The sequence below is a fragment of the Mycolicibacterium sp. 624 genome, assembly GCF_040548615.1.
In the GTDB taxonomy this organism is placed as follows: Bacteria; Actinomycetota; Actinomycetes; order Mycobacteriales; family Mycobacteriaceae; genus Mycobacterium.
This window is the reverse complement of record NZ_JBEPRZ010000013.1, coordinates 1-85835: the sequence shown is the minus strand read 5'-3', so window position 1 is coordinate 85835 and position 85835 is coordinate 1. Positions and strand designations below refer to the sequence as shown.

The following is an 85835-nucleotide window of genomic DNA, read 5'->3' as shown; positions in this document are numbered from 1 at the left end:
GCCGACGACGTCGAGTTTGAACTCGAACGAGTACGACGTCTTGGTCGGTTTAGCCACCAGCGCTCTCCTGCCGTGCAGGCTCCACCGGCGATACAAATCGCGCACCGCCCACGGACTCAACCCGAGACGCGTCGCCGTGGCGTGATGCCGCCAACCCTGCTCGAACAACGCTACAACCGCACCACGCTGCCCCTCAGTCAACGAACTACGTGGATGCAAAAAAGTACTCCCCAGAAGAAGGAACTGAAATCTTCAGTCCAACTTCCGGGGAGCACTTCAGTATCAGGGGCTTTGGTTGGAGCCACGAAGTGGACTGCTCGCGGCTAGTGCCGCAGGGAGATTACAGCGGGATGTTCTTGTGCCGGCCGCGGCGTGCGGGTGCCTCGGCGAGAGCCTGAGTCACCACGCTTCGGGTGTGCGCCGGGTCGATCTTCTCGTCGACGACACCGATCTCGACGGCGCTGTCCACGCCACCGGCGATCCGCTCGTGTTCGAGGGCCAACTCCTCGTGCAGGGCGTCCCGATCCTCGGGCGCCGCGGCTGCCAGAGTGCGCTTGTGCAGGATGCCGACCGCTGCCTTGGCGCCCATCACGGCGACCTCGGCATCCGGCCAGGCGAACACCTTGGTTGCGCCGAGCGAGCGGGAGTTCATCGCGATGTAGGCCCCGCCGTAGATCTTTCGGGTCACCAGGGTGACGCGGGGGACCGTCGCCTCGCCGAAGGCGTGCAGCAGCTTGGCGCCGCGGCGAACCACGCCGCCCCACTCCTGGTCCACACCGGGCAGGTAGCCGGGCACGTCGACGATCACGATCAGGGGGATGCCGAATGCGTCGCACAGGCGCACGAAACGTGCTGCCTTCTCGGCGCTTTCGGAGTTCAGGCAGCCGCCGAGGCGCAGCGGGTTGTTGGCCAGCACGCCAACGGAGCGACCGGCGAGGCGGCCCAGGCCGACCACCATCGAGGGCGCCCACTTGGCCTGAAACTCCTCGAACGGCGTGCCCGCGTCGAGCAGCGCGTCGATCAACGGGTGCACGTCGTAGGCCCGGCGCGGCGAATCCGGCAGCAGGGCATGCAGATCGGTGTCGCCTGCCTCAGCCTTGCTGCGGTCGAAGTGACCCTGCTGGCTGAACAGTCCGACCAGACGCTGGCCGCGCGCATAGGCGTCGAGTTCGTCGTTGGCGACGATGTGGCACACGCCCGACTTCTTGTGGTGGGTGTCGGGGCCGCCGAGCGACGCCATGTCGACGTCCTCGCCGGTGACGCTGCGCACGATGTCGGGTCCGGTGACGAAGACCCGGCCCTCGGGCGCCATGATCACGACGTCCGTCAACGCGGGACCGTAGGCCGCGCCGCCCGCTGCGAAGCCGACCACGATGGAGATCTGCGGGACGTAGCCCGAGGCGCGGATCATGGCCTCGAAGACCAGGCCCACTGCGTGGAGCGCCTTGACGCCCTCGGCCAGGCGCGCGCCGCCGGAGTGCCAGATGCCAACGATCGGGCTCTGCTCCTCGATGGCGGTGTCGTAGGCATCGACGATGTGCTTGCAGCCCTCGATGCCCATCGCGCCACCCATGACGGTGCCGTCCGTGGCGAACGCGACGGTGCGCACACCATTGACGTTGCCTGCTGCCGACAGCACGCCGGACTTGTCGCGCTCGTGCAGCAGCTCAACAGTGCCGTCGTCGAAGAACGTGCTCAGCCGCAGTAGCGGATCGCGCGGGTCGAGCGACTCAGCAGCCGTCTCTGGGGCCATGATCGTCATCGAAACCTCCTGTAACCGTCGAACTTCGGCGTGCGCCTTCGTGAGAAGTCAGTGCTTCCCGAAGACGAGCGCAACGTTGTGCCCGCCGAATCCGAACGAATTGTTGATCGCGTACTGGTAATTGCCCGTTCGTGGCTCCCCGGCGACGACGTCCAGATCAATCTCCGGATCGAGGTTTCGCAGGTTCAACGTCGGCGGGACGACTCCGTCTCGCAACGCCAGCACGGTCAGGATGGACTCCACCGCGCCGACGGCGCCGACGGAGTGGCCCAACGCCGACTTCGGCGCGTAGACCGCGGGCCTGTTGCTACCCAGGGCATTGTTGATGGCCTTGCCCTCGGCCACGTCCCCAACCGAGGTTCCGGTCGCGTGGGCGTTGACGTGGTCGATGTCTTCTCGCGTGAGCCCGGCGAGTTCGATCGCCCGGGTCATCGCGTGTCCTGCTTGGCCACCGGTCGGATCGGGCGCCACGATGTGGTAGCCGTCCGAGGTGACGCTGGCACCCATCAGTCGGGCCAGAATGCTCGCGCCACGCGCCTTTGCGTGGTCCTCGGTCTCGATGACCAGAAGCGCGCCGCCCTCGCCGAAGACGAAACCGTTGCGATCCTTGTCGAACGGACGACAGGCGCCCGCCGGATCCTCATTGGTGGTGGAGAGGACGATGCGCATCTGGGCGAACCCGGCGATGGGCACCGCTTCGATCTTGGTCTCCACGCCACCGCAGATGGCGATGTCTGCCTCGCCGAGCACGATGCTGCGCCATGCGTTCGCGATGCCCTCGGACCCCGACGCGCACGCCGAGACCGGCGTCACGATGCCGGCCCTGGCGTTGCGCTCGAGACCAACCACCGCTGCTGGCGAATTGGGCATGTATGTCTGCACGGCCAGCGGGGATACGGCCTTGTAGCCCTTCTCCCGCATATCGTCGTAGGCGAACAACAGCTCTTCACTGCTGCCGATTCCGGTGCCGATCGACACCATCAGACGACGGGTGTCGACCTCGGGTGCACCAGCGTGCGCCCAGGCCCGCCTACCGATTACGGTGGACATCTTCTGCAGGTACGAGAGGCGACCCTGCTCCTCGGGAGTCAGGTCGCTGTCGAAGTCCTCCAGGAGGTGGCCACCGATACGAACCGGTAGGTCGTACAGCTCGACGAACGGGTCATCCAACGTGCGGATGCCGCTCTCGCCGTCCAGTAGCCGCTTCCAGGTGCTGTCGGCGTCGGTCGCCAACGCGGTCGTCATGGCGTAACCCGTGACGACCACGTTGGGGAAACCGCTGCCTGTAGTCAACCCTGCCATTACTGCTCCGAACGTTCCCCTCTACGCCTGAAGATGATCAGTAGCGCCCGAAGGCTAGAGCGACATTGTGTCCACCGAAACCGAACGAGTTGTTGATGGCGTACTGGTAGTCGCCATTTCGAGGCTCACCCGCGACGACATCGAGATCGATCTCGGGGTCGGGTGTCTCGTAGTTCAGTGTCGGTGGGATGACGCCATCCCGCAGTGCGAGCACTGTGAGGATGGACTCCAGTGCGCCGACGGCGCCGATGGAGTGCCCCAGTGCTGACTTCGGTGCGTACACCGCGGCGTGTTGCACTCCGGCTTCCCGGATGGCGTTTGCCTCGGCGACGTCACCGATCGAGGTGGACGTGGCGTGCGCGTTGACGTGGTTGATGTCCGTCGGCGAGAGGCCCGCCGTCTCCATCGCCCGCTTCATCGCGTGAGCGGCCCGCAGGCCGTCCGGTGCCGGAGCCACCATGTGGAAGGCATCGGACGAGATGCCCGCGCCCAGCAGCCTGGCCAGCGGCTTGGCGCCACGAGCCTTGGCGTGCTCCTCGGTCTCGATGACCATGAGCGCACCCGCCTCGCCGAACACGAACCCATCACGGTCCTTGTCGAACGGACGCGACGCCGCTTCCGGATCGTCATTGCGGGTCGACATGGCCCGCATCATCGAGAACGCCGCGATCGGCAGCGCCTCGATGGTGCCTTCCACGCCGCCACAGACGGCGATGTCAGCGTCACCCATGACGATCTGTCGCCACGCGTGTGCAATGCCCTCCGAACCCGAGGAACAGGCCGACACGGGGGTGATGACCCCGGCGCGTGCCCCGAGTTCCAGTCCGACGACAGCGGCGGCACCGTTGGGCATGACCATCTGAACCGCGAGCGGGGACACCTTGCGGGGTCCGCCGTGGTTCATGGCGTCGTACATCTCGACGATCTTCTCGCCGCCACCGAGTCCGGTTCCGATGACCACCGAGAACCGATCCGGGTCGACCTCGGGGCTACCCGCGGACTCCCAGAGCTGGTTGCCGAGGTACTTCGACATCCGCTGGACGTACGACATGCGTCGCATATCCAGTCGACTCATCAGCGGATCGAGCGGCTCCTTGAGGTGACCACCGATCTTCACGGCAAGGTCCCACTTGTCGACGAACTCGTCTTCGAGAACGCGGATGCCGCTCTCGCCTGCAAGCAGAGCCTTCCACGTGCTCTCGATGTCCGGAGCAATCGACGTGGTCGCCGTGACGGCGGTCACGACGACGTTGGGGAAACCGCCGTTAGCAGTGGAAGGCCTGGTCACTGGGAGAACTTATCGCGCAGTGCTGCGGCGGCCTCGGGGTTCTCTTCCTCGAGCTTCTGGATGTAGGCGACGACGTCTCCGACGGTGCGCAGGCCCGCGAGGTCCTCGTCCGGGATCTTCACGCCGTACTTGTCCTCGGTCTGCACCGCGATCTCAACCATCGACAGCGAGTCGATGTCCAGGTCGTCGACGAACGACTTCTCCGGGGTGACCTCGGAGGGCTCGATGCCCGTGACCTCTTCGATGATCTCGGCAAGTCCGGCGATGATTTCCTGCTGATTGGCGGCCACGATGGCTCCTTCTATCTCTTCGGTGTCCCGCGCTCCACGGTGGAGGGCGGGAATGAATGTCTTGCGGTTGTACTGGTTAGAGCTCGGCGAGCCCGTCCAGGTCTGCGGGGGTCTTGACGGCGTGCGTCGGTACTCCCCGAAGCTCTCGTTTCGCGATCCCGGTGAGGGTCCCGGCGGGCGGGAACTCGATGATCGCGGCGACCGGGCCCTGGGCGCCGTTGCGCAGGGCCGCTTGGTCGCGCAGGTACGCGGTGCACAGGTCCCAGCGGACCGGCTTGGTCAACTGGGCCACCAGCTTGGTCATGGCGTCGTCGGCGGAGGTCACGGGTTGACCGTCGGCGTTGGACAGCAGGGTGGTGGAGGGCTCATTGGTGCTGACGCGCTCGGCGGCCGCGGCGTAGCCGTCCAGCGCCGAGGCCATGTAGCGGGTGTGGAACGCGCCGGCGGTGGCCAGCTTGCGGACACGTGCCTTGGCGGGGGGATCCTCGATCAGCTTGTCCAGCGCGGACACTGCACCTGCGGCGACGATCTGGCCCGCGGCGTTGCGGTTGGCCGGCACCAGGTCCAGCGCGTCGAGGCGGGCGAGCACCTCGGCCTCATCGCCACCGAGAACCGCGGCCATACCTGTCGGCTCGACGGCGCAGGCCTTGGCCATCTCGGCGCCGCGGATGGCGGCGAGCCTGACTGCGTCGTCTGCGGAGATGACGCCGGCGATGGCGTAGGCCGCGATCTCGCCGACGGAGTGTCCGGCCACGACGGTCGGGGCTCCCGACAACAGGCCGCGCTTGGTCAGTTCCTCGTAGGCCAGCAGCGTGGCCGCGACCACCAGCGGCTGGGTGACCGCGGTGTCGGTGATCTCGTCGGCGGTCGCCGTGGTGCCGAGGGTCATGAGGTCCAGGCCGCTGATCTCGGACCAGGTCGCGAGGCGCTCAGCGGTGCCGGCCAGTGCGAGCCACGGCTCGAGCATGCCGGGGGTCTGAGACCCCTGGCCGGGGGCAAGCAAAGCAAGCGTGTCTTGAGGCACGAATTAAGAGAACACTGTGAAGACGGGTTTCCGCGGTGTAAGAGATTATGAACCTCGTCTTATGTTTTTGTAGGTAGTCCACAAAACAGCATGTGAAGCGACACGTTCGATATCTGACCGCGACCTTCAGCCGAGGACGGTGGGGGCAGATGTGCCCGCGCGAGGGCGGATCGGCGGGGCCATACCACCATTTAACGAGTTGGTGTGTGATCCATGACGGCCGAGTCGGCCCACGGTGGTGGCAACGCGCAGTACATAGGCATCCCGCGGCAGGGTCGGATCTCGCCCGGTGAAGTCCGCGATCCGTTTGAGCCGGTAGCGCACGGTGTTTGGATGAACGAACAATTTGCGTGCGCAAGCCTCTATGGCGCCCCCGGAATCGAGGTACGCGTCCAGGGTTTCGGCGAGCGCGGGACCGGCGTCTGCCAGCGGGCGCATGACGTCGGTGTCCAGGGCGGAGATTGCTGACGGGTCACCCAGCAGCGCGCGCTCGGGCAGTAGCTCGCGGGCGGTGACGGGCCGCGGCGCGCCGCTCCACCCGGCGACGGCGTTCATGCCGGCGATGGCCTCGGCGGCGCTGTAGTGCGCCGCGGAGAGTGACGACGCGACCGGCCCGATCACGACCGGTCCGTCGGAGAAGACCTCGAGTAGTTCGTTGAGGAACTTGTCGGTGGGGGACAGGCGGCCCGACACGATGGCCACCAGCCATGTGCCGTGCACGTCGGTCAGTGCGCTGCGGCCGTGCGCCGCGACGATCGCGTGGATGTCCTCGCTGGTGTAGTCGATTCGTCCGGGTTGCGGCAGGCCGACCAGGACAGTCGCGGGCGCGGTGGCATCCCAGTTCAGCGCGGCCGCCTGTGATGAGAGTTCGGGGCCGACGTCACCACGCACAACGGCGTCGACGACGTTGGCCTCCATTCTCGTGTCCCAGGCGCCGCGAGACTCCGCGGCGTCGGCGTATCCCGATGCCGCGGCGAACGCGAGGTTGCGGCTGTAGCGCAGGATGCCCACGGTGAGTGCCGTCATCTGGTCGTCGTTGCGGGCCAGCATCGGCACGGCTTCCTCGAAGTGCTCCATCGTGACCCGCACCATGTCCACGGTCTGCCGTAGCGCGATCCGCCGGGTGAGCTCCTGGGGAACCAGGGCGAACGCATCGGCGGTCAACCCGACGTCGCCGCGTGGGTTGCGCATCCACTCGGCGAAGTTCACCAACGCCGTCTGGACGACGAGCTGGACGCTGGCGCGTTGAGACGCCTCGAGGTCGGCGAAGAACGGCAGTCGTTCTCCCATCACATGGACGGCCTCGGTGGCCAACCGCCCCGAGTACTGCTTCACGCGACGCAGCAGGGCCTCTGGGACGGAGTCCAGCAGCTCTAGCGACGACCGCGCCGCGTCGGGCAATTTGTCGGTCATCCCTAAAAGATACGCGCCTCGTCTGGCAGTTTCCTACAAACCGGGGAACCCGCCCTCAGGCGCTGCCGGTGTCCTTGAAGGAAACCCCGGCAGCCAGCACGTCATCGATGCGGTACTGCTTGGCGGCCGCGACGGCGACCGAGGGGTCGATCTCACCGTCACGGGCCAGTGCCTCGAGCACCGCCACCACGACCGACTCGGCGTCGGTGTTGAAGTAGCGCCGCGCGGCCGGCCGGGTGTCGGAGAAGCCGAATCCGTCGGTACCGAGGGTGACGTAGGTGTTGGGCACCCACGGGCGAATCTGCTCGGGCACCGCGCGCATCCAGTCCGAGACCGCGATGGCCGGTCCCACGGTGGAGCCCAGCACCTTCGTCAGATAGGCCTGGCCGGCCTCCCGGTCGGGATGGCGCAGCGCCTCCCTGTCGACCGCCACGCCGTCACGGTTGAGCTCACCCCAGCTCGTCACCGACCAGACGTCGGCCGCGACGTCCCAGTCGGCGGCCAGCATGTCGGCTGCGCGCAGCGCCTCGGGCATCGCGACACCCGAGGCCAGGATCTGCGCGACGTTGGTGCGCTTCTCCTTCGCCGCGCGGAAGCGGTAGATACCGCGCAACACGCCCTCGGGGTCGAAGTTCTCCGGCTCGGCCGGCTGGAGGTAGGGCTCGTTGTAGATCGTGATGTAGAAGAAGACGTTCTCCGGTGTGTCGCCGAACATCCGCTCCAGGCCGCTCTCGACGATGTGGGCGATCTCGTAGGCGAAGGCCGGATCGTAGGTCACCACAGCCGGATTGGTCGACGCCAGCAGAAGCGAGTGGCCGTCGGCGTGCTGCAGCCCCTCACCGGTGAGCGTCGTGCGTCCCGCGGTGGCGCCGAGGACGAAGCCGCGGGCCATCTGATCGGCAGCTGCCCAGAACCCGTCGCCGGTGCGCTGGAACCCGAACATCGAGTAGAAGATGTAGATCGGGATCATCGGCTCGTCGTGGGTGGCGTAGGAAGTGCCCACGGCGGTGAAGGACGCGGTCGACCCGGCCTCGTTGATGCCCTCGTGCAGGATCTGCCCGATTTCACTTTCCTTGTACGCCAACATCAGTTCGGCGTCCACCGCGGTGTAGAGCTGGCCGTTGCGGTTGTAGATCTTCAAGGACGGGAACCACGAGTCCATGCCGAAGGTGCGCGCCTCGTCGGGGATGATCGGCACGATCCGCTTGCCGATCTCCTTGTCCCGCAACAACTCCTTGAAGGTGCGGACCGTCGCCATGGTGGTGGCGACCTCCTGGTTGCCCGAACCCTTCTTGAGCGCCTTGTAGGTGTCGGTCGGCGGCAGGTTCAGCCGCTTGGTCTTGGTCCGCCGCTCGGGCAGGAAACCGCCAAGGGTGCGCCGCCGATCCAGCATGTAGCGGATCTCCGGCGCGTTGGGGCCCGGGTGGAAGTAAGGAGGCAGGTACGGATCCTCCTCCAATGCGGCGTCGGAGACCGGAATCCGGATCGCGTCCCGGAAGCTCTTGAGGTCTTGGAGCGCCAGCTTCTTCATCTGATGGGTGGCGTTGCGACCCTCGAAGTGCGCACCCAGCGTGTAGCCCTTGATGGTCTTGGCGAGGATCACCGTCGGCTGGCCCTTGTGCTCGGTGGCCGCGCGGTAGGCCGCGTACACCTTGCGGTAGTCGTGCCCGCCGCGCTTGAGGTTCCAGATCTCCTTATCCGTCATCGGCTCGACGAGGGCCTTGGTCCGGGGGTCGCGGCCGAAGAAGTGGTCGCGGACGTAGCCGCCGTCGTTGGCCTTGTAGGTCTGGTAGTCGCCGTCGGGCGTGGTGTTCATCAGGTTCACCAGCGCGCCATCGCGGTCGGCGTGCAGCAGCGCGTCCCACTCGCGGCCCCACACCACCTTGATGACGTTCCAGCCCGCGCCGCGGAAGAACGACTCCAGCTCCTGGATGATCTTGCCGTTGCCGCGCACCGGGCCGTCGAGACGCTGCAGATTGCAGTTGACGACGTAGGTCAGGTTGTCCAGTCCCTCATTGGCCGCCACCTGGATGAGGCCACGGGACTCCGGCTCGTCCATCTCGCCGTCGCCGAGGAACGCCCACACGTGCTGATCGGAGGTGTCCTTGAGGCCGCGGTCGTGCAGGTAGTGGTTGAACCGGGCCTGATAGATCGCGTTCATCGGGCCAAGGCCCATTGACACCGTGGGGAACTCCCAGAAGTCGGGCATGAGGCGCGGGTGCGGGTAGGACGGCAGTCCGCCGCCGGGATGGCTGTGCTCCTGGCGGAAACCATCCAGTTGGTCGGCCGTTAGCCGACCCTCGAGGAATGCGCGGGCGTAGATGCCGGGGGAGGCGTGACCCTGAATGAAGATCTGGTCGCCGCCGCCGGGATGCGACTTTCCGCGGAAGAAGTGGTTGAAGCCGACCTCGTACAGCGCCGCCGACGACGCGTAGGTCGAGATGTGGCCGCCCACACCGACACCCGGCCGCTGCGCGCGGTGCACCATGATCGCGGCGTTCCACCGGATCCATGCCCGGTAGCGGCGCTCGACGTCCTCGTCGCCGGGAAACCATGGCTCGAGTTCAGTCGGAATCGTGTTGACGTAGTCGGTCGACGTGAGCGCGGGGATGGCGACTCGTTGTTCGCCGGCGCGCTCCAGAAGCCGCAGCATGAGGTAGCGGGCCCGGGCCGGGCCGGACCGCTCGAGCAGCGCGTCGAACGACTCCAGCCACTCGGCGGTCTCGTCGGAGTCGATATCGGGTAGATAGGAGGCAACGCCCTCGCGAATGACTCGAACTCGGTCCGGTTCGCTTGGGCTGCCTGAGTTTTGGGCCAGATCTTGACGCGCGAACTCGGTAGTCACTGCCGCTCCTTGGTTTGGCGGAATCGATTGCTCGCGACAATGAGGGTGGTCATCGCGAACTACTTCATCCTGCCTCAATCGTGCGCCGGAAGTGCGCCCGGGTTGGCCTATGCCATGACTCGGTAGGGAGGGCGGCAAACCGGTAACGTCTGTAGACCGTGACCGGGGGAAGGCTGCAGGCGGGACGCCTGCGCGCCGTGGGCGTCGTCGCGGGATGCGCGGCTGGACTGCTCATGGTCGTCGTCGGGTGCCAGAGCGTGACCCAAGGTGACGCGACCGTGGATGCCGCGGACCCGCCGGTCTACCGGGCGTCGGTGTCGGCGTCGAGCGAGGAGTCCGCGGCCAGTTCGAGTGCCCGAGAATCCCAGCGTCAGTCGTCGTCGTCGACGAAGGCGGTGCACACGGCATGTGACGCGCTGAGTTCCACCAGCGTCGATGCGGTCGCGGCGCTCAACGGCTACGTCGGGGCCTACAACGACAACGCACCCGATGTGGTGGCCAAGGCGGTACCCGCGATCGATGCGCTGAACCGCAGTGCCGACGAGGTGGCGGGCAGTATCTCCGAGCCGCTCTCGCCCGAGCTGAGGGCCGCCCTCACGGGCTGGGTTGATGCAGCTAGGGCCCTTGCGACGGCCGTCGCCAAGGACGCGGGGATGGATGAGTTCAACTCCGCCGTCGGCCGACTCAACGATTCCCAGGCGGCCGCACTGGGTCTCTGCGACGCTGCATATTGAGCAACTTGCGTGCCTGTGACGTGCACATCGGCCGCAGCGTGCGACTATAGGGCCGACGCACCTAGTGCATACCCGCAGGCTGAAGGAGGACAGGGTGGTTACGGCGGATTCGCCGCGCTATGCCAGCAGGTTGGGCATAGAAAAGGATCTGGTTGTCCAGGAGCTTGGCTGGGACGAAGACACCGATGACGACATCCGGGCGGATATCGAGGACGCCTCTGGCAGCGAGCTGCTCGACGAGGATTCCGACGAGGTCGTAGACGTAGTGCTGCTGTGGTGGCGCGACGACGACGGCGACCTCGTAGACCGCCTGATGGATGCGATAACTCCGCTGGCCGAGGACGGCGTGATCTGGGTGATCACACCGAAGACCGGCAAGCCGGGACACGTACAGCCGGCGGAGATCGCCGAGTCCGCACCTACCGCGGGCCTCATGCAGACGTCTTCGGCGAATCTTGGTGACTGGATCGCCAGTCGCCTCGTGCAGCCGAAGTCGAAGAGCGCCGGGCGCCGATAGGGACGACATGCTGGAACCAGGCGCTTTGGCGCCTGACTTCACCCTGAAGGACCAGGCGGGCCAGCCCGTATCCCTGCGTACCTTCCGCGACGATCGCGACGTGCTGCTGGTGTTCTTTCCGCTGGCGTTCACTCCGGTCTGCCAGGGGGAGTTGGCGCAGATCCAGGAGAACCTCGCGAGTTACCAGAACGCGGACACACAGACGCTGGCGATCTCGGTGGGGCCTCCGCCGACACACAAGGTGTGGGCGAACCAGAGCGGCTTCACCCTGCCGCTGCTGTCGGACTTCTGGCCGCACGGGGAGGTCTCGTCGGCTTATGGCGTGTTCAACGACGACAGCGGCTACCCCAACCGAGGGACGTTCGCCGTCGACCGGGGCGGCGTCATCAGGTTCGCGGAGATGAAGTCTCCCGGTGAGATGCGTGACCAAGCGGTGTGGACCGATGCATTGGCGGCGCTGCGCGGGAGCTGACGGATTTTCCGGGGACGCGTTTCGGCGTGTAGCCTCCCCCGAGCACGGGCGTGTAGCTCAGTGGTAGAGCTCTGGTTTTACACACCAGCGGTCGCAGGTTCGATACCTGTCGCGCCCACCAAGTTTTTGCAAGTCATATGAACGCGATGCCCGTCGCGTGTCGGCGCTCACGACAGTGGTGCAGAACTCGCGAGGATTGCGCCGAGATCTGCATGAGCGTTGTAGATCGCGCAGAGCCACGACGCTCACGCAGAAGTCGGCGTGGAATGCGCAGTTCTGGGGCGATTCAGCGCACCAGATGCTGTCGGACGGCGAGGCCGACTCGCCCCATGGCCGCCAACGCCGGGTCGCGATGGTCCTCACCCCACGCCCAGTTGGCGAGGACGGCGTAGGCCACCCGGCGACCGCTGGGGGTGTGCCCGACACAGCCGATGTCGATCCTGGCGTCCGAGATGGTTCCGGTCTTGTTCCACAGCTCGAAACCGTGGTCGGCGTCGGTGTGCGCCAAGGGGTCCAGACCGAACGCCTGTGCCACCATCGACAAGTCGGTGTTCACGCCGAGCCAGCGCCGCACTCGCTCGGATACGGCGGCGTTGTGGATGGTGCCTGCGTCGACGCGGGCGACGAATTCGCACAGTTCTGCAGCGGTGCCCGCCGACAGGGTCAGCGGATCGTCCTTGGGGCGGTCCAGCCGCACCCTGTCACGTAGCCCGCTCTCGGTGAACCCGAGGTCCCGCGTGGCGCGTTGTACGACTTCAAGCCCCAGACGGCGCAGGAGAATGTTGGTTGCCGTGTTGTCGCTGACCGCGCCGATCAACAGGCAGAGGTCTTCGAGCCGCTGGTCCTGCTGTCGCAGCAGGTAGAGGATGCCGGAGTCGGCCACCCGGTCCTCCGAGGTGGCGGCGACCAGTTCGTCCGGGTCCAATGTCCCGTCCTCGAATCGCCGCGCCACCTCGGCCAGCAGGAAGACCTTCCCAACGCTCGCGGTCTTGAGCACCCGACGCGAATCGTGTTCCCACAATGTCTCGCCGGTGGACAGGTCCTTGATGTGCGCCGACAGGGTCGCCGTGCTGGGCAGCCAGGACGACGCCTGGGCGAAGGGACTCATGCCACTTCGTCGAGTTCCGGGACTTCAGCGTCCACGGGCACCCGTCCGAACCGCTTGCGCAGCGTGTAGGCGATGAGAACGATGATCAGGCTGACCACGCTGGCGAGCAGCTGCACGCGTTGATCGGCGCTGAAGACCATGGCCACCAGGACGATCACGTAGGCCACGATGACCACGTAGGTCAGATAAGGGAAGAACCACATCCGCAGCGTCAACTGAGACGGGTCGTCGCGTTCGATTGCGCGGCGCACTCGCAACTCCGAGACCGCGATCATCAAGTACATGAAGATGGCGACCACGCCGCAGGAGTTCACCAGGAACAGGAACAGGGAGTCGGGGGCGACGTAGGCGAGTCCCACCGAGATCCAGCCGATCGCCGTGCTGGCGAGGACGGCGCGTGCCGGAACGCTGCGGCTGTCGGTTTTCACGAGCCAGTCGGGCGCGTCACCGTGAGATGCGAGGACCCGCAGAATGCGAGAGGACGTGTAGATGGAGGAGTTCAGCACCGAGAGCACAGCGGTGAGGATGACGAAGTTCATGATCATGGCGGCGCCAGGGATTTCCAGCTTGTCCAGGGCGGCGACGTAAGGACTCGACAGCACCGATCCGTCGCTCCAGGGCAGGATGCACACCACGAGGAAGATCGAGCCGACGTAGAAGAGGATGATCCGCCAGATGACGCCGGTGGTGGCCTTGGCCACCGACTTGGCGGGCTCGGCGCTCTCGGCGGCGGCGATGGTGACGATTTCGGCTCCACCGAACGCGAAGATGACCACCACGACGGCGCCCAGAATCGATCCGAATCCGTTCGGGATGAATCCGCCATGGTTGACCAAGTTGCCCAGGCCGCCGGAATCCCCGGGCCACGCCCCGCTGATCCAGAGCACGCCCAAAATGATGAACGCAACGATGGCCGCCACCTTGATGCTGGCGAACCAGAACTCGAACTCGCCGAACCACTTGACGGAGATGAGGTTGACGGCGGTCATCACGACCATCAGCAGCATGGCCATCACCCAGAGCGGTAGCCCGACCCATACGTGCAGGATCTGTGCGCCGGCCACCGCTTCTACCGCGATGATGATCACGTAGTAGTACCAGTACAACCAGCCGATGGTGAATCCTGCCCACGGCCCGATCCCGATTCGGGCGTAGTCGGCGAACGACCCGGCCTTGGGCTTGGCGACCACCATCTCGCCGAGCATCCGTAGCGAGCACAGAACCAGAGCTCCGGCCAGACAGTACGAGACGATGGCTGCGGGACCGGCCGTTTGGATGACCGCTCCGCTACCGACGAATAGCCCGGCGCCGATGGCACCTCCGATGGCAATCATGGTCATGTGGCGCGTTTTCAGCGACCTGGCCAGGCCAGAGCGGGGTTCGGTGGATGTAGACAAGTGAGAACTCGATCCGATGGTGGTTGACGGGGACAGTGGGCTCAGGCGGGCAGGGGTAGGAGAGAGGGTTCGCCGGCCTCGGCGACGATCTGGTCGATCGTTTGCGCGCGACGGGCTACAGACCAGCGCCGGTGGCCCGAGGAGTCGGACTCGATCGTGTAGACGGCGGGTCGCCCCAACGCGTTGTACGAGAAGTGACTGGAGAAGTAGTAGCCGCCGGTCTCCGGAATGGCCACCAGGTCGCCGGAGTGAATGCGTGGGAGTTCGCGACCGACGGCCAGCATGTCACCGGTGAAGCAGGCCGGGCCGGCCACGTCTTGGACCCGTCGGTCATCCTGCCGTCGCCGCCCCGCCGCGTCGTACACGTCGACCCGCAGAGGCCACGCCTCCGGTGCGAAGATCGTGCGGGTGGCGACCTGCACCCCGGCGTGGGTGACGGCGATCGGCCGACCACCGGTGATTTTCGTGTACTCGACTCGGGCGACGATGGTGCCGGCCTTGGCTGTCAACGCCCGGCCGAACTCGGTCACCAAAGCGTAAGTCCCATCGAACAATTCCGGCACTACGGTCTCAAGGGCGGCACGGTGATCGGCGAAGGTTGGGGTGATGTCGTCGGAGGTGAAGTTGACCGGGAGCCCGCCGCCAATATCGATTCGCTGAACTTGCTGACGACCGACACGAGCAGTGATGTCGTGGGCGAGGTCCACGATCTGGCGCACACCCTCGGCGGCGTGACTGAGGCTCAGCCCTTGAGATCCGCTGTGCACGTGCAGCTGGGTGAGCCACGGGCGGGAGGCGAACGCGTCGATGATGTGTTCGCGTTGGTCGGCCAACCCGATACCGAACTTGGACGTTGTCGTCGCGGTACTCATGGCGTCGATGGCACCCGCGCCGGTCTGCGGATTGATTCGCATGCCGATGATCGACCGGTGACCGTCCGCCGGTGCGACCGACTCGTCGACCCGCGCTAGTTCCTCCAGGTTGTCGACGTTGAACGAGATGCCCAGTTCGAGCGCTCCCACGATCTCGGTCGTGGTCTTGGCAGGGGAGTCGAGCACGATGCGATCCGTAGGGAAGCCGGCGGCCAGGGCCAGACCCAGCTCACCCGGACTGGCCACCTCGCACCCGAATCCCGCCTGCGCGAACCGCGCCAGGACCGGTCGCAGGGTGATCGCCTTCGCCGCAATTGTGTGCAGTGCCGGCATACCCGCCGGGTAGGTCTCGCTCAGGGTGCGCATCAGCTCATCGAGGGTGTCCAGGTCGATGACCCCGCACAGCGGGTGCAGGTCGTCGACGAACCCTCGCCCCGCCACACCAGCCACGACCTCGTCGCGGCGGCGCAGCAGCGTGTCGGGGTGGGGTAGGACGTGTCCAGCACACGTTGTTCCAGAAATCACAGATGAAACCCTATGAACCAGGAGCATTCTGTGCCGGTCACGTGGGCTGAGGAATTCTCCACGGATCTTCTGTCGATACTGAGGGTCACTCATGACACCTGGGTCAGCATCTCCGAAATGCACTAAGGGCGACCACGATTTTCGTCAGATTCCACGGGGGACTCAGCAGGACGGGCCTGATCCCGCCCCCACACCAGCAGGCCGAGGGCAACCCGAAGCCGCGCCACCGATGACTGCACTTCGATACCGGAGACCACCCCGATCCGCTCCAGTCGGTACCGCAGTGAATTGGCGTGAATCCCCAACTCGCGCGCCGCTTCGGCGAGATTTCCCGGATGTGCGAGAACTGCCGCGACGGTGTCGACGTATGAGGTTCCGTGGTCGCTGTCGTGCTGGCGGAGCGTCTCCAGCGGTTCGGCGATGGTGTGTGCCATCGGAGCCAGGAGGTCGGCGGCCAGGATCAGGGTCAGCGCATCCGGCACGTCGGCTGCCGTGATGACCGTGGGACCACCGCGCGCCGGGGGCAGCTGTGCCGCATCTTGCAGCGAAGCGGCGTCGAGGACCTGCCGAGCGACCCGTGCGGAAAGCTGAAGGTCCGAAAGGGCGTAGACGGCAGGTCCGACCGACACCACGCCCGCGCGGCCCCGTGAAACTCGAGCCAGCTGCTCCGTCAGCCAGCCGGCCAGGTCCACCTCCCCGGCCTCGCCGTCGAGGAGTGGTAGGACGACGAGCAGGTCGGAGCCCACCTGTGCCGTCCTCGCCCCGTTCCGCAGAGCCTGGATATGGAACATCAGCGAGCGAGACGGGGGAGTGTCCAGTCCCAGCGCGACCACGGCATGTCTGGCATCACGTTGCAGCCCGAGCAGCGCAGCGGGAACCCCGGGCTCGACCCCGCGCGAGAGCAGGTCGACCAGCGCCGACTCCTGAAGCCGCCGTTCGTACTGGTCGCGGTGGACCTCTCGGAGCAACATGGCGGCGGCGGGCTGGCGCACCTGTAAGAGCAGCTGCCGAAGTTCCTCACGGTCGGTGTCGTCGTTCAACGCCGCCCAGATCGTGCCGAGGGTCTCGGTTCCGGACCTCAGGGCGACCACCATGCGCGCCGGGTCGTCGGCCTCGGCATTGCGCACCACCACGTCGTCGGATCGCCAGATCGCAGGCAGGAATCCTGTGGCCATCAACCGCTCGACCCGCCATGCGGGTACCGCACCCCCCAGGATCGTCTGATTCCGGATGGGATCGACGTCCTGACCGACGACCGCATACGCCAGAACACGCGAGTCCAGGTCCTCGATCGTCACTGGTGCCCCGCTCCTGGTGCTGATCCAGCGAGCCAGCGCGTGCAAGTTGTCGACCTGCGGGGCCGGTGTGACGATGCCACCGGCCCCGAGAAGCCGAATGAGGGCACTGAAGAGTTCGGTCCATCCCACCCACGGGGACCGCCGGAACAGATGTGCCTGGTGGTCCTGCAGCAGCGAGACATCGCGCGTCGCGTCCGGCGGGAGGACAAGGGCCGCGGCCGTCCCAACCTCGTCCAGCAATGACCCGAGCGCGAAGCGATCCTCGACGCGTGCGCTGACGAGCACAATGCTGCCGCTGTAGTCAGCCTGCGTGCCGGGCTCATGCAGGACCACGTCCCGCACCACCGGATCAGCTTCCGGTTCTGCTCCTGCTAGGAAGGGCACCAACATGCCAGCCGCACCGGAAACGAGCGCAGACAGCGGTTGAACAGAGTCGGTGCCACTCACGGTCGCCGATAGCCAAGTGCCACAACCGAAAACTGTACAACCTGCGATCCGCAACAAGCGTCAACCGGCGAAACGGCAGACCTCTCATGTCAGATTCGGGATGCCGCCTTGCTGCCGCACGAGACGGGCGATGACGGAATCTGACATCGGAATCGCGCCCCGTGCGAGTTCGACCGGCACTGGCGGCAGGTCACCGTGCACGTCGCGGTGTAGGCGCTCCATCTCGTCATCCAGCCGCGCCGCGGTGGCCGCGGCTTCGCCGAGGCTCCGCGAGATGTCCGGCGGCACTTCGCCATCGAACTTGTAGTAGATCTTGTGTTCCAGGCTGGCCCAGAAATCCATCGCAACCGTGCGCAGCTGCACCTCCACCGGAACGGTGACGGGTCCGGTGGACAAGAACACCGGGACTTCCACGATGAGGTGCAGGCTGCGGTAGCCGTTCGCCTTCGGCTGACGCACGTAGTCCTTGATCTGTAGGACCGTGAGGTCGTCCTGCAAGGTGAGGGCCTCGGACACTCGGTAGACATCTGAGGTGAAGGAACACGTGATGCGGACACCGGCGATGTCGGTGATCTCCTCGCGGATCGCCTCGAAGCGCGGCTCGCAGTTCTTGCGCTGGACCTTGTCGAGCACACTCTCGGGCGTCTTGAGCCGGCTGGTCACGTGCTCGATCGGGTTGTACTGCTGCAGGTGCTGGAACTCCTGTTGAAGGATCCCGACCTTGGTGGTGATCTCCTCCATGCCGAACTTGTACGAGAACATGAATCGCGAGAACTCCTCGCGCAACGACCGAAACTCATCAATGTCGAAGTCGAGGAAGGTCGTGGGCACGCTCTCAAGCACATCGTCCATAGAGACCAGCATGCCTGTGATCGGAGACTGCCCTGGTCGCCCTAGGTGGTGAACACAGCCGGGATGGTCAGCGGGCCGCGGATGGCGGGGGTGTCACGCCACGTGGGGTCGCCCGCGAGGGCGGGTCGGCGTCGCAGGATGTGGCGCAGCGCCGCAGTTGTTTCGAGCCGCGCCAGCGCAGCGCCCAGGCAGTAGTGCGCGCCGTAGCCGAAGCTCAGCGGTGCGGGTCCGACCCGGTCAGGGCGGAACTGGTCGGGCTGGCGGTAGACGGCGGGATCCCGATTGGCGGCGGCGACGCACACCAGCGCCGTTTCACCACGCCGGATGTCGATGCCGGACACGGTCTGGTCTGCGGTGGCGGTGCGCGCGGTTGCCTGTACGGGAGCGTCGAGCCTCAACAGCTCGGTGAGAACCGCTGGATCGGTCGGGTCGATGTGGTCGGCCAGGCGGGTGCCGTCGGTCATCGGCGTGAGCAGCCGGACGAGGCTGGCGCCGAGCAGATTGGCGGTGGTCTCGTGGCCGGCGACCGCGATCAGGATGGCGGTGATGACGACCTCGTCGAGGGTGAGGTCGGTGTCTGCGGCCAGGAAGCTCAGTAGATCGTCGGTGGGGTGGCTGCGTCGGTCGGCGGCCGCGGGCAGGAAGTCGGCGATCAGCGCCGCAGACGCCGCCAGACCTTCCTCGAGGTCGTGTTGATCGGCGAAGCCGCCCAGGATCCGGATGATGGCCGGTGAGTGCTCGCGTAGCGCCGCGCACTGCTCGGGGTCCAGACCCAGCCAGGCTCCGATGACGGCGACCGGTAGCGGGAGCGCGATCTGCGACATGACGTCGACGAGATCGTCGGCGGGAATCATCGAGACCGCGTCAACACAGATCGACTCGACACCGTCTTCAAGGCCGCCGATGAAGGAGCGGCTGAACACATCCCGCACGGCGCCGCGCAATCTGTCGTGGACTGGGCCGTCAGTGAACAGCATGCTGGCGTCCACGAATGCCGAACTGATCATGGGTGTCGCGGCGGATATCGCCGGGTTGGCTCGGGGGTCGCTGATCCAGTGCCGTCCGCCGAGCACGTCGCGGGCGGTGCCGTGGCCGAGGATCAGCCAGGCGTGCGCGGTGTCGTCCCACACGACATCGCCGTCGCGGCGCCGTGTCTCGTAGAACGGGTAGGGGTCGGCGGCGTCCCAGGGGAGTCGCGGCGCCGCGATGTCACGGGTGGTCATGTTCATCCAGCGCGCCGGGCAGTCCACGTTCGCGCACCCAGGCGTGGTGCAGCTTGCCGAGTTCGGTGATCGGCTCGGTGACACCGTCCATATCGTCGACGAGGGCTCGTGTGTGCAGGGTGGCCCGCAGGCCGGCGGCGATACTGGTAGAGGCGAGCATGATCCGGGAGGTGAACACGTGCTCGGCGGGTACCGCGATCTTCGCGACGGGGTGGTCCCTGTCGCGGACATCGAAGAAGCCGCGAATAATCCGTTCCGTGGCGTCGGGCGCGTAGGTGACCGGCTGTGGGGCTGTGACCTCGAAGGCCATTTCTGAAACCCATTGCTCCAGTTCGTCGTCGGTCAACGTTGCGCGTTCGGTGAGGAATCCCATCTGGGTCAGGTGATCGCGGTAGTCGTCCGGGCGTCCCTCTATGGCGGCCCGCAGGAACCGCACCCACAGCCCGCGTCGCCACTCGGCCATGATCGAGACGCATCCGAAGTCGAGGAACCCGACGGTGCCGTCTGTGCCGAAGCGGTAGTTGCCGGGGTGCGGATCGGCGTGGACCAGGTTGGCGTGCCGGTAGTTGCCGTTCGTGAACCTCGCGATCACCTCCGTCCAAGCGTTCCTCAAGTCCTGGTCCGCCTGTTGTGCTGCGGTCCAATCCATCCCATCGAGATAGGTCATTGTCAGCACCCGGTCACTTGATGCCTCGGGCACAGCATCGGGGATGCGAATGAAGGGGTGCCCGCGATAGAGATCGCTGAACGCCGTGATCATCTCGGTTTCGTGCCTGTAGTCGAGTTCCTCGGATATCCGTGCGGCCGCTTCGCTCGCGAGTGCCTGGACGTCGAGCGGCATACCCGATGCCGCGGTCACGAATTTGAGGAATGTGGCGACGAGTTCGGTGTTGGCCAGATCGTCGTGGATGGCTCGCGCCACGCCGGGGTACTGGATCTTGACCACGACGTCGCGGCCGTCATGCAGGACGGCGCGGTGGACTTGCCCGACCGATGCGGCTGCTATCGGTTCGTCGGTGAAATCGCTGAAGTGTGCACTGGTGGAACCGAGTTCGTCGGCGAGGACGTCGTGGACCAGCGCCGGGTGCATGGGTGGCGCGTCGGCTTGCAGCCGCGTGAGCGCCTTCTGGTACGGCGAGAAGCCGCCGGTGCCCATCGCGCTGACGTCGATCATCGAGAAGATCTGGCCGGCCTTCATGAGCACGCCCTTGGACTGGCCGAGCAGGTCGGTGTAGCGCTCGGCGGTGCGCTCGTGGAAGCGGTCGACCGCGCCGTCGTCGCCCGCCCGTTTCTGGAGACCGGCTATGAGCCAGCCCCCGGCCGCGCGGGCGGTGAATCCGGCCAGCGGCATGGTTCGTCGAATCCGACCCTGCGTAACGGGCTCGTCTCGAGATGGCAATTCGGTCCCTCCCACTTCCACGAACAGTCAAGTAAAGTGGTTCCGTACAGACGGTAAGTGATCACTTTGGAGGAGTCAATGACGGCACCGGCATCCACCCGGGAGCGACTGCTCACCGAGGCGATGCGGTTGTTCAGTGACAAGGGTTTCGAGGCCACCAGCGTGTCTCAAATCGAGGCGGCCGCCGGCCTGGCGGCGGGCTCGGGCGCGCTGTATCGCCACTTCAAGTCCAAGGACGACCTGCTCGTCGCGGGCATCGACCGGCAGCTCGACCGGCGTGCCGCGATGGCTGACATTCGCGCACTCTTCGCGGGCCTCGGGGACCTGCACAGTGAGTTGACCGTCCTGGGCCGCTACCTGCTCACGGTGATCGACCAGGAATCCGAACTGCTGCAGATCGCCGCACGCACGCCCGCCGGACTGTCCGAGCGCCTCGACACGGCCTACGCCGCGCTCGTCGACTCGCTCACCGTGGAACTCTCCGGCTGGATCACCGCATGGGCGCCCCGTGCATCGTCCGAGCAGGCCAATGTCCTAGCCGCACTTGGCATCAACAGCATCCTCGGCGAGCGGTTCGCCACGAATCTCTTCCGTCGGAGCGAGGCGCCGATATCCGATGACCGGTATCTCAGGGAGTGGACAGCAGTATTGGCGGGGCGCGTTCAATCGTTCAGTTGAGCGGCCTGAGCTGATTGCGTTTTCAAGGTAATCAGTTGTTCGCCGACTGGTCACGATGCGGTGCTCCGGTCCCAGATCCCATCATTTGCTCCATTCCCGTAAGTAATTGAAGTATGCCCGCTAAGTAAACGCAGCTCGTCCGTGAATCCATTTATATGGCAATGTAATCATCGCATTCGACAATTTGCCAGAATTGCGTAGCTATGTGCTGTCCGGCGTTCCCTGGTGGCCAGTTTGGGTATAAATGCACTGGTCAAACGTGAACCTTCTGGCATCCCAGCGCTTAGCTGCCAATGTAACCGGGCATAGCAATTCCCATAGAGATCTCAGCGTACGGCGGAGTTGGTCATTGATCATGAATCGAAAGGGAAAATCATGCGGCGCCTTTCCTGCGGACACGCCAGTCCGCCACTGGTAAAGATCTTCTTCGCCGGAATGGCGACCGTTGTCGTGTCGGCAGTCGGCGTCGTGACCTTCATGCCGAGCGTGCCGACGGTCACGATGGATGTCGCCGAGATGGCGGCGATCGATCAGTCGAACACCACCATCGGCATCGCCGACTCCGATCTGTACTTCGAGTCGGCGGCACAGATCGACGCCGCGCTGGACCAGATGCAGGCCATGGGCGTCAACACCGTGCGGATCGGCATCCCGTGGGCCGGTATCAATCCGATTCCCGGCTACTACAACTGGTCCCAGTCCGATTACCTGATCAACGCCGCCGACGCGCGGGGGATGGGCATCCTCGCCGTCATCACCACCACACCGGCATACGCACAGAACGGATCCGGCATCTACAGCGCGCCGACGTCGCCCGCCGCGTTCGGTCAGTTCGCGGGTCTGGCAGCGCAGCGCTACGCAGGCAAGGTCGGCGCCTACGAGATCTGGAACGAGCCGAACGCCGCGCCGTTCTACGGCCCCGCACCGGACCCGGCTGGGTACACCGAGTTGCTCAAGGCTGCTTACCCGACGATCAAGGCCGCCGACCCGGATGCCACGGTCGTCGGCGGCGTTGTCGGATCGACGATTACCTATCAGAACCTCACCCTGAACCCGGTGACGTTCGTCGATCAGATGTACGAGAGTGGCGCACAGGGGTACTTCGACGCCCTGTCGTTCCACCCGTACCAGTACACGATGCCGTTCTCGACGGGCGGCTATCACCCGGACTCGCCGATCAACCAGCTCGATGACATCCACGACCTGATGGTCGCCAACGGGGACGCCGAAAAGCTGGTGTGGGCCAGTGAATACGGCCAGCCGACGTCGGTATCCAGCGACGCCGAGCAGGCTGCCTACCTGCAGGACATGCTGATGACCTGGCGGACGATCGACTACACCGGCCCGGCGTTCGTCTACACGCTCGAGGATGACCAGACCGGCAGCACCGATCCGGAGGCCACCTTCGGTCTGGTGCGTAGTGATGGAACGTGGAAGCCCGCGGCATACGTCGTACGAGAGCTGGCGACCACGCCGTCGACCACGCCATCGACCACGCCGTCCACCACGCCGTCCACCACGCCGTCCACCACGCCGTCCATGGCGAGGATGTCGTTCGCCGCCACCGCCGAGCCGATGGGCTCCGAGGCACAGGCAGCACCGCTGGCTGAGCCGACGCTGGCTGAGCCGACGCTGGCCGGGCCCGCGGCACGACCCACGAGGCAGGCCCCGACGGAGTCGAAGTCGACGACACCCGGACAGCGGGCCACACCCGCCGAGTCGGCGCGCCCCGATCGGTCAGAGGCCCGTCAGCACCGATCCGAGGCGCGCCAGGACCGCTCGGAGCGTCGGGATGCCGATCGGGAGAGGCCGCGCCGCGACCGCCACCGCTGACGTGTCAGACGATCCGCTTGCCGCGGCGCGCCCGAGATCGGATGTCCCACAGGTAGGTCTGGTAGCCCAGCAGCCAGACGTCGCGGGGGATGACGCGGTCGGCGAGTCGGAGTGCCGATAGCAACCACTCGAAGCGGCGCTGCTGAGCCGGCGTCCAGTCCAGCTGCATCAGCGCGCGGAACTCCGCGGGCAGGAATCCCGTCGTGGCGAAGAGATTGAACGGCCCGGCGAGGGCTCGCAGCGGGGCGGGAAGAAACGCGAACGCCGCGACTCCGCGCAGATGCTCGCGGACCGGTGGGTCGATCTGCAACCCATCCAGCGAGTGCTTCCAGTACTCCTCGAACGCGACCCGGTCCGCGGGCCACATCGACTCGCGCACCTGCAGGGTCGTGCCCAGCTTTCGGGCGTCGTCGTACACCGCGTCGGCAGCGTCGTCGCTCAGCGGTCCGTACAGGAACTCGTGCATGTCGACGTAGTACCGATAGAGGCAGGCGGCCACCCATAACTGCAGCTGCGGATCGAACGCGTTGTAGCGCACCGGACTCGTTGCGCTGGAGCGGACCTGGGCGTGCGCCCTGTCGACCTCGGCGCGAATCAGCGCCCGGTCGGCCTCGGTGCCCATCGTGGCGACCGCGAGGTAGGTGCCGGTGGTGCGGGCGCGCTTGATCGGGTGCTTGTAGACGTTGCCGCTGTCGACGGGGCTCTCGAGCACCCCGTAACCGACGCCGGGCGCCGACAGTTGCATGATCACGTTGGCCGCGGGCAACAGCGCGGCGGCGGGGTTGAGTAGGTGCACGACGCGCGACGGCTTCGAACTCGGTCCGAACCTCATGAAATCGAGTACACCACCTTGTGAGACGCTGCCGGGGTGCTTGCGCCGAGATCCCGCGGTCGCGCGGCGGGTCTCGCGCTCGGATATCTGATTGATCTGGCCCTTGGCGACCCGCGCCGCGGCCACCCGGTGGCATGGTTCGGTACTGGCGCGGCGACCTTGGAACGACTCACCTACGCCGACCGTCGCGCCGCGGGTGCCGCGCACACCGGCGTGTTGGTCGGCGCACTGTTCGCCGCGGGCCTCGCCGTCGATCGCGCCGCGGCGCGGCGCGGGCCGATCTGGACGACGGTGTCGACAGCGGCGGCGACGTTCGTCGTGCTGGGCGGTACATCGCTGGCGCGCACCGGAGCCCAGATGTCGGACCGAGTCGCCTGCGCCGATCTCGATGGGGCACGCGAACTGCTGCCGTCCCTGTGCGGACGTGACCCCGCCTCGCTGGACTTCGACGGTCTGACCCGGGCCGCATTGGAGTCGGTGGCGGAGAACACGTCCGACGCGGCCGTCGCACCGCTGTTCTGGGGTGCGCTCGCAGGGGTCCCCGGACTGCTGGTGTACCGCGCAGCCAACACCCTGGACGCGATGATCGGGCACAAGTCGCCGCGCTATGTCAAGTTCGGCTGGGCCGCAGCGCGATTCGATGACGTGCTGAACTACCTGCCCGCGCGGATATCGGGTGTGCTGGTGGCCGGGTGTGCGGCAGTCACCGGCGGCTCACCCGGCGGGGCATTGACGGCGTGGCGGCGTGACGCGGCGCGGCATCCGAGCCCCAACGCGGGTGTCGTGGAGGCGTCCTTCGCCGGTGCGCTCGGGGTGCGCCTCGGCGGACCGACCCAGTACGCGCACCGTCTCGAGATCCGGCCGACACTCGGCGATGGCCGTCCACCAGAAGTCGCGGACCTGTCTGCCTCGGTGCGCCTCTCGCGGGCGGTGCAGGCGGCCGCGGCGTGCGGTGCGGTCGCGACGGCGGCGTTGATCGCCGCCGTCGGCAGTCAGTGCCGTCGGCCGTAGCGGTCGGCGAGCTTCTCGTCCTTGGTGCGCGTCACCGGCTCGCCCGCGGCTGACGCCGATGCCGCGGCTGAGGCCGAACTGTCTGCGGCGGCCCTGTCGCGGCGGCGCTGCTTGTACTCGGCGACGACGAAGTAGCCCACCCCGATGGGTGCGATGATGCCGAACGCGATCCACTGGATGCCGTAGGACAGGAACGGGCCAGAGTTGAGATGCGGCAGCCCGATCACGCCAAGACCGCCGGGCTGGTCCTCGACGAGCTGCAGGTACGAACCCGCCAGAGGAATGCCGGTGACCTGGGCTATCTGGTCGGTGTTGATCGAGTACACCTGCTGCGCGCCGTCCTGGTGGAACGGCTCCTTGCCGAGCGCGAGCAGCTCGGAGTCCCGCAGCCGCGCCGTGATGGTCACGGTGTCGGTGGGGGCGGCGGCGAACTCGGGCACCTTGTTGCCATCAATGGGTTTGATGTAACCGCGGTCGACGAGCACGTTCGGACCGCCGTCCACCGCGAAGGGCGTCAACACCTCGAACGCCGGTTCGCCGTCGATGGAACGCAGCCGCGCGAGCACCTGGCCCTCGGGGAGATACCGGCCTGTCGCCGTCACGCGCTTCCACGCGTCATCGGGCGCCTTCGAGTCCTGCCGCGGCAGCACGCTCGTCACCGGCACAGGCTCCGACGTCAGAGAACTCGAGATCTGCGCGTTCTCACGTGTCGTCTTGGTGTTCTTGCCCAGCTGCCACGGCGCGAGCACGGTGAAGCACAAATAGGCGAAGCCGATGACGACGACATAGAGGGCCAACCATTGCGGCCGCAACAGGAACGCCCAGCGCTTCATCGGTCCGTCACGCTCCGGACGCTCAGTTGCTCGTCGACCCAGTTGTGCAGCCCGGGCAGCGACGCCTCGATCACGGTGAACACGTCCTCGAAGTCGACCCGCGTTCCGTAGTAGGGGTCCTCGACATCGAGCGCGTGAGCGCCCGACCGCGGGTCGAACGCCCGAAGCATCCGCAGCCGGTCGGCGGGCACTCCCAGGTCGCGCAGGATCCGAACGTGGTTGCGTCCCATCGCGACGACGAGGTCGGCGGCCAGGTGGTCATCGTCGACCTGTGCGGCGTTGTGCGTCGTGGGATACCCGTGGTCGGCCAGCACGTGATTGGCGCGCTCGTCGGCCGGGTTGCCCGCGTGCCAGCCGCCGGTACCGCCGCTGCTGACCCGTACCGCGCCGGACAGGCCTCGCTCATCGATCTGATGGGCGAACATCTTCTCGGCCATTGGGGAGCGGCAGATGTTGCCCGAACACACGAAGGTGACGTGCAGCACAGCTGGACTGGCGTCAGACACCGAGCACCTCCCGCAGGTCGGCGACCGTCGAGACGTGGCGACGGTCGGTCATCCCATCCTGCCCGTCGAAGTCGTCAGCGCCGTAACCCCAGCCCACCACCACGGTGCCGATGCCGTGGGCGGCGGCTCCCTCGACGTCGTGGCGGCGGTCACCGACCATCACCACGCTCGGCGGTAACGGCTCGAGTTGCGCCAGTGCATGCGCGACGACGTCGGCCTTCGAGGAGCGGACACCGTCGACGCTGGCACCCGCCACCACTTCGAAGTGATCGTCGAGGCCGAAGTGCTCGATGATGCGGCGCGCTGTCGGCTCGGCCTTCGACGTCGCCACGGCCAGACGCACACCCGCAGCCTGCAGGTCGGCGAGCAGCGCCGGGATCCCGTCGAACACGTGGTTCATCGACCAACCGCGGGAACGGTAGTCGGCACGGTAGGCCGCGATCGCCTCATCGGCCCGGTCACCGAGCCCCATCGAGGCCAACGTGACGTGCATCGGGGGTCCGACGATCATCTTGGCCAGGTCACCGTCGGGGACGGCGCCGGCCGTGGCGCCCACCTCGTTCAGGGCATGCCGAAAGCTGGCCACGATGCCGCTGGCCGAGTCGGTCAGCGTGCCGTCGAGGTCGAAGATCACCAACTGAGCGCTCACGGCTCCATTGTCCCCGATGTCGCCGGTCGTCCCCGTGCCTGGCCCCGACAGCCGCGCACTAGGGTCGTGATGTGGCAAGTCGGATCCGTACGGCGGCGCGCTACCACGGCGATGAGGCCGCGGCGCCCGGCATGCTGGACTTCGCCGTCAACGTGCGTGCCGCGGGCCCGCCGACGTGGCTGCTCGACCGGTTGGCGGCCCGGCTCGGTGAGCTGGGGCGTTATCCCAGTGCCGAGGATCTGCGGCGCGCCACCGAAGCCGTCGCCGCGCGCCACGGCCGTGACCCCGATCACGTCGCGTTGCTCGCAGGCGGTGCCGAGGGCTTCGCACTGCTGCCGCATCTGAGGCCTGCCATGGCCGCACTCATCGCACCGTCGTTCACCGAGCCCGAGGCGGCGCTCGCGGCCGCGGGGGTGCCGTTCGAGCACGTCGCACTGCGACCGCCGTTCACCCTGGCCGCCGCTGTGGTGCCCGATCACGCCGATCTGGTCGTGGTGGGCAACCCGACGAACCCGACGGCGGTGCTGCACACGACCGAGCAGATCCTGGCGTTGCGGCGCCCCGGACGCATCGTGGCCGTGGACGAGGCGTTCGCCGACGCGATCCCGGGGGAGCCCGAGTCGCTGGCCGGCCTGGCCCTGCCCGATGTGGTGGTACTGCGCAGCCTCACCAAGACGTGGTCGCTGCCCGGGCTGCGGGTCGGCTATCTGCTGGGTGACCCGGAGGTGCTGGCCCGCATGACCGCGACCCGCCCACACTGGGCGCTCGGCACGCTGCAGCTGGAGGCCATCGCGGCGTGCAACGAGCCGGCGGCCGTCGCGGAGGCTGCCGACGCAGCGGCTCGGCTGGCGGTGCTGCGCGGCGAGATGGCGGCTGGATTCACCGCCGCGGGCATCGAGGTGATCGACGGCCGCGCGCCGTATCTGCTCTTCGCCGTCCCCGATGCCGAACTCGTTCGAAAGAGGTTGGACGCCAAGGGTATCGCCGTCCGTCGCTGTGACACGTTCGTCGGTCTGGACGGTTCCCATCTGCGTGCCGCGGTGCGAGAGGAATGGCCTGTGCTGCTCGAGGCGATTGTCGAGGCAATGCGATGAGCGCGCGGCTGTCTGACGTCATCGACGTGCTGAATGCGGCGTATCCGCCTGCCCTGGCGCTCGACTGGGACTCGGTGGGTCTGGTCTGCGGTGACCCCGCCGACGTGGTCGAGTCGGTGACAGTCGCGGTGGACGCCACGGCCGAGGTCGTCGCCGAACTGCCAGAGGCTAGCCTGCTGCTCGCGCATCACCCGCTGCTGCTGCGGGGTGTGGACACCGTCTCGGCGGGCACGGCCAAGGGAGCGCTGCTACACCGGCTGATCCGAGCTCGGAGTGCGCTGTTCACCGCACACACCAATGCCGATGCCGCCGCCCCCGGCGTGTCCGACGCGTTGGCTGAGGCACTCGGACTCGAGGTCCGCGGCGTGCTGTCACCCGCAGCCGAGGGGCGCCGCCTCGACAAGTGGGTCGTCTACGTGCCCGCCGACAACGCCGAGGCCGTCCGCGAGGGCCTGTTCGCCGCGGGCGCGGGCAGCATCGGCGACTACTCGCACTGCAGCTGGACTGTGGCCGGGACGGGCCAGTTCCTTCCGCACGACGGCGCCTCGCCGGCGATCGGCCGGGTGGGTTCGATCGAGCGGGTGCCGGAGGACAGGGTCGAGGTGGTCGCACCCGCCGGCCTGCGCGCCGACGTACTGGCCGCGCTGCGGGCCGCGCATCCCTACGAGGAGCCGGCGTTCGATGTGTTCGCCATGGCACCACTGCCCACCGGCGTGGGGATCGGCCGGATCTGCTCGTTACCCCAGCCCCAGCCGCTGTCGGCCTTTGTGTCCCGTGTCGCCGCGGCGCTGCCCGCGACATCGTGGGGAGTGCGGGCGTCGGGTGACCCCGATGCGATGCTGTCGAGCATCGCGGTGTGTGGTGGTGCCGGTGACTCGCTGCTCGATGCCGTAGCGTCGGCCGGGGTGCAGGCCTACCTGACCGCAGACCTGCGCCACCACCCGGCGGACGAACACCGGCGGACCTCCGACGTCGCGCTCGTCGACGTCGCGCACTGGGCGAGTGAGTACCCGTGGTGTGGTCAAGCAGCCGAGATCCTGACGCGCCACTTCGGCGCGTCGCTCCCGGTGCGGGTGAGTTCCATCCGTACCGACCCCTGGAATGTCGAGAGAGAAGTATGAAGGCAGAAGCCGCCCAGCAACGTTCGCTCATCGAGTTGACCGAACTCGACGCCGATATCAGTCGGCTCGATCACCGAGCCAAGAAGCTCGCGGAGCAGGAGCGGCTCGACGTGGTCGCCGCCGAGCATCGCGATGCCAGCGACAAACTGGCGACACTCCAGCTAGCCCTGGAGGACCTCGACGGTGAGGTCGCCAAGTTCGAGTCGGAGATCGACTCCGTACGCCAACGCGAGGACCGCGACCGAGCGATGCTCGACGCGGGCAACGTCAATGCCAAGCAGCTCACCGAACTTCAACACGAGTTGGAGACCCTGCAGAGGCGCCAGGCCAGCCTGGAGGACGCTCAGATCGAGGTCATGCAACGGCGCGAGGAACTGCAGGACGAGGAGGCTGCGCAGCTGCGCGCGATCGGCGAGCTTCAGGGTCTCGTCACCGAGGCGCAGGTGGCCCGCGACCAGGCGCTCGCGGAGATCGACGCCGCGCGACAGACGATGGCCCTGCGCCGCGCTCAGATCGCGGCCGTGATCGACGCGGACCTGGTGGCCCTCTACGAACGGCAGCGCGCCCTCGGCGGTCCGGGAGCCGGTGTCCTGCAGGGCAGGCGGTGCGGCGCGTGCCGGATCGAGATCGACCGGGCCGACATGTCGCGGTTCGCTGCGGCCGCCGAGGACGACGTGCTGAGGTGCCCCGAGTGCGGGGCGATCCTTCTGCGGCAAAAGGGTTCGATGTAGTGAAGGTATTGGTCGAAGCCGATGGCGGATCGCGCGGGAACCCCGGGCCCGCCGGATTCGGTGCAGTGGTGTGGTCCGCGGACCGGCAGAGCGTGCTCGCCGAGCGTAAGGAGGCCATCGGGATCGCCACCAACAACGTGGCCGAGTATCGAGGTCTGATAGCGGGTCTGGAAGCCGCCGCCGACGTCGGGGCCACGGAGGTCGCGGTGTCGATGGACTCCAAACTCGTCGTCGAGCAGATGACCGGGCGTTGGCGGGTCAAGCACGTCGACATGATCCCGCTGCACGGGCGGGCCCGTGAGCTGGCCGCCGACTTCGACCGGGTGAGCTACTCCTGGATCCCGCGCGCCAAGAACTCGCACGCCGACCAATTGGCGAACGAGGCGATGGACGCGGCAGCGGAAGCGACGGCGAAGGAGCTGACGTCCCAGCCCGCCGCCCCGAAAACCGCTGCGGCGGCGGCTCAATCGACGTCATCTCCAGGATGGACGGGAGCGATGGGCGCTCCGACGCGTTTTCTCCTGTTGCGCCACGGCCAGACCGAGTTGTCGGTTGAGCGGCGCTACTCCGGTCGCGGGAATCCGGCGCTGACCGATCTCGGTCAGCGTCAGGCCGACGCCGCCGCGCAATACCTCGCCGAGCGGGACGACATCGCCGCGGTGATCAGCTCGCCGCTACAGCGTGCCAGCATCACCGCAGAGGCCGCGGCCAAAGCGCTGGGTCTGGAGGTCACGATCGACGCAGACCTGATCGAGACGGACTTCGGCAAGTGGGAGGGTCTGACGTTTCGGGAGGCCGCCGAGCGTGATCCCGATCTGCACAGTCGGTGGCTGCGCGACACCAGCCTGGCGCCGCCGGACGGTGAGAGCTTCGACGAGGTCGCTCACAGGGTGCGTCGGGCCCGCAACCGGATCATCGCCGAGCACGGCGACGCGACCGTCCTGGTGGTGTCGCACGTGACGCCGATCAAGACCGTCCTGCGACTCGCGCTCGACGCCGGTCCGAGTGTCCTGTACCGGATGCACCTCGATCTCGCGTCGCTGTCGATCGCCGAGTTCTACCCCGACGGCGTGGCATCGGTGCGACTGGTGAACCAGACCTCGTACCTGTAGTCAGGTCTGCACGTGCAGCTTCTCGCCGCGCGGCCCGAATATCGCGATTGCCTCGACCGGGCCGTCAACGACGCCGAACCAGTGCGGTGTCCACGTCGAGAACTCCACCGCCTCACCGGGTTTGATGGTGAAATCGCGATCGCCGAGAATGAGGCGCAGGTTCCCCGACAACACGTACAGCCACTCCTGCCCGTCGTGCACGGGTAGCTCGTCGGGGGGCGTGCGGCGTCGCGTGCTCACCCGGATCTTGAACGTGTGCAGACCTCCCGCGGGGCCGCTGCGCGTGAGCGGCCAATAGGTGACGCCGTCCCTGGTATGCGAGGCGCCGCGGACCCGGGGATCGTCGGCCTCGGGTGCGCGCATCAGGTCGTCGGTGGTGACCGACAGCGCCGACGCGAGGCGGGGCAGGTGATCCAGTGCCAGTCGGCGCTTGCCGGATTCGAGGCGGCTCAGTGTCGACACGTCGATGTCGGCGCGGGTGGCCACCTCCTCCAGCGTGAGTCCGTGCTGAGTGCGCAACTCGCGTAGTCGGCGGCGGACGCGAGTGTCGACGTCATCCTGCGGCTTTGCCTGCATGGCAAATCAGCTTGGCAGTTCTGGAACGCGAGGGCAAGCTCTAGGGCATGACTGGTGAATGGGATTGCATCGTGGTGGGCGGCGGCGCGGCGGGATTGAGCGCCGCGTTGGTGCTGGGTCGAGCGCGTCGGCGCACGTTGGTCGTGGATGCGGGAGCACCGAGCAATCTCGCGGCCCACGGCATCGGTGGTCTGCTGGGACATGACGGCCAGCCGCCGGCGAAACTCTACGAGACGGGTCGTGCCGAACTGGCGGCCTATCCGAACGTGGAGGTGCGTACCGGCGAAGTAGTCCGTGGCGAAAGGGGTTTCACCCTGGAACTGGCCGACGGCTCGATCGAACGGAGTAGGACCGTCCTGTTGGCCACCGGCATGGAGTACCGGCCGCCGAGCATCCCCGGCCTCGAAGACCTCTGGGGGCGTTCGGTGTTTCACTGCCCGTTCTGCCACGGCTGGGAGGTGCGCGACGCGCCACTGGCAGTCATCGCCAAGGGCGACCGCGCCGTGCACTCTGCCCTGCTGCTGCGGGGCTGGTCCGATGACGTGATGCTGCTGACCGACGGCGACGATGGGCTTGATGACGCTCAGCTCAAGCAGTTGGACGCAGCCGGTGTCACCGTCGATACGCGGTCGGTCACTCGATTGGTATCGGAGAGTGGCGAACTGACCGCTGTGGAGTTCTCCGACGGCGAGCGGCTCACGCGCCGCGCCGCGCTGGTCGCCACAACGCTGCACCAGAGATCCACTCTGGCGGCACAACTCGGCGCGATGACCGCGCCAGGCCCGGTCGCAGTGGATGGCCTGGTCGTTGACGCCTTCCAGCGCACCACGGTTCCGGGACTCTTCGCTGCGGGGGACATCGGCGCGCAGATGCCCCAGGTCGCGACCGCGGTCGCGACGGGCAGCCTGGCCGGCGCATCCATCATGCAGTGCCTGCTCGGCGAGGACGTCGGGTTGACCGTGCCGCCGTGGCCCACCCACGGGCTCACGGCGACGGAGTACTGGGAGCGTCATTACGGTCAACGCCAACGTATTTGGAGTGGCCGGGTCAACGCGCAGCTGGCGAAGGTGGTGGCGGATCTGCCGGTCGGTCACGCGCTGGACCTCGGCTGCGGTGAGGGTGGCGACGCCGTCTGGCTCGCCGAGCAGGGCTGGCACGTGACTGCGGTCGACATCTCGGAGACCGCGATCGCGCGGGCCGCCGCGGAAGCCGAGGCGCGGGGTGTGCGGGACCGCGTGAGCTTCGAGCGCCACGACCTGTCCGACAGCTTCCCGGAGGGCACCTTCGACCTGGTGTCAGCCCAGTTCCTGCACTCCACAGTGCGTCTGGAGCGACCGCAGATCCTCGCCAATGCCGCCCGCGCCGTGGCGCCAGGGGGACATCTCGTGATCGTTGACCATGCCGGGATGCCGTCGTGGGCGACAAACGTGCCGCACGACCATCCGTTCCCGAGTGCCGAGGAGGTGCTGGCGAGCCTTGACCTGTCGGCGGGTGAATGGGACCGCGTGCGGATCGAGACGATCGAGCGTGAGGTCACCGGACCCGACGGCCAGGAGGCGACGCTGGGGGACAACCTGATGGTTCTGCGGCGCACGGCCTAGCGAGTCGCAGGGAGGACCCGCCGTTTGTGGGCCGTCAACACATGATGACGGCCCACAAAGGCAGGTGCACTAGTGGAGGCCCGCTCCGTGGTCCGTTCGGATCGGACCGTCGACGATGGCTCGCAGCGCGGCGACGTGACCGTCGAACGCGATGCGGCCAGCGTCGGTGAGCCTGGCGTGCACCTTGTGGCGCCGCGCCTCAAGGCGGCGTTCCGTGGTGACGTACCCCGCCTGTTCCAGAATCGACAGTTGCTTCGACAACGCCGAATCCGAAAGCCGCAATGTCTCTTTGAGATACGCGAACTCAGCCCAGTCCACGGCGGCCAACGTGGCCACCAATGTCAAGCGCGTGCTGGGATGGATCAGCTCATCGAAACGCGGCGGCGTCGTCATGCATGGACCCAGCGGCGCAGAGTCCGCAGAATCTCGGGTCCGCCCAGGCCGACGATGGCAGCGACGAACACGGCCGCGGCGATTCCGGGGTGACGGGCGCCGTCGGCGTGCAGGGCGACGGCCGCCGCGATCGTCACAGCGACCAGAGCGAACAGCATGCCAATCACCACCACCGGTATCCGGTGCCCGACCGTATCGGCGCTGACCTGCATTCGGTCGGTCCTTCGGCGACCGCTCAGCCGGCGCGACGCAATCGCGGAATGAACGACTCCGAACCCGACCGTGGCCCCAATGACGAGCCACTGCGGGCCAACGTCGCCGATGAGTCCAATCACGACCCAGCCCGCCGCGAGGAGCCACCAGTACCACCGGGGCAGACCCACCTCCTCCGCCACGTGCGCCTTGGCGCGGTCAACGGCATCCAGCGCGGCGCGTGCGTCGGCCGGCGTGACGTTCTCCGTAACCCCATCCTCACTTTCCCGCATGGAAAGTAGAGTCCACTTTCCATGCGGGAAAGTCAAGGGGTGACTTCCGTTCTAGTCGGTGCGCTGGGTGAGCCGGATGCTGTTGCCCGACGGGTCGCGGAATCCAGAGTCAATGCCGTAGGGCATCTCGGTGGGCGGTTCGGTGAACTCCACGCCGCGCTCGGTCAGCGCCTTGTAGGACGCTGCGGCGTCATCGGTGAGCAGGAAGACCGTGCCGGCGAAACCCTTCGCCGTCAGGTCGAGCACCTGCTTGCGCGTGTCCTCGTCCATCACCGGCGGGCCCGGCACCGCCATCAGGACGATGCTGACGTCATCCTGGCCCGGCGGGCCGACGGTGAGCCAACGAAAGTCGCCCATCTCCTCGGGGAACGACACGTCCTCCCGCACCTCCATGCCGACCTGATCGGTCCAGAATTTCAGCGCGACCTCTTGATCATGAACCCACAGGTGTGTGCTTGCGATTTTCATCATGAGGCCGACGCTACGGCCGAGGTCAGGTGCCCGTCTTCTCCCGGTGTGCTGTCTTGACCCGGCTGTCGGCCGGGGGCCGGGTGTCGCGCGCCACGATGCAGCTCGGAATCCGTGCACGCGATGCCGCGGGCGGCATGCTGGCTCGATAGGCCGCCGGTGGCCTGCCGTACACGCGGGCGAAACTGCTGGTGAATGACCCGACGCTCTGCAGCCCGACCATCACACAGATGTCGGCGACCGAGCGGTCGGTGTAGCGCAGCAACGACGCGGCGCGTTCCAGCCGCCGGGTCTGCAGGTAGGCGCGCGGGGACTCGCCGAACGTTCGGGTGAACATCCGGGAGAAATGCGCGCGTGACAGGCCCGCCGCCGCGGCGAGGTCCTCGACGGTGATCTGCTCGGCGTACCGGGCGTCGACCAAGTCCTTGGCGCGCTGTAGATAGCGGGCCGGCGGCACCTGTGCCATGGGGATCAGAGTACGGTGATCAGCGCGGACGAGTTGGCCGGACGGCCGCGGGTCCCCTCCGGGGATTCGAGGAAAGTCCGGACTTCACAGAGCAGGGTGATTGCCAACAGCAATCCGAGGTGACTCGCGGGACAGTGCCACAGAGAACAGACCGCCACCCAGCCTTCGGGCTGGGGGGTAAGGGTGAAACGGTGCGGTAAGAGCGCACCAGCATCCCGGGTGACCGGGATGGCTAGGCAAACCCCACCCGAAGCAAGGCCAAGAAGGCCGCAACCTGGTTGCGGCCGCGCAGGCGTTTGAGGGCTGCTCGCCCGAGCCTGCGGGTAGGCCGCTCGAGGCACCCGGCGACGGTGTGTCCAGATGGATGGTCGTCGCCCCGCCGCCAGTAATGGTGACGGGGAACAGAATCCGGCTTACAGGCCAACTCGTCCGCCCCAACGGGTCAGCCTGCCACGAACGGGTCAGCCCGCCGCCCGAACCGCCTTCTTGAGCTTGCGCAGCGCGCCCTCGAGGCGATCCTCGGACTGCCGGGCCAGTTCGTCCTCCAGTTGAAACAGCAGCCCGTAGGTGAAGGTGTCCTCACCCTCGGCGTGTGCGGTGCTGGCCTCGGCCGACAGATGTGCGCGGCTGACCACGCTGTCCTGATGATCACCCAACAGCGTCTGGATGAGCTTCGCCCCTTCCGCGACGTTCCGTGCACCGGTGGCCGCGGCGGTGTAGCGAAGCCGCTTGGCGCCCTTGCGGATCCGGTGCAGGGCCTCGTCCTTCCCCTCGGCGCTCACCGCGGGGTCCGCCTTGGCGATGAGTGCTGCCTTCGCCGCCTTGTGCACCTTGCGGTACGCCGAGGCGACGGTGGTCTGTCGCGGCGGCGCACCGGACGTCGACGTCACCGGCCCGGCGGTCTTGAGGTCATCGAGCGCGTCGAGCAGCCGGAAGTACCGCTCGGAGCGCATCGCGGCCAACGACCGCTTCAGCCCGGCCTGGTAGCGCCGGTTCGCACCATCGACCAGCCGTTCGCGGACGGGACCGCGGACCAGGTGCGCGGGTAAATCGGCGAGTGCACGCTCGAAACGCTCCGCGAGCACCTCGGCGTCGCGCGCCACACCGAGGACTCCGGCCAGCAGCTTGAGCTCTTCGAGCACCCACGCGTCATCGGTGAGGCCGAACGACTCCTCGGAACCCTTGACCAGGCTGCGGATCTTGCGGGTGACAACCCGCATCTGATGCACCGAGTCCCACGTGTCGGCGCGTACGGCGCGGTCCCACACCAGAAGCTCTTCGATCTGCTCGGCCACGGCGCGGTGCACCGGATCGTCGTGACGGGGTGCCTGCTCAGGTGCGGAGGTGGCCAGCACGCGCGCCAGCTTCGACCCGTGCCCGGCTGGTTGCGCGCCTGCGTCGAGCAGCCGGTTGGCGAGGCGATCCAATAGATCGGCGGGTACCTCGGCGCCCTCGACGAGTTCGAGTTCCCATTCCCGCCAGGTCTGTTCGGCGCCGCCGACCGCCGACGCGGTGACCTGGTCATCGCAGAACTCGGCGAGCGGGGCACCCGAGTGGCCGTGCAGCTCATCGACGGTGCGCACGGTGGAGATGCGCGCCACGGGTGCGAGCGCGCGGTCGCGGACGATTGCCAAGACCACATCGCGCAGCTCGTCGGGTACCGCCTCCTCGGCCTCGCCCAATGGCAGCCGTACCTCGGTTCTCGAGTCCGGTCCGGCGGGCAGCTTGAGGTGCCACCCTGCGTCAGGACCGCCTGTGCGGCGGCGCAGCGTCACGCGGTGCGCGGCAAGGTGATGGTCGGCCGTGTCGTAGTAGACGGCGTCGAGGTGCTGTGGGTCCGAACGCTCGACCCGGGCGACGGCGGACAGCCCCTCGAACGAGGGGGAGACGGTGTCCTCGGTGACGGCGAACTTGCGTTCGGTCTCGGTGTGACGGGACGCCTTGCGTTTGTCGGCTGCCATCTTCGCTTTCGATCTCCAGTGAGCACTGTCATTGCTGAAACCTGTGAACAGGTTCCCACATTCAGGTGAACGAATGATGTTCGAGCCAAACCGCTGCGCTGAACGTCCGGCGGCGCGCCATTACAGATCGGTGCATGGCCGTAAGGCCGGTGCGAAAGCCGGTGCGATAACGTTTGCTGCATGCCTGAATTCGACACGCTGACACTCGACCAGACCGGACCCGTCGCCCGCATCGTCCTGAACCGGCCCGACGCCGCAAATGGCATGGACGACAGGATGACTCGCGAACTGGCCGTCGCCGCGGCGCTGTGTGACAACACCGCCACCAAGGTGGTCACCATCACCGGCGCGGGACGCTTCTTCTGTGCGGGCGGCGATCTGAAGGCCATGGCCGCCGCACCCAACGCGGGCGAGTTCGTCAAGGGCATCGCATCCGATCTGCACCGCGCGCTGTCGACTTTTGCCCGGATGGACGCCGTGGTGATCACCGCCGTCAACGGCACCGCCGCGGGCGCAGGCTTCAGCCTCGCCGTGGCCGGTGACCTGGCACTGGCCACCGAGTCGGCCAAGTTCACCATGGCCTACACGAAGGCGGGCCTGAGCCCTGACGGCGGCGCCTCCTACAACCTGCCCCGGCTCATCGGCATCCGCCGCACGCAGCAGTTGATGATCACCAACCGGACGCTGTCCGCCGGGGAGGCACTGGACTGGGGTCTGCTCACCGAGGTCGTGCCCGACGGCGAACTCGCCGCCCGTGTCGACACGCTGGCCCAGGAACTGGCCACCACGTCGCGGACATCCAACGGCGCCGTCAAGCGACTGCTTCTGGGCACCTACCGCACCGGCCTCGAGGAGCAACTGGAACTCGAGGCGCGTGCCATCGCGGACTGTGCGCAGTCGGCCGACGGCCAGGAGGGCATCGCGGCCTTCCTCGGCAAGCGCGCCCCGGACTTCGGCTGAGCCGAACAGTAGATGTAGCGGTTAGTAGGAGTGCTCCTCGGCGGGGAATGCGCCGGAGGCGACCTCGTCGGCGTACTGGATTGCCGCCTGGCGTAATTCGGCGCCGACGTCGCCGAAGCGCTTGACGAACTTCGCGGTCTTGCCCGACGTCATGCCTGCCATGTCCTGCCAGACCAACACCTGGGCATCGCAATTGGGGCCCGCGCCGATGCCGACCGTGGGAATGGTGAGCTTGCCGGTGATCTGGGTGGCCAACTCTGCGGGCACCATCTCGAGGACGACGGCGATCGCGCCTGCCTCGGCCACGGCGATCGCATCGTGGATGGTCTGGTCGCCCGCGTCGCCGCGGCCCTGGATGCGGTACCCGCCCAGCCCGTTGACGCTCTGCGGGGTGAAACCGATGTGCGCCACCACCGGGATGCCGGCCTGGGTCAGCGTGGCGATCTGTTCGGCGACGCGCTCACCGCCCTCGAGCTTGACCGCGGCCGCACCCGTCTCCTTCATGAAGCGGGTGGCGGTGGCCAGCGCCTGCGCCGGACCGGACTCGTAGCTGCCGAACGGCAGGTCCGCCACGACCAGCGCATGCGGTGCACCACGTACCACGCCGCGCACCAGCGGGATCAACTCATCGATCGTCACCGGAACCGTGGTGTCGTAGCCGTACACGACGTTGGCGGCCGAATCGCCAACCAGGAGCACCGGGATCTCGGCCGCGTCGAACACGCGGGCGGTGGAGTAGTCGTAGGCCGTGAGCATGGCCCACTTGTGGCCCTCGGACTTCCACTTCAGGAGGTGGTGCGTGCGGACTTTCGTTCGCGGAGCTTGCTCGGGCGTGGAGGCACCGTAAACAGACTGTTCAGACATCGTCGTCCCTTGTGTGGTCGGTTCGATCCTCGAGGCCCAATCCGGGTCCCCGGGTTCGTTTGACGGCCACCAGTCTGCCACCCATCGACACGAAGATGAACCGTGAGTGAAGTGCATTTCCTCACACGGAGCCATCCCGACCGGCCTACGATCGCCGCATGCAACGGCTCAGCGGTCTAGATGCCAGCTTTCTCTACCTCGAGACCGCTGACCAGCCACTCCACGTGTGCTCGATCCTGGAGATCGATCCATCGACGATCCCGGGCGGCTACACGTTCGACGGGTTGCGTCACGCGCTGAGGCTGCGAATCAAGGCGATGCCCGAGTTCCGCGAGAAGCTCTCCGACAGCCGACTCAACCTCGATCACCCGGTGTGGGTGGAGGACAAGGACTTCGACGTCGACAGGCACCTGCATCGGATCGGTCTGCCATCGCCCGGCGGTCGCGCCGAACTCGGCGAGATCTGTGGTCACATCGCCTCGTTGACGCTGGACCGCAGCAGGCCGTTGTGGGAGATGTGGGTCATCGAGAACGTCGCGGGCACCGAGGAGAACCCCTCCGGGCGGCTGGCGGTGCTGACCAAGGTGCACCACGCGTGTGTTGACGGTGTCACGGGCGCCAACCTGATGTCACAGCTGTGCACCACTGAGGCCGATGCGCCACCGCCCGAGCCGGTCGAGGGCGTGGGGGGTGGATCGGACCTGGAGATCGCGGTCAGCGGGGCGATCAAGTTCGTCACCCGCCCCTGGAAGCTGGTCAACGTGGTGCCCTCGACGCTGTCGACCGTGGTGGACACCGTCAAGCGCGCCCGCAGCGGACTGCACATGGCGGCACCGTTCAACGCGCCCAAGACGACGTTCAACACCAATGTCACCGGGCGCCGCAACGTCGCATTCGCGCAGTTGAGTCTCGAGGACGTCAAGACCGTCAAGAACCACTTCGGGGTCAAGGTCAACGACGTCGTGATGGCTCTGGTGTCCGGGGTGCTGCGGCGGTTCCTGCTCGACCGCGAAGAACTTCCCGACAGCTCGCTGGTGGCGATGGTCCCGGTGTCCGTGCACGAGAAGTCGGACCGGCCCGGCCGCAACCAGGTGTCGGGCATGTTCGCCAGCCTGCAGACGAACATCGAGGATCCCGCTGAGCGACTCAAGGCCATCGCCGAGGCGAATTCACTTGCCAAACAACATAGCTCGGCCATTGGGGCAACGCTGCTTCAGGACTGGTCGCAGTTCGCCGCGCCCGCGGTGTTCGGGGTCGCGATGCGGGTGTATGCCTCGAGTCGGCTCACCAGCGCCAGACCGGTGCACAACCTCGTCATCTCCAACGTGCCTGGACCCCAGGTGCCGCTGTACTTCTTGGGCGCGCGAGTCAAGGCGATGTTTCCCCTCGGGCCGATATTCCACGGCTCGGGGCTCAACATCACGGTGATGTCGCTGGGCGGTGGCCTCGATGTCGGACTCATCTCCTGCCCGGAGTTGCTGCCCGATCTGTGGGACATGGCTGACGACTTCCACCTCGCGCTCGAGGAGTTGCTGGCCGCCACGCGCTAACGCCCTCATCAGGGCCGATGATCACTCATGGCAGCATGGTCAGCCATGAACCTCAGACGCGGGCTGCTCGCGGCCGCCACGGTGACAATGGTGGTGGCCGGCTGTAGCAACGTGGTCGCCGGCCGTGCGGTGATTGACGTCCCGCCGCCGGGAACGCCCGTGGCCTGGTCGGCGGACGAATGCGAGTCCTCGCCCAGCGACGTCCAGATCCCCGAGGGCGCCGAGTGCGGCAAGCTGTCGGTCCCCGTGGACTACACCAAGCCCGACGGCGAGGTCGCCCAGATCGCGATGATCCGGTTCCCCGCCACCGGCGACAAGATCGGCTCGCTGATCATCAACCCCGGCGGCCCCGGTGAGTCGGGTGTCTCCGCGGCGGCGTCGCTGGTGGGCAGCATGCCGGACTCGGTGCGCGAGCGCTTCGACCTGGTCGGCTTCGATCCGCGTGGCGTTGGACGCTCGACGCCCGCGGTGTGGTGCAACTCAGATGAGGACAACGATCGGCTGCGGGCCGACCCGCAGGTGGACTACAGCCCGGAGGGCGTCGCCCACATCGAGTCCGAGACCAAGGACTTCGTGCAGCGCTGCGTGGACAAGATGGGGGAGGAGTTCCTCGCCAACATCGGAACCGCGAACGTGGCAAGGGATCTCGACGCGATGCGCGAGGCCCTGGGTGACGACAAGCTGACCTACCTCGGCTACTCGTACGGCACCAGGATCGGGGCGGCCTACGCCGAGGCGTTCCCGGACAAGGTGCGCGCCATGATCCTCGACGGTGCCGTCGACCCCAACGCCGATCCGCTCGAGGCGGACATCCGTCAGGCCGCGGCGTTTCAGACCGCGTTCAACGACTACGCCGCGGACTGTGCGAAGAACCCGAGCTGTCCGCTGGGCACCGACCCCGCCAAGGCCGTCGACGTCTACAAGTCGATGGTCGACCCGCTGGTGGACGATCCCGCCAAGACCGACGACCCCCGCGGGCTCAGCTACGGCGACGCGGTGATCGGCACCATCCTGCCGCTGTACTCACCCAACCTGTGGCGCCACCTCACGCAGGCGCTGTCGGAAATGCGGGCGGGCAGGGGCGACACGATGCTGGCGCTGGCCGATCTCTACATGGGACGTGACCCGCAGGGGCACTACAACAACTCCACCGATGTGCGGGTGGCCGTCAACTGCGTCGACGAGCCACCGATCACCGACCGGGACAAGATCATCGATCAGGACAAGCGTGCTCGCGCCGCCGCGCCGTTCATGAGCTACGGCGAGTTCACCGGCAACGCGCCTATGGGCACGTGCGCATTCTGGCCGGTGCCACCGACGTCGGAGCCGCACGAACTCAAGATCGAGGGTTTGCCGCCCACCCTGGTGGTGTCGACGACGAACGACCCCGCCACGCCGTATCAGGCCGGTGTCGACTTGGCCAAGCAACTCGGCGGAACGCTGCTGACATATGAGGGCACGCAGCACACCGTCGTGTTCCAGGGCAACAAGTGCGTCGACGACATCTCCGCGAAGTACCTCGTGGACGTCGTCGTGCCCCCAGCCGGTGGGCGTTGCTGACGCGACCGTTAGATCACCGTCGGGTTGCTGCCTAGTCACCGCTCGACATCGGAGTCGGCTGTGAAGCCGGTTGCGTGCGAACATGTCTGCCATGTGGCGGGTGGGCAAATTGATCTCGGCACCGCTCGCCACTGTGGTGCTAGCCGGTGTCCTCTGCCCGACTGCGGGAGCGTCGCCCGAGGGCGCAGCCGTGCAGTCCTACGGCCAACCGCCCGTCTGGGGTAGCTGCGCGGCCCTGTTCGGAGACGTCTCCGCGATTCCGACCGCGCAGTGCGGCACCGTGACGGTTCCGGTCGACTACGCGAATCCCGCTGGGCCGCAAGCACAACTGGCGGTCATCCGGGTGCCAGCCACCGGTGACCGTATCGGTGTGCTGATGGTCAATCCCGGCGGGCCGGGCGCCTCGGCGGTCGACACGGTCGCCGCCATGGCCGGCGGGCTGGCCGACACCGACATCACTCGCCGCTTCGACCTCGTCGGCTTCGACCCGCGCGGCGTCGGTCACTCCACCCCGCAGATCCGCTGCCGCTCGGATGCGGAGTTCGACGCGTTCCGGCGCGAGCCGATGGTCAACTACAGCCAAGCGGGAGTCGCGGCGATCGAGGGTGTGTACGCCCAACTCGCACAAGGCTGCGTGAACAAGACCGGCGTGGAGTTCCTGGCCAACGTGGGGACCGCGTCGACGGCGCAGGACATGGACGTGGTGCGCGCCGCGCTCGGGGAGAACCAGATCAACTATCTGGGATTCTCCTACGGAACAGAACTCGGCGCGAAGTACGCCGAGCAGTATCCGGACCGCGTCCGGGCCATGGTCCTCGACGGTGCCATCGACCCCGGTTCGGACCCCGTGGCCGAGAACATTCGACAGCTCGCCGGATTCCAGATGGCATTCGACGACTACGCGGCCGACTGCGCCCGTTCGACCGACTGCCCACTGGGCCAGGACCCCACCCAGTTCGTCGCGCGCTACCACCAGCTGATCAACCCCCTGGCCTTCGCGCCGGCCCGGACCTCGGACCCGCGCGGGCTCAGCTACCAGGACGCGATCACCGGCACCGCCAACGCGCTCTACACGCAGAGGTACTGGAAGTACCTCACCAGCGGACTGCTCGGCCTGCAGCGCGGCACCGATCCCGGAGACCTGCTGCTGCTCGCCGACGACTACCAGGGCCGTGATCAGGCGGGCCACTACTCCAACCAGCAGGATGCGTTCACCGCGATTCGATGTGTGGATTCGCCCTACCCGTCCGATCCGGCCGTGTGGGTCGACGCCGATCGGCAGGCGCGGGCTGTGGCGCCGTTCATGGCCTATGGCGAGTTCACCGGGTTCGCCCCCCGTGACGTGTGTGCGACGTGGCCGGTACCCCCGACGTCGGCACCACACGACGTCATCTCGCCCGGCCCGGGAAAGGTCGTCGTGGTGTCGACCACGCACGATCCGGCGACGCCGTATCAGGCAGGTGTCGAACTGGCCCGTGAACTCGACGCGTCGTTGATCACCTTCGACGGCACCCAGCACACCGTGGTGTTCAACGGCGACGCGTGCGTCGACCCCGCAGTGGTCGGTTTCCTGGTGGACTCCCGGCTGCCACCGCCTGACCTCCGGTGCTAGGACCGACGGCCGATCGGCGTGCAACAGCAGCCCCCACGTAACACAGATTTAACAGCCGGTGCCTACGCTGCGCACATGGACCGGCAGAAGGAATTCGTGCTGCGCACGCTGGAGGAACGCGATATCCGTTTCGTTCGGTTGTGGTTCACCGACGTGCTCGGTTACCTCAAATCGGTCGCCATCGCGCCCGCCGAATTGGAGGGTGCGTTCGAAGAGGGAATCGGCTTCGACGGCTCCTCCATCGAGGGCTTTGCGCGGGTCTCGGAATCCGACATGGTGGCCCGGCCCGATCCCTCGACGTTCCAGGTGCTGCCGTGGACGACGAGCGGCGGCAAGCACCATTCCGCCCGCATGTTCTGCGACATCACGATGCCGGACGGTTCCCCGTCGTGGGGCGACTCGCGCCACGTGCTGCGCCGCCAGCTGGGCAAGGCCAGCGACCTCGGCTTCTCCTGCTACGTGCACCCCGAGATCGAGTTCTTCCTCCTCAAGCCGGGCGCTGACGAGGCGCCGCCGGTGCCGGCCGACAACGGCGGCTACTTCGACCAGACGATTCACGACTCAGCCCCGAACTTCCGCCGCCACGCGATCGACGCGCTGGAGCAGATGGGCATCTCGGTGGAGTTCAGCCACCACGAGGGTGCGCCAGGGCAGCAGGAGATCGACCTGCGCTACGCCGACGCGTTGTCCATGGCCGACAACGTCATGACGTTCCGCTACGTGGTCAAGGAGGTCGCGCTCAACGAGGGTGTGCGGGCGTCGTTCATGCCCAAGCCTTTTGCCGAGTACCCCGGCTCGGCGATGCACACCCACATGAGCCTGTTCGAGGGCGAGACCAATGCCTTCCACACTCCCGATGATCCGCTGCAGCTGTCCGATGTCGGCAAGTCGTTCATCGCGGGCATCCTCGAGCACGCCTCCGAGATCAGCGCCGTCACCAACCAGTGGGTGAACTCCTACAAGCGGCTGGTGCACGGCGGCGAGGCGCCGACCGCCGCATCTTGGGGTGCGGCCAACCGGTCGGCGCTCGTCCGGGTGCCGATGTACACGCCGCGCAAGGCATCCTCGCGACGCGTCGAGGTGCGCAGCCCCGACTCGGCGTGCAACCCGTACCTGGCGTTCGCGGTACTGCTGGCCGCGGGCCTGCGAGGTGTGGAGAAGAACTACGTCCTCGGCCCGCAGGCCGAGGACAACGTGTGGACGCTGACACCCGAGGAGCGCCGCGCGATGGGCTACAAGGAGCTGCCTGGCAGCCTCGGTGTCGCCCTGACGGAGATGGAGAACTCCGAGCTGGTCGCGGAAGCGTTGGGGGAGCACGTCTTCGACTTCTTCCTGCGCAACAAGCGCGCCGAGTGGGAGAACTACCGCAGCCACGTCACGCCGTTCGAGCTGAAGGCCTACCTCTCGCTGTAGGAAGGCCCACCCGCCGCTGTAGGTTTCGGCGGGCAGGAGCGGAGCGACCGGGGGTGTACGTAGGTGCGCTAACGTCAGAACGTGGCCAAACCCGCGACACACCGTCCGACGCTGCCAGGTGTTGGCAGGCTGGGTCTGGTCGCGCCGACAGCGCGTGACGATCTGGACCGGCTGGGCTGGCACACCGATGACCACATCGAACTGCTGTGGTCGCTCTCGCGCGCACCCGACGCCGACGTCGCGTTGCACACGATGGTTCGCCTCGCCGAGGCGCTCGGATCCGGTTGGGACGAGCTGAACCACGCGCTGATCACGGATCGGGCGCTGCGCGGTCGACTGTTCAGTGTGCTCGGCTCGTCGTACGCGCTGGGTGATCACCTCGTCGCAGAGCCCAACTCCTGGCATCTGCTCGCGGGCAAGGTGACACTGCCGTCCGCAGCCGATCTGCGCCGCGAGTTCGACGCCGCCGCCGAGAACTCCACCGACGCGACCGCGGGGCAGACGCTGCGGCTGATGTACCGCGACAGGCTGCTGGTCCTCGCAGCACTCGACCTGGCTCCCACGGTGGAGAACGAGCCCGTCATCTCATTTCCCACGGTCGGCGAACACCTCGCGAATCTCGCCGACGCGGCCCTTGGCGCCGCGCTCATCATCGCGACGCGCATGGTGTGCGGTGATGACACGCCCCCGCCCCGGCTGGCGGTCATCGCGATGGGGAAGTCCGGCGCCCGCGAACTGAACTACGTCAGCGACGTCGACGTCATATTCGTCGCGGAGAACGCCGACACCATCGCCATCCGCGTGGCCGGCGAGATGATGCGGTTCGCGAACGACGCGTTCTTCGAAGTGGACGCGGCCCTGCGCCCGGAGGGAAAGCACGGCCCGCTGGTGCGCACGTTGGAGTCCCACGTGGCGTACTACGAGCGGTGGGCCAAGACGTGGGAGTTCCAGGCCCTGCTCAAGGCGCGGCCCGCGGTGGGCGATGCCGAACTCGGTGAGCAGTACATGACCGCGCTGCGGCCGATGGTCTGGACTGCCTGCGAGCGGGAGGATTTCGTCCCCGAGGTGCAGGCGATGCGGCGTCGCGTCGAACAGCTGGTCCCCGCCGACGTCCGGGCCCGGGAGATCAAGCTCGGTACCGGAGGGCTGCGCGATGTCGAGTTCGCGGTGCAGCTACTGCAACTCGTCCACGGCCGTACCGACGAGTCGCTGCACGTGGCCTCCACGGTGGATGCCCTGGCTGCACTCGCGTCGGGCGGATACATCGGCCGTGACGACGCCGCCAACCTCACGGCGTCCTACGAGTTCCTGAGGTTGCTCGAGCATCGCCTCCAGCTCCAGCGGCTCAAGCGCACGCACATGCTGCCGGAGCCTGGCGACGACGAGGCGCTGCGCTGGCTGGCCCGCGCCGCGCACGTCCGGCCCGACGGCCAGCGCGATGCGCTGGGCGTGCTCCGCGACGAACTCAAGCGCCAGAGCATGCGCGTCTCGCGCCTGCACGCCAAGCTGTTCTATCAGCCGCTGCTCGAGTCGGTGGGCGGCACCGCCGTCGAACTCGGGAGCGCGATGACGCCGGAGGCGGCCGAACGTCAGCTCGCCGCACTCGGATACGAGGGCCCGCAGAGCGCGCTCACCCACCTCGCCGCACTGACCGGCAACAGCGGCAGGCGGGGTCGCGTGCAGCGGGTTCTGCTGCCGACACTGCTGGACTGGCTGTCCGACACGCCCGACCCAGACGCAGGGCTGCTGGCCTACCGGCGCATCAGCGAGGAACTCGCCGATCAACGTTGGTATCTCGCGACGCTGCGCGATGAGAGCGCGGTGGCCAAGCGGCTGATGCGGGTGCTCGGCACGTCGGCCTACATCCCCGAACTCCTGATGCGTGCACCCGAGGTGATCCAGCAGTACGCCGACGGTCCCAACGGAGCCAAGCTGCTCGAGGTGGAACCCGACGGTGTGGGGCGATCACTGGTGGCCTCAGCTGGGCGACACCGGGATCCGGTCCGCGCCATCGCGGCAGCGCGCACCCTGCGGCGACGGGAACTGGCCCGCATCGCCTCGGCCGACCTGTTGGGCATGCTCGAGGTCACCGAGGTGTGCAAGGCACTGACCGAGGTGTGGGTGGCAGTCCTTCAGGCAGCGCTCGACTCGGTGGTCCGCGCCAACACACCCGCAACCGGGCCACCAGCCAAGATCGCGGTCATCGGCATGGGCCGCCTCGGCGGCGGTGAACTCGGCTATGGCTCGGACGCCGACGTCATGTTCGTCTGCGAACCCGTGGGCGACACCGAGGAGTCGGTGGCCGTGAAGTGGTCGGTGAGCGTTGCCGAACAGATCAGGGCGAGGCTCGGCACGCCGAGTGCGGACCCTCCGCTGGAGGTCGACGCCAACCTACGGCCCGAGGGGCGCAGTGGTCCGCTGGTCCGCACCCTGGCCTCCTATCAGGCGTACTACGAGCAGTGGGCGGCGCCATGGGAGATCCAGGCCCTGCTGCGGGCCCACCGGGTGGCAGGCGACGAGGACCTCGGGCATCGGTTCCTGCTTCTCGTCGATGCCACTCGCTACCCGTCGAACGGCGTGTCAGCCGAGACGGTGCAGGAGATCCGGCGAGTCAAGGCGCGCGTGGACGCCGAGCGGCTACCTCGCGGTGCCGACCCGAACACCCACACCAAGCTCGGACGTGGTGGGCTCGCGGACATCGAGTGGACGGTCCAGCTGCTGCAGCTGCGACACGCGCACCGACTGCCGTCACTGCACAGCACGTCAACGCTGGACGCGCTCAACGCCATAGGCGCGGCCGAGTTGATCGCCGAGGGCGACGTGGATCTGCTGCGCCAGGCGTGGCTCACCGCGACGAAGGCCCGCAACGCGCTGGTTCTGGTCAAGGGCAAGGCAACCGATCAGCTGCCCGGCCCGGGCCGCCAGCTCAACGCCGTCGCGGTGGCCGCCGGGTGGGACAACGGTGATGGCGGCGAGTTCCTCGACAACTACCTGCGCGTCACGCGCAGGGCGAAAACAGTCGTACGAAAGGTCTTTGGAGCATGAGGTGTGGAGCGTGAATAGCGAAATCCAGTTCGACTACATCCGCCCCGACGAGTACAACCGGCTGCGCGATGTCTACGAACCGCTGACCCAATCCATCCGCAGGCTGGTCACCGCGGGCATCCGCACCGGCGTCGACCAGGACACCATCCGCGATGCCATCGCCGCCATCGATGCGACGACGGAAACGCTCGAACGGGCCGAGTCCAACACCTCGACTCTGCGGCATGCCGGCACCGGACGTCCGCTGGCGTGGACCAATCCGGCCATCGGGCTTCGCAATGCGATGGCGCCGCCCATGGAGATCAACGAGGACGGCGACGGTCGGTACTGGTCGGAGTTCACCCTTGGCGCGGCCTACGAAGGGCCACCCGGTCTGGTGCACGGTGGCATCGGCGCACTCGTGCTCGACCACATCCTCGGCGAGGCGGCGAGCGTTGGCCTGACCCAGCCGTTGTTCACGGGGACCATCACGTTGCGCTACCTGCGGGGGACACCCTTGGGTCCGTTGCGGGCCGAGGCGTACATCGAACGTACGGAGGGTTTCAAGACCTACGCGCGGGGCTTCCTCGGTGACGCAGACGGCCCGACCGTCGAGGCCGACGGCGTGTTCATTCGTCCGGCCTGGGCGCGGGACGCCGGATGAAGTTCTATGTGAGCACGGCCTTCCTCGACATCAAGGAAGTCGTCGAAATCGCCAAGGCCGCAGACGATCTCGGGTACGACGGCATGGGCATCGCCGATCACGTGGTCAACCTCGAGACGCTGCAGACGCCCTACCCGTACACCGACGACGGTTCGCGGCGGTGGCAGGCCTTCACACACTGGCCCGACCCGTGGGTGATGATCGGTGCGCTCGCGCTGGCGACCACTCGGCTGAGGTTCGTCACCACCGTGTACCTGCCCGCGATGCGCGATCCGTACACGGCGGCGAAGGCCATCGGTACCGCCGCGTGTCTGGCCGACGGGCGGCTTGAACTCGGAATCGGCGTCGGCTGGTGCGAGGAGGAGTTCACGTTGATGGGGCAGCGGTTCGACCGCCGCGGCAAGCGCACCGACGAGATGCTGGAACTGATGCGCGCGCTCTGGCAGCCGGGCTGGACCGAGTTCTCCGGCGAGTTCTACACCACTCCGCGACTCGAGATGGAACCCACACCGCCGCACATTCCGATCTATGTCGGGGGACTGTCGGATATCGCATTGCGGCGCGCCGCGCGTAACGACGGCTGGATTGGCGACCTCATCACCACCGACCGGGCGATCGCGTCGGTCGAGAGGCTGAGGGAGCTACGGGCCGAAAAGGGGCTGACAATGGACGATTTCACCGTCCTAACGCCGCTGGCCGACGCGTTCCTGCCCGAGCACTACGCACGGGCCGAGGCCGCAGGCATCCACGGGATCATCACCATGCCGTGGATGTTCTACGCCGGGCCCGATGCGACCACCGCCGACAAGATCGACGGTATGAAGCGCTTCCGCAAGGACCTGGCGCTCGACAGCTAGCGCTTGCGCATGGCGTCCACCGCCCACGCGCCGCCGCCGGTGAAGACGAGCAGCAGGAAACCGAAGCAGTACAGAACGGCCAGCTCGCCGCCGTTCTCGATCGGCCACAGGGCATTGGGCTGATGCTGCGTGAAGTAGGCGAACGCCATCTCGCCGGACCCCACGAATGCGGCCAGGCGCGTGACGAGCCCGACGAGCAGGAGTAGGCCGACCACCAGCTCGATGACGCCGGCCCACCAGTACGGCCAGGTGCCAAATGGCACAGCCGGTCCGGTCAGTGTGCCGTCGGCAGCTGCGGTGCCGACCGGCCAGGCGAACAGCTTCTGCGTGGCGTGCACGGTGAGCAGCAGGCCGAACACGATGCGGAACAGGCTCAAGATCTGCGGTGTGGCGGCGGTGAGTGTGGTTTCCAGTTTCCTCATGGGAAAACCCTAACGCCGGAAGCTGCCGTCAGACCTCGACATTCCGTCCTGTCGAGACGATGGTCACGGAGTCTCCGACCGGAACCACCACGAGCGAACCGTCGGCGCTGACCGCGGCGGGCGCGACGGTGCTGTCGCCGACACGCGCCGAGGCGATGATCGTGTTGGTCGACGGATCGAACACCGACAGGATGCCCTCCTCGCGACGCGACAGGTAGATCCGGCTGCCGTCCGCGTTGGCGGCGACATACGGCCCCGGCGACTCGACGCGGATCGGGACATTGGCGCGCACGGTGTCGGTGTCGGTGTCGATGACGGTCAACGAGGTGCCGTGCAGTGCGGCGTAGACGCGTCCCGGCGCCGCGGTGAGATTGTGCGACCCGGACGTCGTCCTGATTGTGGCGACCACCTCGTCGGTGGCGGTGTCGATCGCCGTGATCGTGAAGTCACTGGTGGCGAAGTAGATTCGGCCGTCTGCGCCCGACACCATGCCCTCGGCATAGCCGCCGGTGGGGACGGCGCGGATGCGGGAGCCGAAGCTCTCGCTGCCAGGATCGACGTCGTGGACTGACATCTCGCCAGTCCGCAGCGCGTAGGCCTTCAGACCGTCGGGGGCGAGCACGGCATGATCGGCGCCCTCGAGTGCGGCGATGACTTCGAACGTGGTCGTGTCGATGACCATGACGTACTCACCGCCGGGTACCACCAGTCGGCTGCCGTCGGCGCTCAGGGATGTGTTGCCGCGGGGGTCGTCGGCCAGTGCCACGATCGCGAGCAGGTCGCCGCTGGTCGTGTCGAGCACCTCCACGCGGGATCTGCCGGCGGGATCGATGATCGGGACGTAGGCCGTGGCGCCGTCGGGGCTGACCGCGACGCTGCGAACCTCACCGCCGACGGCCAACGTTGCGATAACGGTCGCCTCATCGGACGGCGCAACGACGTAGGTGCCCCGCACCGACGCCGAGCCGCCGTGCCCGTCGCTCACCGTGATCGACACGGCGTCGTGGATGCCGGGTGGCAGGTGACCCGAGCGTGCGGTGTCAGGTACGAAGCGGAATTCTCCACCACCCAGGTTGGTCAGCGTGCCAGGAGCCAGCGGCGCCGCCGTGTAGAGGAGTTCGTCGCCGTCGGCGTCAACCCCTGCGGCGGTGTAGGTGATTCCGCCGGATCCGGGGTCGTCTGCCTGGTCCACGTCCACAGTTGGAGCGAGGTTGGCGGTGCGCGCTGAAATGACTGCCAGCGTGCCGGTTTCGTACTGGGGGACGTACACGTGCCTCCCGTCGGGGCTCAATGCGATCTGATATTGGTCATTCGGCTTGCCGTGGATATCGATTGTGTCGGCGCTCTTGGTGACAGTGTCGAGTACCGACACCGTGCCGTCGCCGTTCAGTAGGAACAGTTGCTGACCGTCGGGGGACACCACGGCGTTGGTCGGATTCGGTCCGACCGGGACAGTTGTGTGCGTGAGCGTGGCGGTGTCGATGACGGCCAGGGTGTCACCGTCGAGGCTCGCCGTGTAGAGAATCGACCCGTCCGGGCTGAACGTCAGGAACAGGGCTCCGCCGAGGTCGGGGAACGACCGCACCAACGAGTTGGTCTGCGTGTCGTAGACGTTGAGGTCCGGGATCGTCGAGGCGAACAGGTGACGGCCATCGGGACTGACGGCGAGGTGGGTGACGTCCCGCTCCTCGGGGATGTCGACGATCGAGAAGGTCGTGGTGTCGACCGCCCGGATGGACTTGGCGAGGGTGTCTCGAACAAAGAGTGTGCTCCCATCGGGGGTGAGCGCGGGCAGGTCGGCGTCTGGCCCGAGGTGGGTGCGGCCGATGACGGTGGCGGTGTCGATCACGACGAGTTCGAACCCGTCCTCGGGCGGGTTGACCAGAACGCATGCACGGCCGCTGTTCGCATCGAGCACGAAGTCAGACGCGTATCCGTCAACGGGCACCGTGCCGATCACGGCATTGGTGGCGGTGTCGACCACGGTCATGGTGCCGTTGCTGGCGTTCGCGGCGTACAGGCGGGAGCCGTCCGCGGTCAGCCGGGCGCGCCCGAGGGGAGCCGCGGTGTCGAGATAGGTGACGCTGCCTGTCCAGCTGTCGAGCACGCCGATCGCCGAGTCCATGGCGTGCGGTATGTAGACGTAGCGACCCTCGGACCCCGCGATGACGTAGTTCGGTCCGTTGCCGACTGGAATGCGTTGAACCTCTGCGGTTTCGGCAGAGATTGGGGCCAGTAGCGAGACATGGACCGGGATCTCCGTGGTGGACCCGTTCTCGTCGCCGATCGACATCGTGAAGGTGTCCGTTGTCGTCGAGGCGGTCGCATCGGTGGCTGCGGCTGCGTGCAACGCCCGTTCGGTGGGGGCGTAGTTCCATGTCCCGTCCACGAACGTCACGTCGCCGTGCACCGGACTGCTCACCGCGCACATGAGCGGTTCGCAGTTCCCGTTGGTCACTGGCTGTTCCGGTGTGGGCGTCGACAGTGTGTTCTCGGGTCGGGCCGACTCGCGTCGCCACGCCGCCCAGGCGAGCTGGAGCACGGGCGCGGCCCCGCCACCCGGCACCATCGGCCCTCCCGGGGCGAAGCCGAACAAGCTGAGCGCACCGACGATGAGCGCGGCCCGTGTGCGTTCCGGGAGGGCCGGTGCCGGGGCGGGTACGTCGACGTCGGTGACCTTCGAAGGCAACGTCCTGGCCCACTCGTTCCGGGTGGCCTCCGCGCTCGTGCTGGCGGTGTCCTCACGGATCGGCTCGGAGTCGGGCACCGCGGTCATCGAGATCTGGGTGATCCCGGGATTGGTGCCGTCGATGACTGCCAGTGGCGGCAGCACGCGACCGTCGTCGATCCATTCGTACCCGTGGCCGCCGTTGTCTCCGCGGTCGACCTGGGGCCTGGGTCGTGTGGGTGCAGCCGGCGCGACGGGAGCGACGGGAGCCGGGGGATCAGCTGCGGGTGCCTCACGGGTCACCGCCGGCGGTGGCGGCTCCGCGGGGGTGGCGGCCGGCTGCGCGCCGGTTACCTCCGATGAGGTCTGCGCGCCGCCGGAACTCGAGATGACGACGCCTGGCGCCACCTCCACCGTGTTGGCGGTTACGGACTGATCTGCCGTGCCCCCATTGGGAGACGTGTCGACGGTGGGTGCAGACGATTCCGGCTGGTCGGCGGGTGGGGTCGGCGGAGTGACAGGCTCGGGAGCGACACTGCTGGGGTTGTCGACGCCGTCATCGAGGGTGTCGACCGAGGTGTCGGGCTCATTCGAGAGGGAGTTCAGCTCGAGGGGATCTGCCCAGGCAATAGCAGGGCTCGCGGGGACGGCGAGGCCTATTCCGAGCGCGACCGCGAGGGCGCCGATGCGACCGACGTGGCTTGCTCGGTCCCCAATCGCGGCACACCGCACAGCTGTACCCCCACCCCTAGGCGCCGTCACTTCGGGACGTTACGGAATCAGGGGGGTCGAGGAATCGGGGGATACCCTAGATCTGGTCCTCGGTTGGTCCGGAAAAGTGCTGTTTGGGGTGGATGAACACACCGCTGCACTCCACGGTGACGCCCTCGTCGTCCTCGATGCAACCTGTCGCGAAGGTCTTGGCTCCCTCGATGCGATCGACGTGCGCGCGAGCGCGCAGGGTTCGCCCGAGTCGTGTGCCCCGGAGATAGCGGATGGTCAGCGTTCCGGTGACAGCGGGCCGCCCCGGCAGATGAGCGGTGGCGCCGAGCACGTGGTCGAGGATCAGCGCGCACACACCGCCGTGCACGTGGCCCGCGGGGCCCTCGTAGGCCGCGCCCAGCGTGAACACGGTCCACACGGAGCCGTAGGAGTCGTGGTGCACCGTCAGCGGGGGAGCCACGGGATTGCGGAGGCCTATGACGACATTGCCCCACGCGACGCCCTGGCCGTCTGATCCCTTCCTGATCCCGAACGATCCGGGCACCATCGATGCGCTCAGTTCGTCGGCGGCCGCGTCGATTTTGGCCGTCGCCGCCGCCACCACATCCGCGTGAACCTCGGAGCGGATACTGACGTCGATCAGCCTGCGGAGCGACTCTGCGAGTGGTCGGTAGACCGTCGCGAGAGCATCCAGATCCACTGGGGAATTGCGAATGCCGGCCTCGTCGATGCTCGTGCCTCTCCGTGCGTAAGGGACTGTCGATCCAGCGTGATCGCGTGGGCGGGGTGGCCGCAACGTGGGTTCCCATCCAGCGGTGAGTCGACGTGGGAGGCTGACCCGCGTTGTTAGGCTGGCGAAGTGGACAGCAGTGAACAGTCGGGCAAGCCGAGTCTCGCGGCGACCAGCTGGGCGCTGCTTGGCATGTTGTCCTACGAACAGGAACTGTCGGGCTACGACATCCGAAAGTGGAGTGACTGGAGCCTGCGCTTCTACTATGGCAGCCCTGCTCACAGTCAGATCTACTCCGAGCTGAGGAAGCTCGAGAAGCTCGGAATGGTGACGTCGCGGGTGGAGAACACCAGCGGTGCCCGTAGCCGACGCCTGTACAAGATCACCGAATCGGGGCTGGACGCCGTAACGCGGTGGGCCAATGAGGCGCCGGTCGACCCGCCGGTGCTGAAACACAGCCCGCTACTGCGTGTCACGTTGGGACATCTGACCAACCCGACGAAGCTCAAGGAGATCCTTGCCGAGCATGTCGCCTACGCGGACGGTATGCAGCGCGAAGCCGCAAAGGATGCCAAGTGGGCCGGCGCCGATCCCGCCTGGGCCTACGCACGCGTAGCGCTCCAGTGGGCAGAGAGGTACTACGCCAACGAACGCGAACTGGCCCTGACGATGATCAAGGAACTCGATGAGGCGGAGGCCGCGTTCCCGCAGATCGCCGAAGGCACTACGGGCAAGATCCCTTGGCCTGCAACGGAATACTGGTACGAGATCGAGAAGAGGGCGGACGCGGCCGAGCCCGATTAGCGGCGCAGCGTCATCGTTGCGCCGCGTCGTTGGCGGCGATGTAGCCGTACACCAGGCCCTGCGCGATCGTGGCGCCCGCGCCGGGATAGGTCGCACCGAATGCGTTGGCGGCGGTGTTGCCGATCGCATACAGGCCATCGATGGACGTACCGTCCTCGCGTAACACCCGAGCCCGGTCGTCGGCGCGAAGTCCGCCGCAGGTGCCGAGGTCACTCAGCACCATCCTCACCGCATAGAACGGGCCCTTCACCAAGGGGCGCAGGTTGGGATTCGGCGTGATCGTGGGATCGCCGTAGTAGCGGTCGTAGGCACTCTCACCGCGATGAAAGTCGGCGTCGATGCCGGCGCGCGCACCATCGTTGAACCGGCGCACGGTCTGCGTGAACTTGTCCTCGGGAACCCCCATCTGGGTGCCGAGAGACGCGAGCGAATCTGCGCGGTAGGCGATTCCGGCGTCATACCAGGACTGGGGGATCGCCATCCGAGGGAATAGTTCTGCGGCGAAGACGTATCCATTGCGGTATTGCTGGTCGAACACGATCCACATCGACTCGACCCGGTTGCCCGAGCGCTCGAGGTCCAGCATGCGCTGTCCGAACGACATGTAGTCGGTGGCCTCGTTGACGAACCGCTCGCCGCGCTCGTTGACGATGAGGGAGCCGGGCAACGACCGTTCGGCCAGCATGACCGCCGGCACGCGGTCGGGTAGTGGTGCCACGGCGGGAAACCACCACGCCTGATCCATCAGGTCGGTACCCGCCCCGAGTTCCCCGGCGATGCGGATCGCGTCGCCGGTGTTCGTCTCGGCGCCGAGGCTGACGTTCGCGCCGAGTGCCTCGGATTGAAACTTCCAGCGCATGTCCATGCTGTGGTCGAAACCGCCCGCGGCCAGGATGACACCGCGCTGGGCTGTGACAGCGATCCGTCGGCCACCGTGATCGACCACCGCACCGGTGACGCGACCCTGGTCGTCCTCGGTCAGGCCCACCAATGTTGTATTGGTCCAGATCGGGATTCCCGCTCGCAGCACCCCGGCGAAGAGGCCTGCGGACAACGCCTGACCGCCCGCGACGTAACGTCGACCCAGCAACAGTCCGCCAACACCCTGCGTGAGCCGCTTGGCAATGGTGGCAATGCCCTTACGTGGGACTCGGGCCATCAGATTCAACCACCGGTAATCAGCCCCGGTCGTGGGCATGGGGACGGTGACCTCCATGACTCCGGGCCGCAGCCGTGTCCGGTACTCGCCGAGCAGCGATGTGTTCAGCGGGCGACACTCGCACGTCCGACCGGCAGCGCTGCCACCTGGTGCCTCGGGGTGATAGTCGGAGTAGTCCTTGGCCCAGAACAGCTTCATGGGTGTCGTGCGCCGCAGCATCTGCACGGTGGCGGGCAACTGATCGACGAAGCTCGAGGCGCGCTCGGCGGGTGCGGTCCCGGCGACCACTGACTGCAAGTAGGTCCGGGCCCGCTCCGGGGTGTCTCCCGCGCCGGCGTCGGATAGCACAGGACTGCCCGGAAGCCACAGCGCGCCACCGGATCTAGCGGTCGAACCGCCCACCGTTGACGACTTCTCGACGATCAGCACGGACAGCCCGAGTTCGCTCGCGGCGAGCGCGGCCGCCATGCCGGTACCAGAGCCGACGACGAGGAGATCGACGGTGGTGTCGGCTACCGGTGCGCCGGCGGGGATGGTCATGCTGTGGTCGGTCACGGCCGCGACGGTAGCCGTGCCGCTCCGACGAGCGGATCCGTTGTCCTATTGAGCGGAATGATGCGTCCAACTGGACGTGTCATCGGGATTGAATCGGCCACGACGCCGACCCCGAAACCGAAACAGCCCCTCACGATCAAGGACGGTCCGATATGACACTGCAGGCGAACACCGATGAAGTCCGACTCATCGAGGCTGGCGCCGCACCGACCCGATTTGCACGGGGCTGGCACTGCCTGGGTTTGGTACGCGACTTCGGTGATGGCACACCACACGCGGTCAACGCGTTCGGCCAGAAACTGGTCGTCTTCCGCGGGTCTGACGGCAGGATCAACGTCCTCGACGGCTACTGCAGGCACATGGGCGGTGATCTGTCGCAGGGGCAGGTCAAGGGCAACGAGGTCGCCTGCCCCTTCCACGATTGGCGCTGGGGTGGAGACGGCAGGTGCAAAAGCGTGCCCTATGCACGTCGCGTCCCTCGGCTGGCCCGCACCGCCACCTGGACGACGCTGGAGCAGGATGGAATGTTGTTCGTGTGGAACGACCCCGAGGGCAACCCGCCGCCGGAGGGCGTGACGATTCCACGCATCGAGGGCGCGACGAGTGACGAGTGGACCGACTGGCACTGGTACACCACCACGGTCGACACCAACTGCCGCGAGATCATCGACAACGTCGTCGACATGGCGCATTTCTTCTACGTCCACGGCTCCCTGCCCACCCAGTTCAAGAACATCTTCTCCGGCCACGTCGCCACCCAGTACATGAACAGCGGATCGCGGCCAGACCTGGGAGGCACCGAGGGCGCTGCCATGCTCGGCACGACCTCGCTGGCGTCCTATCACGGGCCTTCCTTCATGATCGACGACCTCACCTATCACTACCCCGAGACCGATCACCACACGGTGTTGATCAACTGCCACTACCCGATTGACGCGCACTCCTTCGTGCTGCAGTACGGCATCATCGTCAAGAAGTCCGTCGATCTGCCCGAGGACGTCGCGATGCAGACGGCGGTCGCGCTCGGTGATTTCGTCAAGATGGGCTTCGAACAGGACGTCGCGATCTGGCGGACGAAGGCCCGAATCGACAATCCGCTCCTGGTCGAGGAGGACGGCCCGGTCTACCAACTGCGGCGCTGGTACGAGCAGTTCTACGTCGACGCCGCTGATGTGACCCCCGATATGGTGGACCGCTTCGAGTTCGAGATCGACACCACGCGCCCCACCGAGCACTGGAACAGAGAGATCGAGGCCAATATGGCCGCGAGGGTTTCCGGAACCGCGCCATGACCGTGCGTGCCGACATCCGACTCGATGACGCGCCGATGGTGCCGGTGACGTGCCGGCGTTGTGCCGCATCGGTACTCGCGCGCAAGAGCAGCTGGCATCAGACCAGCGTGCAATGGTCAGCTGCGGCGTATGAGGGGTGCGCCGAGAGACGTGAGGCCGACAAGCTCGCGGCGCACGGGACGCGCGCGCTGTTCCTGGTGTGCTCCGCGTTGCGCACGTCGATCGCCGACGCTGTGTCGCGCGGTGAGTTGCCGGTGGTTGACGAGACTGCCGGGGTGGATGCTGGGTCGCTGGATTGTGCGGTCCCGGAATTTGTCGTACCCGACTGAGACAATGGTGTTATGTCCTCAGCCGCAGCCTCTTTGGTCGCTGAGGCGCGTCCGGTTGAGCGTGTTGAGGTGTTGTTCGAGGAGTTGTCGGAGCTGTGCGGTCAGCGCAATGTGATCGACAGCCGTGTGGTGGAGATTGTGGCCGAGTTGGACCGCGACGACTTGTGCGGCTCCACCGGCGCACGGACCATCCCGGCACTGGTGGCGTGGAAGACCGGTACCTCGCTGAAGAACGCTCACACCATCGCCGCCGTCGCCCAGCGCCTCGACCAGTTCCCCCGCTGCGCCGAGGGCATGCGTGAGGGCAGGCTGTCGCTGGATCAGGTCGGGGTCATCGCCGAGGGTGCAGCCGACGGCTCCGATGAGCACTACGCGCAGCTGGCCGCGGTGGCCACGGTCAGCCAACTACGCACCGCGGTCAAACTCGAACCCCGACCCGACCCCGACCCGAAGCCTGAACCGCAGCGGACGATCACCAAGACTCCCGGTCCCGATGATGCGTACACGACGTGGCGGATCCGGTTGCCGCGCGTGGATGCCGCGAAGTTCGACGCCGCGCTGGCGTCTCATCGCGACGGGCTGATCGCGGCGTGGAAGCACGACCACGAAGCCGACAACCAGGCTGGGGATCAGGTGCCGCCGTTTCCCGACGGTTTGGACGCGTTCAGGGGATTGGTCGAGGCCGGCTGGGACGCCGAGGTCACCCGCCGCCCGCACGGGCAGCACACCACCGTGGTCGTGCACGTCGACGTCGAGACACCCGTGGCCGCACTGCATCTGGGTCCGCTGCTCACCGATGACGAGCGCCGTTATCTGACCTGCGATGCGACCTGCGAGGTGTGGTTCCAACGCCACGGCCGCGTCATCGGGTCAGGCCGGGCCACCCGCACGGTCAACCGGCGGGTGCGCCGCGCACTGGAGCATCGTGACCGCTGCTGTGTGGTGCCCGGCTGTGGAGCCACCCGCGGATTGCACGCCCATCACATCGTGCACTGGCACGACGGTGGTCTGACCGAGCTGTCCAACCTGGTGCTGGTGTGCCCGTATCACCACCGCTCACATCACCGGCGCGGTATCACCATCACCGGACCCGCACACCGGCTCGTGATCACCGACAGTGAGGGACAAACCCTGCACGCGGCATCGCTGGCCCGCCCACCAACCACGACCCCGCCCGACGTGCCGTCATACCCCGGGCCGACCGGCGAACGCGCCGACTGGTGGTGGTACACACCCTTCCAACCACAACCCCCACCAACAACGAACTAACCCCGCCACCAAGCTTCGCGCTCAGGCGTGCGCGCCGCCATCCACCCGGATCTCGGTGCCGGTGATGAACCGACCGTCCTCGGAGGCGACCATGGCGATAACCGATGCCACCGCGCTGGGATCGCCGAGGATCTCGTTGTCGCTGCCACCGATCAGCGGGGTCTGCTTGGCCCACAGCCCGAGGTCGTAGCCTTCCGGCATCTTGTCCAGCGTGCTCATCGCCAGGGCGGTCGCCACTCCGCCCGGCTGGATGTTCACCGCGCGAAGACCCTGTTTGGAGTACTCGAGGGCAAGGGCGTGTGTGAACGCCAGCACGCCGCCCTTGCTCGCCGCGTAGGCCGCCATGTACGGATGCGCGAAGGAGGCGGCGGTCGACGTGAAGTTGACCACGACCCCGTGTCCGCTGGCGATTAGCGCGGGCAGCGCCTGGCGGGTCATCAGGAAGGTGCCGGTGAGGTTGACCGCCAGGGTGGTGTTCCAGTCGGCGAGGGTGTGCTCATGGGTGTGCGCGCACCGTTGGATGGCTGCGGCGTTCACCAGGACGTCAAGGCCACCAAGGTCTTTCACCGCCGTGTCGACGGCCGCGGCGACGGCATCCTCGGACGAGACGTCGAGTACCTCGGTGGTGAGTCGCTCGCCCGCACCGGCGGCATCGGCGGCGGTTGCGGTCGCGGCCAGGCCCTCCGCGGAGACGTCGTAGGCCACCACCGTGGCGCCCTCATCGAGCAGCCGCGCAACGGTGGCCTGGCCGATCCCTGAGCCGGCGCCAGTGACGATGACTGTGCGGTCGGAAAATCTCTGCATTCTCGCTCCTCCGGTCACGCTGGTTGCAATATGTTGAAGTCGCCGAGGGTGATGCTCACATCGAAGTGACGGTGCATGATTCGCCATCCGTCGGGTGTGCGGATCAGCTGGTCTCGATAGACGCCGATGGCCTCATAGGGTGTGAGGGCGGCGAAATCTCCCGCACCGACGTGGATGACGCGAGCCTTGGTGGCGCACTGGGCTTGGTCACCGTCGATGTGGATCTGGTGATTGCCGAGAAGATGCTGAGTGGCCCCACACCCGTCCAGGAAACCACGTATTGACTTCACGATCGCAGGCCGTCCGTCGAGGAGTACTCCGTACTGGCCGACGGCGTCCTGGTGGAAGACGTCGTCCAGACCCTCCCAGTCTCGCGCGTCAAGCGACGTTGCGTACTTGTTCAGGACGTCGATGATGGCATGTCGATCAGCGCAGCTGCACATGGTCGGCGCTGGCGCTATGCCAGCGCGAAGGCGCTCAGCGGGGCCTTCTCGGGATACGCGGCCGGCCCGCCAAGATCGTAAGCGGCGTTGAGGGCGCCGATGAACTCCGCGTCGTGCAGCGGTGCCGCGGGAATGTCGAGCTTGCCGCCCTTCTTGTTGACGTCATCGACGAGCATGTCGATCGCCTTGTCGACGGTCAGATCATCGGAGCCGTCCATGTTCTTCTTCAGCTCGTCGTAGTCGGCGAACACCTCGGCTGACCAATGCACCAGGAAGCGCAGTTCCTCGGTGCGGTGGCGCGCGATCACGTCATCGCCATTCCTCAACAGCCAGTGCTCGCGATCCGCGGGGTCTCCCGAGAACACGGTGTCGAAGGCGAGACCGGCGGGCATCTGCTGATCGAGGGGTCCGTTGGCCTCGCCGCGGTGCATCATCATCTCGTTCTGAACGACGACGCCACGGTTGTTGATCGGCGGGAGCACACGCGCGGGTGCCCGTAGCGGTCCCTCGGGCCAGTAGGTGAATCCGCTGCCCTCGTCGGCCGAGAACCACGTGATGACCTGTGCCATCTTGACCAGATAGTCGGTGAACAGACCGGACTTGCCCATGACACTGCACAGCCAGGTCGGGGCGTTCTCATGGCGAACGCCGCGGAAACTGGGCGAATCCAGGTGTCCTGGATCGCGATTCGCGCAGGGGCCGTTGATGTTGAACAGCATCACCTCGGGCTTGGCGTACGCGGCATTCCAATATGACTTGGCCTTGGCGAGGAAGTCCTCGTTGTAGAAGACATCGTGTAGTTCGGGATACAGCACAGCGCCGTAGTTGGCGAGGTACCCGCGGAATGTCGGTGTCAGGAAGAGGTCCAGCGACGGTGTGAAGCCCTCGGGGAAGGCGCCACTCATCGTGGCAATGAGCTCCTCGGCGGAGGCGAAGTGCTGCGCGATGATCAGCTTCCACGGTCCGTTGGCGTGCACCACGTCGAGGAGGCGCTGCCGCTGATCGTCGGTGTAGACGTTCTTGACCTCAACGGGTGGCGATACGGGTCGCAGGACGTCGGAAAGCTCCATCCGGCGTGCGTCGGTGAGCATGTTGTCTCCTCTGGTCGTTCTGGTGCGTCGATTGTGTGGGGCGTCTGCGGGCCCCGATGCCGCGCTGTCCGGTGATTGGGACACGAAGGTGATCAAAAACGGCAGGGTGATCAGAACGGCAGGGTGATCAGAACGGCAGGGGATGGGCGAACTTCGCCCGAAGTAGCGCACCGATCTCCGCAATCGCAAGGCGACCGCGTGCGGTGGTGTGTGAGTACATCAGAAAGCCGTGGCACACACCGGGATAGCGCGTCACCGTGGTCTGCACACCGGCGTCGCGCAGTCGGCCCGCGAACCGTTCGCCCCAGTCCCGGATGGGGTCGCACTCGCCGGTTACGACAAGCGCCTGCGGCAGGCCCGACAGATCTGCGGCGTAGGCGGGAACCCGGTAGTGGTCGTGCTGTGACACCCCGCAGTCGGCGATGTCGAGCATGTAGACGATGTCGTCGTGGCGCAGCATCGGCGCTTCGGGCATCGCCGTGATCGACGGCGCCCCCATATCGCGGTCCAGTCCCGGATAGAGCAGGACCTGGACGCTCAGTTTGGGTCCGCAGCGGTCCCTTGCCGCCAGAGCGACCGCGGCGGCCAGCGACCCGCCGGCGCTGTCGCCGACCACGCCGAGTCGGTTGACGTCCACCCCCAACTCGGTGGCATGCGCGGCGACCCATTCGGTGGCGGCGTATGCGTCGTCGAACTGTGCTGGCGGCGGGGACTCCGGGGCCAGTCGGTACTCGACCGAGATGACCGTGGCGCCGCTGACGGCCGCCAGGGTGCGGGCCAGCGGCTCGAATGAGTGGTTGGTGCCCATCACCATTCCGCCGCCGTGGAAGTAGACCAGCGCCGGTGCGGCGGCGTCGCCGGACGGTCGGTAGATCCGCAACGGGATTGGCCCCGCCGGCCCAGGAACGACGCGGTCGACGATGGATGCCATGTCGGGCAGGTTCGCAGGCAGGGCAGTGGCCTCGATGGCGGCGCGGACCGCCGCGATGCCGCGCTCGCGCATGGGCGGTATCGGCCCGAATGCGGCGATCCGGGCCGCGGCGTCAGGGTCCAGTGCTGGAACGGCCACCGTCACTCTGCCTCGGGGTCGAACCGCCGACCGGTGCGCAGCATCGGAGCCCTTTGGCTGGCAAGCACATTGGCACGTTCGGTCATCGCTGACCCGACGTAATCGGGCTGCGTGAGAAGGTAGAACCGGCCCTCGGCGGCCTGGTCAAACACCACCTCGGCGGCGGCGATCGGGTCCATCGCGGCGGCCTTGATGTCGAGCATCGCCGAGCGTTGCGATTCGGCGGCCGCGGTGTCGCCACCGTGTGCGTCGACGCCACCGGCGGACTCGAAGATGTTGGACACCACCGCGCCCGGCAACACCGCCTGGACGTGGATGTGGTCGAAACCGGCGTGCTGGACCTCGAGTTGCAGACACTCGGTCAGCGCGAGCACGGCGTGCTTGCTCATGATGTAGGGCGCCTGCAACGGTACGACGGCGACGCCGCCGATCGAGGACAGGTTCCACACCCACGCCGGAGCCGGCGTCGCGATCATCTTGGGCAGAAACGCGCGGATCCCGTGAAAGACGCCACTGACGTTGACCTCGACGACACGGTTCCAGTTGGCGACCGGGGTGTCCCACAGGTAGCCGAACTGTTCGACACCGGCGTTGTTCACCAGGAGACGCACAGGGCCGACCTCAGCGTAAGCCCGGTCGGCCAGCTCCTGGACAGCGATCGAATCGCGCACATCGCACGGGATGCACACCGCCGTGCCGCCGTCGGCGTTCAGTTCGTCGCGCAGCGTGCCGATCGCCTCCTCGTCGACATCGGCGAGCACCACCGTCATACCCAGCCGGTGTGCGTGCCGCGCGAGTCCGGCACCGATTCCTGCGCCGGCGCCGGTGATGACGGCGACACCGCCGCCGAACACGTCCTGGGCGGTCACGCGGGCGAGGCGGCGGACTTCGCGGCGGTATACTGAGCCAACGGAACTGAGTCCTCGGCGTCGAGCACGACGTTCATCGAGGTGAACACCAGACCTTCGTGGTTGGACGGGTCCGCACGCCGAATTCCAACGTCGACGACGCCGCTCGACACGTCGAACGGGACGTTGTTCGTGATCTGGTTGACGTACAGATAGAAGCGGGCAGTCGTGACCTCGCCTGCCGGTCCGGCGCTGACGCCGGTGCGAAAGACGTTGGTCGCGTGGTGCCGGAGCGGGTAGGGGTTCTCGTTGCGATGATCGATGAGCCAGGCCAACGTCTCGGCGCCGCCGTGCAGTTCGGCGGCAAGCAGTTCCTCGAACGGGCAATCACCGGAATCGGAACGGCTGAGGTACTCCATCTCGTCAGCGATGCGGATGGCCAACTCGTCGAAGTGGCCCTGGTCGTAGTGGAACCAGAAGCCTGCGATGAATTCCTGAACCTCGGCCAGGCTGATCTCGTTGTTCATGGTCACGAGTCAACTCGACGGTGTGGCAGGTCTCACCGGTGTTGCCCGATCAGTGGAACACCGAGGCGAACTGGCTTCGCATCTCCCGCTTGAGCAGCTTGCCGCTGGGGTTCTTGGGCAGGGCGTGGACGAAGAGGATCCGCTTGGGCGACTTGTAGCCGGCGAGGTGCTGACGGCAGTGGCCGATGAGGTCGCCCTCGTCGACGGTGGTGCCATCCTTGATCACCACCGCCGCCACCACGGCTTCCACCCAGACTGGATGCGGCAGACCGAAAACGGCGACCTCCTGGACCGATTCGTGGCGATACAACACCTCCTCGACCTCGCGGCTGGCCACGTTCTCACCGCCGGTCTTGATCATGTCCTTCTTGCGATCAACGACGTGCAACAACCCGAAATCGTCGTAGTAGCCGAGGTCTCCGGAGTGAAACCACCCGCCGCGGAACGCCTCTGCAGTCTTGGCCGCGTCCTCGAGATAGCCCAGCATCAGGTGCGGGCTGCGGTGCGCGATCTCGCCGACGGTGCCCGCGGCCACCGGCATATCGCAATCATCGAGGATCGTCGTCTCGACGTTGAGCACCGGTCGGCCCGCCGCGCCCGCGTGCGCCTCCTGGTCGGCAGGTCCTAGTGCGGAGGCCAACGGTGCGATCTCGGTCTGGCCGTAGAAGTTCCACAGCGACAGGTTGGGCAGTCGTTCGCGGATCTCGTGCAGGATCTCGGTCGGCATGGCGGAGGCTCCGTAATACCCCTTGCGCAGGCTGGAGAGGTCCACCTGATCGAACACGGGGGAGCGCAGCAGGCTGATCCACACCGTCGGCGGGGCGAAGTAGTTGGTGACTTCGTAGCGTTCGATGGTGTGCAAGACCGTCTCGGGATCGGGTCGGGGCAGGATGATGCTGGTCGCGCCGAGGTAGAGGTCGGTGGCCAGGAAATTATCGAGCTGTGCGCAGTGATACAGCGGCAGCGAGTGAATCTCGACATCGTCGGCGCTCATGGCACCCGCCGTGATGGTGCTGACGTACTGCCACATCAGACTGCGGCTGGTGTGCATGACACCCTTCGGCCGCGACTCGGTGCCGCTGGTGTACATCAGTCGCAGCAGCTGATCGTCAGCGATGGCCAGGGCCGGTGCTGGCGAGGTTGTGTTGAGCCATTGCGTGAAATCAGCCCAGCCGTGCGGTGCCGAGGTGCCCGTCGCGGTGAGCGCGACACGTGCGTCAACCTGTCCGCCGAGCCGCATCGCCTCCTCGGCGACACCGACGAGTTCGGGCTCGACGATGAAACCCCGCGCTCGACAGTGGCCAAGGATGTAGCTGATCTCCTCGGCGGTGAGCATGAAGTTGATCGGCACCAGCACAACCGCCGCGCGGGCGGTGGCGAACGCGAGCACGGCGTACTGCCAACAGTTGTGCGCCAGTAGCGCCACTCGGTCGCCGGCACCGAAGCCGTTGTCGCTCAACGCGGCCGCGGCGCGGTCGACCAGACTGTCGAACTCGGCGAACGTCATCTCCACGTCGCCGTCGATTATGGCCACCTTGTCCGGGTAGCGGCGAGCCGACCGGCGAGGGATATCGCCAAGGGAGTGATTGCGGGCGCTGGAGACGAGGTCGTCGAGGCTCATGCCGACGGCCCCGCCTGTGTCGGGTCCAGTGCGAGGTCACGTCCGATGATCTCGCGCATGATCTCCGAGGTGCCCCCGTACACACGAGTGACGCGCGCGTCGATGGCGGCGCGCGCGATGGGGTACTCGCGCATGTATCCGTAGCCGCCGAAGAGCTGCTGGCAGCTGTCGAGCACCCGGAACTCCATCTCGGTGGTCCACAGTTTGGCCTTCGCGGCGTCGGCTGGGGTCAGCCCGCCCGCGTTGAGTTGCGTGACACAGCGGTCGATGAACGATTCGGCGACGGTGACCTCGGTGGCGACGTCAGCGAGTGCGAAGCGGGTGTTCTGCAGTGCGCCAATGGGTTTGCCGAACGCGCAGCGTTGGCGAACGTAGTCGACGGTCCAGTCCAGCGCAGCGCGTGCCCGGCCCAGGCTGCCGACCGCGATCTGCATGCGCTCCTGGGCGAGGTTGCGCATCAGGTACTCGAAGCCCCGGCCAACCTCGCCGATCACGTTGGACTTGGGCACGGCCACGTCGGTGAACGACAGCTCCGACGTGTCCTGGCAGTGCAGGCCCAATTTGTCGAGATTGCGCCCACGCTCGAAGCCGGGCATGCCGCGCTCGAGCACCATCACGGTCAGACCGCGGTGCCGATCGGGCGATGTCCGCACCGCGGTGATGACCAGATCGGCGTTCTGCCCGTTGGTGATGAACGTCTTGGCGCCGTTGACGATGAAGTGGTCGCCGGCGTCGACACCGCTCGTGCGGATGGCGGCGACGTCGGAGCCCGCGCCGGGTTCCGTCATGCCGATCGCGGCGATCAGGTTGCCCCTGACGAACCCCGGCAGCCAGCGCTGCCGCTGGGCGTCGGTCGTGAACTCGAGCAGATACGGCAGGCAGATGTCGTTGTGAACGGCGAAGCTCAGGCCGACATTGCCTGCGCCGACCGCCATGAAGCGCTCGATCAGGATCTGGTTGTAGCGGAAGTCCTTGACGCCGACGCCGCCGAACTCCTCCGGCGCGGCGAAGCCGAGCAGCCCGACCGAGCCCGCAGCCGCGAACACCTCGCGGGGCGCGATCCCGGCGTCCTCCCAGGCTTCGATGTGCGGGGCGATCTCCTTGGCGGCGAAGTTGGCGGCCAACTCACCGAATGCGAGGTGGTCGTCGTCGTAGTGGAGGCGGTGCATGCGCCGAAGGCTAGGTACCACCGAACGCAGCGGGGCGAACACCTCCCGCTGAGAGGACAACGCAGGACCAGAGCCTCTGGCGCCCTGGAGATACTCGTCGTCATGACAACCGATCTCGGCGAACTACGAGAGAACCTCCTGCTGGCCGACCCGGGTGTACTGGTTGCGGTGCTGGCACAGCTCGCCGGTGACCCATCGGTCGTCGCCAGGTTCGAGGCCAGGATCACCCACGTACCCGATCCGCCGGAGCGCGCGGGGAGGACCGACCCCGATACCGCCGAGGAACTGGCCGACGCCGTGATCGAGGCGCTCACCGCGCAGCGCCGCACAGGTGCGATGGCCGCCGACGATCCCGAGTTGTTCACCCGCCTCCTGCCGGTGGCGCTGGGCTCCGACGTCGACGCCGAGCACGTGCCACTCCTGTTGGAGCAGGGGGGATTCGCCCCGTCGCAGCCCACGCTGTCCCGCGAGGTCCCCATCCCGGACACCGTGAACGTCGCGATCATCGGCGCGGGAATCGCTGGCATCAACGCGGCGCTCGCAGCCGCGGAGGAGGGAATCAGCTACGAGATCTTCGATCGCAACGACGAGGTCGGTGGCACATGGCTGACGACCACCTACCCCGGCATCGGAGTCGACACCCCGTCGGCGTACTACTCGCTGTCACGCGAGGTGAACCCCGATTGGAGCAACTACTACCCGCAGGGTGCGGAGTACCAGGCCTATCTGGTGGCCCTGGCCGACAAGCACGGGCTGCGCGGGCACACCCGATTCGGCACCGAGGTCGATGCGCTCTGGTGGGACGAGGACCACGACCGTTGGCAGATCCACTCGGTCGGACCCGACGGTGAACGCGATGTCAGCCATGCCCGCGTGGTCATCACAGCCGCCGGCTACCTGAACCGGCCGCGCTGGCCGGACGTGCCGGGCCGAGACGATTTCGGCGGCACCAGTGTTCACTCGGCACTATGGGACCCCGCGCTGGACCTCACGGGCAAGCGGGTCGCGATCATCGGGGCCGGCTGTACCGCCGTCCAGATTGTCGACGCATGCGTCGAGCAGGTCGAACATCTCACGGTGTTTCAGCGGCAACCACATTGGGTGGCTCCCCGGAAGCGACTGACCGACGAGGTTCCCGAGCATCGCCGCTATCTCGGTCGCCGTCTGCCGTACTACGCCAACTGGCACAGGCTCAAGTCCTACTGGGGCACCGCAGACAACAACTACCCGATCATCCTGCAGGACCCGGAGTGGGCGAAGACGCACCTGTCGATCAACCCGACCAATGACATCCTGCTGCAGATGTGCCTGGAGTACATCGACCACACCTTCGGCGCGGGTACCGAACTGGCGAAGAAGGTGACGCCGGACTTCGCTCCCTACGGCAAGCGAATCATCCGCGACCCGGGTGGCTACTACGCGGCGTTGACCCGCACGCACGTCGACGTAGAGGCCAGCGAGCCGGCCCAGGTCAACGTCAACGGCATCGTCACCGCGGATGGTCGCCAGATCGATCTCGACATCATCATCTACGCCACCGGCTACCACCTGGACTTCCTGTCCACCGTGGACATTCGCGGCCGCGACGGCAGGAGGCTGGCCGACGTGTGGGGCGACAGCCCGAGTGCGTACCGCGGCGGCACCGTGCCCGGATTTCCGAACCTGTTCATCACCTCAGCACCGAACTACAGCCCGGGACACGGTGCCGGGGCCAACTTCTCGATGGAGGTGCTGTCCCACTACATCATTGAGTGTCTTCAGTTGATGGCCCTACGAGGAGCCAGCACCATCGAGGTGACCGAGGAGGCCTTCGAGGAGTACGTGGCGGCGATCGACGAGGCGATGAGCCGCACCGTGTGGTGTCACACCCCCAACGCGCACACCTACTACCGCTCCGGATCCGGGCGGGTGGTCGTCTCCACCCCATTCCGGCTTGTGGACCTGTGGCATCAACACCGCGCGCCGGTCGAAGAGGACTTCGTGCTGAAATGACGCAAAAGCTCACCGGTAGAACGGCGTTGGTGACCGGCAGTAGCCGGGGAATCGGGCGTGCGATCGCGCAGCGCCTGGCGGCCGAGGGGGCCACCGTGGCGGTGACCGCCCGGTCCCACACACCGTCGGTGTCGAGGCGGGCGGGAATCAGCTCAGCGCTACCCGGAACGATCGAGGAGACGATCGCCCTCATCGAGGGGGCGGGAGGTGCGGCTTTCGGCTTGGCGGCCGACCTGGAGGATCCTGACGAGCGAGATGCGCTGGTGCAGCGGGTGGTCGACCGGACCGGCCGCATCGACATCCTGGTCAACAACGCCGGATTCGCCGACTACGCCGTCGTTGACGATATGGCGCTGGAGACGTTCGACCGCACCCTGGAGCATTACATTCGAACGCCATTCGTCCTGACGAGGGCGGCCGCTGCGCACATGCGCAGTCAGGGTGCGGGCTGGATCGTGAACATCGGGTCCGTCACCGGCCTGGCGCCGGCGCGGCCCTATCGCGAGTACAACAAGAGTTCCGGCGACGTCGTCTACGCGTCGTGCAAGGCGGCCCTGCACCGCTTCACCCAGGGGATCGCGGCGGAACTCGTCGACGCTAACGTCGCGGTCAACTGTGTCGGTCCTTCGACGGCGATCCGCACACCCGGCGCGGCATCGCTCATCCCTGACACATTTCCAACCGAACCCGTTGAGTACCTGGCGGAGACGGTACTGGCGATGTGCCACGCGCCCGCCGCGGAACGGACCGGGCTGGTGGCCTTCAGCCTGCACTATCCGTGGTCGCAACAGCTGCCGGTGCACACCCTGGACGGCGTCTCGGTGCTGCCTCCGCTGGAGCCGCCCGCCACCGCCAACCCCAACATCCTGCCCGCCGGGTTATAGCCGTCTGACTCAGCCCAGCACGGGGGATCGCATCTCGCAGAAGCTGTGGCACACCCGATCCCGGATGATGACCTCGGGGCACTCGGGGTCGAACCAGCGGTCGACCACCGCCCAGTGGATCGGATGCATCAGGTACGGGCCCATCAGGCCGTCGAGATTGGTGAACGCCTGCTCGAACACGTGCGTCCACGGCGTCGCGCCGACCGGTTCGGTGACACGGCTCAGTTGCCACGCCGTGATGGCAGGCACGTAGCGCGGCATCGACAACAGGTCGTGCTCGAACCGCGCCACGATGTCGGCGCTCGTGTGAGGAGACACCCGCAGGAGCAGGCTGCGGTAGACGGTGGCAGAGGTGTCGTTGTTGAGCGATGCGGTGCCGGAGTAGCCGGCGCCGTTGACGCGCGTGATTCGGTGATCCTTGAGAGCCTTCGTGAAATCGCCTGCAACCAAGTGCCATTGGTCCTCAGTGCCGAACCGAAGATGCACCAGCACATCACCGCCATTGCGTGCGCCCGGCAACGTGGGCTCGACGAGGCGGTGGCGTGCGCCGGTGGCGTCTGCGGCGGCGCGCACGTGCGCCAGCACGCCGGCAACGTCATGTTCGGCGACGTCGAGCAGGCGCGTGACGCTAAACACCGCACAGCCCGTCCACGTCGCCGGCGGCAGCAGCCACGCTACGGGTGCGCTCGAGGACCAGTTCAGCGATACCGTCCCACCACGGTCCGAGGTCGGGATCCGGCCGGCCCCTCCACGTCATCTCCCACCATGCCCTGGGGCTGGGCAGCGCCCACGTGATTGTGACCGTGTTGGACCCGTCGTCGAGCCAGATGGGTGGGCTGACCAGGACTTCGCGCAACGTCATGCCGCGGGCGACCGCACCGGGCACGTACTCGGTCGTATACATGTCGACGAACGCGCGTGCGCAACCCGGTTGGGTGACCACGCGGTCGATGACGAAGACCTCATCGTCAGCCATGACGCCAAAGGCTAGAAGTCTTGCGCGCGTGCTGCGGTCGCAGTCCCGGACACCGGGAGACTGCCGTTGACGGAAGCCACTCCCAGGGCAACGGTGGGCATCATGAGCGCGCCGCAGCTGGACCCGTTCGCTCCCGCCCGACTCGGTCCGGTGACCCTGCGCAACAGGGTCATCAAGGCTGCGACGTCGGAGGGCCGCTCACCCGATGGACTGGTGACCGACGACCTGATCGCCTTTCACCGAGCCTTCGCCGAGGGTGGTGTCGGGATGACGACGGTTGCCTACTGCTGTGTGTCGCCCGAAGGGGCCAGTGCGCCCGGCCAGATTCTGATGAACGCCGCGGCGCTGCCAGGTCTGCGCAGGCTCACCGACTCCGTGCATGCCGCCGGTGCCGCGATCTCGGCTCAGCTGGGCCACGCGGGGGTCGTGGCGCCCAAGAAGCTCACCGGCGTCACCGCGGTCGCTCCCAGTCGGTTCGTCAACCCGACGTCGTTCGCCTACAGCCGCGAGATCACCCGAGCCGAGATCGCCACGGTCATCGACCAGTTCGGCGACGCCGCGCAGGTGGCGGTCGAGGCGGGTTTCGACGCCGTGGAGCTGCACTTCGGTCATCTTTACCTGCCGAGTTCGTTCCTGAGCCCGCTCATCAACCGCCGCAAGGACAGCTACGGCGGGGATATCGACAACCGTTCGCGTCTCGTCCGCGAGATCGCCCACCGGGTTCGCGATGTCGTCGGCGACCGCATCGCCGTCATCGCCAAGCTCGACATGGACGACGGTCTGCCGGGCAGCATCTGGATCGCCGAGGCGCTGCGCACGGTGCAACTACTCGACGCCGACGCGACGTTGGACGCCATCGAGCTGACCCAGGGCTCTTCGGTGTTCAAGCCGATGTACCTGTTCCGCGGGGATGTTCCGGTCAAGGAGTTCGCCGGTGTGATGCCGCCGGCGATGCGTCCAGCGGTGCGGCTGGTCGGCAAGTGGGCCATGGGTAGCTACCCCTATGAGGATCTCTACATGCTGCCCGCCGCACGCCAGTTCGTGCCCGCCGTGGCCAACACCAAGCTGATCCTGCTCGGCGGCATCACCAACCGCGACCACCTCGAAACCGGCATGCGCGAGGGATTCGACTTCATGGCGATGGGCCGGGCGCTACTGCGCGAGCCCAACCTGGTGAACGCGATGAGTGCCGACGCGAGCGTGCGCAGCCGATGCACCCACAACAACAAGTGCATGGTCACGGTGTTCGGCCGCACCCACTGCGTGCTCGACCCCGAACAGCGCTACGGCCCGCTAGCCTCCCAGCAGCTCGGCTAAACCGCTGCTCGCCTGCCTGCGGGCCGCATGCGCGATGTCGAGCATGGGCATCGTCATGAAACCGTGAATCCCACCCTCGAACGGGCATAGCACCGTCGGCACGCCCGCGGTCGACAGGGCATCGGCGTATGCCATGCCCTCATCGCGCAGCGGGTCATGACCGGCCAGCACGACGACCGCGGGCGGCAGCCCGATCAGTGAGGCGTTGAGTGGCGAGGCGTAGGGATGCTCCCGGTCGGCGATGTCGGGCACGTATTGGTCCCAGTACCACTGCAGGGCCGGTCGAGGGTTGTAGTAGCCGCTGCCGAATAGGCGGTACGAGTCGGTGTCGAATTCGGCGGCGATGACCGGGTACAGCAACAGCTGGGCGGCGAGGTCGGGACCGCCACGGTCACGGGCCATCAATGCGGTTACGGCGGCCAGATTGCCGCCCGCACTGTCACCGCCGACGAGGATCCGTGCCGGGTCACCGCCCAGCTCGGCGGCATGGTCGGCAACCCACCTGGTGACCGCGTACACGTCCTCGGCGGCAGTTGGCCAGCCGTGCTCGGGAGCCAACCGATAGTCCACCGAAATCACCACGGCGGGAGTTAGATTCGCCAAGCTCCGGCACAGGCCATCGTGGCTGTCCACATCGCAGAAGACGAAGCCGCCTCCGTGCGCGTACACCAGGACGGGTAGGCCGTCGGCGCCATCGGGACAGTAGACCCGCACGCTGACGGAACCGTCCTTGACGGGCACCCGGTGGTCGCGAACCTCACCCACCGGTTCGGGTGCGGGGTTCGGCACGAATCGCGACCGGATCGCGGCCCTGGCCTCGGCGCCGGTCATGGTGTGGACCGCGGGGAATCCCGCGTCGAGTGTGTCGATCAGCGCGGCGATCTGAGGGTCGAGGCTCATGCGCGATCTCGCTCCGCTTCTCGCTGGGCGCTCACGTGTGCTGCAGCGCCGGTCCAGTCCGCAGCGGGCGCATGGGCTGCAGGGTCGGGGCTACGCGCTTTGGCCCGTCCTCGACGTTGCGCCAGATGTTCATCGCCGTCATCCGGACCGGGCCTGCGAGTCGCTGATCGAGCGCCATGCGGCTGACCGGTCCGCAGACCGACACCGCTGCGACGGCCTCGCCGAGATTGCCTATCGGCGCTGCGACGCAACCGAATCCGGCAAGCGACTCCTCGCGGTCGAACGCGATGCCGTGCGAGCGGACCTTCGCCAGTTCCTGCGTCAGCTGGGCGGGCGTGCAGATGGAGTACTTGGTCCGCCGGGCCGTGAGATCGACGGTGCCGGTCTGCGCTGCGTACGCCAGCATGGCCTTGCCGACAGCCGTGCACTGCGCGGGGTGCCGTCCACCGACGCGGGTGGGGATCGCGGCCACCATCCGGTCGCCGACCTTGTCCAGGTACACCACGTCGGAGCCGTCGAGGACGGCGAGGTGCACGACGAGGCCGGTGGCGCGATGCAACTCGTGAAGTAGGGGAGCCGCGGCACGGTGCAGTCGGTCCTGGTGCACTGCCAGGGAGCCCAGTTCCACGAGACGCATACCGAGTTCGTAGTCACGCCCGCTGCGCCGGAGCCAACGCAATGCGACGAGTCGCTCAAGCATGCGGTGCGCGGAAGACCGGGGGAGTCCGGTGCGCCGCACGATCTGCGCCAGCGTGAGCCGACCCGGACCGTCGAAGGCTTCCAGCACGAGCGACACCCGGTCGATGACGGCGCTCGGCGTAGCGGATTCTGGGCGTTCCGCGGTCACGGTCATGGTGCCTCCTCGCGACGGTTTTCCTGTATGACATGACTAGTAGTCATATGACTGTTTGTACCATATAGGTGTGGCTGCTGTCACACGAACCGCGGAAGATGATCCAGAGCACGCCAAAGGGCGCCGCACTGCGTTTGCAGCGCGGCGCCCTCAGGTGCGAGATCAGCCCTTGGCGGCGGCGCGCCCCGCCCGTCGCCCGTAGAAACTCCCATCGCCAAGGGAGACGCCACTGGCGTAACCCCATGCGGCGAGGCCGGCAGTGCACCGGCCCGCCGCGTACAGCCCGGGTATCGGCTTGCCCGCGACGTGCAGCACCTCACCGTCCAGAGTGGTCTGCAGACCCCCCAGCGTGAACCCGGCGCAGCTGGCCCGCAGATCGATGGCGCCGACCGGAGCGCCGACGGGCTTGAGCCACTCCCGCTTCTTGTGCAGCAACGGGTCCTCGCCGCGCGCGGCGGCGGCGTTGTACGCATCGACCGTGGCCTGCAACGACCCTGCGGGAAGCCCGATCTCACCCTCGAGCTCGGCGACCGTTTCACACACCCACGTCGCGGGTCGCTTCAGTAAGGGCGTCGCCGACGTCGCGGCCATGGCCTCCTCCTGCGCATCGCTGTCGATGATCAGATAGGCGGTGTCGTTCTGGTGATAGAGCGTGACCTGCCCGATGCGGCCGGAGTACATGTCCTCGGCGACGTAGCGCTGACCACGCTCGTTGACGAGGATTCCGCGGACGGTCTGCTGGGGGTCGATCAGGAACGCCACCTCGGTGGCATCCATGTGGGCGAGGTCGGCGCCGAGCGCCTGAGCCATCCGGATGGACTGCCCGTCGTGCTGCTCGATCGACGCGGCGGGGCGCCCGGCGAGCCGAGGGGCGTACTGCATCACCATCGCGTCGTTGTAGGCGAAGCTGCCGGATGCCAGGACGACGCCGCGGCGCGCCCGGATGGCGAGCGGCTGGCCGTACCGATGGGCCATGAGCCCCACCACTCGCCCGTCGGCCTGCACGATCAACGACTCGGCCCTGACGTCGTAGGCGGCCCGCACCCCGAGCGACGCGGCGGTGTCGACGAGCGGCTTCATGAGCATGTAGCCGCCGCTGCGCTCGCCCGCCCGCTTGTCGGCCATCTGCGGGACGTGTCCGCGCGGAGCGGGCTGCGCAATGGTGTTGAACGGGAAGGCGTTCTCCCCGCCAGTGAACATCAAGCCCTGATCGCCCGGTGGCTCCCAGCCGGGTTCGCCCCAGAACTCTGGCTTGAAGGGGACGCCGCACTGGACCAGCCAGTCGAAGTGCTCGACGCTGCCCGCGCAGTAGTCGGCGATCCGGCGTTCGTCGGCTCCCGGCCCCATGGCGACATTGAGGAAGGCCTCCATGTTATGAGCCGAATCGTCGAAGCCGCAGGCCTTCTGGAGTGCGGTGCCGCCGCCGAGATAGATGAAGCCGCCTGCCATCGCCGCGGCGCCGCCCCACCCGCCCGTGCGTTCGACGACGAGCACGTCGGCCCCGGCCGACGCGGCTTCGACCGCGGCCGCCGCGCCCGCGATGCCGTAACCGACGATCACGACGTCGGCCTCGAGGTCCCAGGTGTCGACGTCATCCGCCGACCTGGGGTAGACGTCGGAGTCCACAGCGTCTGCCGTCACGGTCGCATCGCCGCCGGAAGATCGCTGACCCATTCGTGGCCCCAGTAACTGTCGGCGGTGATTTCCTCAGCGGTGTAATGAGACTCGTCGACCCGCATGCCCTCGGTGCCGAACTCGATATCCCAGTCCCCGGGGGCGCGCACGTAGAACGACACCATCTTGTCGTTGGTGTGCCTGCCCAGGGTGGAGGACAGCTGGAAGCCGTCCTTGTTCACCCGGTCCAGGGCTTGGCCGACCGCGTCGAGGGAGTCCACCTCCACCATGAGGTGGATCAGGCCGGGGTCGCGCACGGTCGCCGCGGGACAGATCGCCAGGCTGTGATGGCGCTCGTTGATACCGAGGAACCGGACGCGCACCGGCCCGAACTCTGGCGGCGTCGGCACGCGGAAGGCGCCACGGGACCTGAATCCCAGCACCTCGGTGTAGAACTCGAACAGACCGGGGACATCGAGCGCTGGCAGCACCACGTGGCCGAGGCCCTGATCACCCGTCAGGAACCTGGCGCCGAACGGGGTGACGACGGGACTGTGGTCGAGCACAGGTCCGTGGAACACCTCAACCGCTGTGCCCGCCGGGTCGTCAAAGGCGATGACTGCCTCCACGCGCCGAGCGTCGGCCTCTGCCAGTGACAGCTCCTTGAACGGCACACCCGCGGCATCCAACGCGACCTTGACGCGCTGCAGGGCCGCGCCGTCGCGGACCTCCCAGCCCACGGACACGATCCTGTCGCTGTCGCCTGGCTGCACGACGATGCGCGCGGCGCGCTCGTCCATGCGTAGATACAGGGAGTCCTCGTCGGGGCCGGATCCCTGCGCGAAACCCAGGACGTCGAACGCGAAGCGACGCCAGCGGGGGATGTCGGTGGCTTGGACTTTGACGTAGCCCAGGCTCTTCAGCTCACTCATCGAATGTCCCTAGATCATCGCCCGCAGCGGACCCTGCGGATCGACGCCGAGCGCACTCAGCGCCGAGGCGTGGTAGACGGTTCCTGGCACGTGGATCGCGTGCGCCATACCGGCATGGGCGTCGCGCCAATACCGTTGCAGCGGTTTGTCCATGCGCAGTGCGTTACCTCCGGACCGGGCGAAGATCTGGTCCACCGCGGTCACCGCGCGCCAAACGGCCCGCACCTGTGAGCGGCGCACGGCGGCACGCTGTTCGAACGTGACCTCCGCTCCCGAGTCCACCAGGTCATAGACCATGTCGACGTTGCCGAGCAGCGCCTGGCGAGAGGCGTTGATCTCCGCGGCGGCCTCCCCGATCTCGTACATCACGTAGGGGTCGTCCTTGATGGCGGTGCCGCTGGCGCCGACGCGCTCGCGCTGGTAGTCCAGGTGAGCTGCGAGCGCACCCTCGCAGATTCCGATGGTCGCCGAACTGATGCCAAGGGGGAACATCGTCGACCACGGCATCTTGTAGAGCGTCTTGGTCATGCCGGCCTCGATCTGGGCGCTACCGTCCATCACCTTGGTGCCGTCCATGGTGCGGTAGTCCGGTACGAACGCATCCTTGACGATGACGTCCTTGGAGCCCGTGCCGCGCAGCCCCACCACATCCCACGAATCCGGAACGATCTCGTAGTCCGAACGGGGCAGGATCATGTGCAGCATTGTCGGCGGCATCAGAGGTTTGCCGTCGTCGCCACCGAGCATCGCGCCCAGGATGATCCAGTCACAGGCGTCAGTACCGGAACTGAACTGCCAGCGGCCGTTGAAGACATAGCCGCCCTCGACGGGCCTGGCCACCCCCTGCGGGGCATAGGGCGAGGCCACCCACGTGTCGATGTCGTCGCCCCAGACCTCGTCGGCGACCCGGGGATCGGCGTAGGCCAACTGGTAGGGGTGCACCCCCACGACGCCGTTGATCCAGCCGGCCGCGGGATCCAGTGCCGCCGTGGCCATCACCGTCTCGGCGAACTCCCGGGGATGAACCTCGAGACCGCCGTGCGACTCCGGCTGCAGCAGGCGGATCGAACCGATCGCCTTCATGCTCTTGACGGTGGTGTCGGGGAGCTGGCCGAGCTTCTCGGCCTCCACTGCCTGTTCCTTGAACTGGTCGGCCAGTTCCATCACGCGGTCGAGTACGCGCTGGCTCATGCTGACGTCCTAACTGTGTGGGCTGAGGGAAGAGTTACTCGCACCAAGGGATCGTCAGCCCGATCCGATCCCGGTGAGTGGACGGAAAATGTGGTCAGAACTCGATGTGTACATCGTCGCTGACGGGACGGGCCTGGCAGGCCAGAACCAGCCCTTCTGCTATGTCGGCGGGTTCGAGGATGTCGCACTCGGCCATCGCGACCCGGCCCGTCAACACCGTGGCGACACACGAGCCGCAGTGCCCCTCGCGACAGGAGTGCGGCACGTCGATTCCCGCGTCGAGCATGGTGTCCACGAGGCTACGGTCACGCGGCCACGTCAACCGGTGCTGCGTGCCGTCCAGATCGACCTCGACAACCGCCGCTGTTTGCGTCGCGTGTGCATCGACATCTGCCATGTCGATCAGTGTCGATGGGAGATGGGAGCCGCTGGAGGTCCGTGCCCGCTGTCCGGGATGTCGACACGGCGTCGTCCGGTCAACGGGAATCTGACGGGCCGCCGCCGATCCGTGGGCCTAGCTTGGCGGCTGTGAACGGTGACGGTGAAGTGGTTGACGCAGTGGTCGTGGGTGCCGGGTTCGCCGGCATATACGCCCTGCACAGGCTGCGCGCACAGGGTTTGTCAGTCCGCGTGTTCGAGGCCGCGCCGGAAGTCGGAGGCACCTGGTACTACAACCGCTACCCGGGCGCGCGGTGTGACGTGGAGAGTGTGGACTACTGCTACTCGTTCTCTTCCGAACTCGAGCAGGAGTGGGACTGGTCGGAGAAGTACGCGACTCAGGCCGAGATTCTGCGCTACCTGAACTGGGTCACCGACAAGCTGGACCTACGCACCGGGATCACGTTCAACACCCGGGTCACCGCGGCGGTACTCGATGAGCAGTCGCTGCACTGGACGGTGCGCACCGACACCGGCGAGGCCGTCCGCGCCCGCTTCTGCATCATGGCCACCGGGCCGCTTTCGGCAGCTCTGACGCCAGACTTCGATGGCCTGAACACGTTCACAGGCGACATCCACCACACCGCACACTGGCCGCACCGCCCCGTCGACTTCACGGGTAAGCGCGTCGCCGTCATCGGTACAGGCTCATCGGGCATTCAATCGGTGCCGCTGATCGCCGAGCAGGCCGAGCAGCTCTACGTGTTCCAACGCACGCCCAACTACAGTGTGCCCGCTGGAAACCAGCCGCTGACCGACGACGACCGCATGCGGGTGAAGGCCGACTACGCCGAGCGTCGGCGGCTGTCCTGGCGCAGCGGCGGGGGCTCACCACACATCGCGCATCCGAGGCTCACGATGGACGTGACCCCCGAGGAGCGTCGTGACGCGTTCGAGACGCGTTGGCAGCTCGGTGGCGTGCTGTTCTCCAAGACCTTCAGCGATCAGATGATCGACGCCGTCGCCAACGACGAGGCCCGCAAGTTCTATGAGCAGAAGGTGCGATCGATAATCGACGACCCCGATGTCGCCGAGTTGCTCATCCCCACTGATCATCCGATCGGTACCAAGCGAATCTGCACCGACACCAACTACTTTCAGACGTTCAATCGTCCCAACGTGAAGTTGATCAGTGTGCGCTCGACTCCCATCGAGTCGATCGACGCGACGGGGATCAACACATCCGACGCGCACTACGACGTCGACGCGATCGTGCTCGCCACGGGCTTCGACGCGATGACGGGCGCACTGGACAAGATCGACATCGTCGGGCGCGGTGGCCATCGGCTGCGAGATGACTGGGTCGACGGCCCCCGGACCTATCTGGGCCTCGGGGTGGACGGGTTTCCGAACATGTTCCTGGTCTCGGGCCCCGGCGCACCTGCGGTGCTCGCCAACATGGTGCTGCACGCCGAGGCGCACGTGAACTGGATCGCCGACGCGATAGGTCACCTCGACGCGCACGGATACGGTGCGATCGAGGCCACCGTCGACGCCGTCGACGCCTGGATCGCCGAATGCAATCAACGTGCTGACGCGACGTTGTTCCCCAAGGCGAACTCCTGGTACCTGGGCGCCAACGTGCCTGGAAAGCCAAGGGTTTTCATGTTGTTCATTGGCGGCTTCGCGGTGTACCTCGACATCTGCCGTGACGTCGCGGACGCAGGCTACAAGGGTTTCAGCCTGCTGAAGGTGTCCTAGATGTCGGGTCTGACGGACAAGGTCGTCGTCGTCACCGGCGCCGCCCAGGGGACCGGACGCGCCCACTGCGAGCGCTTCGCACAGGAGGGTGCCGACGTCATCGCTCTCGACACAGACACGGCGACCGCTGATCTCAGCGCCACCGCGGCGCTCGTCGAGCGGCACGGGCGGCGGTGTATCACGGCGACCGCCGACATCCGAGAGGGCGACGCGATGACTGCGGCGATCGACCAAGGCGTCGAGGAACTCGGCAGGCTCGACGTCATCGTCGCCAATGCGGGCATCCACGCGACCGGTGCGCCGACGTGGGAGATCACGGAGGAGGCGTGGCACGACACCCTGGACGTCAATCTCACCGGCACCTGGCACACGGTTAAGGCGGGTGTTCCCCACATCGGTGCCGAGGGCGGCTCGGTGGTGATCATCAGCTCGACGAACGGCCTGCGGGGTACCGCGAACAGTGCGCATTACACCGCGAGCAAGCACGCAGTCGTCGGGTTGGCCCGATCGCTGGCAAATGAACTGGGACCACGTCAGATTCGGGTCAACACGGTGCACCCCGGTGCGGTGGGCACCGCAATGGTGCTCAACGAGGCGACCTTTCGGCGACTCCGCCCAGACCTCGAACGGCCGACCGCCGAGGACGCCGCCGAGGTCCTGCGTGCGCGCAATCTGCTGCCCGTGGCGTGGGTCGAGCCGGTCGACGTCGCCAACGCAGTGGTCTTCCTGGCGTCCGATGAGGCCCGCTACATCACGGGCACCCAACTGGTCGTCGACGCCGGCCTGACGCAGAGGACGACATGACGGGACGGCTGGCGGGAAAGGTCGCCCTGATCACCGGGGCCGCGCGCGGAATCGGCCGCGCACAGGCCGTGCGGTTCGCCCAGGAGGGCGCCGACATCGTCGCCCTCGACATCTGCGGCCCCGTCGACACGGTCGCGGTGCCCCCTGCCACCGCGGATGACCTCGCCGAAACGGCACGGCTGGTCCGCGCCGCCGGTGGTCGAGTGAGCACCGAGGTGGTCGACGTGCGCGACGTCGAGGGAATGCGCGACGCGGCAGACCGCGGCGCCGCACACTTCGGCGGCCTCGACATCGTCTGTGCCACGGCGGGCATCACCTCACGGGGTATGGCGACCGAGCTGCCCGAGCGTGTCTGGCAGACGATGCTGGACGTCAACCTGACGGGAGTCTGGCGCACGTGCAAGGTCACGGCTCCGCACCTGATCGCGCGGGGCAGCGGCGCGATAGTCCTGGTGAGTTCGATCGCGGGCCTGCGCGGACTGGTCGGGGTGTCGCACTACACGGCGGCCAAACACGGTGTGGTCGGATTGATGCGCAGCCTGGCCAATGACATGGCGCCGCACGGAATTCGGGTCAACTCGGTACACCCCACCAACGTCGACACGCCGATGATCCAGAACGACGTCGTCAGCAGTGCATTCCGGCCCGATCTGGATCGCCCGCCGACCCGCGAGGAGTTCGCAGCGGTAGCAACGTCGATGAACATGCTCGACATCCCGTGGGTGGAACCGGTCGACGTGGCCAACGCCAGTCTGTTCCTGGCCTCAGATGAGGCCCGCTACGTCACCGCCGTCACGCTGCCCGTCGATGCGGGCAGCACACAACGATAGGAGAGTTCATGCCGGACGTCGCCAAGTACGGTCCCTGGGCGGTCATTGCAGGTGGGTCTGAGGGAGTGGGAGCCGAGTTCGCGCGCATGCTCGCTGAGGACGGCTTCAACCTGGTACTCATTGCGCGCAAGGAGGGCCCGCTCGAGGAGGTCGGCAGTCGGTGCCGTGAACTCGGCGCCGACGTGCGAATCATCTCGATGGACCTGCTGGAACCGACAGCCGTGTCTCGGATCGCCGCGGTCACTGCCGAACTCGAGGTCGGCCTCTTGATCTACAACGCCGGGGCGAGCACCTGCAACGAACCGTTTCTGGAAGCGAACCTCACCGACTTCCAAAAGGTCACCGATCTCAACGTGACCCGCATGCTCGAGCTGGTGCAGCACTACGGACGCTCAATGGTGGCGCGAGGCCGTGGCGGCATCATGCTCGTCGGATCACTGTCGGGATACATGGGCGCGGTCCGCCACTCGATCTATTCCGGCGCAAAGGCGTTCAGCAGGATGTTCGCCGAAAGCCTGTGGATCGAACTGCGCGACCAAGGCGTCGATGTCCTCGAATTGGTGCTCGGTGTCACCCGCACACCGGCGATGGAGCGCATCGGGCTGAACTTTGACGCGCCGGGCATGAACGTCAACGACCCGGCCGAGGTCGCGAGGGAGGGACTGGATCACCTCGCTGATGGCCCGGTGTACGTGGCGGGTGGCAACGCTTCGAGAGCCCTTGACAACAGCGCCCCCGAGCGCGCGCGAGTGGTCCTCAACGCGCATGAGGCCATCCGCGAACTCGTCAACCTGCGGAAGTAGCAATGAGGATCGGGCTGTCGACCCCGGTGGTGGTACAGGTCCCAGGCGTGTCGTCGGAATGGGAGCGCACCGCTACAGCCGATGACGTGGCCCAGATAGCGGCAGCGGCCGATGCGTGTGGACTGGAGTACCTAACATGCTCAGAGCACGTCGCCATCCCCAGCGGTGAGGCCGACAGCCGCGGCGCGGTCTACTGGGATCCGTTGGCCACACTGGGCTTCCTTGCCGCACGCACCCGGCGAATCCGCCTCGCCACGGCGGTGCTGGTGCTGGCCTATCACCACCCGATGGAGATCGCCAAGCGCTACGGGACACTTGACCGGATCAGCGGCGGGCGGCTCACGCTCGGCGTGGGAATCGGTTCTCTGAATGCGGAGTTCACACTGCTCGGAGCCCAATGGGACCGCCGTGCGGACCGCGCCGACGATGCGATCCGCGCGCTCCGGGCGTCGTTGTCGTCCGAGGCGCCGCAGTATCACGGGCCGTTCTACTCCTATGACGGCATGACGGTGCTGCCACACGCGATGCAGCAGCACGTACCCATCTGGGTCGGCGGGCGAAGTGCTGGCTCACTTCGCCGAGCGGTACGGTTCGCCGACGGCTGGATGCCGTTCGGGCTCAAGGGTGAGCAGATCAGGCGAATGCTCGCAGACGTCGATGTTCCCCAGGGCTTTGAGGTCGTGCTGTCGACCAGTGGTGCGCTAGATCCCGGTTGCGGCCCCGGCGCGACCGACGAGATCCTGCGCGAGCTATGTGATTCGGGTGCGACCGCGATCACCTGCAGCATCGCGGCCACCTCGGCCGCGCACTACTGCGATCAAGTCGTCGCGCTGGCGGCCATCGCCGACGCAGGCAGGGGAGGATCATGAACAGTGACCTGATAAGGCTCGAGTCACGACTGCGGCAGCTCGAGGACGAGCGATGCGTGCAACGGCTCATCGCCTCCTACGGGCCATACGTCGATGCGGCGGATGCGGACGGTGCCGCGGCGCTCTGGGCGGCCGACGGCAGCTACGACGTGGAGGGTTGGCACATGGACAGCGCCGACGACGTCCACGCCATGGTCAGTGCGACGTCGCACAGGGAACTCGTCGACTCGGGCTGCTGCCACTTCCTGGGACCCGCCGTGGTCACGGTGACCGGTGACACCGCCGTCGCGGTGTGTGAATCACTCGTGCTTCTTCGGCGTGAACAGCCGACTCCTGGAACGATACTCGGGCACGCCGCGTGGAACGGCTCGCCTGCCGAGTATCTTGTGTGGCGGGCGACGGCCAATCACTTCGAACTCACGCGCATCGACGAGGTCTGGCGGATCTCGAAGCGCACCAGTCGGCTGCTCAACGGGAATCCCGTGGCGCACGGGCTGCTCACCGCCGGGCTCGCAGGTGAGCGGACAGGGACAAACTGAGGGCCTCCAAAGTCTGGACGGAAGTAGATACATGGGTACTTACGCAGTGACCGGATCGGCGTCTGGGATGGGTGGGGCGGCAGCCGACAAGCTGCGGGCCGCAGGCCACACCGTCATCGGGGTGGATCTCCGAGACGCTGACGTCATCGCCGATCTGTCGACGCAGGAGGGCCGACGTGCCGCGGGCCGCGAAGTGCTCGCAGCGGCGGGCGAGTGCCTCGACGGCGCCGTACTGGCGGCCGGAATCGGCCCCGCTCCGGGTCCGGACCAGGCGCGGCGGATCTTCGAGGTCAACTACCTCGGCGTCGTCGACCTACTCGAAGTTCTGCGACCCGCGTTGGCGGCCGGCGGAAACGCCAAAGTCGTGGTGGTGGCCAGCAATTCGACGACGACAGTCCCGCTGGTGCCGAACCGAACGGTCCGGGCGCTGCTCGCCCACGATGCCGCCAGGGCCGTACGCGCGCTGCGCTGGTACGGGCCCCTCGCGCCGTCGCTGGCCTATGCAGGCTCCAAGATCGCGGTATCGCGCTGGGTACGTCGGCAGGCGGTGACCCCGCAGTGGGCGGGAGCCGGAATCCGGCTCAATGCACTCGCGCCCGGTGCCATCCTCACCCCGCTGTTGGAGAAGCAGCTCGCGACACCGCGAGAGGCCAAGGCCATTCACGCCTTCCCGGTGCCCGTTGGAGGTTTTGGCGACCCCGACCAGCTTGGCGACTGGATGATGTTCATGCTGTCTGAGTCCGCGGACTTCCTCTGCGGCAGCATTGTTTTCGTCGACGGCGGCTCAGACGCGTACCTGCGCGCCGACAGCTGGCCACGACGGGTTCCGACCACCGGTGTGCCTCGTTACCTGTGGCGATTCCTGCGTTTCAAGCGAAACAGCTAGGACCGGGTCAGGAAGCCCAGCACGACGCTCTCGAACGCGGCCTTGGCCTCGATCATTGCCCAGTGCCCGCAGTTCGGGAACACGTGCAGTTCGGCGTTGGGGATGGTGCGCATCGGGATCAGCGCCATGTCCAGCGGGCTCACGCGGTCGTCGCGGCCCCACGTCAACAGGGTTTCCGCGCTGACCTTGTGCATGAGCGCCCACGGCATCGGCACGTCGGCGGACTTCATCATCGCCATCATCTGTGCGAACGCCGCCTTGCCGTACATCCGGCGGGCAGAGGCCAGCGTCCTCGGGTCGGTGGCCAGCTTCCAGCGTTCCTCAATCAGTTGGTCGGTCACCAACGCCTGGTCGTAGACCATCGAGTTGAGCCAGTCGACGAGGCGCTGCCGGGTCGGGTCCTCGGTGAACTCCTGTAGCAGCCTGATGCCCTCGCTGGGGCCAGGGCTGAAGACATTCGTGCCAATGCCGCCTATGGTCACCAACTTGCCGATGCGGTCCGGGTTGTGGATCGCGAAGTTGATGCCGACACCGCCGCCCATCGAGTTCCCGACGATGTCGACGCGGTCGACGCTCAGCGCGTCAAGGAACGGTGTCACCGCCCCCTGAGCGGTGATCATCGGATGCCCGCCGAAGTCGTCACTGACCCCGAACCCGGGGAATTCCAGGATGAGACAGCGGAAGTGGGCGGCGAACGTCGGGAGAATGCCGCGGAAGTTGCGCCAGCCGGTCACGCCGGGGCCCGATCCATGCAGGAACAGGAGGGTGGGGCCGTCACCCGCGTCGTAGTAGCGCAGCACTCCCGCGGGAGTGGCGATCTCGCGCAGATCGTTCTCGACGTGTTCGGTGAACTCCGGCGTGTTGGGCACGCCGCCACACTGTCACATCGATCCTCCCGCGCCGATGCCGGTGTTCCGCTGATCGGTCGTCCCGTTAAGCGGGAAGTCGACTCTGCCGGGGCACACCGGGCTGCCACTGTTGCCGATCTAGCCACCGTTCGTCCGCCCAGCAGCAGTTCAGCGAGGAGTGCCCATGCCACGCCAAGGTGCGCTTCTGCCTCGGGGTTTGGCGTCGCCGATGCAGGCGGTTGGTGGGTTGTTTGCGATGGGGGTGGATGCGTTCAGGTTCATCTTTGTGCGGCCGTTTCAGTGGCGGGAGTTT

The 85835-nt window shown here is 66.9% G+C and carries 80 protein-coding genes, 1 tRNA gene, 1 other RNA gene and 1 pseudogene; 36 read left to right on the top strand and 47 right to left on the bottom strand.

The window, feature by feature from the left end; all coding sequences use genetic code 11:
• The 8 genes from ABIA65_RS33015 to aceE all read right to left on the bottom strand — a co-directional run.
• The coding region (locus ABIA65_RS33015; protein ID WP_354526219.1) for a helix-turn-helix domain-containing protein at positions 1 to 201 on the bottom strand (201 nt) is incomplete at its 3' end.
• A gap of 139 nt (positions 202 to 340) precedes the next feature.
• Positions 341 to 1762 carry an acyl-CoA carboxylase subunit beta gene (locus ABIA65_RS33010; RefSeq protein WP_241404587.1) on the bottom strand — a complete coding sequence of 474 codons (1422 nt, stop codon included), beginning with the start codon at positions 1760 to 1762 and terminating at the stop codon, positions 341 to 343.
• Between the two features lie 48 nt (positions 1763 to 1810).
• Positions 1811 to 3064, bottom strand: a complete 1254-nt coding sequence (gene kasB / locus ABIA65_RS33005) for a 3-oxoacyl-ACP synthase KasB (RefSeq protein WP_354526218.1) — start codon at positions 3062 to 3064, stop codon at positions 1811 to 1813.
• Between the two features lie 37 nt (positions 3065 to 3101).
• The gene (gene kasA / locus ABIA65_RS33000; RefSeq protein WP_241404589.1) at positions 3102 to 4352 is read right to left on the bottom strand and encodes a 3-oxoacyl-ACP synthase KasA; all 1251 of its coding nucleotides are present in this window, start codon (positions 4350 to 4352) and stop codon (positions 3102 to 3104) included.
• Positions 4349 to 4642: a meromycolate extension acyl carrier protein AcpM gene (gene acpM, locus ABIA65_RS32995; protein WP_241404590.1), complete on the bottom strand. Its 294-nt coding sequence runs from the start codon at positions 4640 to 4642 to the stop codon at positions 4349 to 4351. Before acpM ends, kasA begins: the two co-directional genes overlap by 4 nt.
• 76 nt (positions 4643 to 4718) lie before the next feature.
• Positions 4719 to 5666, bottom strand: a complete 948-nt coding sequence (locus tag ABIA65_RS32990) for an ACP S-malonyltransferase (RefSeq protein WP_354526217.1) — start codon at positions 5664 to 5666, stop codon at positions 4719 to 4721.
• 126 nt (positions 5667 to 5792) lie between these two features.
• Positions 5793 to 7079: a PucR family transcriptional regulator gene (locus ABIA65_RS32985; protein WP_241404591.1), complete on the bottom strand. Its 1287-nt coding sequence runs from the start codon at positions 7077 to 7079 to the stop codon at positions 5793 to 5795.
• 55 nt (positions 7080 to 7134) lie between these two features.
• Entirely contained in the window at positions 7135 to 9924 is a 2790-nt protein-coding gene (gene aceE / locus ABIA65_RS32980) for a pyruvate dehydrogenase (acetyl-transferring), homodimeric type (RefSeq protein ID WP_354526216.1), read from the bottom strand.
• 158 nt (positions 9925 to 10082) lie between these two features.
• Here aceE and ABIA65_RS32975 point away from each other — a divergent pair, with 158 nt between their 5' ends.
• The 4 genes from ABIA65_RS32975 (at position 10083) to ABIA65_RS32960 (ending at position 11768) form a co-directional block, all read left to right on the top strand.
• Entirely contained in the window at positions 10083 to 10658 is a 576-nt protein-coding gene (locus ABIA65_RS32975) for an Rv2240c family protein (RefSeq protein WP_354526215.1), read from the top strand.
• A gap of 94 nt (positions 10659 to 10752) precedes the next feature.
• A complete protein-coding gene (locus ABIA65_RS32970; protein WP_354526214.1) occupies positions 10753 to 11175 on the top strand; it encodes a DUF3052 domain-containing protein in 423 nt (140 codons plus the stop codon).
• A 7-nt stretch (positions 11176 to 11182) separates the two neighbouring features.
• Positions 11183 to 11647, top strand: a complete 465-nt coding sequence (locus ABIA65_RS32965; RefSeq protein ID WP_354526213.1) for a peroxiredoxin — start codon at positions 11183 to 11185, stop codon at positions 11645 to 11647.
• A gap of 46 nt (positions 11648 to 11693) precedes the next feature.
• Positions 11694 to 11768 (top strand) — tRNA-Val (locus ABIA65_RS32960).
• A 165-nt stretch (positions 11769 to 11933) separates the two neighbouring features.
• On the opposite strand, the gene ABIA65_RS32955 is transcribed toward ABIA65_RS32960, so the two are convergent.
• From ABIA65_RS32955 to ABIA65_RS32925, 7 genes are all read right to left on the bottom strand, one after another.
• Positions 11934 to 12755: a serine hydrolase gene (locus ABIA65_RS32955; RefSeq protein WP_354526212.1), complete on the bottom strand. Its 822-nt coding sequence runs from the start codon at positions 12753 to 12755 to the stop codon at positions 11934 to 11936.
• Positions 12752 to 14152 (bottom strand): amino acid permease, encoded by a 1401-nt coding sequence (locus ABIA65_RS32950; RefSeq protein ID WP_354526211.1) that lies wholly within the window; start codon positions 14150 to 14152, stop codon positions 12752 to 12754. Before ABIA65_RS32950 ends, ABIA65_RS32955 begins: the two co-directional genes overlap by 4 nt.
• A gap of 41 nt (positions 14153 to 14193) precedes the next feature.
• Entirely contained in the window at positions 14194 to 15549 is a 1356-nt protein-coding gene (locus ABIA65_RS32945) for a type III PLP-dependent enzyme domain-containing protein (RefSeq protein ID WP_354526210.1), read from the bottom strand.
• A gap of 122 nt (positions 15550 to 15671) precedes the next feature.
• Positions 15672 to 17180, bottom strand: a complete 1509-nt coding sequence (locus ABIA65_RS32940) for a PucR family transcriptional regulator (protein ID WP_354526209.1) — start codon at positions 17178 to 17180, stop codon at positions 15672 to 15674.
• 198 nt (positions 17181 to 17378) lie between these two features.
• The gene (locus ABIA65_RS32935; RefSeq protein ID WP_241404600.1) at positions 17379 to 18146 is read right to left on the bottom strand and encodes a GTP pyrophosphokinase; all 768 of its coding nucleotides are present in this window, start codon (positions 18144 to 18146) and stop codon (positions 17379 to 17381) included.
• Between the two features lie 41 nt (positions 18147 to 18187).
• Positions 18188 to 19369 (bottom strand): cytochrome P450, encoded by a 1182-nt coding sequence (locus ABIA65_RS32930; protein WP_354526208.1) that lies wholly within the window; start codon positions 19367 to 19369, stop codon positions 18188 to 18190.
• On the bottom strand, positions 19356 to 20720 hold the full coding sequence (locus ABIA65_RS32925; protein ID WP_354526207.1) for an ABC1 kinase family protein: 1365 nt from the start codon (positions 20718 to 20720) through the stop codon (positions 19356 to 19358). The genes ABIA65_RS32930 and ABIA65_RS32925 overlap by 14 nt, the downstream gene beginning before the upstream one ends.
• A gap of 126 nt (positions 20721 to 20846) precedes the next feature.
• Between ABIA65_RS32925 and ABIA65_RS32920 the strand changes: the two genes are divergently transcribed.
• Entirely contained in the window at positions 20847 to 21446 is a 600-nt protein-coding gene (locus tag ABIA65_RS32920; protein WP_241404603.1) for a TetR/AcrR family transcriptional regulator, read from the top strand.
• 375 nt (positions 21447 to 21821) lie between these two features.
• Positions 21822 to 23279, top strand: coding sequence for a cellulase family glycosylhydrolase (locus ABIA65_RS32915; protein ID WP_354526206.1), 1458 nt, complete (start codon positions 21822 to 21824; stop codon positions 23277 to 23279).
• Positions 23280 to 23283: 4 nt separating this feature from the next.
• Here ABIA65_RS32915 and ABIA65_RS32910 read toward each other — a convergent pair whose 3' ends face one another.
• A complete protein-coding gene (locus ABIA65_RS32910) occupies positions 23284 to 24111 on the bottom strand; it encodes an oxygenase MpaB family protein (RefSeq protein ID WP_354526205.1) in 828 nt (275 codons plus the stop codon).
• A gap of 36 nt (positions 24112 to 24147) precedes the next feature.
• On the opposite strand from ABIA65_RS32910, the gene ABIA65_RS32905 reads away from it, so the two are divergent.
• On the top strand, positions 24148 to 25122 hold the full coding sequence (locus ABIA65_RS32905) for a cobalamin biosynthesis protein (protein ID WP_354526204.1): 975 nt from the start codon (positions 24148 to 24150) through the stop codon (positions 25120 to 25122).
• Here ABIA65_RS32905 and ABIA65_RS32900 read toward each other — a convergent pair.
• The 3 genes from ABIA65_RS32900 to ABIA65_RS32890 are packed head-to-tail and all read right to left on the bottom strand — an operon-like array spanning position 25104 to position 27110.
• On the bottom strand, positions 25104 to 25955 hold the full coding sequence (locus tag ABIA65_RS32900; protein WP_354526203.1) for an SURF1 family cytochrome oxidase biogenesis protein: 852 nt from the start codon (positions 25953 to 25955) through the stop codon (positions 25104 to 25106). The two genes, ABIA65_RS32905 and ABIA65_RS32900, sit on opposite strands and share 19 nt — an antisense overlap.
• Entirely contained in the window at positions 25952 to 26461 is a 510-nt protein-coding gene (locus tag ABIA65_RS32895; protein ID WP_354526202.1) for a low molecular weight protein-tyrosine-phosphatase, read from the bottom strand. The genes ABIA65_RS32900 and ABIA65_RS32895 overlap by 4 nt, the downstream gene beginning before the upstream one ends.
• Positions 26454 to 27110 carry an HAD hydrolase-like protein gene (locus ABIA65_RS32890; RefSeq protein ID WP_354526201.1) on the bottom strand — a complete coding sequence of 219 codons (657 nt, stop codon included), beginning with the start codon at positions 27108 to 27110 and terminating at the stop codon, positions 26454 to 26456. The genes ABIA65_RS32895 and ABIA65_RS32890 overlap by 8 nt, the downstream gene beginning before the upstream one ends.
• Positions 27111 to 27181: 71 nt before the next feature.
• Here ABIA65_RS32890 and cobC point away from each other — a divergent pair, with 71 nt between their 5' ends.
• Genes cobC through ABIA65_RS32870 form a run of 4 tightly spaced genes read left to right on the top strand, consistent with a single transcriptional unit; the run spans position 27182 to position 31168 of the window.
• A complete protein-coding gene (cobC, locus tag ABIA65_RS32885; protein ID WP_354526200.1) occupies positions 27182 to 28204 on the top strand; it encodes an Rv2231c family histidinol phosphate aminotransferase CobC in 1023 nt (340 codons plus the stop codon).
• Positions 28201 to 29325 carry a Nif3-like dinuclear metal center hexameric protein gene (locus ABIA65_RS32880; RefSeq protein ID WP_354526199.1) on the top strand — a complete coding sequence of 375 codons (1125 nt, stop codon included), beginning with the start codon at positions 28201 to 28203 and terminating at the stop codon, positions 29323 to 29325. The genes cobC and ABIA65_RS32880 overlap by 4 nt, the downstream gene beginning before the upstream one ends.
• Positions 29322 to 30056 (top strand): zinc ribbon domain-containing protein, encoded by a 735-nt coding sequence (locus ABIA65_RS32875; protein ID WP_241404609.1) that lies wholly within the window; start codon positions 29322 to 29324, stop codon positions 30054 to 30056. The genes ABIA65_RS32880 and ABIA65_RS32875 overlap by 4 nt, the downstream gene beginning before the upstream one ends.
• Positions 30056 to 31168 carry a bifunctional RNase H/acid phosphatase gene (locus ABIA65_RS32870; protein WP_354526198.1) on the top strand — a complete coding sequence of 371 codons (1113 nt, stop codon included), beginning with the start codon at positions 30056 to 30058 and terminating at the stop codon, positions 31166 to 31168. Before ABIA65_RS32875 ends, ABIA65_RS32870 begins: the two co-directional genes overlap by 1 nt.
• Here ABIA65_RS32870 and ABIA65_RS32865 read toward each other — a convergent pair whose 3' ends face one another.
• The gene (locus tag ABIA65_RS32865) at positions 31169 to 31744 is read right to left on the bottom strand and encodes a type II toxin-antitoxin system RelB family anti-toxin (RefSeq protein ID WP_241404611.1); all 576 of its coding nucleotides are present in this window, start codon (positions 31742 to 31744) and stop codon (positions 31169 to 31171) included. It lies immediately after the preceding gene.
• Positions 31745 to 31791: 47 nt separating this feature from the next.
• Between ABIA65_RS32865 and ABIA65_RS32860 the strand changes: the two genes are divergently transcribed.
• A complete protein-coding gene (locus tag ABIA65_RS32860) occupies positions 31792 to 33345 on the top strand; it encodes an FAD-dependent oxidoreductase (RefSeq protein ID WP_354526197.1) in 1554 nt (517 codons plus the stop codon).
• Between the two features lie 69 nt (positions 33346 to 33414).
• Here ABIA65_RS32860 and ABIA65_RS32855 read toward each other — a convergent pair whose 3' ends face one another.
• Genes ABIA65_RS32855 through ABIA65_RS32840 form a run of 4 tightly spaced genes read right to left on the bottom strand, consistent with a single transcriptional unit; the run spans position 33415 to position 35157 of the window.
• Complete coding sequence (locus ABIA65_RS32855) at positions 33415 to 33738, bottom strand: winged helix-turn-helix domain-containing protein (protein WP_354526196.1); 324 nt, start codon at positions 33736 to 33738, stop codon at positions 33415 to 33417.
• Complete coding sequence (locus tag ABIA65_RS32850; protein WP_354526195.1) at positions 33735 to 34223, bottom strand: hypothetical protein; 489 nt, start codon at positions 34221 to 34223, stop codon at positions 33735 to 33737. The genes ABIA65_RS32855 and ABIA65_RS32850 overlap by 4 nt, the downstream gene beginning before the upstream one ends.
• A gap of 51 nt (positions 34224 to 34274) precedes the next feature.
• Entirely contained in the window at positions 34275 to 34694 is a 420-nt protein-coding gene (locus ABIA65_RS32845) for a VOC family protein (RefSeq protein WP_241404614.1), read from the bottom strand.
• 22 nt (positions 34695 to 34716) lie between these two features.
• Positions 34717 to 35157 carry a helix-turn-helix domain-containing protein gene (locus ABIA65_RS32840; RefSeq protein ID WP_241404615.1) on the bottom strand — a complete coding sequence of 147 codons (441 nt, stop codon included), beginning with the start codon at positions 35155 to 35157 and terminating at the stop codon, positions 34717 to 34719.
• A gap of 29 nt (positions 35158 to 35186) precedes the next feature.
• Between ABIA65_RS32840 and rnpB the strand changes: the two genes are divergently transcribed.
• An RNA gene (rnpB, locus tag ABIA65_RS32835) (RNase P RNA component class A) lies at positions 35187 to 35589 on the top strand.
• 29 nt (positions 35590 to 35618) lie between these two features.
• Here rnpB and ABIA65_RS32830 read toward each other — a convergent pair.
• The gene (locus ABIA65_RS32830; RefSeq protein ID WP_354526194.1) at positions 35619 to 37118 is read right to left on the bottom strand and encodes a CYTH and CHAD domain-containing protein; all 1500 of its coding nucleotides are present in this window, start codon (positions 37116 to 37118) and stop codon (positions 35619 to 35621) included.
• Between the two features lie 180 nt (positions 37119 to 37298).
• Here ABIA65_RS32830 and ABIA65_RS32825 point away from each other — a divergent pair, with 180 nt between their 5' ends.
• The gene (locus ABIA65_RS32825; RefSeq protein ID WP_354526193.1) at positions 37299 to 38078 is read left to right on the top strand and encodes an enoyl-CoA hydratase/isomerase family protein; all 780 of its coding nucleotides are present in this window, start codon (positions 37299 to 37301) and stop codon (positions 38076 to 38078) included.
• Positions 38079 to 38099: 21 nt separating this feature from the next.
• On the opposite strand, the gene panB is transcribed toward ABIA65_RS32825, so the two are convergent.
• Complete coding sequence (gene panB, locus ABIA65_RS32820) at positions 38100 to 38942, bottom strand: 3-methyl-2-oxobutanoate hydroxymethyltransferase (RefSeq protein ID WP_241404618.1); 843 nt, start codon at positions 38940 to 38942, stop codon at positions 38100 to 38102.
• Positions 38943 to 39100: 158 nt separating this feature from the next.
• Between panB and ABIA65_RS32815 the strand changes: the two genes are divergently transcribed.
• From ABIA65_RS32815 to ABIA65_RS32785, 7 genes are all read left to right on the top strand, one after another.
• Positions 39101 to 40492, top strand: a complete 1392-nt coding sequence (locus tag ABIA65_RS32815; RefSeq protein ID WP_241404619.1) for a WS/DGAT/MGAT family O-acyltransferase — start codon at positions 39101 to 39103, stop codon at positions 40490 to 40492.
• Positions 40493 to 40537: 45 nt separating this feature from the next.
• Positions 40538 to 42052, top strand: coding sequence for an alpha/beta hydrolase (locus ABIA65_RS32810; protein WP_354526192.1), 1515 nt, complete (start codon positions 40538 to 40540; stop codon positions 42050 to 42052).
• Positions 42053 to 42134: 82 nt separating this feature from the next.
• Positions 42135 to 43664, top strand: a complete 1530-nt coding sequence (locus ABIA65_RS32805) for an alpha/beta hydrolase (RefSeq protein WP_241404621.1) — start codon at positions 42135 to 42137, stop codon at positions 43662 to 43664.
• Positions 43665 to 43739: 75 nt separating this feature from the next.
• The gene (locus ABIA65_RS32800; protein ID WP_241404622.1) at positions 43740 to 45077 is read left to right on the top strand and encodes a glutamine synthetase family protein; all 1338 of its coding nucleotides are present in this window, start codon (positions 43740 to 43742) and stop codon (positions 45075 to 45077) included.
• An 81-nt stretch (positions 45078 to 45158) separates the two neighbouring features.
• Entirely contained in the window at positions 45159 to 48122 is a 2964-nt protein-coding gene (locus ABIA65_RS32795; protein ID WP_354526191.1) for a bifunctional [glutamine synthetase] adenylyltransferase/[glutamine synthetase]-adenylyl-L-tyrosine phosphorylase, read from the top strand.
• Positions 48123 to 48132: 10 nt separating this feature from the next.
• Positions 48133 to 48765, top strand: coding sequence for a PaaI family thioesterase (locus tag ABIA65_RS32790; protein WP_354526190.1), 633 nt, complete (start codon positions 48133 to 48135; stop codon positions 48763 to 48765).
• A complete protein-coding gene (locus ABIA65_RS32785; RefSeq protein WP_241404625.1) occupies positions 48762 to 49622 on the top strand; it encodes a TIGR03619 family F420-dependent LLM class oxidoreductase in 861 nt (286 codons plus the stop codon). The genes ABIA65_RS32790 and ABIA65_RS32785 overlap by 4 nt, the downstream gene beginning before the upstream one ends.
• On the opposite strand, the gene ABIA65_RS32780 is transcribed toward ABIA65_RS32785, so the two are convergent.
• The 3 genes from ABIA65_RS32780 to ABIA65_RS32770 are packed head-to-tail and all read right to left on the bottom strand — an operon-like array spanning position 49619 to position 54135.
• A complete protein-coding gene (locus tag ABIA65_RS32780) occupies positions 49619 to 50044 on the bottom strand; it encodes a DoxX family protein (protein ID WP_241404626.1) in 426 nt (141 codons plus the stop codon). The genes ABIA65_RS32785 and ABIA65_RS32780 overlap by 4 nt on opposite strands.
• Before the next feature lie 28 nt (positions 50045 to 50072).
• On the bottom strand, positions 50073 to 53474 hold the full coding sequence (locus ABIA65_RS32775) for a hypothetical protein (protein ID WP_354526189.1): 3402 nt from the start codon (positions 53472 to 53474) through the stop codon (positions 50073 to 50075).
• Between the two features lie 46 nt (positions 53475 to 53520).
• A complete protein-coding gene (locus ABIA65_RS32770; RefSeq protein WP_241404628.1) occupies positions 53521 to 54135 on the bottom strand; it encodes a PaaI family thioesterase in 615 nt (204 codons plus the stop codon).
• A 159-nt stretch (positions 54136 to 54294) separates the two neighbouring features.
• On the opposite strand from ABIA65_RS32770, the gene ABIA65_RS32765 reads away from it, so the two are divergent.
• On the top strand, positions 54295 to 54969 hold the full coding sequence (locus ABIA65_RS32765) for a PadR family transcriptional regulator (RefSeq protein ID WP_241404630.1): 675 nt from the start codon (positions 54295 to 54297) through the stop codon (positions 54967 to 54969).
• Positions 54970 to 54979: 10 nt separating this feature from the next.
• On the opposite strand, the gene ABIA65_RS32760 is transcribed toward ABIA65_RS32765, so the two are convergent.
• The gene (locus tag ABIA65_RS32760; protein WP_354526188.1) at positions 54980 to 56683 is read right to left on the bottom strand and encodes a 3-ketosteroid-delta-1-dehydrogenase; all 1704 of its coding nucleotides are present in this window, start codon (positions 56681 to 56683) and stop codon (positions 54980 to 54982) included.
• A gap of 152 nt (positions 56684 to 56835) precedes the next feature.
• On the opposite strand from ABIA65_RS32760, the gene ABIA65_RS32755 reads away from it, so the two are divergent.
• From ABIA65_RS32755 to ABIA65_RS32745, 3 genes are read left to right on the top strand one after another with little or no spacing between them, the layout of a single operon-like run.
• Positions 56836 to 57975 (top strand): 3-ketosteroid-9-alpha-monooxygenase, oxygenase component, encoded by a 1140-nt coding sequence (locus tag ABIA65_RS32755; RefSeq protein ID WP_241404637.1) that lies wholly within the window; start codon positions 56836 to 56838, stop codon positions 57973 to 57975.
• The gene (locus ABIA65_RS32750; protein WP_354526187.1) at positions 57972 to 58304 is read left to right on the top strand and encodes a ferredoxin; all 333 of its coding nucleotides are present in this window, start codon (positions 57972 to 57974) and stop codon (positions 58302 to 58304) included. Before ABIA65_RS32755 ends, ABIA65_RS32750 begins: the two co-directional genes overlap by 4 nt.
• Positions 58305 to 58316: 12 nt before the next feature.
• Positions 58317 to 59573, top strand: coding sequence for an HNH endonuclease signature motif containing protein (locus tag ABIA65_RS32745; RefSeq protein WP_354526186.1), 1257 nt, complete (start codon positions 58317 to 58319; stop codon positions 59571 to 59573).
• 21 nt (positions 59574 to 59594) lie between these two features.
• Here ABIA65_RS32745 and ABIA65_RS32740 read toward each other — a convergent pair whose 3' ends face one another.
• The 8 genes from ABIA65_RS32740 to ABIA65_RS32705 all read right to left on the bottom strand — a co-directional run bounded on the left by ABIA65_RS32740 (position 59595) and on the right by ABIA65_RS32705 (position 67145).
• Entirely contained in the window at positions 59595 to 60377 is a 783-nt protein-coding gene (locus tag ABIA65_RS32740) for an SDR family NAD(P)-dependent oxidoreductase (protein WP_241404644.1), read from the bottom strand.
• Between the two features lie 14 nt (positions 60378 to 60391).
• Positions 60392 to 60820: a nuclear transport factor 2 family protein gene (locus ABIA65_RS32735; RefSeq protein WP_241404646.1), complete on the bottom strand. Its 429-nt coding sequence runs from the start codon at positions 60818 to 60820 to the stop codon at positions 60392 to 60394.
• A 14-nt stretch (positions 60821 to 60834) separates the two neighbouring features.
• The gene (locus ABIA65_RS32730) at positions 60835 to 61911 is read right to left on the bottom strand and encodes a hypothetical protein (protein WP_354526185.1); all 1077 of its coding nucleotides are present in this window, start codon (positions 61909 to 61911) and stop codon (positions 60835 to 60837) included.
• A gap of 127 nt (positions 61912 to 62038) precedes the next feature.
• A complete protein-coding gene (locus ABIA65_RS32725) occupies positions 62039 to 62980 on the bottom strand; it encodes an alpha/beta hydrolase (protein WP_354526184.1) in 942 nt (313 codons plus the stop codon).
• A gap of 2 nt (positions 62981 to 62982) precedes the next feature.
• Positions 62983 to 63849, bottom strand: a complete 867-nt coding sequence (locus ABIA65_RS32720) for an SDR family NAD(P)-dependent oxidoreductase (RefSeq protein WP_354526183.1) — start codon at positions 63847 to 63849, stop codon at positions 62983 to 62985.
• Positions 63846 to 64355, bottom strand: a complete 510-nt coding sequence (locus ABIA65_RS32715; protein ID WP_354526221.1) for a polyketide cyclase — start codon at positions 64353 to 64355, stop codon at positions 63846 to 63848. Before ABIA65_RS32715 ends, ABIA65_RS32720 begins: the two co-directional genes overlap by 4 nt.
• Before the next feature lie 49 nt (positions 64356 to 64404).
• Positions 64405 to 65976, bottom strand: coding sequence for an acyl-CoA synthetase (locus ABIA65_RS32710; RefSeq protein ID WP_354526182.1), 1572 nt, complete (start codon positions 65974 to 65976; stop codon positions 64405 to 64407).
• The gene (locus ABIA65_RS32705) at positions 65973 to 67145 is read right to left on the bottom strand and encodes an acyl-CoA dehydrogenase family protein (RefSeq protein WP_354526181.1); all 1173 of its coding nucleotides are present in this window, start codon (positions 67143 to 67145) and stop codon (positions 65973 to 65975) included. The genes ABIA65_RS32710 and ABIA65_RS32705 overlap by 4 nt, the downstream gene beginning before the upstream one ends.
• A gap of 102 nt (positions 67146 to 67247) precedes the next feature.
• Between ABIA65_RS32705 and ABIA65_RS32700 the strand changes: the two genes are divergently transcribed.
• Both ABIA65_RS32700 and ABIA65_RS32695 read left to right on the top strand, forming a co-directional pair.
• Positions 67248 to 69137 carry a flavin-containing monooxygenase gene (locus ABIA65_RS32700; protein WP_354526180.1) on the top strand — a complete coding sequence of 630 codons (1890 nt, stop codon included), beginning with the start codon at positions 67248 to 67250 and terminating at the stop codon, positions 69135 to 69137.
• The gene (locus tag ABIA65_RS32695; RefSeq protein ID WP_354526179.1) at positions 69134 to 70021 is read left to right on the top strand and encodes an SDR family NAD(P)-dependent oxidoreductase; all 888 of its coding nucleotides are present in this window, start codon (positions 69134 to 69136) and stop codon (positions 70019 to 70021) included. The genes ABIA65_RS32700 and ABIA65_RS32695 overlap by 4 nt, the downstream gene beginning before the upstream one ends.
• A 9-nt stretch (positions 70022 to 70030) precedes the next feature.
• Here the strand turns inward: ABIA65_RS32695 and ABIA65_RS32690 are convergent, their stop codons facing one another.
• Complete coding sequence (locus ABIA65_RS32690; protein ID WP_354526178.1) at positions 70031 to 70657, bottom strand: Dabb family protein; 627 nt, start codon at positions 70655 to 70657, stop codon at positions 70031 to 70033.
• The gene (locus ABIA65_RS32685; RefSeq protein ID WP_354526177.1) at positions 70650 to 70997 is read right to left on the bottom strand and encodes a hypothetical protein; all 348 of its coding nucleotides are present in this window, start codon (positions 70995 to 70997) and stop codon (positions 70650 to 70652) included. Before ABIA65_RS32685 ends, ABIA65_RS32690 begins: the two co-directional genes overlap by 8 nt.
• A gap of 102 nt (positions 70998 to 71099) precedes the next feature.
• Between ABIA65_RS32685 and ABIA65_RS32680 the strand changes: the two genes are divergently transcribed.
• Positions 71100 to 72314 (top strand): NADH:flavin oxidoreductase, encoded by a 1215-nt coding sequence (locus ABIA65_RS32680; RefSeq protein ID WP_354526176.1) that lies wholly within the window; start codon positions 71100 to 71102, stop codon positions 72312 to 72314.
• Here ABIA65_RS32680 and lipP1 read toward each other — a convergent pair.
• The 6 genes from lipP1 to ABIA65_RS32650 form a co-directional block, all read right to left on the bottom strand.
• Complete coding sequence (gene lipP1, locus ABIA65_RS32675) at positions 72291 to 73214, bottom strand: LipP1 family hormone-sensitive lipase (protein WP_241404665.1); 924 nt, start codon at positions 73212 to 73214, stop codon at positions 72291 to 72293. The genes ABIA65_RS32680 and lipP1 overlap by 24 nt on opposite strands.
• A 31-nt stretch (positions 73215 to 73245) precedes the next feature.
• Entirely contained in the window at positions 73246 to 74067 is an 822-nt protein-coding gene (locus tag ABIA65_RS32670) for an IclR family transcriptional regulator (RefSeq protein ID WP_241404666.1), read from the bottom strand.
• Positions 74068 to 74229: 162 nt separating this feature from the next.
• Positions 74230 to 75741, bottom strand: a complete 1512-nt coding sequence (locus ABIA65_RS32665; RefSeq protein ID WP_354526175.1) for an FAD-dependent oxidoreductase — start codon at positions 75739 to 75741, stop codon at positions 74230 to 74232.
• Positions 75705 to 76613 carry a biphenyl-2,3-diol 1,2-dioxygenase gene (bphC, locus tag ABIA65_RS32660; RefSeq protein WP_354526174.1) on the bottom strand — a complete coding sequence of 303 codons (909 nt, stop codon included), beginning with the start codon at positions 76611 to 76613 and terminating at the stop codon, positions 75705 to 75707. Before bphC ends, ABIA65_RS32665 begins: the two co-directional genes overlap by 37 nt.
• A 9-nt stretch (positions 76614 to 76622) precedes the next feature.
• Positions 76623 to 77804 carry an acyl-CoA dehydrogenase family protein gene (locus ABIA65_RS32655; RefSeq protein ID WP_241404669.1) on the bottom strand — a complete coding sequence of 394 codons (1182 nt, stop codon included), beginning with the start codon at positions 77802 to 77804 and terminating at the stop codon, positions 76623 to 76625.
• Between the two features lie 94 nt (positions 77805 to 77898).
• On the bottom strand, positions 77899 to 78201 hold the full coding sequence (locus tag ABIA65_RS32650) for a 2Fe-2S iron-sulfur cluster-binding protein (RefSeq protein ID WP_241404670.1): 303 nt from the start codon (positions 78199 to 78201) through the stop codon (positions 77899 to 77901).
• Positions 78202 to 78332: 131 nt separating this feature from the next.
• On the opposite strand from ABIA65_RS32650, the gene ABIA65_RS32645 reads away from it, so the two are divergent.
• The 7 genes from ABIA65_RS32645 to ABIA65_RS32615 are packed head-to-tail and all read left to right on the top strand — an operon-like array spanning position 78333 to position 84674.
• Positions 78333 to 79943, top strand: coding sequence for a flavin-containing monooxygenase (locus tag ABIA65_RS32645; protein ID WP_502919648.1), 1611 nt, complete (start codon positions 78333 to 78335; stop codon positions 79941 to 79943).
• Complete coding sequence (locus ABIA65_RS32640; RefSeq protein ID WP_354526173.1) at positions 79944 to 80747, top strand: mycofactocin-coupled SDR family oxidoreductase; 804 nt, start codon at positions 79944 to 79946, stop codon at positions 80745 to 80747.
• A complete protein-coding gene (locus ABIA65_RS32635; protein WP_354526172.1) occupies positions 80744 to 81577 on the top strand; it encodes a mycofactocin-coupled SDR family oxidoreductase in 834 nt (277 codons plus the stop codon). The genes ABIA65_RS32640 and ABIA65_RS32635 overlap by 4 nt, the downstream gene beginning before the upstream one ends.
• 8 nt (positions 81578 to 81585) lie before the next feature.
• On the top strand, positions 81586 to 82380 hold the full coding sequence (locus ABIA65_RS32630; RefSeq protein WP_354526171.1) for an SDR family NAD(P)-dependent oxidoreductase: 795 nt from the start codon (positions 81586 to 81588) through the stop codon (positions 82378 to 82380).
• A 2-nt stretch (positions 82381 to 82382) separates the two neighbouring features.
• Complete coding sequence (locus ABIA65_RS32625; protein WP_354526170.1) at positions 82383 to 83249, top strand: TIGR03619 family F420-dependent LLM class oxidoreductase; 867 nt, start codon at positions 82383 to 82385, stop codon at positions 83247 to 83249.
• A complete protein-coding gene (locus tag ABIA65_RS32620) occupies positions 83246 to 83788 on the top strand; it encodes a nuclear transport factor 2 family protein (protein ID WP_241404676.1) in 543 nt (180 codons plus the stop codon). The genes ABIA65_RS32625 and ABIA65_RS32620 overlap by 4 nt, the downstream gene beginning before the upstream one ends.
• 31 nt (positions 83789 to 83819) lie before the next feature.
• The gene (locus ABIA65_RS32615) at positions 83820 to 84674 is read left to right on the top strand and encodes an SDR family oxidoreductase (protein ID WP_354526169.1); all 855 of its coding nucleotides are present in this window, start codon (positions 83820 to 83822) and stop codon (positions 84672 to 84674) included.
• Here the strand turns inward: ABIA65_RS32615 and ABIA65_RS32610 are convergent.
• Positions 84671 to 85543, bottom strand: a complete 873-nt coding sequence (locus ABIA65_RS32610; RefSeq protein ID WP_354526168.1) for an alpha/beta fold hydrolase — start codon at positions 85541 to 85543, stop codon at positions 84671 to 84673. The two genes, ABIA65_RS32615 and ABIA65_RS32610, sit on opposite strands and share 4 nt — an antisense overlap.
• A 163-nt stretch (positions 85544 to 85706) precedes the next feature.
• Between ABIA65_RS32610 and ABIA65_RS32605 the strand changes: the two are divergent.
• Positions 85707 to 85835, top strand: a pseudogene (locus ABIA65_RS32605) (ABC transporter permease); the annotation flags it as partial.

What these genes read in the sequence shown, in the direction of transcription:
- ABIA65_RS32805 (WP_241404621.1), top strand. Translation starts at nt 42,135, where the DNA reads ATGTCTGCCATGTGGCGGGTGGGCAAATTGATCTCGGCACCGCTCGCC.
- panB (WP_241404618.1), bottom strand. Translation starts at nt 38,942, where the DNA reads ATGTCTGAACAGTCTGTTTACGGTGCCTCCACGCCCGAGCAAGCTCCG.
- ABIA65_RS32955 (WP_354526212.1), bottom strand. Translation starts at nt 12,755, where the DNA reads ATGAGTCCCTTCGCCCAGGCGTCGTCCTGGCTGCCCAGCACGGCGACC.
- ABIA65_RS32840 (WP_241404615.1), bottom strand. Translation starts at nt 35,157, where the DNA reads ATGGCACAGGTGCCGCCGGCCCGCTATCTACAGCGCGCCAAGGACTTG.
- ABIA65_RS32825 (WP_354526193.1), top strand. Translation starts at nt 37,299, where the DNA reads ATGCCTGAATTCGACACGCTGACACTCGACCAGACCGGACCCGTCGCC.
- ABIA65_RS32900 (WP_354526203.1), bottom strand. Translation starts at nt 25,955, where the DNA reads ATGAAGCGCTGGGCGTTCCTGTTGCGGCCGCAATGGTTGGCCCTCTAT.
- ABIA65_RS32915 (WP_354526206.1), top strand. Translation starts at nt 21,822, where the DNA reads ATGCGGCGCCTTTCCTGCGGACACGCCAGTCCGCCACTGGTAAAGATC.
- ABIA65_RS32925 (WP_354526207.1), bottom strand. Translation starts at nt 20,720, where the DNA reads ATGCCGCTGGCCGGATTCACCGCCCGCGCGGCCGGGGGCTGGCTCATA.
- ABIA65_RS32780 (WP_241404626.1), bottom strand. Translation starts at nt 50,044, where the DNA reads ATGAGGAAACTGGAAACCACACTCACCGCCGCCACACCGCAGATCTTG.
- ABIA65_RS32680 (WP_354526176.1), top strand. Translation starts at nt 71,100, where the DNA reads ATGAGCGCGCCGCAGCTGGACCCGTTCGCTCCCGCCCGACTCGGTCCG.
- kasB (WP_354526218.1), bottom strand. Translation starts at nt 3,064, where the DNA reads ATGGCAGGGTTGACTACAGGCAGCGGTTTCCCCAACGTGGTCGTCACG.
- ABIA65_RS32735 (WP_241404646.1), bottom strand. Translation starts at nt 60,820, where the DNA reads ATGTGCAGCTGCGCTGATCGACATGCCATCATCGACGTCCTGAACAAG.
- ABIA65_RS33010 (WP_241404587.1), bottom strand. Translation starts at nt 1,762, where the DNA reads ATGACGATCATGGCCCCAGAGACGGCTGCTGAGTCGCTCGACCCGCGC.
- ABIA65_RS32855 (WP_354526196.1), bottom strand. Translation starts at nt 33,738, where the DNA reads ATGACGACGCCGCCGCGTTTCGATGAGCTGATCCATCCCAGCACGCGC.
- ABIA65_RS32815 (WP_241404619.1), top strand. Translation starts at nt 39,101, where the DNA reads ATGCAACGGCTCAGCGGTCTAGATGCCAGCTTTCTCTACCTCGAGACC.
- ABIA65_RS32630 (WP_354526171.1), top strand. Translation starts at nt 81,586, where the DNA reads ATGCCGGACGTCGCCAAGTACGGTCCCTGGGCGGTCATTGCAGGTGGG.
- ABIA65_RS32730 (WP_354526185.1), bottom strand. Translation starts at nt 61,911, where the DNA reads ATGCTCACCGACGCACGCCGGATGGAGCTTTCCGACGTCCTGCGACCC.
- ABIA65_RS32650 (WP_241404670.1), bottom strand. Translation starts at nt 78,201, where the DNA reads ATGGCAGATGTCGATGCACACGCGACGCAAACAGCGGCGGTTGTCGAG.
- ABIA65_RS32810 (WP_354526192.1), top strand. Translation starts at nt 40,538, where the DNA reads ATGAACCTCAGACGCGGGCTGCTCGCGGCCGCCACGGTGACAATGGTG.
- ABIA65_RS32620 (WP_241404676.1), top strand. Translation starts at nt 83,246, where the DNA reads ATGAACAGTGACCTGATAAGGCTCGAGTCACGACTGCGGCAGCTCGAG.
- ABIA65_RS32635 (WP_354526172.1), top strand. Translation starts at nt 80,744, where the DNA reads ATGACGGGACGGCTGGCGGGAAAGGTCGCCCTGATCACCGGGGCCGCG.
- ABIA65_RS32930 (WP_354526208.1), bottom strand. Translation starts at nt 19,369, where the DNA reads ATGACCACCCGTGACATCGCGGCGCCGCGACTCCCCTGGGACGCCGCC.
- ABIA65_RS32785 (WP_241404625.1), top strand. Translation starts at nt 48,762, where the DNA reads ATGAAGTTCTATGTGAGCACGGCCTTCCTCGACATCAAGGAAGTCGTC.
- lipP1 (WP_241404665.1), bottom strand. Translation starts at nt 73,214, where the DNA reads ATGAGCCTCGACCCTCAGATCGCCGCGCTGATCGACACACTCGACGCG.
- ABIA65_RS32710 (WP_354526182.1), bottom strand. Translation starts at nt 65,976, where the DNA reads ATGAGCCTCGACGACCTCGTCTCCAGCGCCCGCAATCACTCCCTTGGC.
- ABIA65_RS32800 (WP_241404622.1), top strand. Translation starts at nt 43,740, where the DNA reads ATGGACCGGCAGAAGGAATTCGTGCTGCGCACGCTGGAGGAACGCGAT.
- ABIA65_RS32860 (WP_354526197.1), top strand. Translation starts at nt 31,792, where the DNA reads ATGACTGGTGAATGGGATTGCATCGTGGTGGGCGGCGGCGCGGCGGGA.
- ABIA65_RS32985 (WP_241404591.1), bottom strand. Translation starts at nt 7,079, where the DNA reads ATGACCGACAAATTGCCCGACGCGGCGCGGTCGTCGCTAGAGCTGCTG.
- ABIA65_RS32875 (WP_241404609.1), top strand. Translation starts at nt 29,322, where the DNA reads ATGAAGGCAGAAGCCGCCCAGCAACGTTCGCTCATCGAGTTGACCGAA.
- ABIA65_RS32910 (WP_354526205.1), bottom strand. Translation starts at nt 24,111, where the DNA reads ATGAGGTTCGGACCGAGTTCGAAGCCGTCGCGCGTCGTGCACCTACTC.
- ABIA65_RS32740 (WP_241404644.1), bottom strand. Translation starts at nt 60,377, where the DNA reads ATGCAGAGATTTTCCGACCGCACAGTCATCGTCACTGGCGCCGGCTCA.
- ABIA65_RS32625 (WP_354526170.1), top strand. Translation starts at nt 82,383, where the DNA reads ATGAGGATCGGGCTGTCGACCCCGGTGGTGGTACAGGTCCCAGGCGTG.
- ABIA65_RS32845 (WP_241404614.1), bottom strand. Translation starts at nt 34,694, where the DNA reads ATGATGAAAATCGCAAGCACACACCTGTGGGTTCATGATCAAGAGGTC.
- ABIA65_RS32700 (WP_354526180.1), top strand. Translation starts at nt 67,248, where the DNA reads ATGACAACCGATCTCGGCGAACTACGAGAGAACCTCCTGCTGGCCGAC.
- ABIA65_RS32670 (WP_241404666.1), bottom strand. Translation starts at nt 74,067, where the DNA reads ATGACCGTGACCGCGGAACGCCCAGAATCCGCTACGCCGAGCGCCGTC.
- ABIA65_RS32685 (WP_354526177.1), bottom strand. Translation starts at nt 70,997, where the DNA reads ATGGCTGACGATGAGGTCTTCGTCATCGACCGCGTGGTCACCCAACCG.
- ABIA65_RS32695 (WP_354526179.1), top strand. Translation starts at nt 69,134, where the DNA reads ATGACGCAAAAGCTCACCGGTAGAACGGCGTTGGTGACCGGCAGTAGC.
- ABIA65_RS32850 (WP_354526195.1), bottom strand. Translation starts at nt 34,223, where the DNA reads ATGCGGGAAAGTGAGGATGGGGTTACGGAGAACGTCACGCCGGCCGAC.
- ABIA65_RS32665 (WP_354526175.1), bottom strand. Translation starts at nt 75,741, where the DNA reads ATGGGTCAGCGATCTTCCGGCGGCGATGCGACCGTGACGGCAGACGCT.
- ABIA65_RS32880 (WP_354526199.1), top strand. Translation starts at nt 28,201, where the DNA reads ATGAGCGCGCGGCTGTCTGACGTCATCGACGTGCTGAATGCGGCGTAT.
- ABIA65_RS32965 (WP_354526213.1), top strand. Translation starts at nt 11,183, where the DNA reads ATGCTGGAACCAGGCGCTTTGGCGCCTGACTTCACCCTGAAGGACCAG.
- ABIA65_RS32935 (WP_241404600.1), bottom strand. Translation starts at nt 18,146, where the DNA reads ATGGACGATGTGCTTGAGAGCGTGCCCACGACCTTCCTCGACTTCGAC.
- ABIA65_RS32715 (WP_354526221.1), bottom strand. Translation starts at nt 64,355, where the DNA reads ATGAACAACGAGATCAGCCTGGCCGAGGTTCAGGAATTCATCGCAGGC.
- ABIA65_RS32640 (WP_354526173.1), top strand. Translation starts at nt 79,944, where the DNA reads ATGTCGGGTCTGACGGACAAGGTCGTCGTCGTCACCGGCGCCGCCCAG.
- bphC (WP_354526174.1), bottom strand. Translation starts at nt 76,613, where the DNA reads ATGAGTGAGCTGAAGAGCCTGGGCTACGTCAAAGTCCAAGCCACCGAC.
- ABIA65_RS32615 (WP_354526169.1), top strand. Translation starts at nt 83,820, where the DNA reads ATGGGTACTTACGCAGTGACCGGATCGGCGTCTGGGATGGGTGGGGCG.
- ABIA65_RS32920 (WP_241404603.1), top strand. Translation starts at nt 20,847, where the DNA reads ATGACGGCACCGGCATCCACCCGGGAGCGACTGCTCACCGAGGCGATG.
- ABIA65_RS32755 (WP_241404637.1), top strand. Translation starts at nt 56,836, where the DNA reads ATGACACTGCAGGCGAACACCGATGAAGTCCGACTCATCGAGGCTGGC.
- ABIA65_RS32655 (WP_241404669.1), bottom strand. Translation starts at nt 77,804, where the DNA reads ATGAGCCAGCGCGTACTCGACCGCGTGATGGAACTGGCCGACCAGTTC.
- ABIA65_RS32745 (WP_354526186.1), top strand. Translation starts at nt 58,317, where the DNA reads ATGTCCTCAGCCGCAGCCTCTTTGGTCGCTGAGGCGCGTCCGGTTGAG.
- ABIA65_RS32865 (WP_241404611.1), bottom strand. Translation starts at nt 31,744, where the DNA reads ATGCAGGCAAAGCCGCAGGATGACGTCGACACTCGCGTCCGCCGCCGA.
- ABIA65_RS32705 (WP_354526181.1), bottom strand. Translation starts at nt 67,145, where the DNA reads ATGCACCGCCTCCACTACGACGACGACCACCTCGCATTCGGTGAGTTG.
- ABIA65_RS32830 (WP_354526194.1), bottom strand. Translation starts at nt 37,118, where the DNA reads ATGGCAGCCGACAAACGCAAGGCGTCCCGTCACACCGAGACCGAACGC.
- ABIA65_RS32750 (WP_354526187.1), top strand. Translation starts at nt 57,972, where the DNA reads ATGACCGTGCGTGCCGACATCCGACTCGATGACGCGCCGATGGTGCCG.